This is a genomic window from Streptomyces sp. NPDC007088 (assembly GCF_042869355.1).
Classification (GTDB): domain Bacteria; phylum Actinomycetota; class Actinomycetes; order Streptomycetales; family Streptomycetaceae; genus Streptomyces.
In genome coordinates, this window is record NZ_JBIAFO010000002.1 from 57,353 (window position 1) to 169,618 (window position 112,266).

Consider the following 112,266-nt stretch of genomic DNA (forward strand, 5'->3'; position numbering starts at 1 on the left):
CGGGGTTCGCCGGGGTTGCCCGTTGCCTCTTCGGTGCCGTGACCGAAGTCGATCGTGATCGGGGCAAGGTGATCGAGAATGACAGCGGATGAAGGCGGTGGAGGCCGACGGTGAGCTGGCCGGTCGTTCCCGGGCTGGCGGCCTCCGGATGCTGAACTCCGCCAGGGACGCCGACCCGCCGGGCCCGCCCCGCCCGCGTCGCCCCAGCCCGGTGGGGCCGCCTCCGTCACCTGCCCGGCGTGGTGGAGCGGGCGCGACGGTTCCCCGGTCGCGGCTACTTCCTCTCCGCCGGGCTGTACGGCCGCCACGCCCCTCCCGTCTCGTCGGGGCCCCAGTACTCGGCGTACGTCTTGTTCGCGACCAGGCCGGACAGGCGGAACACGGGGGGTACGGAGTCCGGGTCGTTCACCTTCAGGGAGCGTTTGACGCCCTTGCTGTCGATGTAGTCCACCCTCAGGTAGTACTCGACGTACTCCTTGCCCCGCAGTCTCGACTCCACGGCCATGACGAAGCCGTCGCCGGCCTTGAGGGTCTGCGACTTCCGGGAGAAGTAGGGCTTTCCGTGCTGGGTGAACTTGGGATACCGGTTGTCCAGGGCGAGTTCGGCCTGGACGGTGTCCGATTCCAGCCCTCCCAGCGGCTCGATCAGCGTGGTGTCGAACGCCCCGGTGCGCCGTGTGACCACAGGGACGACGTCCACCACTCTGAGGGGCTCCGAGGACGCGTTGGTGACCGTCAGCTTGTAGGCGGTCCTGCCGACGGAGACCGCGCCGATCCGGCGGAGCAGACGCTTCCAGGACTCCGGAGTCCTCTCGCCCGTGAGGAGCGCCCTGTCCTCGGAGCCGGTGACCTTCCGGTCCGCGACCAGGAACGAGCCGCCCTCCTCCGGTACGACCGCCACCTTGAGGGGGGTTGACGTTCTCGCGGCAGCCGGGGCCGAGGCGGCCGGCTTGTCGTCGCCGGACAGGGCGTCGGTGACGAATCCCTGGAGCGAGGACCCCAGGCCGGTGATGAGACTGACGACGACGGCGGACAGGCCGGTGACGACAGCGGCCACCAGCGCCGTACGGGCCGTGGTTCCGGCGGACTCGGGTGCCGTTCCGGTGCGGCGCCGTTCGGACACGCGCCGAAGGTGTTCACGCTGACCGGTCCGTCGCGCCATGCCGCCGCCCCCGTATCCCTGTCCCGCCTGCCGCCGGGGCGGGCCGGAAGCCGGTCCGTCGACCCCCGCTCCGCTCGTGCCCGTACCGGGCGGTCGTGAGCGGCCCCTGCGGCGAAAGTGCTTGATCCTAGAACGGGAGGGGTGCGGCAGGCCAGCGGATTGCCCGACTGTGGGGGTGGGGTGACAAGTCGTCAAGAGTTCGCGGAGGGGGCCGCTCACGCCGCTCACGCCGCTCCCGGCGGCTAGGAGGTGCGCGCCGGCCGAGGCGAGGGACTTCACGAGGGCGGAGTTCGTCGCGCGGGTGTCCGGCGGGTATCCCGAACTGAGGCCGCGCGCCGTGGACTTCGGCCGCCGACGCCGGACGTCGTCCAGGCGGGGGCCTGACCGTGTCCGGTTCGCACCGTGTCCGGTTCGCACCGTGTCCGGCGGATCGTCTGCCACAAGACGCCGAGCGGTCAGCGGCCGGGCGGCGTCTCGGGGCGCGTGCCGTCCGTCGCGGGTCAGGCGACCCCGTTGGTGCCTGCTGTGTCTGCTGTGCCCGCCGGGCCGCCCGCGTGTGTGGTCATCCGCTGGACGAGCAGGACCAGGGCTTCACGGTCCGAGGCCGGACGCGGGTCCGGGGTGGAGGCCAGGAGCAGGCGGGCGACCTGGGGCAGCATGAACCAGGCGTTGACGAGGGCGATGACGGCGTACATCAGGCGGGCGGGGTCGGTGTCCCGGGTCAGGGCCCCCGCGTCCTGGGCCGCGGCGACCGCTTGGACCTTGTCGGCGTAGTGGGCGGTCCGTTCGGCCTCCCCGGCCAGGGGGCCGTTCGCCTCTCCTGTGCCCTGTCGCAGCCCTTCCCAGGTCAGCAGGCGGGCGAAGCGCGGGTGGGCGCGGTGGTAGTCGTGGACGCGGCCCGCGTAGTCGCCGAGGTCTTCGGCCTGCTCGGCGGAGAGCGGGACGGCCGCGGCGAGACTGGCCAGTTCGGAGGCGAGGACCGCGCCGAAGAGCTGGTCCTTGTTGCCGAAGTACTGGTAGATCCGCTCCTTGTTCACTCCCGCCCGCGTCGCGACGCGGGCGACGCGGGCCCCCTGGGGGCCGTGTTCGGCGAACTCCTCGACGGCGGCGTCGAGGAGGAGCTGCTTGGTGCGTGCGGTGTCCCAGGCCATGGCCCCAGAGTAACCGACTCCAACCGGATGGTTGGACATTCGGGTGCGGCCCTGCCAGACTCCAACCAGTCGGTTGGAGATGCCGGTCTCCGTCGCGCACGAGTACGCCCCGAAAGGACATGCCATGACCACGTCCACCGCCACCATCGCCTCCGCCACGCCTGCCGCGGCAACGGTGGCCGAGGCAGCGCCGCACCCGGTGCCGTCCGTACACCGCCGTGCTCTGCTCACCTGGCTGGCCGTCTATCCCACGATCACCGCCGCCTTCCTGCTCCTGGGCCCGCGCACCGCCCACCTGCCGCTGGCGCTGCGCACCCTGGTCATGACGGCGATCGTCGTCCCGGTCGCCGTCTACGTCCTGGTTCCAGCCCTGCTCAAGGCCGATCGCAAGGTCACCACCGCGCTCGGCGCCGGCCGCGGGAGCGCCACGTGAGCCCGTACCGCCTCGCGAGGGCGGCGCGCGGTGCCCTCAGTGGCCCCGCCCCAGCTGAGGTCCGGGCCGCCGGTGGCCGGCCGGCCCCATGACGCGGACGAACAGGCCCAGCAGCGTCGCGTTCACCAGGGCCGCCGGGACCAGGCCGATCACGAGGGCCCAGCCGGGGAGGCCGGACCAGATCAGCAGCAGGAGGCTGGTCGGCAGGGTGAGGAACATCGGCCAGACCCCGGCGAAGGACGCGTCGGGGTGGTACACGAAGAGGGTGTCCACGCCGAACCACGTCAGGGCCGCCGCGAAGACCAGCAGATAGCCGCGCGAGAACCAGTTGTCGGTGGCCGCTGTCATGATGCGGTGCAGGGGGCGGCGGGTGTTCCCGCTCGTGCTCGTGCTCGTACTCGGCATGATGATGCGGTCTCCTTCGGGAGGCGGGGTCACTTCCCATGCTGCGGCGGCCGGGCGCGCCCCGCATGAGTAGGGACACTCAGCGTTCCGGCCGACGTGCTCACCCCGTCCCTGGGCGGGAGCGCGGGGCCGGACGGGGACGGGGAGAGGGGCGGGTATGGGACGGGCGGAGCGGGAGGCGGTCGCCTCCGGGGCGCGGCTGTACGCGGCGGCCCGCTCGGTGGCCGCCGACCACGAGCGGGCCCTCGGCGCCGTACGGGAGGCGCTGACGCCGATCCTCGACGCCGAGGTGGGGCGCGCTCTCGACGCGATGCCGGTGTCCCGTCTCCAGCAGGTCACCGGGGGCCGGGGGAGGGCCGAACCGCTGGAGCGCGGCGGACTGCGCACCGTACGACAGGTGCTCGACGCCGGGCCGTACCGGCTGCGGCAGATCCCCGGCATCGGCAAGGTGACCGCCGACCAGCTCACGGCGGCGGCCCAGCGGCTCGCCGGGGCGGTACGGGACGGCGTCGCCGTCTTTCTCGACGTCGACCACCCCACCCCGCGCACCACCGCGCTGGTCCGGGCCCTGCACGTCCTGGTGGAGGCCGGGCCGCGGGCGCGGCGGACCGTGCGCACGGCCGAGGGGCTCGTGGCACGGCTGGGGCCGCTGCTGGAGGAGGCGAAACCGGTCTCGGGGCGGCTGCGGCTGCTGCTGGCCGGGGGCGAGCGCCGGGCCAGGGCCCTGGAGGCGGTCGCCGCGATCCGCGCCCTGACCGAGGAGGCGGAACGCTCGAAGACCGCCGCGTCCCTCGCGCAGACCTCGGTGGACCTGCTGCGGGGCCCGGCGCCAGAGCTTGCGGCCTGGGTGGACTTCGGCACGCGCGCCGCCGAGTACTACGCGCTGCTCGCCGAGGTCTCCGACACCGGACCCGAGCCGGTCTCCGCCGAGGGCTTCCTGCCCGAGGACCTGGCCGACCGGGTGCGCCGGCAGCCGCTCGACGACACGCACCGCCGGGTGTCCCTGCGCGGGTACCAGGCGTTCGGGGCCCGCTTCGCGCTCGCGCGGCGCAAGGTGATCCTCGGGGACGAAATGGGACTCGGCAAGACCGTGCAGGCCATCGCCGCGATGGCGCACCTGGCCGCCGAGGGGGAGAAGCACTTCCTGGTGGTCTGCCCGGCGAGCGTCCTGCTGAACTGGATGCGCGAGATCGAGACCCGCGCCACGCTGCCCGGCCGACTGCTGCACGGTCCCGAGCGCCCGGCGGCCTTTTGGGACTGGTGCGAGCGGGGCGGGATCGGGGTCACGACCTTCGAGGCGCTGCGCGGCTTCCCCGAACCCGCCCCGGAATCCTCCTGGGCAAGACCGGCCATGCTGGTCGTGGACGAGGCGCACTTCGTGAAGAACCCGCGCGCCAAACGCTCCCAGGCGGTCCAGCGCTGGTCCGCGCGCTGCGCACGCACCCTGTTCCTGACGGGCACCCCGATGGAGAACCGGGTCGAGGAGTTCCGCAGTCTGGTCCGGATTCTGGAACCGGACCTGGCCGACGGGCTGGCCGAGGGAGACGTACCGCTCGGGTCCGCCCGGTTCCGCGAGAAGGTCGCCCCGGTCTACCTGCGCCGCAACCAGGCGGACGTCCTGACCGAACTGCCCCGCCTCCTGCACACCGACGAGTGGGAACAGCCGAGCCGGGACGACGAGCGGGCGTACCGCGCGGCGGTCGCCACCGGCAACTTCATGGCGATGCGCCGGGCGGCCTACGCGCACCCGGAGGGCTCGGCGAAGCTGGGGCGGCTGGTCGACCTGATCACGGAGGCCGGGGAGAACGGCTTGAAGACCGTCGTGTTCTCCAACTTCCGGGACGTCCTGGAAGCGGTGGGCGCCGCCCTCGGCGCGGCGCCCACCGTCACCGGCCCGGTCCTCGGCCCCCTCGACGGCGACGTACCGCCGCTGAGCCGTCAGCGCGTCGTCGACGAGTTCTCCGCCGTCCCCGGCCCCGCCGTGCTGACGGCCCAGATCCAGACGGCCGGACTCGGCCTCAACATTCAGGCCGCCTCCGTCGTGATCCTGTGCGAGCCGCAGATCAAACCGACCCTCGAACAGCAGGCCGTCGCCCGCGCCCATCGCATGGGGCAGGTCCGTCCGGTCCGCGTCCACCGGCTGCTCACCCCGGGCGGGGTGGACGAGCGGCTCGTACGGATGCTGGAGCGCAAGTCCCGCCAGTTCGACGCGTACGCCCGGCGCAGCGCGCTCGCCGAACAGCACCCGGAGGCCGTCGACGTCTCGGACGCCGAACTGGCCCGCCGGATCGTCGAGGAGGAACAGGAGCGGCTCGGAGTGGCGGGGGACGACGCCGGGACCGGCACGGAGGCGGTGGTGCCGGCGGCGCCGCCGGCCCGAGCGGTGGCGGTCGGCGAACAGCGCGCGCACGACGACGGGCAGGAGGAGCCCGCCGGGTCACGGGACGGGAGCGGGAACAGCTGAAGTACCGCCTCGGGCACCCTCAGCCGTTCCACGGGAGCCGTTCCACGGGGCCGCGACGGGACCACGGACGCACACCCGTGGCGACACCCCTCTCCTCAGCCGGGCCGCTGCCCCCCGCCGGGCAGGGCGGTCCGCACGAAGACGGCCCGCGAGCCACGCACGGGAACTCGTGCCCGCTGATCACGAGGCCGGGGGCCGTACGGCTCGCTGTGGTCGCGTCCCGGCCCGGACAGCACGCCCGGCCGGCCGCCCTCACCGCCCCGCGGGCTGGGCCTGCGACGGCCGGAAGCAGGCGGTGACCTCCTTGCCCCGGGGGCAGGGGTAGGCGGCCCAGGTCTCGGCCAGGGCGTCCACCAGGAACATCCCGCGACCGCCGAGCGCGTCCTCGGACGCCTCCCGGGGCTCGGGCAGCGCGGGGGACTCGTCGTGCACGGTGACGTGCAGACACTCGCTGTCCCAGGTCAGTACGAGCTGCGCGGTGCTGCCGGCGTGCCGGTGCGCGTTGGTGACCAGCTCCGACACGGCCAGCAGGACGGAGTCCGCCGTGTCCGGGTCCGTCCGCGACCAGCCGAGCGTCTCCAGGTGCTCCCTGGTCCAGTCCCGCGCCGCCTTGACACCACTGCTGACCGGCAGGGAGCGCGCCCAGCCCACAGCCTTCAACGACGAGTCGTCCGTCACTGCACTTCTCCCTCGGCCCGCCGACAGGTTCTTTCAGCCCGCGTACCCCGGGACGGCCGGGCCAAGAGGGCGATCACGCGTGCGGACGCCGGCGCGCCCCCGGCCGGGTGGGGCCGGCGCGCGTCCCGGCCGGCGCGTGTCAGACCGACGTCTCCCCGCGGATCAGCTGCCGGTGCAGCTCCTGCATACCCTCCGGAAGGGCGTCGGCCGCGAACCAGCGGGCCTCCAGGATCTCGAAGGGGTCGATCCGCAGCTCCCCGCCCACGTACCGCGCCTCGTACGCGACCTCGACGCGCAGCCGGTACCCGCTCCTGAGGCGTACGAGGCGACCGGGCCGCACGTCGAGCCCGGTCTCCTCCTTCACCTCCCGCACCACGGTGTCGGGGAACTCCTCCCCGGCGACCGCGAAACCGGTCGGCAGCCCCCACGGCCGCTCGGGGGACCACAAACGGTGCTTGAGGAGCAGCACCTGGCCCGCGTCGTTCCGCACGACCCCGGTGACGCCCACGGTGAACTTGGCGTGCGCCAGCCACAGCAGCCGCCACTGGAAGGGCCCCCGCAGGAGCCGCCAGATCCGGGCCACGAGCCGGAATCGCTTCACGAACTGCCTCTCGGAAGGAGCGAGGAAAAGGAAAGGGCGGAGGAGGGGAAGGTACGGCGGAGGCCGGGGGCGGCGCGCCGGATCGGAGCAGGCGGCTTGGCGCCGGTGACGAGGGTGCGGAGGGCTGCGCGGGCGCCGGTGAGGTGGTGGTCCTCGTGGCCGCCGACCGCGACGCGGGCACGGCCCCTGTCGTCGCTGCCGAGGCGGAGGCGGTCGTCGCCCTCGCCGCGGAACGGGGTTTGCGCAGAGATGCCGGACACGGTTCTCCTCACAGGTGTCGTGCGATCGAGTGAAGCAGGTTTCCGGAGCGAGTCTTGCCCAGGAACCGCTCACCCCTCCACGCCGGATGAGCCCGGTACGTGACGAGCCGCTGGTCGGCGCGGACGAACTCCCCGCCGTGGGCGGTGTCCAACTCGGGCGCGCCGGAGGGAACTACGCCTTCAGCTCGTCCCGGCCGCCGTGTGCCCGAGCGCCGGCCCACCGCGTCGGGGCGCGGCAGTGCGACGGGGCAGGCCGGGGCGGCCACTCCGGCCGTGCGGACGGCCACCCCGATCCGGGCGAACGCCGGCGCCCCGGCGCGGTGCGCCACTCGGCGGTGCCTGTGCGGCGGCCCGGCAGCGCTGGGGAGAGGGGGCCCGCCGAGGGCTACCCGGGAGCCCCCCGGCGCTTCCGGGCGTCGCCCGCCGCCGGGGGACCCGCTTCCCGCCCGGTGGTCCCCCACATCAGGGCCGCCCCCACCGCCATCAGTACCGCGCCCGCCGCGAACGGTGCCCGCAGGCCCGCGTGGGCCGCCAGGAGTCCGGCCGCCGCCGTGCCCACCGCGCCCGCCGCGCCCGTCAACGTCGCGTGCGCCACCCCGACCCGGCCCAGCAGCTCCGTCGGCGTACGGGACTGGCGCAGGGTGGCCGCGTGTACGCCCCAGGCGCCGAAGGCCGCGCCGTACACCGTGAGGCAGCCTCCCGCGAGCAGGCCGGAGTGGGCGAGGGCCGCGCCCGCCGCCGCCAGGGCCGTCACACCGGGGCAGGCGCGCACAACGCCGCGGACCGGCAGGCGCGGGGCCACGGCCGCCCCGGTCACGCCGCCCGCCGCGAACGCCGCCACCAGCAGCGCGTAGCCCAGGTCGTCCAGGTGCAGCGTGCGCCGCGCCCACAGCACCAGGACCGCCGCCAGGCCGTCCGTCACCAGGGCGGCCAGCGCCCCGCACGCGCTCAGCCCGCGCAGCAGCCCGTCCTGCCACAACAAGACCGTCCCGGAGAGGAGTTCCGCGCGGAACGGACGTCCGGGGCGGGACGGACGCGATCCGCCGGCCGGTACCGCCGCCGTCCCGCTCCGTCCCGCGCCGCTCAGGAGTACCAGCCCGGACGCCATCGCGAAGGACACCGCGTCCACCGAGACCGGGAGGGCCGTCGCCGCGCCGAACAGCACCGCGCCCAACGGCGGGCCGAGCAGGGTGTCCGTCAGGATGCCGGTGGACTGGAGGCGGGCGTTCGCCGGGGCCAGACGGGCGCGGCCGACAAGGGACGGGATCAGTCCCGACCAGGCCGCGAGGTACAGCGTCTGGCCGCAGCCGAGCAGGAATCCCGTCGTGATCAGTACGGCGACCGTCACCCCGCCCGCCGCGATCCCCGCCGCCAGGGCTCCCACCACCACCGCCCGGACCAGATCCACCGCCCACAGCAGGCGCCGGCGGTCCGCCCGGTCCGCCAGCGCCCCCGCCAATACGCTGAGCAGCCAGGGGAGTTGCTCGGCAAGGGCGACCGCCGCCAACTGCCTCGGGTCGTCCGTCAGGCGTGCGGCCAACAGCGGCAGGGCCACGAAGCGGACGCCGTCGCCGAGGCCCGAGGCCGCCACCGAGGCCCACACCAGGGAGAAGTCCCTGCCCATGCCGGCCGGCGCACGGGACCCGCTCCCGGCCCCGGTCCCGTCGCCCTCGCCCCTGGCGGCCCCCTCCGGAAACATGAACGTGACTCTGGTTCATGTTTTGGGTCCCTGTCAAGGCGCGTTCTCGGAGTCCGCCCCGTGCCCGTACGCCGAGCCCGTATGCCAAGGTGGAACGCATGGTCGCAGCGGGAGACGGTGAGCAGGGTCCGGGGCCGGGGCTGCGTGAGCGTCCCCGGCAGCAGCGCAGTCGCGAGAAGGTCGACCGCGTCCTGCGCGCCACCGCCGAACTCCTCGACGCCCAGCCGTACGAAGAGATCGGGACCAAGGGCATCGCCGAGCGCGCCGGGGTCTCCGTCGGGGTGCTCTACCGGTACTTCCCCGACAAGGACGCCATCGCCGCGACCCTCGTACGCGCCTGGCAGGAGCGGAACGTCGAGGTCGTCGCCCAGATCTGCGCGAGCCCGCCCGGCGGCGGAACGGCGGCGCTCTTCGAGCGGCTCCTCGACGGGTTCGCCCAGCGGTTCCGTACCGAGCCCGGCTACCGGCGGCTGTGGGTGTACGGGCTGCCGCGCCTGCCCGAACTGGCGGGCCTCGGCAGCGCCACCAACGCCCGGGTCTCCGCGCTGATCCACCGTGCCGTGGTCGACGCCTACGGACTCCCCGACACGGACACGACCCGGCGACAGGTCGCCCTCGTCGTGGAGGTCGGCGACTTCCTGCTCGGCCGGGCCTTCTGGGAGAAGCCGGAAGGAGACGCGGTGATGCTGCGGGACGCCGTGGAGCTGATCGACCGGTACCTCGCGCCCCTGACCACCACGGCCCCGGCTCCCTGAACGCCGACGCGCCACCGTGTCCGCCACGCCGTCCCCCCAGGAGGAGCGCCGCATGACCCAGGGCCCCGCACCCGCCGTCCGCTGGACGTACGCCTTCGTCGACTCCCCGCGCGCGCACGAGGAGGCCGCCCGCTCCTTCTGGGCGGCCGTCACCGGTTCCGAACTCTCCGCCGCACGAGGGGAGTCGGGTGAGTTCGTCACCTTCCTGCCGGCCGGCGGCGCCGATCCCGCCGTCAAGCAGCAGTCGGTCGCCGAGGGGCCCGGCGGGGCGCACGTGGACCTGTGCGTCGCCGAGGTCCCCGCCTTCGTACGCCACGCCCAGGAGCAGGGCGCCGCCGTGCTGTCCGAGGAGCCGGGGCTGAGCGTGCTGCGCTCGCCCGCCGGGCTCGGGTTCTGCGTCGTCCCCTGGCGCGGGGAGCGGACCGCGCCGCCCGTCGTGGCGGACGAACGGCTCGATCAGGTGTGTCTGGACGTCGGGCCGGCCGCGTACGAGCGGGAACTCGCCTTCTGGGCCGCCCTCACCGGCTGGCGCCCCGCCCCCACGAGCCAGCCCGAGTTCCAGCGGCTGCGACCGCCGCTCGGGCTGCCCATGCGGTTCCTGGTGCAGCGGCTCGACGAGGAGCGGCCCTCCCGCGCCCACCTCGATCTCGCCGCGCTGGACCCCGAGTCGGCGCGGGCCCGGCACGAGGCGCTCGGGGCGCGGCTCGCGCACCACGGCAAGGAGTGGATCGTCATGCGCGACCCGGCGGGCGGGATCTACTGCCTGACCGACCGGGACCCGCACGACCCGACCGGCGGCGCGGACCGGGCGGGCGGCACCCGCCGCGCCTCAGGCCGCTGATCCGCCCCCGTCCTCGCCCCGCAGGCGCCGGGCCGCCGCCCCCTCGCCCCGTACCCGCACCCGGCCCTCCTTGACGGCCTCGGCGAGGGTCGCCGTGCCCTCGCCGAGGGCGCGGCAGGTGTCCGCGTCCATCACCAGCCGGGCGTCCGGCGCCGTGTCCGCCGCCCCGTCGCCGTACGAGGGGCGGCCGGGCGCCAGGCCCGTACGGATGTGGAACAGGCCCTCGGGGAGTTCGACCTCCACGAGCACCCGGTCCCCGCCGCACGCCGCCCCGAGCGGGCCCAGCAGGGGGATCGCGAACCAGTGCGCGCGCACCGCGTCGGTCGGCCGGCGCTCCGCGAGATCCGGGGCGCCCCACGTCGCGAGCGCCCTCAGTACCGGCAGCAAGCCGGCCCCGCGCTCCGTCAGTTCGTAGACCGAGGCGTTGGCCGGGGCGGGCAGGCGGCGGCGTACGGCCAGACCGTCGCGCTCCATGTCGCGCAGCCGCGTCGCGAGCATGTCGGTGCTCACCCCCGGCAGGTCCGCGAGCAGATCCGTGTACCGGCGCGGCCCGCCCAGCAACTCGCGGACGATCAGCAGGGCCCAGCGGTCGCCCACGGCGTCCAGGGCCCGGGAGGTGGCGCAGTACTGGTCGTAGCTTCGGCGGCGGGGCGGCGTCTGACGTGGCATGTATCGCAGTCTAGACACATGGTTGGACTTTCCAAGCTCTTGCTTGGTAAAACCAAGTCACACAGTTCCCGGGGAGGCACGGCATGGAGTTCCGGCAGTCGAGCAAGCTGAGCGAGGTCTGCTACGAGATCCGGGGCCCGGTGATCGCACACGCCAACGCCCTTGAGGAGGCCGGGCACAGCGTGCTGCGGCTCAACACCGGCAACCCCGCGCTCTTCGGCTTCGAGGCGCCCGAGGAGATCGTCCAGGACATGATCCGGATGCTCCCGCGGGCCCACGGGTACACCGACTCGCGCGGCATCCTCTCCGCCCGCCGCGCCGTCGCCCAGCGCTACGAGGCGCTCGGGGTCGAAGGTGTCGGCGTGGACGACGTCTTCCTGGGCAACGGCGTCTCCGAACTCATCACCATGGCGATGCAGGCGCTGCTGGAGAACGGCGACGAAGTCCTCGTCCCCGCACCCGACTTCCCCCTGTGGACGGCCGTCACCACGCTGTCCGGCGGCAAGGCCGTGCACTACCTGTGCGACGAGGAGTCCGACTGGTACCCGGACCTCGACGACATGGCCGCGAAGATCACCGACCGCACCCGCGCCGTCGTCATCATCAACCCCAACAACCCGACGGGCGCGGTCTACCCGAAGGAGATCGTCGAGGGCATCCTCGATCTCGCCCGCCGCCATCAGCTCATGGTCTTCGCGGACGAGATCTACGACCAGATCCTGTACGACGACGCCGTCCACCACACGGCGGCGGCGCTCGCCCCCGACCTCGTCGTCCTGTCGTTCAGCGGGCTGTCCAAGACGTACCGGGTCGCCGGGTTCCGCTCGGGCTGGCTCGTCGTGAGCGGGCCCAGGCAGCACGCCAAGGACTACCTGGAGGGGCTCACGATGCTCGCCTCCATGCGGCTGTGTGCCAACGCCCCGGCCCAGTACGCGATCCAGGCGGCGCTCGGCGGACGGCAGTCCATCAAGGAGCTGACCGCCCCGGGCGGCCGGCTGCGCGAACAGCGCGACCGGGCCTGGGAGAAGCTCAACGAGATCCCCGGCGTCTCCTGCGTCAAACCCAAGGGGGCGCTCTACGCCTTCCCGCGCATCGACCCTCAGGTGCACCCCCTCGTCGACGACGAACGCTTCGTGCTCGACCTGCTGCTGCGCGAGAAGATCCAGGTCGTCCAGGGCACCGGCTTCAACTGGCCGCGCCCCGACCACTTCCGCATCCTCACCCTGCCGTACGCCGACGACCTGGAGTCCGCGATCGGGCGGATCGGGCGCTTCCTCGCCGGGTACCGGCAGGAGTGAGAACGGGCGTGCCCCCGGGGGCCGTCACCCCGCCGTCCCCGTCTTGAGACCGGCCCCGCACAGCGGCACCACCGTCTCGACGTCCCCGAGCGCCCCCTCGCGCACCGCCGCCCAGCACGCGACCCCCGTCGTCTCGACGTACAAACCCCTTCGGGCCAGGTCGAGTTGGGCGGGGGCGAGGTGCTCCTCGGGGACAGTCAGGAAGGAGCCGCCGCTCGCGCGGACGGCGGCGAGGATCTGCCGGGCGCGCGGCGGCCGGGGGATCGCGATGCCCTCGGCGAGCGTGGGCCCTGCCCCGGTCCCGCCGGGCGGCAGATCCCCGGCGCCCGCCCGCCAGGCGGCGGCCAGCGGGGAGACCGCCCGCGCCTGGACCGCGTGCAGGCGCGGGCGCCGGTCGAGCAGCCCGGCTCCGTACAACTCCTCGATCGCGAGGGCGGCTCCCAGCAGCAGCGTGCCGTTGCCCACCGGCACGACGACCGCCTCCGGCAGCCGGCCGCCGAGGTCCTCCCACAGCTCGTAGACGTAGGTCTTCGTTCCGTGCGTGAAGTACGGGTTGAAGACATGGCTCGCGTAGAAGACCCCCGGCTCGTCCGCCGCCGCGCGGGCCGCGCGGGCCGTCGCCTCCCGGTCGCCCGGTACGAGTTCCAGGCGCGCGCCGTGCGCCGCGATCTGCTCCAGTTTCTTCGGGGACGTCCCCTCGGGCACGTACACCGTGCAGTCCAGGCCCGCCCGCGCGCAGTACGCCGCGAGCGCCGTGCCCGCGTTGCCACTGCTGTCCGCGATCACCCGCTCCGGGCCCAGCCGGCGCGCGAGTTCGGCGAGCAGGACGGCGCCCCGGTCCTTGAAGGACAGCGTCGGCATCAGGAAGTCGAGCTTCGCGAGGACCGGGCCCGCCAGCGTGACCAGAGGGGTCCGGCCCTCGCCCAGCGACACCGAGGGCGCGGACAGCGGCAGGGCCTCGGCGTACCGCCACAGCGAGTTCACCCGGCCGGTCAGCGCGGTGAGCGGCGGGGGCGCGGCCGTGAAGTCCAGGTCGAGCGGGCCCCGGCAGCGCGGACAGCACCACGCGAGCGAATCGGCGCTCACCCGCGTGCCGTCCACCGGGCACACCGAGGACGGCGGCGGGGGCTCGGCGGCGGGCCGGCTCCGTGGCTCTTGAGCGGCCCCCCGGTCAGGGAGGGCGGAGGCGCGTGGCCGCGGGCCGGGCTCACCGGCCGGGGCGTCGATGTCGTCCATGCGAGGAGCGTACGCAGCGGTCCGCGCGGGCCTCGATCACGCAGGGCGGAACTGGACTCCTACCGTCTGTGACACGTGTCCGCCCGCCCATGTTTCCTTGATCGGCGTACAGGGCAGGAAGTGCCTGCACAAAGACGCGTCATCACTTCGAGTGAATCTTTGGCCCTCGCTTGCGGGGAGCAACCGTCGGTTGCCAGGCTGTTGCTGTCTGTCAACCTGATGGGAGTGGCTTGTGACATTCGGTGAGCAGCCGGCGTATCTCCGCGTGGCGGGTGATCTCCGTAAGAAGATCGTCGACGGTTCGCTCCCCCCGCACACCCGCCTCCCCTCACAGGCGCGTATCCGCAGGGAGTACGGCGTGTCGGACACCGTGGCCCTGGAGGCCCGCAAGGTCCTCATGGCCGAGGGGCTGGTCGAGGGGCGTTCCGGTTCGGGGACGTACGTGCGCGAGCGACTCCAGCCGCGGCGCATCGCGCGCTCCGGCTACCGCGTTCCTCCCGGCACCTCCACCCCCTTCCGGCAGGAACAGGCGGAGGAGGGGGCGCGCGGGACCTGGGAGTCCAGCAGCGTGCAGGAGGAGGCGGACGAGGAGACCGCCGCCCGGCTGGGCGTCGAGACGGGTGCCCGCGTCATGTGCACCCGCTACGTCTTCAGGGACGCGGGCCGCCCCATGATGCTCTCGACCTCCTGGGAGCCGCTCGAACTCACCGGCCGTACCCCCGTCATGCTGCCCGAGGAGGGACCGCTCGGCGGTACCGGAGTCGTGGACCGCATGGCCGCGATCGACACCGTCGTGGACAACGTGGTCGAGGAGGTCGGCGCCCGCCCCGGTCTCGCCGAGGAACTGCTCCTGCTCGGCGGGGTGCCCGGACACGTCGTGATCGTCGTGGCCCGCACCTACTACGCCTCGCAGCGCGCCGTGGAGACGGCCGATCTCGTCGTGCCCGCCGACCGCTACCGGCTGACCTACCACCTGCCCGTGAGGTGACGGGGGAGGGGCGGGGAGGCCCTGGGGCGAGGTGACTTCGGGGTCGCGGCCGCCGCGTGAGGGCTCCGGCGGCTTGTGGAAGTCCCCCTCCCACGGCTCCCCGAGGTCCCGAGGTCCTCGTGATGGCACCCTCCGCTCTCCCCGGAGGTTCCCGTAGTTCCCCGGAGGGTGGGGTGTGGGGGGCGTGTTTCCCGGAACGCGCCCCCCACATCCCACCCTTTTTCGCTGTCCGTGATGGCGCGAACCCGTACCCCTTCGTGCTAATTCGTATCCGCTCAGTTAAGGCGGGGGGTAGGGTCGGGCATATGCGAACTGGGGTTTCCTCGGCGGTCGTTGTCACGGTCGGAGGAGAGAGGCGGAGGGGTTCGATGACGGACAGCGGTGCCACGCTTCCCTGGCACCTCATAAGGCGGGACGACGGAAAGGCCGACAGCTACCGGGTCGGTCAGTACGCGACGCGGGCCGAGGCCGAGCGGCGCGCCAGCACGCTCGACAAGGACCGCATCGCCGAGCGCAGACTGTACGCGGTGGAGCACGCCAACAGCGTGCCGGGCGCGGGTTCCTGACGCCGCGCGCCCCGTGCGCCCCTGCCGGGCTCCGGCGCCGGTCCCTCCGGGGCACAGTGCCACCTCCGGCCCCTCGGTCACCACGGCGCCGTCAGCTCTCGGACGCCTCAGCGACCCCCTAAGGGCTGTCCCGTAACCCCTGGCGGGCGCGCGACGGCAGCTGCGGCACCTCGCCGCGCTGCCGAAACGCCCGAATCGCTCCGCGATGAGGGCGCTCCGGCGCCTTGCGACGCACCACATCTGACGCCGCGCGCTGATCCACCAGGGGTTACGGGACAGCCCTTAGGCTCCGTGTCATGACTCAGGAGATCGTGGTGGTCGGGGCCGCCCTGTACGACGGTGGGCGGCTGCTCGCCGCGCGCCGTACCGCCCCGCCGGAGCTGGCCGGGCGCTGGGAGCTGCCCGGCGGCAAGGTCGAACCCGGCGAACTGCCCGAGCAGGCGCTCGTACGGGAACTGCGGGAGGAACTCGGCATCGAGACCGAGGCGCTCGAACCGCTGCCGGGGCGGTGGCCGCTCAAGCCGGGGTACGTGCTCGACGTCTGGGCCGCCCGCCCGCTGCCCGGACAGCCCGCCCCCGAGCCGCTGGAGGACCACGACGAGCTGCGCTGGCTCGCCGCCGGGGAGGTCTGGACCGTGGACTGGCTCGACCAGGACCGCCCCGCCGTCACCGAGGCGGCCCGCCGCCTGCCCGCTCCGGAGGCGCGGGTCCGGACGGGCGAGGAGTGGTCCTTCGAGGGGTGAGTGGGGCGAGTGCGCGGGGTCCCGCGCTTGGTGGGTGGGCGGAGGGTGACGGAGGCTCCCCGGCTCCCGTGTGATCCGCCGGGGCGCCTCGGTCCCGGCGTGCCCCGGGTGCGCTCGGGTGGGGGGAAGGGCCGGGACCGGCGCGCGGAGGCCCCGGGCCCCGGCGCGGACGCACGAGCGTTCCCAGCCTGGACCCGCGCCGCCCCCGCCGCCCTCCGGAAGCCCGCGAACTGCGCCATTCGAGCCATCCGTCCGCCAAGCGGGGGGTAATTCGTCTGAAATGACGGGTATGGGGCTATTGATGGCCCTGAAAGGTTCTCCGCTGAGGGTCTTCTGGGGAAGTGATCGGCTTGATCGACACCGAGGGCGTCTGCGCCGCATGGACCTTTCCGGCTGATCCGGGGGTGGTGAGAGCGGCCCGGGGCGTCGTACGGACCCAGCTCGCCGACTGGGACCTCTCCCCGATGGCCGACGTCACCGTGCTGATCGTCAGCGAACTCGTCACCAACTCCCTGCGTCACGCCCACGGTCCCATCGGGGTCCGGCTCAGCCGACGGAGTACGTGCCTGTTCGTGGAGGTCTCCGACCCGGTCCCCGACGCGCCCCGCGAACGGACGGCCCACCCGGACGACGAGCACGGCCGGGGCATCCGTCTGCTGAGCAGGCAGTCCCGCAGCTGGGGCACCAACGCGGCCCCGGAGGGCCGGGGCAAGACCGTGTGGTGCGAACTGCCCGTCCCGGCCTGAGCGCCGCCGTCTGCCGTCTGCCGTCTGCCGTCTGCCGTCTGCCGTCTGACGTCTGACGTCTGCCCTCTGCCCTCTGCCCTCCGACGTCTGACGTCTGCCGTGTCTGTCGCCGGTCGTGTCTGCGGTCTGCGGTCTGCGGTCTGCGGTCTGCGCCGCCTGCCGTGGCTGCCGTCCCGACCCGTGCCCGCCCGTGCCCGCCCGTGCTCGTCCGGCTGGGGAGGGGCGACGACGGTCCTGCCCGGTGGCCGATGGCCGGCGGCGCGGCGCGGCGCGGCGGGGCTCGTGAGCCGTGCCCGTGCGCGCCGGTGACCGGTGGCGCGGGAGCGGCGTCGGGTGCCGGTGGCGGCGAACCGGTCCGTCTCTCGTGATCCGTGTGCTTCCCGTGCCCCTTGTGCCTCCTCGTGCGCCGTACCGCGCCCCCGCGCGCTCCTCGTGCGTGCCGCGGCCGGTTTCCGCGTCCCGTCCCGCTTCTTGGAGCGGTCGTGACACAGGCCGCGCCGGTGTCCCGCCGGCCTTCGGGTTAGGAGGCGTTGCCGCTGGTTAGAAGACAGGGAGCGTCGATCTCCAGGAGGGATTCCGGGGCGGGCCGGAAACCGTCGAGATCGTGCTGTGATCGTGAACGCCGTTTTGTGCGGGCCCGTGGTGCTGGATACTGCGGGAAGCCGCCGCCGGTACTGGTTCCGGACGCGGCGAGCTGGAGGGGACGGTTCGCGTGAGCGATATACCAGCGAAGGCGACGGCCTCCGGGCGGGCGCCGGGTGACATCGTGTGGCAGAGCAGCCCACCGGGTTCGATCTACGACCACATCAAGGTCGCCTCCTTCTCGATCGGCCCCGACGGGACGGTCGACCAGTGGAGCGAGCGGGCCGCGCGCCTGTTCGGCGTGGACGCGGAGGAGGTCGTGGGCCGCGACCCCGTCGAGGCGTTCGTCCCCCCGGAACTCCGGGTGCGGGGCCACCGGAAGATGGCCGAGATCCTGGACGGCAGGGAGTGGACCGGCGTCGTCCCCTTCCGGATGCGCGCGGACCCCCAGGCCCCCGCCCCCCACGGGCACCGCGCCGACCCGGCCGGCTCCGTCGACGGGCTCGCGGAGATCTACGTCATGCCCACCCGCACGGAGCGTGACGACCCCGCCGCCGTCTGCATCGCCGTGGACGTCCGGGTGCTGCGCCGCATCGAGACCGACCTCGCCGCCTCGCAGGCGATTTTCGGCCAATCTCCCTTCGGTTTCGTGCTCTTCGGAACCGACCTCCGGGTACTGCGCGTGAACGACCGGTTCACCTCCGTGTTCGGCGAGCGGCCCGAGGGGCACCGGGGCCGCACCGCCCGCGACTACCTCTCCGGCGGCGAGGCGGACCGGCTGGAAGCCGCGCTGCGGCACGTCCTGGAACGCGGCGGCGCGCTCAACGATCTGACACTCGCCGGATACGTCCCGGGCGGCGAGGACCGGCGCGACTGGTCGATCGACCTCTACCGCGTGCACAGCGGCTCGGGACGGCCCCTCGGGGTGGCCGCGCTCGCCACCGACGTGACCCGCAGGCAGGCCGCCGCCCGGGAGGCCGCGAGCGCCCGCCGCAACCTGGCCCTGCTCAACGAGGCCGGCTCCCGCATCGGCAACTCCCTCGACCTGGAGACCACCGCGCGCGAGCTGCTCGACGTGGCCGTCCCCGGTTTCTGCGACCTCGCCTCCGTGGACCTCTACCAGGGGCTCCTGACCGGCGACGACCGCGCCCCCGGCCTCACCGACGGCAGCGGCGAACTGCGCCGCGTCGCCTTCGCGAGCGCCGTGTCCGACCTGCTGCCGTTCCTGCGCGACCGCACCGCCCCCGCGGACGAGGACCCGGCCGCCCTTCCCGGGCGCCCGCGCCTCCCCGGGGCCCGTGGCGCGCGGGACGACACCGGGGACGGGAACGCGCCGCACAGCGACGGCGGCGCGAGTGACCGTGCTGGCGTGGGCGGCGGCGACAGTGACATCGGCGGTGACCGCACGGACGGCACCGGTGGCGGTGACCGAACGGACGCGGTCGGCGGCGGTGACCGCCGTGACCGCACGGACGTGACCGGTGGCGGCCCCGGGCCGGGCGGCGGGCGGGAACCGGGCGACGAGCCTCAGCAGGAACCTTCTTCCGCCCCCGGGTCCGCCGCTCCGCACCCCGCGTCCGCCCCCGACGCCCGCAGCGACCAGGAGCGTCTTCAGGACTGGAGCGCGTCCCCGGCGGGACCGTTCACCGTCGGACGGCGTACCGAAGGGGCGCAGCGGCCCGCGGACCCGTACGCCAGGGCCAGGGCCGGGCGGCAGGGGCGTGATCCGCACGAACCCGGCGGGGCCGGACGGCAGGGTTCCGGCCACGGCGGGGCCGCCTCCGTGAGCGTCGGCGCCGTGCACCGCTACCCTCCCGGCTCACCGCGCGCCGAGGTCCTGCGCACGGCCGCGCCCGGACTGCTGCCGGGCAGGGACGGCGACCTCGTCCAGTCCACTCTGGCCGTGCCGATGGTCGCGCACGACAAGGTCGTCGGTCTCGCGCAGTTCGCCCGGACCAAGGGCAGCGAACCCTTCGGCGAACGCGACCGGGCGCTGGCCGTGGAACTGGCCGCGCGCGCCGCCGTGTTCATCGACAACGCGCGCCTGTACCGCCGCGAGCACGAACGCGCCCTCATCCTCCAGCGCAGCCTGCTGCCCCCGGGCGACCCCGAGGCGGCCGGGCTCGACATCGCCTGCCGCTACCTGCCGGGCACCACCGCCACCGAGGTCGGCGGCGACTGGTTCGACGTCATCGAACTGCCCGGCCACCGCACCGCCCTCGTGGTCGGCGACGTCATGGGGCGCGGACTGCGGGCCGCCGTCGCCATGGGTGAACTGCGCACCGCCGTAAGGACCCTGGCCCTGCTCGACCTCGAACCGGCCGACGTCCTCTCGCACCTCGACGAGATCGCGCAGGGGCTCGGCTCCCCGCAGCAGACCACCCGCGCCGCCCTCCAGGACCAGGACACCGACCTCGCCGAGGTCTACCTCGCGACCTGCGTCTACGCCGTCTACGACTCGGTGACCCGGCGCTGCACCTTCGCCAACGCCGGTCATCTGCCGCCGGTCGTCCTGGAGCCCGGCGGCGCCGACCGGCCCGCGCAGCTCCTGGACGTCCCCCCGGGCATGCCGCTCGGCGTCGGCGGGGAGCCCTTCGAGGAGGTCACCGTCGAACTGCCGGAGGGCGCGCTGCTCGCCCTCTACACGGACGGGCTCGTCGAGTCCCGCCACCAGCCGCTCGACGAGGGGCTGGAAGCCTTCCGCAACGCGCTCACCGATCCCGCGCTGCCGCTGGAGGACGCCTGCGACCACGTCCTGACCAGCCTCGACACCCACCACGGGGAGGACGACATCGCCCTCCTCATGGCCCGCGTCAAGGGACTGCCGGCCAACGCGGTCGGCGACTGGTCGCTGCCGAGGGAGCCGCGTTCGGTCGGCCGGGCCCGCGAGTACGCCCGCGCGCAACTCGCCGACTGGGACCTCGAAGCCCTCGCCGACACCACCGAGTTGCTGGTCAGCGAACTGGTGACCAACGCCCTGCGCTACGGGGAGGGCGAGATAAGGCTGCGGCTCCTGCTGGACCGCACCCTGGTGTGCGAGGTGTGGGACGCGGGCCTCGTCCAGCCGCGCAGGCGCCGCGCCCGCGACACCGACGAGGGCGGCAGGGGCCTCCAGCTCGTCGGCCTGCTCTCCGCGTCCTGGGGTTCACGCCGCACCCCGCACGGAAAGACCGTGTGGTTCGAACTCGCCCTGCCCGACGGGGACGAGAAGATCGCCGACCCCACCGAGGCGCTGCTGAGCCTGTTCTGACCCCACGCCGCCCGCCCTCCGGCGAGCGGTGATCCGCCCGGCCGGGCCCGCGCCGCCCGCTGGTCTACTCTGAGCGCCTTGCCGGGGGCGTACGTGCGCCCGGCCACGGCGTGCCCCTCCCGCCGGGCGCGGGGACAGGGGCGAGGGGGCGCGGAATGGGCCTGGGGACAGCACCACCACAGGGCGGCCGGGAGGACGAGGAGGACCCGGCGAGCGGGGAAGGCCGTGGCGACGGGCGCCGCGACGACCGGTTCCCGCGCCGGTGGCGCCACCGGCGGCTGCGCACCGCCAGGTGGATCGCGCTCGGCCTCGCCGCCCTCCTCCTCGTACCGGTTCTGAGCGCCGCCGTCTACCTGCGCTTCTCCTTCGCGGGTGACCCCGGCGAGTACACCCGCACCCGGGGCCGCGACGCGATCTGGATCGGGCACGCGTGGGTGGACGGCCGCAAGACCGACGCCGACCTGGACGCCTTCGCGGCACAGATCGAGGACACCGGCCTGCGCGACGTGTACGTGCACACCGGGCCTCTCGAACACGACGGGACGCTCCCGGCCTCGCTGTACCCGAAGGCCGGGTGGCTCGTCGCGGGGATGCGTGAACGGCTGCCCCGCGTACGGGTGCAGGCGTGGCTCGGCGACGTCCTCGCCACCGAGACGCCCGAGGGCATGCGGCTGTCCGAGGCGTCCACCCGTACGGCCTTCCTGGCGAGCGCCCGCCAGGTCCTCGACGCGGGCTTCGGCGGCCTCCACTACGACCTCGAACCCCTGCACTCCGGGGACGAGGACTATCTCGCACTGCTCGACGGCCTCAGGGCACTCACCGCCGAGCGGCACGTACCGCTGTCGGTCGCCGCGCACCAGATCGACCCGCTGCCCGCGCTGCACTCCGTGATGGGCGCGGTCAGCGGCCACCCCAAGTACTGGACGCAGGAGTTCTTCGGCCAGGTAGCCCGGCGCGTCGACCAGATCGCCGTCATGTCGTACGACACGGCGATGCCGCTGGAGAGCCTGTACGGCGGATACGTCGCCGAACAGACCGAACTCGCCCTCGAAGCGACCCCGCCCGGCACGGACCTGCTGATGGGCCTGCCGTTCTACCACGAGGACAAGTGGGGGCACCGGGAGGCCGCCGAGACGGCGCGGGCCGCGGTGCGCGGCGCCCGGCTCGGCCTCGGCAGGACCGACCGCGACCGCCGGCACTTCGGTCTCGCGCTCTACGTGGACTTCGCCGCCGAGCCGGGGGACTGGCGCGCCTACCGCGAGGGCTGGGGCGGTGGGGCCCGAGCCTCCGGGCCCGCGGCGCGGGGGAGCGGGAGCGGGAGCGGGCCGAAGTGGCCCGCTCCCGCCGGCCCTTGACGCGTCAGCCCTGGGGCGCCTCGCCCAGCGTCAGGTAGAGGCGGTTCCCTCGCGGCCGGAAGCCGAGCCGTTCGTACACCCGCCGGGAGCCGTCACCGGAGTACTCCAGCCACACCGATTCCGCTCCCCGCCCGAACACGGTCCGGGTGAGGGCGGCGGTCACGGCCGAGGCGATTCCCCGGCCCCGGAAGCCGGGACGCGTGCCCACGCCCCACAGTTCGCAGGTGCCGACGGCGGGCGCCGACACCCCGGCGCCTCCGGCGACCCCGCCGTCCGGGGCGCGTACGAAGCGCACGGCCCCGCCCTCCTCCTCGGTGCGGCGCAGCCGGGCCGCGCCCTCGGCCGAGGCGGGGAAGACGTTCCCGAAGGCGGCGCAGAGGGCGGCGTCGATCGCCACGAACTCCGCGTCAGTGCGGGGGACTTCCACCACCGGACCGGCCTGGTTCGAAGAGGCGGTCAGGGTCCCGGGCGTGCACACGAGATAGACGTGTTCCTCCTCGGTCGTGAACCCCGCCGCACGCAGGGCGGGTTCGGCGGCGGGCGCGGTGCCGGGCGCGAATTCGAGCCGGGGCAGCAGTCCGCGCTCGCGGAAGGCGGCGATCAGAGCGGCCACGTCGGCCGGGCCGGGCCGGGAACCGGGCAGCACGGTCGCGTAGTTGACGGCGGGGCTGGTGGTGGCCGGGTCGAACCCGGCGACGAAACCACCCGTCTCGACGGTCACCGGGCGGCGACGGAGATGGGCTACGGCATAGTTCTGGACGGAGATGTCCACGGTGAAGACCTCACGGTGCTGCGGAAGGTGGCGGGCGCGCCGCGCGGGCGCGCCGGGAGGGTCCGGCCGCCGTCCGGGAGGGACGGGCCGGCCGTCGCCGGGAAACGGGCACACCGCTTCCGGGCCGCATGGGGCCGCCGTGAGGAAGGCACAACCGGGACGACGACTGCCGTACGGGCAGAGGTCGTTCAGTGCCGACGGCGGCCGCTGGAGGACGCCGGGTTCATGGGCTTCATTCCCTGAGAGTGAGGAGGTCTCCCGGACGGGGCGGATGCGTCCCCCGGTGACACGACACCGGGGACCCTGCCCGAGGCCGGTACTTTCGCACAGCGCCGACAGCCGCGCAAGCGCCCAGGAGCGGCCGGTGCCGGGCCGCTCCGCCTCGCCGCCCCGCCCGGACCACTTCGCCCGGTCGCCTCACCCGGACCACCTTGCCTAAGACCACCGTGTCCCATGTGGTGAGTCGCGCGAGTCGTTTGCGGCAGCGGAGCGCGGCGGCGAGTCCGAGGAAGGCCAGGTAGTTGCGGGCTGGCGTCCGAGCGGTGGTGGAGTCCGCGGTAGCCGGTGAGCCAGGACACGGTCCGCGAAGGCGACACTTCTCGAGGGACTGAGTCCGCGTACTCAGGCGGAGCCCGAGACCGCGATCAGAGACTGTTCCCATGACACCCATCCGCGTCGGGACCGGCGCTTTCAGGCACGTCAGCCGGGCTCTCGCTGCCGGCGCCTGCGCCACTCTGACCCTTGTCGGCTGCGGGACCGATCAGCCCGGTGGCGGTCGCGCACAGGGGGGGGCACCTCCGTGGTGGCAGCCCCGTCATCGTCCGAGCAGGCCGCTTTCTCGCCCGTTCCCGTGCCGGGGGTGGACCGTCAGGCGCGTCCTCGAATGAACGTTCCCGGGGGCTTCTCCGTCGAATAGGTCGGACAGGAGGAAGGGGTGCGGATGCTCGGACGACAGCGCGGCGCACGAGCGGATGGGCGGACGGCGACGGCTGCGCAACAGGCGGACGCCGGCCTCATCCGTGCCGTGCTGGCGCTGGGCGGGGTGCCGTGGGAGGAGATCGACGACGGGGTGCAGCAGGTCAGGCTGAAGCTACTGGAATCGGGAGGCAGAACGGCCACTGGGACGATCCGGTCCCTGGAGGCGTGGGTGTCGGTGGTGGCGTCGCGGGTGGCGGTCGACTGGCACCGGGCGCGGTCCAAGGACACGGGACTGACGGCGAAACTGACCCAGCGCTGGACCGAGCGCTCTTCGCCCGGGTCGGAGGACGAGCGGGTGCTCGCGATCACCGTCACCCAGGGACTCGACGAACTGCCCCCAGCTCAGCGGCAGCTGCTCACCTTGCGCTACTACGCCGACCTGACCGTCCAGGACATCGCCGCAGAACTCGGCGTGCCGGAGGGAACCGTCAAGAGCCGTCTCCACACAGCCGTCGCCGCGCTCGAGGAGCGGCTGCGCGCACGAGAGGTGATCTGAGTGAACCCGTCCAAGGACTCCCGCGACGAGCGGCTGCGCACAGCGTTCGCACTGATCGGGAGTGAGGCCGCCCGGCCCGACCCACCCTCCGCGGCGGCCGCCGGTCCGGATCCGAAAGTGCTCCGTCTGCGACGCCGGGCGCGCCTCGGAGCCGGTGCTCTGATGGCCGTGGCGGCCCTGGTCATCGGTGTGCTGACGCTTGGCCCGAACCCCGAGGGCGGTCCGGAGGGCAGCGGGTCGGCCAACTCCGCTGACCTGAAAGGGCCGTCGACGGAGGAGTGGATCGCCTGCACAGAGTTGATCGCCGTGGGAGACGTCGAGGCTGTCCGTCCGGGGTCCGCAAAGGGACGGCTCGCCGTCGATTTCACCGTGCAGGAGTGGATCAAACCCGCGACGGGCAAGAAGCGCATCGAACTCGACGCCGTCGACCCGCGCATCGACGGCGCGCAGGATCCGTGGAGGGCCGGGCAGCACCTCCTCATCATGGTGCCCCGGAGGACCGACCTCGCCGTCGAGACCTTCGAGAACCGACGCCTGAAGTACTTCCGGCCGCTGATCGCCGAGGCGCTCGAAGGGGCCAAGAGCGCTTCCTGCCCCCCGGGCTGGTGGGCCCCGCAGTCAGGGGGGCGGTGAGGCGCCCCAATCGGAGTGGGTGACGTACGCGGACCACGTCGTGGCGGTCACCCCCGTGTCCGAGCGGGAGATCGCCCCCATCGCGTCGGAGATCGAACGAGGTGAGGGCCTGATCCAGCGGGAGGTGACGCTCAAGGTCACCGGCGTGCTGTGGTCCCGCCCCGGCAGCACGGCGCCCAAGAGCTTCCCGTGGGTCGCCTCCGGCTGGCAGTTCACCGACGGCAGCACCGCGGACAGGACGGAGACGGCCGCGAGGGAGGACTCCCGCATCGAGTCGGGCCACACGTACTAGGGTCTGTTGCGACAGCGCCGGTCAAAGCCACTCGTTGATGGCTGCGAGCAGCACCGTCGCCTCGTAACCTACGCCCAACGTGTCGTACCGCGTGGCCATCGAGCGGTGCCGTGGCAGCCGGTTGATCCACACTCCACCGCGTGACGCCCCTTGGACGTCGTTTCAGTTGGCGATTATGCGGTAGGTGGCGTCTGCACCGCCGCCAAAGCGCAGGCCGGAACTCTTCCTGGCTCTCACGGCGATCGCGACCAGCCTCATCCGCAACCTGCGAGCCAGGACATGGTGCGTTCGACGACCCGGTGGTGACGATCGCCAGCCCCGCGCCGGCCGCAGCCCTGCGGTCGTGAGCCGGAGCGCGGAAGGTGTCACCGGCGGAGCCCGTTGAGCTGGCGGGTGAAGCTGGACGAGGCAGCCTGGTCGTCGCCCACGAGCATTCGGCTTGTCACCCGTACTCGTTCGGCAGCCCTTCTGTCACGGAGAGGAGATGGTCGTCGCCCAACCGGTGGCGGCCACTACCTTCCGTGCGATGTCGACGATGAGCCGCCCGTCCGTCGCCACCCGCACGGTGTCTTCAGGGGCCCGCTGATCCAGGAGCCGTGCCTTGCGGACACTTCCCTCCAGCTCCTGTTCCAGCTCTGAGCCGCGTTCCCGACCCACCAGCCGCTCGCGGGCAGTGGCGTCCGAGGCGGTGAGCAGGACTCGTGTGATCCGTACTCCACCCCCCATGGCACGTTCGAACATGCCCGCCGCCTCCGGCAGCACGCTCAAGGTGTTCGTGTAGACGAGACGCCGGTATCCACGCTGGGTGAAGTTCGCCCACACGGCCGTCAGATTGCTCTCGGTGAGCTCCGCGCGGTGCGGGTCTCCCTCTGGTGCGGGATGCGCCTGCCCCATGAAGTCACCGTCGATGATCGCGTGAGCGACGGCCACGGAGCGCAGCAGCGCCGAGACCTCCCACCCCACCGTTGTTTTGCCGACACCGGCGCGTCCTCCGATAAGCAGTGCTTCCGCGTGGTCCACGCGGGCAGCCTGCCAGCGGGCGACCATCTCAGGCGACGCAATATCGGGCCGGGGGTGACAACAAGCCTGCCTATGTGAAGGCTCGTCGTGCTCAGGCCAACGAGTGATCAAGCCAAAGGAAGCGACGCCTTAATCACCTCGACAAGACGGGCCGGGGCGCGCAGAGTGGCGCCTCATGACCGACACCGGGACAGACCTCCCCACCCAGCCCGCCGCCCGCCCCCGTACCGACCTGCCGCCGAGCTGGAGCGAACGCGACTCGCTCGCCACCTTCCTGGACTACGTCCGCGACACCGCCCGCGCGAAGTGCGCCGGGGTGTCCGCCGAGGACGCCCGCGCCGCGCCCCTGCCCGGTTCGCCGCTCATGACGATGTGCGGACTGATCAGCCACCTCTACTGGGTCGAGTACTCCTGGTTCGAGGTCGTGTTCCTCGGCAAGGAGGACGAGGGACCGTGGACCGACGAGGACCCCGACCGCGAGATGCGGATCGCCCTGGACGTCCCGCTCGCCGACCTGCTGCGCCAGTACGAGGAGCAGAGCGCGCGCCACCGGGAGTTCGTGGCCGCCCGGGACCTCGACGAGAAGGCCGTGCGGCCGGTGCGCGACGGACAGCACGTGACGCTGCGGTGGATCGTCCTGCACCTCATCGAGGAGACGGCGAGGCACAACGGCCACCTCGACCTGCTGCGGGAGACGGTGGACGGAGTCACCGGAACCTGACGCGCGGTCGCCCCCGTGAGCCGGAGGGGAGACGGGAGACCACAGGGGGAGGCGCGCCGTTCGCCGGCTCCGTCACCCGGTCGACCGGGCAGACCCGCGGACCCGGCATATCGGGACGTACGACACCGTGTTGACCGTCTGCCTTGGGCGGGCGGCCGGCAACGCCCCGGTGACGCAGGGGAGTCGGGCGGACGCCGCTCGCGACCGGGAGCACAGGCCCCACCGGTCACCTCCAGAACATCTCCACACTGGTCAGCGCTGTTACGTGGCTGCGACAGACCCGGCTTGACAGTGGTTCTCGTCACGCAAGTAGGTTCGGTGTAAACCTAGTTTCCGTTACGTACCGGCGTTTCCCGCCGGAAGGAGGGACGCCTATGGGTGCCCATGCCCGCCCCCACCGGATCCACCGCGCAGGAGTCCGTTTCGCCACCGTCGCCCTGGTCGGGGCCGCGCTGCCGTTCAGCGCCGTCGGGCTCGCGGAGGCGGCCACCCCGGGGGCCTCCACCCCGGGGGCCTCCACCTCCGCCGACGACAACGGCGGACCGGACGCCCGCACCACCGCGCCCGCCGCCCCGGCCCAGGGCGCGTCGCAGCAGGCCCAGGACCCGAAGGACCAGGCCGCGCCGCAGATCAACGCCGACCACGCCTTCCTGCTGGACGCCCGCGACGGCAGTCAGGAGCGCGACCTGTGGGGCGGGGCCAAGGCCGACGAGAGCGTGCCGATGGCCAGCACCACCAAGATCATGACGGCCATGGTGGTGCTCAACCACCCGGAGTGGCTGGACCGGTCGATCACGGTGAAGCAGGAGTACCGGGACTACGTGCAGAAGGAGGGCGCCAGCACCGCCGACCTCCAGACCGGCGACACGCTGACCGCCAGGCAACTGCTGCACGCCATGCTGCTCCCCTCCGGCGCGGACGCCGCGATGGCCCTGGCCGACAGCTTCGGCTCCGGGGACACCCTGGACGCGCGGATCGCCGACTTCATCGGCCAGATGAACGCCCAGGCGCAGCAACTCAACCTGAAGGGAACGCACTTCGACTCCTTCGACGGCATCTCGAAGGGCGACAACCGCAGCACCGCCCGCGATCTGGCCAAGCTCGGCCAGCGCGCGATGCTGAAGCCGGTGTTCGCCGACGTCGTGAAGGACACGCAGTACAAGGCCGAGGCCCCGGCGGCCAACGGCCGCACCCGGTACTACACCTGGACCAACACCAACGAGCTGCTGGGCAGCTACGACGGCGCCCTGGGTATCAAGACCGGCAGCGGCCCGGAGGACGGGTACTGCGTCGTCTTCGCCGCGAAGCGGGACAACCGCACCCTGGTGGGCGCGATCCTCGGGGACGACACGGGCCGCTTCGACGACGCCACCAAGATGCTGGACTGGGGCTTCGCCCACTGAGACGCCCACCGACGCGCCCCGGCACCGGGCGGCCCTCGCGCCGACCGGCCGCCCCGGCACCCTGAGCGCACTCGCGAACCGCACGAAGGGCCCCGGCCCCCGACCCCCGCCACGTCCTCACCCCACAGGGACGAGCGGGGGTCTTCGCTTGCCCGCTCGCCGGCCTGTTCGCCGGTCCGCCGGCCGCTTCCGAGGGGCGGGCCCGACCCTCCGTCCTCCGCCCGTCACCCACGGCGAGTTTGCAAGGCAACCTGTCGACCCGTACCGTCAGATACATGCCCGATACATCCGATGCCCCCGTCGGGGCCGCCTCCACGGCCGGTGCCACGGCCGGTGCCACGGTCTCCGAGAAGGAGCTGGCCGCCGAGCTGACGGCCGTCGTGGGGCGTCTGATGCGGCGCCTGCGCACCTCCTCGTCCGGCCTGCTGCTGAGCCCCACGCAGCGCTCCGCCCTGTCCCGCCTGGACCGGAGCGGCCCCATGACCACCGCCGCCCTGGCCCGTGCCGAGTACGTACGACCCCAGTCCATGCGCGGGACCGTCGGGTACCTGGAGGAACAGGGGCTCGTCGGGCGGGCGCCCGATCCCGGTGACGGCAGGCAGCTCGTCGTCTCCGTGACGGCGCGGGGCCGCGCCGTGCTCGCCGAGGTGCGCGCCTCCAAGCGCAGCTGGCTCACCCAGGCGCTCACCGACCACCTCACGGAGGCCGAACAGCGCACCCTCGCCGAGTCCGTCGCCCTCATGGAGCGGCTGGTGGAGGAGAGTTGAGCCGCCGCGAGAGCGGGAACGCCGGGGGCGCCGGTAATGCCGGGGGCGCCAGCGGCACCCGCCAGGAGGAGGACATACCCGTCCCGGACGCGCGGGCCGGCGCCTCGGCCGCCCGGACCTCGGCCCCGGGCGGCCCCGGACCGGCCGGGTTCGGCGCCCGGCTGACCACCCCGCTGCTGCTCGGCTCGTTGCTCAACCCCCTCAACACCACGATGATCTCCACCGCCCTGGTGGCGATCGGACGCGACTTCGGGATCGGCGCGGCCGACACGGCCTGGCTCATCTCCGTGCTCTACCTCGCGAGCGCCGTGGGACAGCCCGTGCTCGGCAAGCTCGCCGACGTGATCGGCCCGCGCCGGGTCTTCCTCGCCGGGCTGCTGGTGGTCCTCGCCTCCGGCCTCGTCGGCACCCTCGCCCCGGACTTCGGCTGGCTCGTCGTGTCCCGGCTGCTGCTCGGCATCGGTACGTCGGCGGCCTACCCCGCCGCCATGTCCGTCCTGCGCGACGAGTCCCGCCGGCTCGGGCGCCCCACCCCCCGTACCGTCCTCGCGCGGCTCTCCTTCGCCGGGATCGGCTCGACGGCGGTGGGGCCCACCCTCGGCGGGGTCCTGGTCGGGGCCTTCGGCTGGCGGGCGATCTTCGCCGTCAACATCCCGATGGCCCTGCTCGCCCTCGCCTTCGCGCTCGTCTGGATTCCCGCCGACCCGCCGCGTGCCGCCGGTGCGGCCGGAGCGCCCCCGAAGCTCGCGATCGACCCGCTCGGCATCGGGCTGTTCGCGACCGCCCTCACCTTCCTGTGCTTCTTCCTCCTCGACCTCTCCGACCCGGTGTGGTGGCTGCTCGCCCCGTTCGCGGCGGCCACCGCGGCCCTCGTGACCTGGCAACTGCGCACCCCCGCCCCCTTCATCGACCTGCGGATGATCGCCCGTAACGGCCCGCTCGCCCGCACCTACCTGCGGCACGGGCTGAGCTACCTCCAGATCTACTGCGTGATGTACGGCTACACCCAGTGGCTGGAGGAGGCGCGCGGTTTCTCCTCGGGGGCCACCGGGCTGGTCATGCTGCCGATGTCGCTGTCGGCGCTGGTCTGCTCACTGGCCGGGGCCCGCACCCGCGGCATCCGCGCCCCGCTCCTGGCCGGCGCGGTGCTGCTCACGGCGGGCGCGGGCGTGCTCGCGCTCGTCTCGGGGGACACCCCGCTCGCCGTCCTCCTGCTCGTCGGCGCCTGCTTCGGCATCCCGCAGGGCTTCATCGGCACGAGCAACCAGGCCGCCGTCCAGCAGCACGCCCCCGCCGAGTCGATCGGCTCGGCGGCGGGGCTCCAGCGGACCGCGCAGTACATCGGCGCGATCACCGCCTCCAGCCTCATCGCCCTCGCCTACGGGCGGCAGGCCGACGACTCCGGTATGCATCTCATGGCCGGGGTGTCCGTCGTACTCGGCGCCGGCCTCCTCGTCCTCACCCTGACCGACCGGGCCCTGCGCGCCCGCGCCTGAGCCCGGCCCCCTGTCCACCCACCGTTCCGTCCCATTCCCCGAACGAATCCGCAAGGGAGCACCACCACCATGACCGCCACCACCCTCGACCCGCGTACCGCGCTGATCGTCGTCGACCTCCAGAAGGGCATCGTCGGGCTGCCGACCGCGCACCCGGCCGCCGGGATCGTCGAGCGCTCGGCGAAGCTCGCCTCGGCCTTCCGCGCCAAGGGGCTGCCCGTCGTCCTCGTCAACGTCACGGGCGGCGCCCCCGGCCGCACCGAGGGCCAGGGCGGCGGCCAGCAGCCGCCCGCCGACTGGGCCGACCTCGTCCCCGAACTCGGGGCGCGGGACGAGGACATCCGCGTCACCAAGAACACCTGGGGCGCCTTCTACGGCACCGACCTCGACTCCCAGCTGCGCCGCCGCGGCATCACCCAGGTCGTGCTCACCGGCATCGCCACCAGCATCGGCGTCGAGTCCACCGCCCGCTTCGCCCAGGAGTACGGCTACAACGTGACCGTCGTGACCGACGCGGTGACCGACATGAGCGCCGAGTCCCACGCCAACAGCGTCGAGCGCGTCTTCCCGAGGCTCGGCGAGACCGGCACGACCGAGGAGGTCCTCAAGCTCCTCGGCTGAGCGCACCCGTCCGTACCGGCGCCCCGTGCCCCTCCCCCTCGGAGGGGCACGGGGCGCCGGCGCGTCCCGGTCCCGGGCCGCGTACCGCCCCGGCCCCCCATCCGCCGCGACATCTGCCTCCATACAGGTGATCCCACCGGCGAAAGGCACGGAACAGGCAATACATGTGATCAGCCAGTAATCGGACAGGCGGCAAGCCCGGAGGTACCAGGACAATGAAGTGCAGCGGCCCCCGACTCCGCTCCGTCGCGTTCCTCGCGACCGGCGTACTCGTCCTGCCGGGACTCGCCGCGTGCGGCGGCGACTCCGACCGGGCGGCCCCCGCCGCGCCGGGCCCCGGGCCCGACATCCGCCCGGCCGCCCGCGATCAGGTCCGTGAGGGCTCCACGCTGCGCTGGGCGGTCGACTCCGTACCCGCGACCCTCAACACCTTCCAGGCCGACGCGGACGCCACCTCCTCGCGCGTGGCCTCCGCCGTCCTGCCGTCGATGTTCACCCTCGACCGGCAGGGCCGCCCCGTACGCTCCGCCGACTTCCTGGACTCCGCCGAGGTCGTCCGCACCGAACCCCGGCAGGTCGTCGAGTACCACCTCAGCGCGAAGGCCACCTGGAACAACGGCCGCGAGATCGGCGCCCCCGACTTCGTCGCCCAGTGGCAGGCCCTGCGCGGGAAGAGCAGCGCGTACTGGACCGCGCGGAACGCCGGCTACGAACGCATCGAGAAGATCGAGCGCGGCAGGAACGACCTCACCGTCCTGGTGACCTTCGCCAAGCCCTACGCCGACTGGCGCGCGCTCTTCTCCCCGCTCTACCCGCGCGAGGTCATGGGCTCCCCGGACACCTTCAACGACGGCGCCCGCAACAAGCTCGCCGTCTCCGCCGGGCCCTTCCAGGTCGCCGGGGTCGACCGGGACGAGGGCGAGGTCACGCTCACCCGCAACCCGCGCTGGTGGGGGGCCAGGGCCAAGCTCGACAAGGTCGAACTGCTCCGGGTCCGCCCGGCCGACCGCACCGAGGCCCTGCTCTCGGGCACCGTCGACCTCGCCGAGATCCAGCCCGAGGACGCCCGCCGCGTCGCCCTGGCCGCGCGCGACCGCGGCGGCAGCGGGCCCCTCGCCCACGGACCCGGCGCGGGCCGGACCCCCGCCGAGGCCCTGCGCTCCTGGGCCGTCGCACACGGCTCGGGGGCGAAGGCCGCCGAGGCCGAGCAGAGGAACCGGGCCGCCCTCGACAAGGCCCGCGCGCGGTACGCCGCCGAGCAGAAGTCGCTGGGCAAGTACCGGCTCCGCAAGACCCTGCAACCGGCCTACACCCAGCTCGCCCTCAACGGGGAGAGCGGCCCCCTCGCCGACGAACGGGTCCGCCGCGCCGTCGCCCGCGCCATCGACCGGCAGTCGCTCGCCGACTTCGTCCTCAAGCCGCTCGGCCTGCCCGCCAGGACCGTCGGCAGCCACCTCGCGCTCGCCGGACAGCAGGGCTACCAGGACAACAGCGGCGCCCTCGGCGACCAGGACACCGTCGAGGCGCAGGCCCTGCTCGCCGACGCCGGCTGGACCAGGCCGGAGGGCGGCCGGCACGCGGCCGGCGGCACGGCGGGCGGCGCCGAGGCCACCGGCAGCCCGGAGCCCAGCGGCAGCCCCTCCGCCTCCGGCACCCCCGAGACGGGCGCGAGCGCCACGGGCGACGACGGCTCGGAGGACGACGGCAAGCCCGGCCGCGAGGCCCCGGCCAGGAAGGCCGAGGCGGAGAAGCAGGCCGAGAAGAAGACGGAGCGCAAGGGCGCCGAGAAGGCGGGCGGCGCGGCGCACGAGAAGGTCGCCTCGGCCCTCGGCGAGGGCACCGGCCTCAACAAGGCCGCCGGGGCCGCGGGCGCCTACGCGCCCAAGGGCACCCCCGCCCCCCAGGCACCCCCGGCCGGCGCCCAGCGCGCCCCCGGCCTGCTGGACAAGGACGGCAAGCAGCTCACCCTCCGCTTCGTCCTGCCCACCGGCGCCGGGACCGAGACGCTGCGCTCGGTGGGGGAGAAGATCGCCGGGATGCTGGAGAAGATCGGCATCCGCACCGACATCTCCCGGGTCCCCGAGGCCGGGTTCTTCAAGGACCACGTCGCCTCCGGCGAGTACGACATGGCCCTCTACTCCTGGCCCGGCACCGCCTTCCCCGCGACCGACGCCCGGCCCGTCTACGGCAAACCGGTCCCCGCGGCGGACGGCTCCCTCAACGTCGACCAGAACTACACGCGGGTCGGCACCGACCGCATCGACCAGCTCCTCGACCAGGCGGCCGGCACCCTGGACGAGAAGGAGGCGCACGCCCTCATGCGCAAGGCCGACGCCCGGATCTGGGCCGCGGCCGGCTCCGTCCCCCTCTACCAGCGCCCCGAGCTGGTCGCCGCCCGCCCCGACGTGGTCAACGCCGGCGCCTTCGGCTTCACGACACCCGTCTGGCAGGACCTCGGCTTCAGCGCGCGGAAGTCCCCGGCCGGCGGCGCCCCCGCCGCCCCGTCCGGCGCGCCCACCCCGGCGGGCGGGCCCGGGAAGAGCACCACCGAGCCGGGCGGGAACCCTGGGAAACAGGACAAGACGGACGAGAGCGCGCGCCGCGAGGACAGGGCCACCACCAAGAACACCGCGGGGCCCGGTGACGCGGAGGACACCGAGACGTACGAGCACCTGAGCCAGTACGACGAGTCCGAGCGCTACGACGCCGACAAGGACTACGAGAACCCCTGAGGCACCCGGCCCGGACGCCGCCCGCACGCCGCCGACCGGCCCGAACCCGGTGGCGTCCGGGCCGCCCGGCCCCTTGACGGCGCCCGCGCCCAGCACCACGGCGCGGGCGCCGTACCATGGGGTAAGGCCGTGGCATGTTCCGCCCGGCAGGGCGCGCGTACCGGACCGGACGCGCAGCCATCCACGAATCCGGGAGAAGCGCCGCAAGTGCCCACGCGCCACGACATCCGTAACGTAGCCATCGTCGCCCACGTCGACCACGGCAAGACGACCCTCGTCGACGCCATGCTCAAGCAGGCCGGCTCCTTCGCCGCGCACGCGGCGGAGAGCCTCGACGAACGCATGATGGACTCGAACGACCTGGAGCGTGAGAAGGGCATCACGATCCTGGCCAAGAACACGGCCGTCAAGTACCACCCGAAGGATGGCGGAGACGTCATCACCATCAACATCATCGACACCCCCGGCCACGCCGACTTCGGTGGTGAGGTCGAGCGCGGCCTGTCGATGGTGGACGCGGTGGTCCTGCTGGTCGACGCCTCCGAGGGCCCGCTGCCCCAGACCCGTTTCGTCCTGCGCAAGGCGCTCGACGCGCGGCTGCCGGTGATCCTCTGCATCAACAAGACGGACCGCCCCGACTCGCGGATCTCCGAGGTCATCGACGAGACCTACGACCTCTTCCTCGACCTCGACGCCGACGAGGACCAGATCGAGTTCCCCATCGTCTACGCCTGCGCGCGCGACGGGGTCGCCTCGCTCACCAAGCCGGAGGACGGCACCGTCCCCGCCGACAGCGACAGCCTGGAGCCGTTCTTCACGACGCTCCTGGAGACCGTCCCCGCCCCCGAGTACGACGAGGCGGCGCCGCTCCAGGCCCACGTCACCAACCTGGACGCCGACAACTTCCTCGGCCGTATCGCGCTGTGCCGCGTCGAGCAGGGCGAGCTGCGCAAGGGCCAGACCGTCACGTGGATCAAGCGTGACGGCACGATGTCCAACGTGCGCATCACCGAGCTGCTCATGACCGAGGCGCTCACCCGCAAGCCCGCGGACAAGGCCGGCCCCGGCGACATCTGCGCCATCGCGGGCATCCCCGACATCATGATCGGCGAGACCCTGGCCGACCCCGAGAACCCGGTCGCGCTGCCGCTCATCACGGTCGACGAGCCGGCCATCTCGATGACCATCGGCACCAACACCTCGCCGCTGGTCGGCAAGGGCGGCCGCGGCCACAAGGTCACCGCCCGCCAGGTCAAGGACCGCCTCGACCGCGAGCTGATCGGTAACGTCTCGCTGCGCGTCCTGGACACCGAGCGCCCCGACGCCTGGGAGGTGCAGGGCCGCGGTGAGCTGGCGCTCGCCATCCTCGTCGAGCAGATGCGCCGCGAGGGCTTCGAGCTGACCGTCGGCAAGCCCGAGGTCGTCACCAAGCAGATCGACGGCAAGACCCACGAGCCGATCGAGCGCATGACGATCGACTCCCCCGAGGAGCACCTCGGCGCGATCACCCAGCTCATGGCGACCCGCAAGGGCCGTATGGAGACCATGACGAACCACGGCTCCGGCTGGGTCCGCATGGAGTGGATCGTGCCCTCGCGCGGACTCATCGGCTTCCGCACCGAGTTCCTCACCCAGACCCGCGGCACCGGCATCGCGCACTCCCTCTTCGAGGGCCACGAGCCGTGGTTCGGCGAGCTGCGCACCCGCCACAACGGCTCGCTGGTCGCGGACCGTTCGGGCGTCGTCACCCCCTTCGCGATGGTCAACCTCCAGGAGCGCGGGGTCATCTTCACCGAGCCCGGCACCGAGGTGTACGAGGGCATGATCGTCGGCGAGAACTCGCGCGCCGACGACATGGACGTGAACATCACCAAGGAGAAGAAGCTCACCAACATGCGTGCCGCTTCCGCCGACACCACCGAGAACGTGGTGCCCGCGCGCAAGCTCTCCCTGGAGCAGTCCCTGGAGTTCTGCCGCGACGACGAGTGCGTCGAGGTCACCCCGGAGACGGTCCGCATCCGCAAGGTCGTCCTCGACCAGAAGCTCCGCGGCCGCGCCGCCTCGCGCGCCAAGCACGGCTGATCCGGGGCGCCTTCGGGCCACGGCAGAAGGGCCGGTTCCACGCCATCGGGCGCGGAACCGGCCCTTCTGCCATGCCCGTGTCCGGCCGGTTGCTCAAATTCTCCTCAGGTAAGCGTTGTCTCCCCAGGCGCGTTTGGTTCACTGCTCGGTGTTCGCGCACATCACACGAACGGGGACGCGCCGTCATGCACAGGGCATCGGCGCCGAATCAAGGGGGAAACGCGTATGTCCGGAAGAATGGTGGCGGGTACGGCGGTGGCGGGACTCATCGGTTCGCTCCTGGTGCTCGCGCCCGCCGCGGGTACCGCCTCGGCTGCTCCCGCGATCTGCGACCGGGGTACGACCAGCGTCAAGTGGGTGCAGACGAGCCACAGCCGCGTTCTGACCCACAAGGTGAAGGGCTACGAGAAGGGCTACTCGGGCGGCAAGCGCACGATCAGCAAGACGCTCGCCCACGACAAGACGCTGTCCTCGGACCGCACCATCACGAGCGGGGTCAACGCGGGCTTCTCGGTGGCCAAGGTGCTGGCCAGCCTCGACGCGCATGTCGAGGGCACCTACACGCGTTCCAAGGGGAAGACGACCAGTAAGAGCGTCACGGTCACCGACGAACTGACGAAGAAGGGCCGTTACTTCTTCTATCTGGGCCGGCTCAAGGCGTCCGGCTACTGGCAGGGCTACAAGTGCGACGGCGGCACGAAGTGGCTGTCGGTCGCGCACGGCACCGCCAAGTCCTTCGGCGCATCCGTGGACGGCGCCGTGCGCTGCGGAGAGAAGGTCAGCGGCAAGAGCATCGGCGCCCTGGTGCAGAAGAAGTACTGCTGACCCGAGCCGCCGTCGCGGCAGTGGGACATGCCGCTTCCGGCCGGGGCACCGGCCGGAAGCGGCATGTCCCGTTCAGCGGACCGGCCTTGCGCGACGAACCTGACGAGGAGTCGAACGAGGCCGGTCCTCACCTTGGCGCACGGCGACCCGTTCGCTACGCTTCCGCGCAATCCGGTCGACGCGCGTCGACCCTTGCCGGAACCGGCCGGAGCCAGGGCTGGATCCGGGCTCGGCGCGCGTCATTGCGGCAAGTCGCGCTCACGCAACCCGTTTTTCCCTCCGGGGCATCCGTATAGCGGAACGACATGACCGATAGATGTGTAACGAGTCCGTTTCGGGACCATCTATCTGGCATCCTTTTGTCCGGATTTTGGAACAAGTTTAAGACCGGCGTGACCGAACCGAGATCAAAAGGGTGTGGTGGCCCCTCATCGCATGCCTAATAGTTGGCGCGTAGAGCTCGGGTCAATGGGTCACGCGCTGGGGGAAGCGCCGACTCACGAGCACACTGGGGTACTTCGAAGCTTCGCCGTCAGGGGTGTCGGCGACGTGACTCGTACCCCCTCTTGTAGTGAACAAGTGGACTCATGAGGAGGAAACCCATGCGTGGTGCCAGAAGCGCCAAGTGGGTCGCGGGCGCAATCGTGGTGGCTCTCGCGGCGACCGCCTGCGGTGGCGACGGCGACGGCGACAGCGGGGACAAGAAGGACAAGAAGGCGGCGGCCCCTCAGGTCGTGATGGAGCTGGGCGAGCCGCAGAACGGGCTCATACCCTCCAACACCTACGAGTCCGAGGGCAGTGAGGTCATGAACGCCCTGTTCACCGGCCTCGTGCGCTACGACGAGAAGAACCAGACACAGCTGGACATGGCCGAGTCGATCGAGACGACGGACAACAAGGTCTGGACGATCAAGATCAAGCCGGGCTACACCTTCCACAACGGCGAGAAGGTCACCGCCGAGTCCTACGTCAACGCCTGGAACTACGGCGCCAACCAGGACAACACCCAGGAGACCAACCCGCTGTACGCCAAGATCAGCGGCTACGCGGACCTCAACCCGGGTGAGAAGAAGAAGCCGGCGACCGACAAGCTCAAGGGGCTCCAGGTCGTTGACGAGTCCACGTTCAAGGTGACGCTCGACGCCCCCTTCAGCGCCTTCAAGACGCTCCTCGGCTTCAACGCCTTCTACGCCCTGCCCAAGGTGTTCTTCGACGACCCGAAGGCTTTCGAGACCGCGCCGGTCGGCAACGGCCCCTTCAAGATGTCCGGCAAGTTCGAGCACAACGTCCAGATCAAGACGGTCAAGTACGCCAAGCACCCCGACGCGGGCAAGATCAAGGTCGGTGGGGTCACCTTCAAGATCTACACCGACCAGGAGACCGCCTACCGCGACCTCCAGGGCGGCACCGTCGACATCATGGACACCCTCCCGGTCTCCGCCCTCGGCACCGCCAAGAGGGAGCTGGGCGACCGGTACATCACCGGCGTGGACTCCGCCGTGGCCTACATCGGTTTCGACAACTCGACGCTCAAGGCCACCGACGCGGACACGCGCAAGGCGATCTCCATGGCCATCGACCGGAAGTCCATCACCGAGAAGGTCTTCCTCGGCGCGACCACCCCGGCCGACGACTTCATCAACCCGCTGGTCCCCGGCAACCGCAAGGGCGCCTGCACGGCGTGCGCCTACGACCCGGCCGAGGCGAAGAAGCTGTACGACAGCGCCAAGGGCCTGCCGGGCGACACGCTCAACCTCGCCTACAACGCGGACGGCGACCACAAGACGTGGATCGAGGCGGTGGCCAACCAGCTGGAGGAGAACCTCGACATCAAGGTCACCGTCCAGCCCAAGGAGCAGTTCGCCACCATCCTCGACGAACTGGGCGACAAGAAGTACAAGGGCGCCTTCCGCCTCGGCTGGTCGATGGACTACCCCTCCGCCGAGAACTACCTGCGCCCGATCTTCTCCGAGGAAGCCATCGAGAACGGCTCCAACTACTCGGGCTACGTCAACAAGGACGTCGAGAAGTACCTGGACCAGGCCGACCAGGCGCCCTCCGCCGAGGAGGCGCTGAGCCTCTACCAGAAGGCCGACGACGTCATCCTCAGCGAGATGCCGTACCTGCCGATCTACTTCTACGCGCGCAACGCCGGGCTGAGCAAGGACATCAAGAGCGCCACCATCGACTCGATGGCCCAGGTCGACTGGACGTCCGTCACGCCTTCCTGACGCTTTCCCGTCAAGGCGTGCGACCGGTGTGGGGGTGACCGCAGGCTCTGCCTCCGGCGCCCCCGCGCCGCGTGGCCGCCGCGCCCCCCAGTACCGGCCCCGGGGTCCACCGCCCCCGCCCCGGGGCCGGAATCCGTGACTCTGGAGACCTCATGGGTCGTTTTCTCGTACGGCGGCTGCTGCAGGCGATCCCTGTACTGCTCGGCGCCACCTTCCTCATCTTCTGCCTGGTCTTCGCCCTTCCCGGCGACCCCATCCAGATGCTCGCCGGCGACAAGCGCGCCGACCCCAACATCTCCGCGCTCCTGCGCGAGCAGTACCACCTCAACCAGCCCCTCTACCAGCAGTACCTGCACTACATGGGCGGGCTGCTGACCGGCGACTTCGGCGAGACCTACACGGGCCGGTCGGTCGCCGACATCATGGGCGAGCGCTTCCCGGTGACCCTGCGCCTGAGCCTCATCGCCTTCGCGATCGAAGCGGTCGTCGGCGTCCTGGCCGGCGCCGCCTCCGCGCTCGGCCGGGGAAAGTTCCTCGACAACATCGTGCTCATCAGCACCCTCGTGCTGGTCTCGGTGCCGGTATTCGTGCTCGGCTCGATCCTCCAGCTCGTCCTCGGCGTCAAATGGGGTGTACTGCCCATCAGTTACGACGAGGAGAAGCCGCTCAGCCTCCTGCTGCCGGGCATCGTGCTCGCCGCGGCCTCCATGGCCTACGTCACCCGGCTCACCCGGACCAGTCTCATGGAGACGCTGCGCGCCGACTACGTGCGCACCGCCACCGCCAAGGGGCTGCGCCGCGGCAGAGTCATCGGCCGGCACGCCATGCGCAACGCGCTCATCCCGATCGTCACCTTCCTCGGGGCCGACCTCGGAACCCTCATGGGGGGCGCCATCATCACCGAGCGGTTGTTCAACATTCCCGGTGTCGGGGGCCAGTTGGCCCAGTCGGTGTACCTGCGCGAACAGCCCGTCGTGGTCGGCATCGTGACCTGCCTGATCCTCGTCTACATCGCCGCCAACCTCATCGTCGACCTGCTGTACGCCGTGCTGGACCCGAGGATTCGCTATGCCTGACATCACCACCGACAAGGTGCCCGCACCGGCCGCGATACCGCCCAGCCCCTCGCCCGGGGACAAGGGGGAACCGAAGCCGGAACGCGTCGCGAGCATGTGGTCCGACGCCCGGCACGACCTGATCCGCAACCCGATCTTCGTGATCTCGGCGTTTCTGATCCTCTTCCTGCTCGTGATGGCGGCCTTCCCCGGCCTGTTCGTGGACCGCAGCCCCTTCGAGAAGGGCTTCTGCCAGCTCGCCGACTCCGCCGAGAAGCCGAGCGGGGCGCACTGGTTCGGTTTCGACACCCTCGGCTGCGACATCTACACCCGTACCGTCTACGGCACCCGCAACTCGGTCATCGTCGGCGTCGTCACCAGCGTGCTCACCACCCTGGCCGGCGGGCTGCTCGGCATGGTCGCGGGGCTGCGCGGCGGCTGGCTGGACGCGGTGCTCTCGCGCGTCACCGAGATCTTCTTCGCGCTGCCGCTCATGCTCGGCGGTCTGCTCGTCGCCTCGATCTTCCAGGCCGGGAACGTCTGGACGGTCGCCCTGATCCTCGCCGCCCTCGGCTGGCCGCAGGTCTTCCGCATCATGCGCGGAACGGTCCTCGCCAACAAGCACAACGACTACGTCATGGCCGCCCGCGCCCTCGGCGCGGGCACGTGGCGGATCGCCACGCGGCACGTCCTGCCCAACGCGGTCGCCCCGGTCATCGTCATCACGACCATCAACCTCGGCGTCTACATCACGGCCGAGGCGGCGCTCTCGTACCTCGGCATCGGGGTGCAGTCGCCGAACATCTCCTGGGGACTCATGATCAGCGACGCCCAGCAGCGGTTCCTGAGCTCCCCGCACATGGTGCTGTTCCCCTCGCTCTTCCTGAGCGTCACGGTGCTCGCCTTCATCATGCTCGGCGACGCGGTGCGCGACGCCCTCGACCCCAAACTGCGCTAGAGGAGGGCGTACGACATGGTCACCACCAAGAAGGCCACAGCCCTGCCGCAGCCGCGCCAGGACGCCGACCACACCGGACCGCTGCTCGAAGTCCGCGACCTCCACGTCGAGTTCCACACCAGGGACGGCATCGCGAAGGCCGTCAACGGGGTCAACTACTCGGTCTCGGCCGGGGAGACGCTCGCCGTGCTCGGCGAGTCCGGCTCGGGCAAGTCCGTGACCGCCCAGGCCGTCATGGGCATCCTCGACATGCCGCCCGGCCGGATACCCAGGGGCGAGATCCTCTTCCGCGGCCAGGACATGCTCACCATGTCCGCCGAGCAACGCCGGAGGATACGTGGCCAGAAGATCGCCATGATCTTCCAGGACGCGCTGTCCTCCCTCAACCCGGTGCTCAGCGTCGGCTGGCAGCTCGGCGAGATGTACCGCGTCCACCGGGGCACGTCCCGCAAGGACGCCAAGGCCAAGGCCGTCGAACTGATGGAACGGGTCAACATCCCGGCCGCCGCCTCCCGGGTCGGGGACTACCCGCACCAGTTCTCCGGCGGGATGCGCCAGCGCATCATGATCGCCATGGCGCTCGCCCTGGAACCCGACCTGATCATCGCGGACGAGCCCACCACCGCGCTCGACGTGACCGTGCAGGCCCAGGTCATGGATCTGCTCGCGGAACTCCAGCGCGAGTACCACATGGGGCTCATCCTCATCACGCACGACCTCGGGGTGGTCGCCGACGTCGCCGACAAGATCGCCGTCATGTACGCGGGGCGGATCGTGGAGACCGCCCCCGTGCACGAGCTGTACAAGCGCCCCGCGCACCCGTACACCCGGGGGCTGCTCGACTCGATCCCGCGGCTCGACCAGAAGGGCCAGGAGCTCTACGCGATCAAGGGCCTGCCGCCCAACCTGACCCGCATCCCACCGGGTTGCGCCTTCAACCCGCGCTGCCCCAAGGCGCAGGACATCTGCCGCACCGAGGTCCCCCCGCTGCACCCCGTCACCGAACGGGACGGCACCGAGCTGCCGGGCCGCGGCAGCGCCTGCCACTTCTGGAAGGAGACGATCCATGGCTGACCTCGGCAAGGGCGCGGAGCCGCAGGACACCACGCCGAACGTCACCGAGGTGGAGACGGTCGGGGCGGTCACCGAGGAGGAGGCGGTCGCGGCCGTCGAGGCGCCCGTCGACCGGGGCGAGCCGATCCTCCAGGTACGCGATCTCGTCAAGCACTTCCCGCTGACCCAGGGCATCCTCTTCAAACGGCAGGTCGGCGCGGTCAAGGCCGTGGACGGCGTCTCCTTCGACCTCCACCAGGGCGAGACCCTCGGCATCGTCGGCGAGTCCGGCTGCGGGAAGTCGACCGTCGCCAAACTTCTGATGACCCTGGAGCAGGCCACCGCCGGTGAGGTCTTCTTCAAGGGCCAGGACATCACCAAGCTCTCCGGCCGGGCGCTCAAGGCGGTGCGCCGCAACATCCAGATGGTGTTCCAGGACCCGTACACCTCGCTCAACCCGCGTATGACGGTCGGCGACATCATCGGGGAGCCCTACGAGATCCACCCCGAGGTGGCGCCGAAGGGCTCGCGCCGCAAGCGGGTGCAGGAGCTGCTGGACGTCGTCGGGCTCAACCCCGAGTACATCAACCGCTACCCGCACCAGTTCTCCGGCGGCCAGCGCCAGCGCATCGGCATCGCCCGCGGACTCGCGCTCAACCCCGAGGTCATCATCTGCGACGAGCCGGTCTCGGCGCTCGACGTGTCGGTGCAGGCCCAGGTCATCAACCTGATGGAGAGGCTCCAGGACGAGTTCGACCTCTCCTACGTCTTCATCGCGCACGACCTCTCCATCGTCCGGCACATCTCCGACCGGGTCGGCGTCATGTACCTGGGGCGGATGGCCGAGATCGGCAGTGACGAGCAGATCTACGAGCACCCCACCCACCCGTACACGCAGGCGCTGCTGTCCGCCGTACCGGTGCCGGACCCGGAGGCGCGCGAGAGCCGCGAACGCATCCTGCTCTCCGGGGACGTGCCCTCCCCGGCCAACCCGCCCTCCGGCTGCCGCTTCCGCACCCGCTGCTGGAAGGCCGAGGACAAGTGCGCGACCGAGACACCGCTCCTGGCCGTCCCGGCCCGCTTCGCGGGGGCCGACACCCCCGCCGCCCACGAATCGGCCTGCCACTTCGCGGAGGAGAAGGACGTGGTGGGGGCGGTCTGACCCCGCCTCCGTCGGCACGACGCGGCGCCCGCCACCGGACACGGTGGCGGGCGCCCCGTTCTTCCGCCTCCGCCCACCACCTCCCCGGCCCGCCACGGGTGGGCCGCGGCCGTGGCCCGTACGGGACGAGCGGCCGCCGTACCTCACAAACTCGTGGGTCGGCAGGAGGGGTGGGCCAGACGCGCGAAGGCCCGCCCCCCGCTCACGCGGGCGACGGGCCTTCGCATCCCCGGAGGGAGCCGTGCACATCGAACTCGGGTCAATGGGCCAACATGTCCGGCTCCGACGGCGGCCGGATCTCAGGGGGTGTACCCGTACCGCCGGGGGGCTGGTGACCGGCACCCCGTGAGGTGCCGGAAGGGGGAGGGATCAGGCGGTCAGCGACTTCTTGAGGTCGGTGACCTGCGACTCCTCCGGGTAGTGGCAGGCCGTGAGGTGTCCCTCGCGGCTGCCGGAGATCTGGACGAGCGGCGGGGTGTCCGTCGCGCACTTCTCCGTCGCCTTCCAGCAGCGCGTACGGAAACGGCAGCCGGAGGGCGGGTTCACCGGAGACGGTACATCGCCCTGGAGGCGGATGCGCTCCCGCGCCGGCTGGTCGTCCGCGGTCGCCTCGGGCACGGCCGACAGCAGCGCCTTGGTGTAGGGGTGGCGCGGGTTGCCGTACAGGTCCTCGCGGTCGGCGATCTCCACGATGCGGCCCAGGTACATGACCGCGACGCGCTGCGAGAAGTGCCGCACGATCGCGAGGTCGTGCGCGATGAACAGGAACGCGATGTTCATCTCGCGCTGCAGCTCCTGGAGCAGGTTCACGACCTGCGCCTGGATGGACACGTCGAGAGCGGAGACCGGCTCGTCCGCGACGATGAGCTTCGGGTTCAGGGCGAGGGCGCGAGCCACGCCGATGCGCTGGCGCTGACCGCCGGAGAACTCGTGCGGGAAGCGGTTGAAGTGCTCGGGGTTGAGACCGACGATCTCCAGCAGCTCGCGCACCCGCTTCTCGCGTCCGCCCGCCGGGTTGATGTCGTTGACCTCCATCGGACCCGTGATGATCTTGCCGACCGTCTGCCGCGGGTTCAGCGAGGCGTACGGGTCCTGGAAGATCATCTGGATCTCGGAGCGCACCGGAGCCAGTTCCTTGCGCCCGGAGTGCGTGATGTCCTGACCCCGGTAGCTGATCTTTCCGCCGGTGGGCTCCAGGAGACGGGTCACGAGCCGGCCCGTGGTGGACTTTCCGCAGCCCGACTCACCGACCATGCCCAGGCTTTCGCCGGCGCCCACGGTGAAGTCGAGTCCGTCGACCGCCTGGACCGCGCCCACCTGCCGCTTGAACGGGAAGCCCGCCATGATCGGGAAGTGCTTGGTGAGCCCGGAGACTTCGAGAAGGGGGGAGGTACTGCTCATGGTGTGTGTCCTGGTCTCTTCGGTCAGGCGGTTCGGGCCGCGGTGAATTCGGTGAAGAACTCCCGCCGCTGCTCCGGGGTCAGATGACAGGCAGCCCCCCGCCCGTCGACCAGCCTCAGTTCCGGCGTCTCGTCCACGCAGCGGTTACCGCTCACCTGCTCGGTGAACGTGCAGCGCGGGTGGAAACGGCAGCCCGTGGGCGGGTTCAGCAGGCTCGGCGGCGTGCCCGGGATCGGTGTCAGCGGAACGTCCACCGGGCCGTCCAGCGTCGGCATGGAACCGAGCAGGCCCCAGGTGTAGGGGTGCTGGGGATCGGCCAGCACCTCCTTCTTGGTGCCGCGCTCCACGCACCGCCCGCCGTACATCACGAGCACCTCGTCGGCGATGTCGGCGATCACCCCGAGGTCGTGGGTGATGAAGATGATCGAGGTGCCGGTCTGCTGCTGGAGGTCCTTGAGCAGGTCCATGATCTGGGCCTGCACCGTCACATCCAGCGCGGTGGTCGGCTCGTCCGCGATCAGCAGCTTCGGGTCGCAGACCAGCGCCATGGCGATCATCGCGCGCTGACGCATACCGCCCGAGAACTGGTGCGGGTAGTCGTCGACCCGGATGTCGGGCTGCGGAATGCCGACCCGGGTCAGCATCTCGACCGCGCGGGCCCGCGCCTCCTTCTTGGAGGCGCCGGTGTGCTTGCGGTAGGTCTCACCGATCTGCTGGCCGATGGTGTGGTACGGCGACAGCGAGGCGAGCGCGTCCTGGAAGATCATCGACATGGTGTTGCCGCGCAGCGTCTCCAGGCGCTTCTCCTTCACGCCCAGCAGGTCCTCGCCGTCCAGCAGGACCTCACCGGTGATCTCGGTGTTGGCCGGATCGTGCAGGCCAAGGATCGCCAGGTTGGTGACGGACTTGCCGGAACCCGACTCGCCCACGATGCCGAGCGTCTTGCCGGCCTCGATGTCGAAGGAGAGGCCGTCGACGGCCTTGACGATGCCGTCCTCGGTCGAGAAGTGCACGTGCAGGTCGCGCACGGAGAGGAAGGGGGTGCTCATGATGCGCTCTCCTAGGCGAGGCGGACGCGCGGGTCGATGAGGGCGTACACCGCGTCGATGATGATGTTGAAGACCACGATCGCCCCGGCCGCCGTCAGGGTCACCCCGAGCAGCATCGGGAGGTCGGACTCGTTGACCGACTTCACCGCGAGGGCTCCGATGCCCTGGAGGCTGAAGGTCTGTTCGGTGATGATCGCGCCACCGAACAGGAGGGCGACGTCGAGACCGAAGATCGTCACGATCGGCCCCATCGCGCCGCGCCAGGCGAAGCGGAAGAACACCGACCTGCGCGAGAGGCCCTTGGCCCGCGCCGTACGGACGTAGTCCTCGCTCAGTTGCTCGACGAGCTGGGAGCGGGTCATACGCGTGTAGTTCGCGGTGAAGATGATCGCGAGGACCAGCCAGGGCAGCAGCAGTCCGGAGGCCCACTTCGCCGGGTTGTCCGAGAAGGACACGTACTCGGGGCGCTTGAGGACGTGCCACTGGTCGGCGAGGAAGTACATCGCGATGATGCCGACGAAGTAGACCTGCATCGCGGAGCCGAGCAGCGAGGCGGAGCTGGCGATCTTGTCGACGGCCTTGCCCTGCTTCACGGCGGCGATCATGCCGGCGCCCACACCGAAGAGCACGAAGAAGAAGGCCGCGCCGAGCGAGAGCGAGAAGGTCAGCGGCATGCGGTCGACGATCGTGTTGAAGACCGGCTCGTGGTTGGCGAACGAGTAACCCAGGCACGGGAAGTCGCAGTGCCCGTAGTTGCCGTAGTCACGACCGGCGAACAGGCCGACCAGCCAGTGCCAGTACTGGACCGGTACCGGGTCGGCGATGCCCAGGTTGTGCCGCACGGTTTCGAGCGTCTCGGGGGTGCAGACCTTTCCGCACGCCAGCCGGGCAGGGTCACGCGGGACCGCATAGAACAGGAAGAACGTGACGGCGCTGATGATCAACAGGATCACGAGGGCGCCGAGTATTCGGCGGATGAGGAAACGGGTCATGGGGGCGTGACTTTCCTGGCGGGCGCCTGCGAAAGGGCCTGGCGGGGGAGGTTGGCGTCCGGGGGCGCCGAGGGTGACCACACGGCAGCGGGGTGGCGGGCACAGGACCCGCCACCCCCGTTGTCAGAGATCACATGGCGTACATCTTGTGCAGGGCGGGGCAGTCGTAGGCACCGTCGTAGGTGTGGTTGCCGACCTTGGAACCGTGCATGTAGTTACGCAGCGGGTAGTAGTCGGGGACCACGACCGCCTGCTCCATGATCTTGCGGTCCACGGCGGCCCACGCCTTGCCGGCGGCCTTCGGGTCGGTCTCGGCGGTCGCGGCGGCGATCGCCTTGTCCACCGAGGCGTCCTTGAGCTGCGGCCAGTTGTTACCCATGTTGCGCACCTCCTTGCTGTCGAAGCAAGGCTGGAGGGCGGTGTAACCGGTCGGCCAGTCGGCGACCCAGCCGCCCGACATGACGTCGAACTTGTTGTCCAGCTGGCCGATCTCGTCGTAGTACGAGGTCGAGTCGATGGCCTTGGCGACCGGGTCGAAGCCGGCCTTCTTCAGGGCGTTGACGATCGCGACCGAGACCTTCATCTGGACGTCGCTGCGCGGGAAGGCGAAGACGATCTTCTGGCCGAGCTTTCCGGCCTTCTTCAGGGTCTCCTTGGCCTTCTCCGGGTCACCGGCGGGCTTCTTGAGCTTGCCGTAGAGGTCGAAGTCCTCGCGGCCGGCGATGAGCGGGCTCAGCACGGTCGAGGCGATCTCCGAGGTGGCCGGGCCACCGCGCAGCTGGCGGATCTGCTGGTTGGGCCACGCGTAGTTGAGGGCCTTGCGGACCTCAAGGTCGGTGATCCGGGTCATGTTGATGGCCCAGTAGTACGTGCCCGCGCCGATGTGGCTGGTGACGCGCTTCTTGAGGTTCGGGTCCGTCATGACCTTCTGGATGCGCTCGGGCGCGACCTCGTTGAGCAGCGTGACCGCGTACTGGTCCTTGCCCGAGTCGGCTATGAAGCGGTCCGTGGTGGTCAGGGCCTGGAAGCCGAAGGTGAAGTCGTACCGGTCCGGGTAGTTGTTGCGGATCGGGTCGAGCTTCGCGTCCCAGTGCGGGTTGCGGACCATCACCAGGGACTTGTCCGTGGTGTGCGACTTGATCATGTACGGGCCGCAGGAGAACGGCAGCTTGTCGTACTTCTCCTGGGTGTCGTGCTTCTTCGGGACGATGCAGTAGCCCATCATCGCCAGCGCGAAGTTGAAGTCGGCGTGCGCTTCCTGGAGCGTGAAAGTGATGTCCTGGCCGTCGACCTCGACCGAGGCGATGCGCTTGCCCTTCTCCGGGCCCTTGTACTTGGCGCCACCCTCAAGCCAGGTCTCGACGTAGGTCGGGCCCTCGGTCGTGAAGTCGGCGAAGCCGCGCTCGAACGACCACTTGACGTCCTCCGTGGTGACGGGCTTGCCGTCCTGCCACTTCAGGCCGTCCTTCAGCGTGAACTTCCAGGTCTTGCCGCCGTCGGTGACCGTGCCGGCGTCGGTCGCGAGGTCGCCGACCAGGATCGAGACGCCCTTGGTGTCGGTCTTGTAACCGGTCAGTCCGCGGTGCAGCGGGATCATCGCGGCCTGGGTGTACGCGTAGTAGATGCGCTGCGGGTCCAGGTGCGGGAAGTCGTCACGGTCGGTGATGTAGATCGTGCCGCCCTTCTTGGCGCCCGCGATCTCCGGAGCCGGACCGGTCGAGTCGGCCTTCGTGCCGACCGCCACGGTGCTGGCCTTCGAGCCGGACACGGAGGGGCCCTTGGACTTGGAGCCGCCGCCACCGGAACCCGAGTCGTCACTGCCACAGGCGGACAGCACCATGGCGCCACCCGCGGCGACACCGGTGGAGATCAGAAAGTTTCTACGCGAAAAGGACATGACGATCCTGTCTTGAAGGGGTAAGGCAGAACGGACTACGCAGGTGAACCGCTTCGTCAGCGCTTCGACTTGGGGTCGAGAGCGTCGCGTACCGAGTCACCGAGGAGGTTGAAGGCCAGCACGAAGATCACCATGGTCAGGCCCGGTACGAGCATGTAGGAGATGTCGTTCTGGTACACCGCGGCCCCTCGCTGGAGCATGACGCCCCAGTCAGGCGTGGGGTCCTGGATGCCGACACCCAGGAACGCGAGGCCGGCCTCGGCGGTCACGAAGGCCGGAAGGCCCAGAGTCGCCTGGATCAGGATCGGCGTCCACAGGTTCGGTAGCAGCTCCTTGAAGATGATCCGGCGCGAGGACATCCCGGTGACCCGGGCGGCCTCCACGAACTCCCGCTCCCGCATCGCGACCACCTGACCGCGCAGCAGTCGCGCGATGGTGGCCCAGCCGAAGGCCGTCAGTACGGCGATCAGGCAGATCGTGATCAGCCAGGTCGGCGTCTTGTCGTCGGGGGCGACGAACAGGCTCAGCAGGACCGGGGTGAAGGCGATGAAGAAGAGAGTCGACGGGAAGGCCAGCAGGATGTCGATGATCCGGCCGACCAAGTAGTCCGTCTTACCGCCGAGGTATCCGGCGGTGATGCCGACGGCGACACCGATCAGGGTCGTCAGCAGCGTCGCTGCCGCCGCGATCAGTAGGGAAGTGCGCATGCCGTAGATGAGGAAGGTGAAGACATCCCGGCCGAGACCCGGTTCGATGCCGAGCCAGAAGTCCCCGTTCGCCCCGCCGAACGCACCGATGGGGTTGCTGAACTCGTTCAGCAGGGTCGGGTCGTCCTGCCCGTACGTCGTGTACGGGTTCTTGCCGGAGAGCTTGGCGAACAGCGGTGCGGCGAGCGCGACGACGAAGAAGAGGACGACGACGACCCCGGACACGATGCCGGTGCGGTCGCGCTTGAAACGGCGCCACGCGAGTCGCCCCGGAGAACGGCTCTCACCCCCGGTCTTGGGGGGCGTGGAAGGAGACGGAGCGCTGAGCTCCGTCTCTATGGCCGCCTCGTCTATTGCTGCTGAGGCGGCAGGCGTTGGGGTGGTCATGGTGCTCCTGGCCCGGAGGGTCGAAAACTCCGCAGGACACGCCCACGGGCTAGCCGGACTTTTTCAATGCAAATGGAGCAAGGTCAATAAAATTCGTTCAGGCTTGGTGAGCTGTTTACCTTCTTGGCCAACCCTTTGCCTAAGGTGTTGGTTGGCTTTGGTTTGTCGTTATCGCACCGTTTTGACATTTGGTGCACGAGGCACTGAACGGTGCAAGCTGTTCGATATCCGGACGTACGGGGGTGTGCGGCGGTCCGGGGAGGGGCCGCCGGGTGCGAGCCGGGGCTGGAGCGACTCGACGGAGGGGCGTCCGCCCGCGCGGCCGGCCTGATGCGCGGGTGCGCGGGTGCGCGCAAGCGGAGGCGCTGGCCAGGGCCGTGTTCCCGACCCTTTCGCAGACATGCCGCCGTGTCCACGGGTTTGTCCGCGCCACGAGAGGTTTCCTCCGGCGGTGACGGGGCCGGACGACGAGGTGCGCGGTGCCCCCGGTCGGGGGGAGCCGTGTGCGGCCGTCCCCGTCCGGGCCCCGGGCGGATGAAGGGCGCGGTTCCGGTGGTGGTCGGCGGCGCGCCGGTCGCGGCGGATCTCGCGGCCGACGGTGGAGGGCTCCGTCCGGCGCCCGGTCGCGTGGGCGGTCGCCCTCCGCCGACGGGGGAGGTGCCGGCCGCGTTGTGCCCTGCCTTCCCGCGCGGAGCCCGCCTTCCCGCGCGGAGCCCGCCTTCCCGCGCGGAGCCCGCCGCCGATGATCCTCGCCGCGTCCGCGTACCTCACGCCACACCGCGCGAGGGGAAGTCCTCCTCCCGCTCACGCGTCAGCTTCCTGTGGCCCGGCCCACCGACCGGGAACGAGAAGGGCACATTGCCGAACCGGGGCGTCGCGGCAATAGTCAGGAATCACACCGGGGCGCCGGGCGTGGTTCCGCGCTCGCGTTCGGCAAGGGCCCGGCTCAGATCAGCTTCCACTGGTCGCGATCGCCGTTGACCCGCTTGCCCGCGATGACCTTGTTCTTGGTGGTGACCTTCAGGTAACCGCTCACGCTGTTGGCGAGGACCGTCTTCTTCCCGCCAATGCCCTGGGAGTGCACCCAATTCGTGGTACGTCCGAAACAGCCGCCGCCCTTGACGCTCTTTTCGTACTTCGTCGAGCCGACGATGCAGTCCTGCCCCGGCAGCGGCACGGCCAGCGTGGCCAGGTGGTCACCCGACCAGCCCCACAGCTGCTTCCTCGTCTTGGTGCTGCACTTGACGGCGGTGGCGGCCTTTCCCACGCCGTTCCACTGCAGGCACTTCCCGGTGGTTACGTTCTTGAGGCGAAAATTCATGCTTCCCGCCTGGGCCGGCGCCGCTGTGGCGAGTGCCGTCACGGCAAGGCTCGCGGCGAGCGGGAAAGAGAGGTAAAGGCTCCTGCGCACGGGTGTACTCCTTCGGCTGTCCTTTTCTGTCCTGCCTCAGGATTCAGTCGGGACGAGAGGAGTACCACGTATTTGAGTGACATCTGAGGTTTTCTCATTCGGCGCCGGAACCCGGATGGTCGTTCTCGCGGTGCGAGCCGTGTCCGGATGAGGTGCTATGAGGCCCTAAGTGCGACATACCGCTCACGAGGAGGCACCCCATGCGAGGAGCCACGCACGCCAAATGGGCCGCCTGCGCGGTCGCCGTCGCCCTGGCCGCGACGGGCTGCGGCGGTGGGGACGACAGTGGCGGCGGTGGTGGCGGGGGCGACGGCTCCGGAGTGGTGAGTTCCTCGTGGGGGGACCCGCAGAACCCCCTGGAGCCCTCCAACACCAACGAGGTGCAGGGCGGCAAGGTCCTCGACATGGTCTTCCGCGGGCTCAAGCGGTACAACCCGAAGACCGGCAAGGCCGAGGACATGCTCGCCGAGAAGATCGAGACGAAGGACTCGCAGAACTTCGACGTCACCGTCAAGAGCGGCTGGACCTTCTCCAACGGCGAGAAGGTCACCGCGAAGTCCTTCGTGGACGCCTGGAACTACGGGGCGAACCTGAAGAACAACCAGAAGAACGCGTACTTCTTCGGGTACATCGACGGCTACGATCAGGTCCACCCGGCCTCCGGCACCCCCAAGGCGCAGACGCTGTCCGGGCTCAAGGTCACCGGCGCGCGCACCTTCAGCGTCAAGCTCAGCCAGAAGTTCTCCACCTGGCCCGAGACGCTCGGCTACGCCGCCTTCGCGCCGCTGCCCGAGTCCTTCTTCAAGAACCACGACCAGTGGCTCTCCAAGCCCGTCGGGAACGGCCCCTACACCATCCAGTCCTACGCCAAGGGCTCGCAGATGAAGCTGCGGAAGTGGGACGGCTACCCGGGGCCGGACAAGGCGCGCAACGGTGGGATCGACCTCAAGGTCTACACGGACAACAACACCGCCTACACGGACCTGACCGCGGGCAACCTCGACGTCGTCGACGACATCCCGGCCTCGCAGCTCAAGAACGTCAAGAGCGACCTCGGCGACCGGTACCTGAACACGCCCGCCGGGATCATCCAGACCCTCGCCTTCCCCTTCTACGACAAGGGGTGGAGCGGGCCGAAGAGCGCGCAGCTGCGCAAGGGCCTGTCGATGGCGATCAACCGCAAGCAGATCACCGAGACGATCTTCCAGAAGACCCGCACCCCGGCGACCGACTGGACCTCCCCGGTGCTCGGCGAGGACGGCGGCTACAAGCCCGGACTGTGCGGGGAGGCGTGCGAGTACAAGCCGGCCGAGGCGCGCAGGCTCGTCCAGGAGGCCGGCGGCATCCCCGGCGGGCAGGTCAAGCTCGGCTACAACGCCGACACCGGCAGCCACCGCGAGTGGATCGACGCGGTCTGCAACAGCATCAACAACGCCCTCAAGAACGACAAGGCGTGCGTGGGCAACCCCACCGGGACCTTCGCGGACTTCCGCAACAAGATCGGCCAGCACAAGATGCCCGGCCCCTTCCGGGCCGGCTGGCAGATGGACTACCCGCTGATCCAGAACTTCCTGGAGCCGCTGTACTTCACCAACGCCTCCTCGAACGACGGCCTGTACTCCAGCAAGAAGTTCGACAAGCTCGTCAACCAGGCCAACGGCGAGACCGACACCGCGAAGGCCGTCAAGACCTTCCAGGACGCCGAGGGCGTGCTCCGCGACGACATGGGCGCGATCCCGCTCTGGTACCAGAACGGCAGCGCCGGCTACTCGGACCGGGTCTCCAACGTGGCACTGAACCCGTTCAGCGTCCCGGTCTACAACGAGATCAAGGTCAACTGACCGGCCGGCGAAACCCACCGGCCCCGGCCCCGCACCCGGCCCGGCGGCCGCGCGCCCGGCCCCACCGCCCCCGCGCACCCGCCGGGCCCCCGGCCCCGCGCACCCCCCGGTGCGCCGGGCCGGGGCCCGGAACCGGCACCGCCCGCCGGGCCACGCACCCAACCCCGGAGCTGTCCATGGGACGTTATGTGATCCGGCGTCTGCTGCAGATGATCCCGGTGTTCATCGGCGCCACGCTGCTCATCTTCCTGATGGTGAACGTGATGGGCGACCCCGTCGCGGGACTGTGCGGGGACCGCCAGTGCGACCCCTCGACCGCCGCCCAGCTGCGCCGGGACCTCGGCCTCGACAAGCCCGTGTGGCAGCAGTACCTGACCTACATGGGCAACGTCTTCACCGGCGACTTCGGCACCGCCTTCAACGGGCAGAAGGTCACCGAGCTGATCGGCACCGCCTTCCCCGTCACCATCCGGCTCACGATCATCGCGATCGTCTTCGAGATCGTCATCGGGGTGACGCTCGGCGTCCTCACCGGACTGCGCCGGGGCCGGCCCGTGGACACCGGCATCCTCCTGCTGACCCTCGTGGTCATCTCCGTGCCCACCTTCGTCACCGGCCTGCTGCTCCAGCTGCTGCTCGGCGTGAAATGGGGCTGGATCAAACCCGCCGTGTCCTCCGAGGCCCCCTTCGACGAACTGATCCTGCCCGGCCTCGTGCTCGCCTCGGTCTCCCTCGCCTACGTCACCCGGCTGACCAGGACCTCCATCGCGGAGAACCGCCGCGCCGACTACGTACGCACCGCCACCGCCAAGGGACTGCCCCGCCACCGGGTGATCATCCGCCACCTGCTGCGCAACTCGCTGATCCCCGTGGTGACCTTCATCGGCACCGACATCGGCGCCCTCATGGGCGGGGCGATCGTCACCGAGCGCATCTTCAACATCCACGGCGTCGGTTTCCAGCTCTACCAGGGCATTCTGCGGCAGAACACGCAGACGGTCGTCGGTTTCGTGACGATCCTCGTCCTGGTCTTCCTGGTGGCGAACCTCGTCGTCGACCTCCTGTACGCCGTTCTCGACCCGAGGATCCGGTATGCCTGAGCCACAAGACAACGTCCCCAGCGGGCGCGACGCCATCAGCGGGGCGGGCCTCGGCGGGGCGGCGGACCTCGCGGGCAGCGAGGCGACCAGCCTGGAGACGGTCGCCGAGGGCGGCCCCGAGGGGCGCGGGCCCGCCGCCAAGCCCCGCAGCCTGTGGTCCGACGCCTGGCGCGACCTGCGGCGCAACCCGGTCTTCATCATCTCGGGCCTCGTCATCCTCTTCCTGGTCTTCATCGCGATCTGGCCCTCCTCGATCGCGCCGGGCAACCCGCTCTCCTGCGACCTGTCCAACGCGCAGAAGGGCTCCACCCCCGGGCACCCCTTCGGCTTCGACAACCAGGGCTGCGACGTCTACACCCGCACCGTGCACGGGGCCCGCGCCTCGGTCGAGGTCGGCGTGTGCGCGACGATCGGGGTCGCCCTGCTCGGCTCGGTGCTCGGCGGTCTGGCCGGCTTCTTCGGCGGGTTCTGGGACGCGATCCTCTCCCGGATCACCGACATCTTCTTCGCGATCCCCGTGGTCCTCGGCGGGCTCGTCCTGCTGTCCGTCGTGACCTCCGCGACGGTGTGGCCGGTGATCGGCTTCATCGTGCTGCTCGGCTGGCCCCAGGTCTCCCGTATCGCCCGCGGCTCGGTCATCACCGCGAAGCAGAACGACTACGTCCAGGCCGCGCGCGCCCTCGGCTCCTCCAACTCCCGGATGCTGCTGCGGCACATCGCGCCCAACGCCGTCTCCCCGGTCATCGTCGTCTCGACCATCGCGCTGGGCACCTACATCGCGCTGGAGGCCACGCTCTCGTTCCTCGGCGTCGGCCTCAAACCGCCCACCGTCTCCTGGGGAATCATGATCTCCGAGGCCTCCGCCAACGTGCGCAACGCCCCGCACATGCTGCTGTGGCCCGCCGGAGCCCTGGCCATCACGGTGCTCGCCTTCATCATGCTCGGCGACGCGGTGCGCGACGCCCTCGACCCCAAGCTGCGCTGAGGAGCCCGCCCATGCTGCTGGAAGTACGTGACCTGCACGTCGAGTTCCACACCAGGGACGGCGTCGCCAAGGCCGTCAACGGGGTCAGCTACGCCGTCGACGCGGGGGAGACCCTGGCCGTGCTCGGCGAGTCCGGCTCGGGCAAGTCCGTGACCGCCCAGGCCGTCATGGGCATCCTCGACGTGCCCCCCGGGAAGATCACCGGCGGCGAGATCCTGTTCGAGGGCCGCGACCTGCTGAAACTCAAGGAGGACCAGCGGCGCAAGGTCCGCGGCGCCCAGATGGCCATGATCTTCCAGGACGCCCTGTCCTCCCTCAACCCGGTCCTCACCGTCGGCCAGCAGCTCGGCGAGATGTTCACCGTGCACCGCGGCATGTCCCGCAAGGACGCGCGCGCCAAGGCCGTCGAACTCATGGACCGGGTACGCATCCCGGCCGCCAAGGAACGCGTACGCCAGTACCCGCACCAGTTCTCCGGCGGGATGCGCCAGCGCATCATGATCGCCATGGCGCTCGCCCTGGAGCCCAAGCTGATCATCGCGGACGAGCCCACCACCGCCCTCGACGTGACCGTGCAGGCCCAGGTCATGGACCTGCTCGCGGAACTCCAGCGCGAACTGCACATGGGGCTCATCCTCATCACCCACGACCTCGGGGTGGTCGCCGACGTCGCCGACAAGATCGCCGTCATGTACGCCGGCCGGATCGTCGAGCACGCCCCCGTCCACGAGATCTACAAGGCGCCCGCCCACCCCTACACCGAGGGCCTGCTCAAGTCGATCCCGCGGCTCGACCAGAAGGGCCAGGACCTCTACGCGATCCAGGGGCTGCCGCCCAACCTCATGCACATCCCGCCCGGCTGCGCCTTCCACCCGCGCTGCCCGCGCGCCCGCGAGGTGTGCCGCCACGACGACCCGCCGCTCTACGAGGTGTCCCCGACCCGCCGCAGCGCGTGCCACTTCTGGGAGGAGACCCTCGATGCGTCGCGATGAGCACGGTTCACGCAAGGAGGCCCGCCGTGAGGGCCGCGAGGCGGCCCGGCTGATGGCCAGGGCCCAGGCCGAGAACTCCTTCGCCGCCGGGGCGCCCGTCCTGGAGGTACGGGGTCTGGCCAAGCACTACCCGCTGACCCGGGGCATCGTCTTCAAGAAGCAGGTCGGCGCGGTCAAGGCCGTGGACGGCGTCGACTTCGACCTCGGCCAGGGCGAGACCCTCGGCGTGGTCGGTGAGTCCGGCTGCGGGAAGTCCACCGTCGCCAAGATGCTCGTCCACCTGGAGGAGCCCACCGCCGGGGCCATCCGCTACAAGGGCGAGGACATCAGCCGGCTCTCCGGCCGGGCGCTCAAGGCGGTGCGCCGCAACATCCAGATGGTGTTCCAGGACCCGTACACCTCGCTCAACCCGCGTATGACGGTGGGCGACATCATCGGGGAGCCCTACGAGATCCACCCCGAGGTGGCGCCGAAGGGCTCGCGCCGCAAGCGGGTGCAGGAGCTGCTGGACGTCGTCGGGCTCAACCCCGAGTACATCAACCGCTACCCGCACCAGTTCTCCGGCGGCCAGCGCCAGCGCATCGGCATCGCCCGCGGACTCGCGCTGCGCCCCGAGATCATCGTCGCCGACGAACCCGTCTCGGCGCTCGACGTGTCCGTGCAGGCCCAGGTCATCAACCTGATGGAGAAGCTCCAGAGCGAGTTCGACCTCTCCTACGTCTTCATCGCGCACGACCTGTCCATCGTCCGGCACATCTCCACCCGGGTCGCCGTCATGTACCTCGGCCGCATCGTGGAGACCGGGACCGAGGAAGAGATCTACGAGCACCCCACCCACCCGTACACGCAGGCGCTGCTGTCCGCCGTACCGGTCCCCGACCCGGAGGCCCGGGAGAGCCGCGAACGCATCATCCTCACCGGGGACGTGCCCTCCCCGGCCAACCCGCCCTCCGGCTGCCACTTCCGCACGCGCTGCTTCAAGGCCCAGGACAAATGCGCCGTCGAGGACCCCCTGCTCGCGGTCCCGCCGTGGTTCCAGGGCCGGCAGATCCCCGCCGCACACCCCTCGGCCTGCCACTTCGCCGAGGAGAAGCAGATCGTCCCGAGCGACTGAACCCCGGCCGCCAGCCCTCCCGGACGCGGGGCGCGGCCCGCCGGGAACGCGCGTCCCCCGTCTGCCGGAGCGGCTTAACACGCAGGCAACTCCGGCGACGCCACACCGATATACGGACGCGACAAGGTGTTCCACGTACGGCCGTGCGGGTGCCGTAGACCGGCCGGAGCGCGCCATGTCGCTCCGGCCGGTCGCCGTGTCCGGGGTCCGCCGAGGTCGGCCCGCCCGGCCCGCCCGCCCCACCCGTCCGCGCTCGCCGCCACCGCGAGACCACCCCGCCCTTGTCGGCTCCGGGGCCCCGGGGGAGTATCCGGACTCATGGGACAGCCACAGACGCTCGGCCGCGGCGCACGCCTCTTCGGCACCTGCGGGTGCGCGCTGCTCGCCCTGCTGTCCCTCGCCTGGATCGTGCGCGACGCGGTCCTCGCCCCCGGCGCGGGCCAGGTGTGGTGGCGCTGGGCGGGCAGTCCGGCCGCCTCCTCCGGCGGCGCCGTCCAGGTCACCTCACTGACCGACGGGGTGCTGTGCGTCGTGTGCGCGCTCGCCGCGTCCCGCGTCCCGCGCTCCGCCTCGGCGGCCGCCGCGCTCGCCGCCGCCGGCACCGCCGCCCTCGTCCTGCGGCTGCCCTCCCTGTGGCTGCTCGGCCAGGGCTGGACCGGGGTGTGGGCCGGAAGCGCCCTGCACGCCCGCGCCTACGCCACGACCGTCGCGAGCCTGCTGCTGGGCGCCGCCCTCCTGCTGACCGCCGCCCTCGGCCGCCGCGCGCCCCGGGCCCGCGCCGAGATCCCCGACCGCCCCGCCCCCGCCGCCGCGCGCACCGCCGGAGCGCTCCTGATCGCGTGCGCCGCGCTGTTCGCCGCCTGGGAGGCCGACCGGGCCGGGGACTACGGCTGGATCGCGTACCGCTCGATGCTGCTCGGCAGCCGCAACACGACGCTCTCCCTGCTCAGCACCCCGCGCGGCTGGTGGATGGCGGTCCTCGTCTTCCTCGCGCTCCTCGCGGGCCTCGCCGCGCTGGCCCGCGCCACCTTCAGCCGCGCGCTCGGCACCGTGGCCGCCGCGATGGTCCTCGCCTGGGGACTGGTCCGGCTGTCCGTCGCCGTCCGCTTCCAGCAGTTCGACGGCACCCTCGACGCCTCCCCGCGCGTGCAGCTCTCGCTGGCCAGCACGCTGTTCCACGTCCTCGCCGGCCTCGTCGTCCTCGCGCTGCTGCTGCCGGGCGCCCGCCCGGCCCGGCCCCCGGCCGAGCCGGTGCCCGCCCCACCGGGCGCCTGAGCGCCCGGTGGGGGCAAGACCCTCAGTCCAGGCCCAGGGACCGCTTCAGGAAGGCGACCTGGAACAGCAGCAGGTTCTCCGCGACCTGCTCCTGCGGGGTCATGTGCGTGACCCCCGACAGCGGGAGCACCTCGTGCGGACGGCCCGCCGCGAGCAGCGCCGAGGACAGCCGCAGACTGTGCGCGACCACGACGTTGTCGTCGGCGAGACCATGGATCACCATGAGCGGCCGGTGCCGGTCCGCGGCCTGCGACAGACCCTCGTCGGTGATCAGCGAGTTCGCCGCGTACACCTCCGGCTGTGTGTTCGGATCGCCGAGGTAGCGCTCCTGGTAGTGCGTGTCGTACAGCCGCAGGTCCGAGACCGGGGCGCCCGCCACGCCCGCGTGGAACACGTCGGGGCGGCGCAGCACCGCCATCGCCGCGAGGTAGCCGCCGAAGGACCAGCCCCGGATCGCGACCCGCCCGAGATCCAGCGGGAACCGCTCCGCGAGCGCGTGCAACGCGTCCACCTGATCCTCCAGGCTCAGCGTCAGCGCGTTCCTGACCGACTTCTCCCAGGCCGGCGAGTGCCCCGGGGTGCCCCGGCCGTCCGCGACGACCACCGCGAAACCCTGGTCGGCGAACCACTGCGAGGTCAGGTGCGGGTTGTGCGCGGCCAGTACGCGCTGCCCGTGCGGACCGCCGTACGGGTCCATCAGCACCGGGAGCGGACCCTCGCCCTCCCGGTACGAGCGCGGCAGCAGCACCGCCGCCGGGACACGCCGCTCACCCGCCACCGTCAGCGTCACGCGCGGCGCCAGCACCGGCGTGTCCGCGTAACAGCCGAGCCGGGCCACCTCCACGCCGTCCCGCAGCACCGTGTGCTGCGCGCCCGGACGGTCGGGACGCGCGGAACTCAGGACCGTCACCCCGCCCGAGCGCACCGCCGTGTGCACCCCCGGGCCCTGCGAAAGGCGGCGCGTCCCCAGCTCGTTGACCTGATAGACGTGGATCTCCCCGGTCTCCGGCTCCTGGGCCGCCACGCCGGCCGAGGCCGAGATCAGCAGGTCCCGCTCACCGGCGTCCAGGACCGCGCGCACATGCAGCTTCGGCCCGGTCAGCAGCCGGTCGCCGACCGCGAGGACCCGCGCCCCGCCCTCGTCCGCGATCCGCACGAGCTGCCCTCGCGGGCTCCAGACCGGCACCCCCGGATGCAGCTCGACCCAGTCCGGGTCCCCGTCGGCGTGCACCATGCGGGTCGTCCCGGTGTCCGGGTCCACCGCCAGGTACAGGGCCTCGCGCTGGTTCCTGGACTGCACGAGCAGCAGCGGGGAACCCGCCGGGGACCAGTGCACGCGCGCCAGGTACGGATAGCGGGCCCGGTCCCACAGCACCTCGGTCCGCTCGCCCCGCAGGTCCAGGACGAACAGCCGGACCTCGGCGTTCGCGGTGCCGGCCGCCGGGTACGCGACCTGGGCCGGCTCCCGGTCCGGGTGCGCGGGATCGGCGATCCACCAGCGCGCGACCGGGGCGTCGTCCACCCGCGCCACCAGCAGCCGGTCGGAGTCCGGGGACCACCAGTGGCCGCGGGTGCGGGACATCTCCTCCGCCGCGACGAACTCCGCGAGCCCGTACGTCACGGTCTGCGACTCCGGCTCGGCGAGCGCCCCGTCCCGCCCGCCGTCGGTGCCGGCCACCCGCAGGGCGCCCCCGGAGACGTACGAGACGTGCCGGCCGTCGGGCGACAGACGCGGGTCGATCACCGGGCCGGGCACGGAGAGCGCACGGCTCGTGCCCGCGCGCAGATCGGTCGTGAACAGCCGTCCGGACAGGGCGAAGACGGCGTGCTCGACGGCCGCGTCCGTCGCGTACCCCACGATTCCCGCGCCGCCCTCGCGCGAGCGCTCGCGCCGCGCCCGCTCGCGCGCCGAGAGCCGCTCCGCGCCCCCGCCCAGCAGCGCGGCGGGATCGGCGACGGCCCGCTCCCCGCCCTTCGCGCCGCCGACGAGGTCGCGTACCCACAGCACATGTGAGCGATCGGTCCCCGAACGGGAGCGCAGGAACACGACCCGTTCCCCGTCCGGGGAGACGGTCACCGTCCGGGGAGCGCCGAGCGTGAATCTCAGCGTGCGGGCGAACTGGCGGGGGAAACTCACGGGCTCGGTCGTCATTCGGCAGAGAATAGGCCGTCCCGCGCGCTCCCCGACGGGCCGAGGGCCCCTCAGTTGGCCCATGCCGGAGGTCCATGCGCCCCTCATGCTCCGATGCGACGAGTCATGCGGCGCCACTCATAGTTATGATCCGTAGCGCATGGTGGGTATGAACCCGCCGACGTCGGGCCGGGGCGTGGCGGGGCCGGCTGTGTCCTGCGTGTCTTCGCGAGCATGGGAGGTGAGCCGCCGTGGCGCTCTCGATTTCGGCGGTCGTGCTGCTGCTGATCATCGTCATCCTGCTCGTCAGGAAGTCGGGCCTGAAAGGTGGGCACGCGGTGGTCTGCGTCCTGCTGGGCTTCTTCCTGGCCGGCTCCTCGATCGCCCCCACCATCAGGGACCTCACGAACAACGTCGCCGGGATGCTCGGCGACATCAAGTTCTGACCCGGAGTGCGGCTACCCGTGCCGGGCGCCCGTGATCAGCGGCGCGCGGCACGGGAGGGCGGCGCGGCGACGGGGGCGTCGGGCCCGGGACGGCCCGGCCTCGTAGGCTTGCCCCATGACGGAACCGCCCCGCCGCCTCCTGCTCGTCCACGCGCACCCGGACGACGAGTCGATCAACAACGGCGCCACGATGGCCGCGTACGCCGCGGCCGGAGTCCAGGTCACGCTCGTGACCTGCACCCTCGGTGAGGAGGGCGAGGTCATCCCGCCCTCGCTCGGGGCGCTCGCCGCGGACCGCGAGGACCGGCTCGGCACCTACCGGACCGGTGAACTCGCCGCCGCCATGCGCGAACTCGGCGTCGCCGACCACCGCTTCCTCGGCGGTCCGGGCCGTTACCGCGACTCGGGGATGATGGGCACCCCGCAGAACGACCGGCCCGGCTCCTTCTGGTCCACCCCGGTCGACGAGGCCGCCGGACTGCTCGTGGACATCATCCGCGAGGTCCGTCCGCAGGTCCTGATCACCTACGACCCGCACGGGGGCTACGGCCACCCCGACCACATCCAGGCCCACCGGGTCGCGATGCGGGCCGCCGAACTCGCCGCCGGGCCCGATCCGCGTCCCGGCGGCCACCCGCCGCACCGGATCGCCAAGATCTACTGGAACCGGATGCCCCGGCCCGTCGTGGAGGCGGCCTTCGCGCGGGCCGGACAGGCGCTCGCGGACAGCCCCTTCGAGACCTTCGCCGCCGTGGACGACCTGCCGGGCGTCGTGCCCGAGTCCTCCGTCACCACGGAGATCGACGGCCGGGCCCACCTGGCCGCGAAGATCGCCGCGATGCGCGCCCACGCCACCCAGATCAGCGTCGCCGAACCCCTGTTCGCCCTGTCCAACAACCAGGCCCAGCCCCTGTTCGGCGTCGAGTACTACGAGGTCGTGCGCGGCACCCCCGGCGCGGCGCCCGGCGTCCGCGAGAGCGACCTGTTCGCCGGGCTGCCCCAGGCCGGGGCGGACCTGTCCGCGGCGCCCGGACCGGGCACCGGACCGGGCCACACCGGCCCGGCGGACGCAGAGGAGACCCCCCGATGACCCCGCCGACGCCCCCGCCGGCTCCCCGGCCCAAGGTGCCCGCCCAGCGCACCGCCCCCGCCGGTGGTTTCCTCGCCCAGCCGCCCCGGCCCGCGCGGATCGCCGGCTACGTCCTGCTGCTCGTGCTCGGCGCGCTCGTCGGGATCGCGGGCGCCCTCGTCCAGGCGGCCTGGCCGCCCGGCGGCCTCGTCCTCGCCCTCGCCGGCCTGGCCGGGGTCGGCCGCGCCGGATCGCTCGCCCTCGACAACCGGGCGGGCGGACTCGTCCCCGGGGCCGGCTGGCTGATCGTCGTCATCCTGCTGACGACGACCCGTCCGGAGGGCGACTACGCGTTCGGCGCGGGCCTCGGCTCGTACGTGTTCCTGCTCGGCGGGATGGTGGTCGCTGTGATGTGTGCCACCCTGGGAAGATCGTCCTCTCCAGGTGGGCCCGCCGCCCGACTTGGCAAATGACGTACCACTTGAGCGCACCGGCTGTCCCCGCTTCACCGGCAGTGCCGGTCGGAAAGGCCCGTACGGCCAGTATGGTGGTGCGCGCCGCCGGGCCACCCCCACCTTGAGCCGGGGACCCCTCGCGAGGGGCGCGCGGGCGGTGGAGCCAACCAGGGAGAACCTGCCTTGAGTCGTGAAACTGAGAGTTCGTCCTCCGGCCCCCAGGGACGTGGCGCGGCCGCGTACCCCTCGGGGACACCCCCGTACGGTTCCCCGGCCCAGGGCGAACAGGACGAGCGGGAGACGTCCGGGGCACCGGACGCGAGCCGCTCGCGTGCGGACGGTCCCGACGGCGCTCAGCAGCCGGAGGAGCGCAGGACCGAGACGACGATGACGACCCGGATCAGGATCAACATCCCCGGGTCCCGTCCGATCCCGCCCGTCGTGCTGCGCACGCCCATGGTGGAACAGCAGAAGAAGAAGGAGGAGGGCAGCCGGCCGCCCGCGGCCGAGCCCCCCGCCGAGCGCACCGAGCCGCGGCCCGCCGCGCCCGACCCGGGCCCGGCCCCCGCTCCCCCCGAGGAGAAGCCGCCCCCGAGCGACTGGTTCGCTCCCCGCAAGGGCGGTACCCGGGGCGGCAACACGCCGAGCCCGGCCGCTCCCGCGGCCGGCAACGGCCCGGCGCCGCAAGGCGGTTCCGCCACTCCCGCCGGGGGCACCCCCGTGCCGGGCGGCGGCGCGCAGGGCGGCTCCGGCTCCTTCGACGTGTCGCGGGCGCTCGCGGAGGGCCCGCTCGGCGCCACCGGCACCCCCGGGTCCGGCGGCGCGCGCGGACAGGGCCCCGTACCCGGCGGCGGGAACGCCCCCGGCGACGCGGGCGGTCCACGCCCCGGCGGCCCCCAGGCGGGCCGCGCGCCCGGCCACGGCCCGGTCGCCCCCTCCCCGGAGACCACCGCGCAGAACCCGCTGCCGAGCCGTCCGCGCAACGGAGGCGCGCCCCACGAGGGCGCGGGCGCCCCGCGCCGGCCCGGACAGCAGGGCCAGCCCGGCCAGCCCGGTCAGCGTGGCCCGCAGCAGCCCGGACCCCGCGCCCCGGGGCAGCCCGGCGGCGCGCAGACGCCGCCCACCGCCCCCTGGATGGGCGACGACACGGCGGTCCTGACCCCGCAGAACCCCGACACGCCGCCCGGCCCCCGGAGCGGCCGGCCCGGCGGCCCGATCGGGCACCCGGACGGACAGGTGTCCGGGGACACCCTCACGAGCGGTATCCCCGTCGTCCCCCCGGGGCCCGTGAACCGGGGCCCGGCCGACCGGGTGACGATGCGCCAGGACCCGGTCGTGCCCGGCCCGCAGGCGCCCGCCGGTTTCGACGGCCCCGGCGGGGCGGCCCGCTTCCCGGAGCCGCTCGCCGAGCCCGTCGCCCCGGTCCCCGCGCCCGCCCCGGCGCCCAAGGCCAAGAAGAAGGGCCGCAGCAAGCTCGGCCTGCTCGTCGGCCTCGTGGTCGTCGTGGCCGCGGGTGGTTACGGCGCGGGCCTGCTGATGAACCGTTCCGACGTGCCCAAGGGCACCACCGTGCTCGGTGTGGACATCGGCGGCGGCACCCGGGACGAGGCGGTCAACAAGCTGGAGTCGACGCTCGGCAAGCGCACCCTCGCGCCCGTCACCCTCGACGTGGACGGCAAGGAGGCGAGCCTCAAGCCCGACAAGTCCGGGCTGACACTCGACAGCCAGGCCACCGTCCGCTCCGCCGCGACCAGCGACTACAACCCGGTGTCGGTGTTCGGTTCGCTCATCGGCCGAGAGCGCGTCGTACAGCCGGTCATGCCGGTCGACGAGGAGAAGCTCGCGGACTCCCTGACCCGGGTCGCGGGCACCTCGGGCACCTCGCGCGAGGGCACGATCACCTTCTCCCCCGGCAAGGCCACCCCGGTCTACGGCCGGGCCGGCCGGACCCTCGACGTCGACAAGTCGATGGACGTGCTGTCCACGGCGTACCGGGATCAGGTGCAGACGGGCAAACCGGCCACGGTGCGGCTGCCGCTGACCGAGCACCAGCCGCAGGTGTCCAGGTCCGAGGTGGACCGCATGATGAAGGACTTCGCCGAGCCGGCGATGTCCGGGCTGGTCACGGTCCGCGCGGGCGGCGTCTCGATCCAGTTCGGCCCGGACCGCTCGCTGCCGAAGATCCTCGGCGTCAAGGCGGTCGGCGGCAAGCTCGTGGACACCTACGACACGAAGGCGCTCAAGGAGCTGTACGGGACGACCTTCGACGGCGTCCTCGTCACACGCGGCACCGGGCAGAAGACGCCGGTCACCCCGCAGGACGTGGCGGGCGCGCTGCGCAAGGCGCTGCTCGGCAAGACCCCGGCCCAGCGCGTCGGCGTCATCGACACGAACGCCGACTAGCCACAGCCCGCGCGTCTGTGCCCAGGGCCCCGGCGACCGCCGGGGCCCTCGCCCGTACTGTCCACCCCCCCTCACCCATGACATCTGTCATCGCGGTTCCACGACGTGCGGCACTGCCCGGCCGGCCCCGGCGGCAGGCACTCTCGTGGACATGAAGGAAACGACCGCTACGACCGCCGGAGCGCGGCAGCCCGACCCCGTCGTGCGTTTCGATCAGGTGACCAAGAGCTACGGCGAGGTCCGGGCCGTGTCCGGGCTCAGCCTCGACCTGTACCCGGGCCAGACCGTGGCCCTGCTCGGGCCGAACGGCGCCGGCAAGTCCTCGACCCTCGACCTGCTGCTGGGCCTGCGCCGCCCGGACGGCGGCACCGTCCGGGTGCTGGGCACCGACCCCGCTTCGGCCGTCGCGCGGGGCGGGGTCGGCGCGATGCTGCAGAGCGGCGGGCTGATGGACGAGGTGACGGTGCGCGAACTCGTGAGACTCGCCGTCGACCTGCACCCGCGTCCGTACCCCGTCGCCGACGTCATGGCCGCCGCCGGGATCACCCGCATCGCCGGCCAGAAGGTCAACAAGCTCTCCGGCGGCCAGGAGCAGCGCGTGCGGTTCGCGCTCGCCACGGCGGGGGCCTGCGACCTCCTCGTACTCGACGAGCCGACGACCGGCATGGACGTGAGCGCCCGGCAGGCGTTCTGGGCGACGATGCGGCAGCAGGCCGACGAGGGCCGCACCGTGCTGTTCGCCACGCACTACCTGGAGGAGGCCGACGCGATCGCCGACCGGGTCCTCGTCCTGCACCGGGGCCGGCTGATCGCCGACGGCACCGCCGCCGAGATCAAGGCCAGGGCCGGGGCCCGCCGGATCGGCTTCGACCTCGCGGAACCCGCGAACGAGGAGACCGTGGCCGGCCTGCGCGGCCTGCCGGAACTCGTGTCCCTCGACGTCTCCGGCCGCTCGGTGCGCATCCAGTCGCGGGACGCCGACGCGACCGTCCACGCGCTGTACGCCCTCGGGACGGTCTACCCGCGCAACCTCGAAGTGGCCGGGCTCGGACTGGAGCAGGCCTTCGTCGCGATCACCTCGGCCGAGGAGGCCACGACCGTATGAGCACCGACGAACTCGGCACGGAGCACCCCGGCACGGAGGCGGTCACCGCCGGTGGCGAGGCCGGGCGCCCGGAAAGCGGCGCCGCCCCGCGCCCGCGCGCCACCGGGGCCCTCTCCCGGACCACCGCCCTCGTGCGCCTGGAGGTCACCCGCGCCCTGCGCAACAAGAAGTTCCTGTTCTTCTCGCTCGTCTACCCGGCCGGGCTGTTCCTGGTGATCACCGCCGGACAGGGTGAGGACGTCACGGTGGGGGACTCGGGGCTCGGGCTGCCCGCCTACTTCATGGTGTCCATGGCCTCCTTCGGGGCGCTCACCGCCGTACTGGTCGGCAACAGCGAACAGATCGCCAAGGAGCGCGAGAAGGGCTGGGTGCGGCAGTTGCGGCTCACCGCGCTGCCCGGACACGGCTACGTCCTCGGCAAGATGGCCTCGGCCGCCGTCGTGAGCCTGCCCTCGATCCTCGTGGTCCTCGTCGTCGGCGCGACCGTCAAGGGCGTACGTCTCGACGCCTGGCAGTGGCTCGCGCTGCTCGGGCTGATCTGGGCCGGCAGCCTCGTGTTCGCCGCGCTCGGCGTCGCCGTCGGCTACCTCGCCACCGGGGACGCGGTGCGCCCGCTCACCATGCTGATCTACTTCGGGCTGTCGATGCTGGGCGGTCTGTGGCTGCCGAGCACCAACTTCCCGCACTGGCTCCAGGACATCGCGGACTGGATGCCGACCCGGGCGTACGCGGCGCTGGGACAGGCCGTGGAGGCGGGCGGCGCCCCGCATCTGAGGGACGTCCTGGTCCTCCTCGCCTACCTGCTGGTCTTCGTCGCGGGCGCCGCCCGCCTCTACCGGAAGGACACCCTGAAGGCGTGAACGCCTCCAGCTCCCCGGCGCCCGGGGCGGGCCCCTCCGGGCCGTCCCGCCCCGGGCGCCGGCTCGCGGCCCGCGCCGGCGCCGCGCTGCGCCGGCCGGCGGCCCTGCTCCCGACGGCCGGCCCCTCGGCGCTGCTGGGCCGCCTGCCGCGCGACCGGAGCGAAGTCCCCGGCCGGTGGCTGTGGGTCGTCATCTGGCTGGTCTTCCTCGCCGACCCGTTCTCCGACCTGCTCACCGGGGACCACACCGGCTGGGCGCTGCTCGGCGGCTGGGCCGGACTGCTCGCGTTCGTCGGCCTCTACCTCGCTCTCGTCGCCCGCAACACGACGAAGCCCCCGGCCACGGGCCGCACCTTGTTTCTGCTCGCGGGCGTGTGCGTCCTCGCGGTGCTGCTCCCGCTGACGCTCGGCGAGTCCTGGCTCGTGCTGCTCGTGTACCTCGCGGTGTCCTGCGGCGCGGCGCTGCCGCTGGGCCAGGCGCGGGTCGCGGTGCTCGTGACGGCCGCGCTCGGCGTCGTCCTGCCGACGGCGACCGGCGCCCGCCCCGACGCCGGGCTGGTCGTCCCGACCCTGCTGGGCGGCTTCGCGATGACCGGGGTACGCGTCCTCGTGCGGACGACGGTGGAGTTGCGGCGGGCGCGGGCGACCGTCGCCCAGCTCGCCGCCAACGAGGAACGGCTGCGGCTCGCCCGCGACCTGCACGACCTGCTCGGCCACTCCCTGTCCCTCATCACCCTCAAGAGCGAACTCGCCGGCCGCATGATCGACGTCCGCCCGGAGGCCGCGGCCCAGCAGATCCGCGAGATCGAGCAGGTCAGCCGGCAGTCCCTCGCGGACGTCCGGGAGGCGGTGAGCGGATACCGCAGACCCACCCTGCGCGACGAACTCGCCGGGGCCGCCGTCGCGCTGCGCGCCGCCGGGATCACCCCGGAGGTCCCGCTCGACGTGCCGCTGCCGGACGGCGACGGGCGGCTCGACGGGGAGCGGGAGGCGGCCCTCGCGTGGGTGCTGCGCGAGGCGGTCACCAACGTCGTACGGCACAGCGGTGCCGGCCGCTGCCTCGTGACCCTCGCCGCGCGGCACAGCCTGGACGGGCCGTACCTGGAACTGCGCGTCGAGGACGACGGCCGGGGGCCGGGGACCGCGCCCCACGGCAACGGACTGACCGGCCTGGCCGAACGCCTCGACCAGACCGGCGGCACCCTCGAATCGGGCCCGGCCCGCCCCGCCGGGCCCCGCCTCGGCGCCCGCTCGGCGCAGGGGTTCCTGCTGACGGCCCGGGTACCTCTAGGCTCGACGCCATGACGGCCGCATCCGCTGAGCCCCCGATCCGCCTGCTGCTCGCCGAGGACCAGGCGATGGTGCGCGAGGCGCTGGCCGCGCTGCTCGGCCTCGAACCGGACATGGAGGTCGTCGCGCAGGCCGCGCGCGGCGACGAGGTGCTGGCCGCCGCGCGGGAGCACGCCGTGGACGTCGCCCTGCTCGACATCGAGATGCCCGGCATGACCGGCATCGAGGCGGCCGGCCAACTGCGTGGCGCGCTGCCCGGCGTGCGCGTCCTCGTCCTCACCACCTTCGGCCGGCCCGGCTACCTGCGCCGCGCCATGGAGGCCGGCGCGGACGCCTTCCTGGTCAAGGACGCGCCCGCCGCCCAGCTCGCGAAGGCCGTACGCAAGGTGCTCGCGGGGGAGCGGGTCATCGACCCCGCCCTGGCCGCCGCCGCCCTCGCCGAGGGCGCGAACCCGCTGACCCCGCGCGAGGCCGAGGTGCTGCGCGCGGCGGCCGACGGAGCGGGCAACGCGGAACTCGCCGCACTCCTGCACCTGTCCCACGGCACCGTCCGCAACTACCTCTCCACCGCGATCCAGAAGCTCGCCGCCCGCAACCGCGCGGAGGCGGTACGGATCGCGCGCGAGAAGGGGTGGTTGTGACCCCGGCGAGACCGGGCCGACCCGGGAGCGGGGGCCGCGCCGGTGCGGCCGGACCTCAGCCGAACACAGGGAACCGGTCGGCGTCGGCGCCGAGCAGTTCGCGTTCCTCGGGGCTGAGCGACAGCCGGCCGGTCGCGGCGCGCGCGTAGTGCTCGTCGCTCCACGGCAGGGGCACAGGATGGCCCAGCAGCCCGTCCAGCACGGTCCGGACGCGGGCGAGACCCGCGTCCGAGGGGCCGGGCGCGTCCGGCAGAGGGGCCACGAGGTCGAGGTGGTGCACCGTGGCCTCGACGGTGAGGGTCTCCAGCAGGTCACTCGCGCTCAGTACGTGTCCCTGGGTCCCCACGAGGCGGTCCGGCTCGGCCCTTCCCGCGGCGACGACCGTGGCCGCCGCCGTCTCCAGGTACAGCCCCCGCAACTGGTCGAACTCGCGGAACATGCCCGCGCACACCCGCGCGTAGCGGCGCCCGTTCGCCGCTCCGTCCGTGCCGGGCCGCGAGTCAGCCCAGTACGTCACCGCGTCACGGTCCACCGGGCCCCGGGCCGGGGTGTGCAGGGCGACCAGGCCGCGCTGGGCGTCCATCAGGCAGTGGAAGACGAGATCGCGCACCGCCCAGCCGGTGCAGCCGCTCGGCGCCCAGGAGGCGTCCTCGTCGAGCGAGCGCACGACCCGCGCGAACGCCTCGTAGGAGAGCTTCAGTACCTCGGCCGCTTCCCTCGTCCTCATGAGGGGGTGTCTTCCCCGCCTGCCGGGCGGCACTCCCGCCGCCCCGGCGGGGAACGGCGGTGACAGGCCCCCGTACCCGTCACCGCCCCTCCGTGCCGCCCGCTCAGCCGCGCCCCAGCACCACCGGCTTCAGCTCCGGGCCCGCGCCGTCCTCGTACGCGTCCTCGTCGAAGGGGTACAGCGGGCGGACCACGCGGTGGTGGCCCAGGCGCAGGAGGTCCTGGTCGACGCCGCCGGGGGTCAGGGCCAGGAGCCAGTCGGCGGCCATGTCGTACAGCTCGGGTTCCAGGTAGCCGATCTTGACGACGACCAGATCGAAGGTGCGCGGGTCGATGCCCAGGCCCCCCTCGGCCGGGCCCGTGAAGTCGGCCAGGGTGTGGAAGGGGGTGCGGCGCTCGACCAGGATCACCGTGACCCCGCCGCAGCGCACCGCCGCCATGTCGCAGCCCCGCTCGTACGCGCCGCCCGCCGAACCGGCGCGCTTGGCCTCGGCGGTCTGGAGGGCGACGACCGTGCCGGTCAGCTCCAGGGGGCCGCCGTGGTGCGGGTCGACCTTGCCGCCGACGCTCAGGCTCACCTCGGCGCCCACCCCGGCGGCGAAGCACGCGGCGACGGCCACCGGGTCCGTGATGCCGGGGTGCACCGCGGTGACCCGGCCGGAGCGCAGCTCCTCGTTCTCCAGCAGCCGGGCCAGCATGTACGCGAGGTCGCCCGCGCCGCCCGCCGTCGGGTTGTCGCCCGAGTCGCTGATCAGGAAGGGGCGCTTCGTCGAGGCCACCGCCCGCTCCACGCACTCCTCGGCCGTGCCCGTCGGGCCCACGAACACGAAGTCGCGGCGCGCCTCCCAGTAGCGGCGGGCCAGCTTATGAGCCTCTTCGGTGGCCAGCGCGGCGTCCTCGCCGGTCACCACGATGGCCGCCTCGCAGCGCGGTTCGTCGGCCCAGGCGTAGCCGACCCACATCGCCGCGTCCAGGATGCCGGGCAGCTTCTCGATCCCGGCGAGCGAGGCGTACAGGGACTTCGCCGGCTCCAGCCGGGTCGAGGTCTTCTCGCCCGGCAGCAGGACCGGGACCTGCACCCAGGCCCGGTGCGGGCGGCTGCCCTCGCGCAGACAGCGCACGAGGTTGCGGGCGGCGCGCTCCCGGGTCTCCCAGGCGTCCTCGTGCGGGGCGAGGCGGTGCGCGGTCAGCAGGTCGACCGGCTCGGCGAAGCGGCGCGAGACGTTGCCGTGCAGGTCCATCGCCGTCGACATCATCGGGCGCCCGCCCTCCGGCGTCCCCACGAAGTCCAGCGCGGCGCGCACCGACTCGGTCAGGTCGGCCTCCGCGTCGGTCAGGCCCACGACGCTCATCGCGCCGTGGATGTCGTAGACGAGTCCGTCCAGCGGGCCCGCCTCGCGGATGCGGGTGACGAGTTCGTCCTTCAGGACCAGATACGACTCGGCCTCCACCGGTCCGCCCGGCAGCGAGGTCGCGTGCAGCAGCGGCACCCACTCGACCAGACGGGCGAGGTCGGCGTCGGGCCGCGTCCACGTGTAGCGGTCCAGGAGGGCCTGTCCACGCGTCTGGCGGAAGTCCTCGGTCGTGGAGCGGTGCGGGCAGAAGGTCGAGGACTCGATGCCGATGCCGCCGATCCCGATGCGCAGCCTGCGCGTCGTGGGAGCGGGCTCGGTCTTCGTCGTACCGGTCGTGCTGCTGGTCATACGGGGGCGTTCTCCTCTGACGGTTCGGAAGGTGCGGAGGGTGCGGACGGGTGGGGTACCGCCGCCTCGGACGGGCCGGCGGCGGGCGCCGCCGGGGGCGGCAGGTCGCGGCCCAGGACGGTCAGGCCCGCGCCGAGCAGGCCCGCGTCGGCGCCGGTGACCGTCGTGGTGATCTCCAGGTCGGCGGTGGCCAGCGGCAGGCAGCGCTCGTAGAGCACCCCGCGCACCGCCGCGACCAGCGGTTCCGCCGTGGCCATCGCGCCGCCGAGCACCACGGCCTGCGGGTTGAAGAAGTTGACGACGACCGACAGCACCGAGCCGATGTGCCGGCCCGCCGTGCGCACGAGCGTCGTGGCCTGCGGATCGCCGTCCGCGACGCGCCGCAGCAGCTCCGTCGTGGAGCCCACCTCGACGCCCTGCCGGGCCAGTTCGCGCACCAGCGCGGCGCCCGAGGCGACCGTCTCCAGGCAGCCGATGTTCCCGCAGCTGCACGGCCGGTCCTGCGCCGCGTCCACCCGCACATGGCTGATGTCGCCCGCCGAACCCGTCGCCCCGCTGTGCGGGCGGCCCGCCGAGATGACCCCGCAGCCGATACCGCGCCCCGCCTTGACCACCACGAGATGGTCGAGGCCCGGACGGGCCGCCGCGTGCTCCCCGACCGCCATCATCGTGGCGTCGTTGTCGACCGCGACCGGCAGCCCGAGCCGTTCCTCCAGCACCGCGCGCAGCGGGTGGCGGTGCCAGCCCGGCATCCGGGACGGGCTCAGCACGCGGCCCGTGCCGACCTCGACCGGGCCGGGGAAGGCGACCCCCAGCCCCCGCACCGTGCGTCCCCTCGCCCGCTGGCGCGCCGCGAGTCCGGCGACCTGGGCGGCCAGCCACTCGACGGCCGGCTCCGGGCCCGCCGTCAGATCGTGCGGCAGCTCCGTGGCCTCGATCACCCGGCCGTCCAGGCCGACGGCGCCCAGCCGCGCGTGATGGCTCCCGAGGTCCACCGCGAGCGCCACGTCGTCGAGCGCGCGGGCCCGCAGCAGCCGGGGCCGCCGGCCGCCCCGCGAGGCGCCCTCCCCGGACTCGGTGAGCAGCCCCTCCGCCACGAGTTCCTGCACGCGGGCCGAGACCGTGGACGCCGCGAGCCCCAGCTCGCGCACCAGATCGGCGCGGGAGCTGGCCAGGCCCGAGGAGACCAGCCGCAGGATGTGCCGCCGCGACCCCGGTTCCTCCCCGGCCGTGGCCCGCACACCCGCACCACCGGAGGGACCCGCACGGCCCGCCGGTTCCGTACCGCCCGCTGAGGCTGTCATCTACTGTGCTCCGCCCTGATCCCCGGCCCCACGCACTTAGGCCGGTTGCTTCGGTCACTTCCTTCGATTCGCAACGAAGACTAGGGGGTCCCGTCCGAAGTGAACAGGGTCTGGCCGAAGTTCACCCTTGCTCATATCGCGTAAAGCGCCGCAAAACGGTCGCAAACCAGTAAAGGTCACGCCGGTTTTCCTGCTTGTGACGAACGAAGCTATTGACTTGTTTTGAACGGGCGACCTAGCGTTCAAGCGCCGCCCACCCAGCCTTCACCCCGGCTGCACATCCGGGCCGGCACTCACATCCCTGGAGGCCCGCACATGCGCTCTCGGCGCACCCGGCCCGGCAAGCGGCGCCGCGCCCTCATACCCGCGGCGCTCGCGGCGCTGGGCCTGTTGGCCGTCACCGGCTGCACGCAGGACGGCGGGCGGATCGACATGGCCCCGACCGGTGGCACCCCCGTCGAGGGCGGCACCGCGACCATGGCGCTGCCGCCCGCCGCCACTCCGAACTGGATCTTCCCGATCGGCGCGCCCGGCTACGGCGCCTCGTACAACTACGGGATTCAGTCACTGCTGTACATGCCGGTGTACGACGCCGTCCAGGAGAAGGGCGAGCTGACCACGAGCGGGCCCAGCACCCTCGGCCGCGCCCCGCGGTGGAGCGACGGGAACCGGACGGTGACCATCCCGCTGCGCGAGGGCGTCAGCTGGTCCGACGGCAAGCCGGTCACCGCGCGGGACATCGAGTTCTGGTTCCACCTCGTCAAGGCCAACAAGGCCGACTGGGGCAGCTACTCGGTCGGCACCATGCCCGACAACGTCAAGCGCTTCGAGACCGTCGACGAGCACACCGTGCGCCTCCACCTCGACCGCTCCTACAACCCCGACTGGTTCACCGCCAACCAGCTGAGCCTCCTGCGGGCCCTGCCGCAGCACGCCTGGGACGCCCGGAAGGACGGCGGCGAGATCGGGGACTGGGACCGCACCACCGCGGGCGCCAAAGCCGTCTTCGCGCGCCTGACCCAGCACGCCAAGAGCCTGGGACGCTACGGCCGGGACCCGCTGTGGAAGACGGTCAACGGCCCCTGGAAGCTGGCCGGCTGGACCGACGGGGGACAGGTCACCCTCGCCCGCAACGAGAAGTACACCGGGCCCGCCTCCGAACGACCGCACCTCGACAAGGTCGTCTTCAAGCCCTTCACCACCGCCGACTCCGAGTACAACGTGCTGCGTTCCGGCGGCGTCGACTACGGCTACATCCCGCCCTCCGTCATGGCGCAGAAGGAGACCTTCGAGGACCGCGGCTACCGCGTCGACCCGTGGGAGGGCTGGGCGGCCACCTACATCGTCTACAACTTCAACTCGACCGCGGGCGGGCCCTTCATGGACCAGCTCTACGTCCGCCAGGCGATGCAGCACCTCGTCGACCAGAAGGCCATGACCGACGTGGTGTGGCAGGGCTCGGCGACCGAGACGATCGGCCCGGTGCCCGTCACCCCGAAGACCCAGTACCTCTCGCCGCGGATGGCGGAGAACCCGTACCCGTACTCGGTCGGCGCCGCCAGGAAACTGCTCACCGACCACGGCTGGCGCATCCAGGACGGCACCGCGCGCTGCGTGCGGCCGGGGACGGGCGCCGACGAGTGCGGCAAGGACGTCAAGCGGAACAGCCCGCTCAAGCTCACCCTGCTCTCGCAGTCCGGGTCCACCGAGACGACGAACATGATGCAGGAACTCAAGTCCTCGCTCAGCCTCGCCGGGATCGAACTCACCATCCGCCAGCAGCCGCTCAACTCGGTGCTCGGCAACTCCGTCCCCTGTACGCGCAAGGACCCCGGCTGCGACTGGGACATGTCCTTCTTCGGCACCGCCGGAAGCTGGTACTACCCGCTCAACCCCAGCGGCGAGCAACTGTTCTCCACCGGCGCCTCCGCCAACTTCGGCAACTACAGCGACAAGAAGGCCGACCAGCTGATCCGCGCCGTGCAGTACTCACCCGACATGACCGCCGTGCACGCCTACGGCGAGTACCTGCAGAAGCAGCTCCCGGTCATGTGGATGCCCAACCCCGCCTATCAGGTCTCGGTCATCCGCAACGACCTGCGCGGCGTCCAGCAGAACCCGACCGTCACCTTCGCCCCGCAGCACTGGTACTACGTCAAGGACGCCAAGGGCGCGAAGAGCACCCCGGGCGCGCACACCCCGAAGGGAGCCGCGCAGTGACCGGCTTTCTGGTCAAACGCCTCCTCCAGGCGCTCGTCGTCCTGCTGCTCGTCTCCGTGATCGTGTTCGTCCTGCTGCACATGCTCCCCGGCGGACCGGCCCGCGCGATCCTCGGCCCCAAGGGCACCCCGGAGCAGATCCAGCACTTCAACCACCAGCAGGGCTACGACCGTCCGCTCTACGAGCAGTACGGCATGTACCTCAAGCGGCTGGTCACCGGAGACCTCGGCGAGTCCTACAAGCTCAACTCGCCCGTCTTCGACCTGCTCAAGCAGCGGCTGCCCAAGACCCTGCTGCTCACCGTGCTCTCCACCGCGCTCGCCGTGGTCATCGCGGTCCCGCTGGGCCTCGTGCAGGCCGTGCGGCGCGGGAAGGCCAGCGACTACGCCCTCACCGGGCTCGCCTTCCTGCTGTACGCCACGCCGGTGTTCTTCCTCGGCCTCGTCATGATCATCCTGTTCGCGCAGGTGTTCCCGATCCTCCCGGCGGAGGCGCCGCAGGGCGACTCCGTCGCCGACCTGCTCGGCGACGTGGGCGGCCTCGTCCTGCCGGTCGTCACGATGGCCTTCGGCGTCATCGCGATGTTCAGCCGCTACATGCGCTCCGCCGTCCTCGACAACCTCACCGAGGACTACGTCCGCACCGCGATGGCCAAGGGGCAGTCCGGCCGCCGCATCATGGCCCGGCACGTCCTGCGCAACGCGCTGATCCCGCTCGCGACCCTCCTCGGGCTGTACCTGCCGACGCTGTTCAGCGGCGCCCTCGTCGTCGAGTCGATGTTCAACTACCCCGGTATGGGGCTGCTGTTCTGGAACGCGGCGCAGGGCTCCGACTTCCCCGTCCTGCTCGGCGTGACCCTCGTCGTCGGGGTCGCCACCGTCATCGGCTCCCTCGTCACCGACATCCTCTACGCCGTCCTCGACCCCCGGATACGGAGCGTGGCATGAGCACCGCGACCGCCCCCGTCCCCGCTCCCGCCCCCGGGCACGAGGAGGCCGGACAGGCCACGCCCTCGCTGGCCCGCCGCACCCTCAACGTCTTCACCGACAACAAGCTGGCCCTCGCCGGCGTCGTCGTCCTCGTCCTGCTGCTGGCCTTCTGCTACCTCGGCCCGCTGACCCACCCCACCGAGCAGATCCACACCAGCCTCGGCCAGGCCAACCGGGGGCCGGGCGCCGCCCACCTCCTGGGCACCACCGACCTCGGCTACGACATGGTCGGCCGCCTCATGGTCGCCGGCCGCACCTCCCTCGAAGTGGGCCTCGCCGCAGGGCTCCTGGCCACCGTGTTCGGCACGGTGTACGGGGCCGTCGCCGGTTACTTCGGCGGCTGGACCGACGCCGTCATGATGCGGATCACCGACGCCGCCCTCGCGATCCCCGCGATGTTCCTGCTCGTCGTCGTCGCCGCGATCATCACCCCCACCAAGGGCGTACTGATCCTGATCATCGCCGCCGTCGCCTGGCTCTCCCCGGCCCGCCTCGTGCGCGGCGAGGCGCTGAGCCTGCGCAACCGCGAGTACGTCCAGGCCATGCGGATGATGGGCGGCGGCGGGGCGCGCGCCGTGTTCAAGCACATCGTGCCCAACGCGATCGGCACCGTGATCGTCAACAGCACCTTCCAGATCGCCGACGCCATCCTCTACGTCAGCTACCTCGCCTTCCTCGGCCTGAGCATCCCGCCGCCGGCCGCCGACTGGGGCTCGATGCTCTCCGCCGGGCTCACCTACACCCAGAACGGCTACTGGTGGCTGATCTTCCCGCCGGGCATCGCCATCGTCCTGGTCGTCGCCGCCTTCAACTTCATCGGCGACGGACTGCGGGACGCCTTCGAAGTGCGGCTGCGCAAGTGAGCGCGTACGCGCGGGCCCAGGCGACCGCGTCCGCAGGCGCTCAGCAGGCGCTCAACAGGCGTGAGGAAGAGAGAAGAGACCCCGACATGACCGAACCCCTGCTCCGCATCGAGGACCTGCGCGTCGACATCGCCTCGCGCGAGCGCACCGTCCACGCCCTCGACGGCGTCAGCCTCGACCTCGCCGCCGGGGAGGCCCTCGGCATCGTCGGCGAGTCCGGCTGCGGCAAGACCATGACCGCCCTGAGCGTCCTCGGACTGCTCCCGTCCGGCGGCAGCGTGACCGGCGGCCACATCCGCTTCGACGGCACCGACCTCGCCGCCGCCCCCGCCCCCGTCCTGCAGGACGTACGCGGCAACACCATCGGCATGGTCTTCCAGGACCCGCTCACCTCGCTCAACCCGACCATGACGATCGGCGCCCAGGTCGCCGAACCCCTCGTACTGCACCGCGAGGTCACCCGCGCCGAGGCCCGCGCGCGGGCCGAGGAGATGCTGCGCCTGGTCGGCATGCCGCAGCCCGCCGAGCGCATGAAGAACTACCCGCACCAGCTCTCCGGCGGCATGCGCCAGCGCGTCGCCATCGCGATGGCCCTCGTGTGCGAACCCAAGCTCCTGATCGCCGACGAGCCCACCACCGCCCTCGACGTCACCACCCAGCACCAGATCCTCGAACTCGTCGACGACCTGCGCTCCCGGCTCGGCATGGCGATGATCCTGGTCACCCACGACCTCGGTGTCATCGCCGGCCGCGTCGACCGGGTCGCCGTCATGTACGCCGGGAAGGTCGCCGAACAGTCCGGGGTGCGCGACCTGTTCGCCCGCCCCCGCCACCGCTACACCGAGGCGCTGTTCGCCGCCCTGCCCGAACGCGCCACCGACCGCGACAGCGCCCTGCACACCGTCCCCGGACTGCCCCCGGCCCTCACCGTGCGCCCCACCGGCTGCCGCTTCGCCCCGCGCTGCGCCTTCGCGACCGAGGAATGCCGTACGACGGAACCGGAGCTGGAGAACGACGCGCTGCTGGGCGCCGCCCACCGCTTCGCCTGCTTCCACCCCGTCCCCGCCGCACCCGAGGCCGCCGGTCCCGCCGAGGTCGTCGTCCTGCCCCCGGCCCCGCCGCGCCCCGCCCGCTCCACCGAACCGCTCCTCGAACTCGACGACCTGCGCAAGGACTTCCCGCTGGCGGGCGGCCCCTTCAGCCGCCGCAAGGGCACCGTGAGCGCCGTCGGCGGCGTCACCCTCAGCCTGCGCAAGGGCGAGACGTACGGCATGGTCGGCGAGTCCGGCTGCGGGAAGACCACCCTCGGCCGCATCGTCGCCGGACTGGAGGACGCCACCTCAGGCACCGTGCGCTTCGACGGCCGCGACCTCGCCGGACTCGACCGCGCCGGACGCCGCGCCCACCGGCGCCGCGTCCAGCTCATGTTCCAGGACTCCACCGCCGCGATGGACCCCCGCATGCGGGTCGGCGAGATCCTGCGCGAACCCCTCGTCATCCAGCGGGTCGGCGACCGCGCCGCCCAGGAGGAGGCCGTCGCCGGACTCCTCGACGCCGTCGGGCTGCCGCGCGGCGCCGTGCACCGCTACCCGCACGAGTTCTCCGGCGGCCAGCGCCAGCGCCTCGGTCTCGCCCGCGCGCTGACCCTGTCACCCGAACTCGTCGTCGCCGACGAACCGGTCTCCGCGCTCGACGTGTCCGTGCAGGCGCAGATCCTCAACCTCATGCGCGAACTCCAGCGCGAACGGGGCCTCGCCTACCTGTTCATCTCGCACGACCTCGCCGTGGTGCGCCACCTCGCCGACACCGTCGGCGTCATGTACCTCGGCAAGCTCGTCGAGAGCGGCCCCGCCGAACAGGTCTTCGCCGCCCCGCTGCACCCCTACACCCGGGGGCTGCTCGACACCGTCAACGAACCCGACCCCGAGAAGGCCGCGCACCCCGACCGCACCCCCCTCAAGGGCGAGACCCCCTCGGCCGCCGACCCGCCCTCCGGCTGCCGCTTCCGCACCCGCTGCCCGCTCGCCCAGGACGTGTGCGCCCGCGTCGAACCACCCGTCAGCACCCCGAGGGGCTCCGCCCATCAGGTCGCCTGCCACTTCCCGCTGGACGCCGGACGCCCCGAGGAGCCCGCCGCCGCCTGAACACCGCGCCGCGCGAACCGGCTCAGCCGTGCCCCGGCGCGGCCGGGACCTTCAGCCCTGCGCGGGCGGCCGCCAGTCCAGCCCCGCGCGGGCGGCCGTCAGTTCAGCCGGGCGCGGGCGGCGCGGGCCTGGTCCCGCAGCCGCGCGGCGCTGTCCGGGGACAGCGCCTCCACGACCTCGGCGTACGCCTCCAGTTCGGCTGCCCCGGTCAGGAAGTCGCCGCGCCGCACCAGCAGTCGCGCCCGTTCGTACCGCAACTCGGCCGGGTGCGAGGGCAGCAGCAGCGACAACTCCACCGCCCACAGCGCCACCTCGGCGCGCTCCGGGCGGGCCGCCGCCCAGGCCGAGATGTTGTTCAGCACCCGCCGGACGACCTCCAGCGGCTCGGCCGGCCGCAGCCGCTCCGGCTCCAGGGGCCCGCCCGTCGTCCGCTCCACGAGGTCCCCGGCCTCCCGCCCCGACAGCGGGCGCCCGCCGTCGAAGGGGTCCACCAGGACCTGCCCGGCGCCCGGCGTACCGAGCCCCACCACGAAATGGCCGGGCAGCGCCACCCCGTACGCCGGGGCCCCGGCCCGCCGCGCCACCTCGATCCACACCACCGACAGCAGGATCGGCAGCCCCCGGCGCCGGCGCAGCACGACCGGCAGCAGCGAGGAGCCCAGCCGCTCGTAGTCCTTCGGCAGGCCGTGGAAGCCCTCCCGGACCCCCAGCAGCTCGCGCAGCGCCTCCGCCCACTCTTCGGGGCCGCCCGGACGGTACGGCAACTGCCCGGCCAGCCGGTCGAGTTCCATCTCGGCGGCGTCCAGGGCGGCCTCGTCCAGGTCCTCGTCGGCCTCCGCGCCGATCAGCAGGCACAGCCGCGCCAGGTCCGGCCGCCCGGCGCGGGCCTGGGCCGCGAACCGCTCCCGGCGCTCCTCCCGCCTCATCCCGTGGCCCCGTACCGGTAGTGCTGGTAGTGGTGATGCGTCGAGAAGCCCAGCCGCTCGTACAGCGCGAGCGCCCCCGCGTTGTCGCTCTCCACCTGGAGCCAGGCCGCCGAGGCCCCCTCGGCCAGAGCACGCCCGGCGAGCGCCGCCACGACCCGGGTCGCGAGGCCCCGGCGGCGGTGCGCGGGGGAGACCTCCACCGCCGAGAAACCCGCCCAGCGGCCGTCCACGACGCACCGGCCGATCGCGTGCGGCGCGCCGTCCGCCCCTTCGCCCCCCGCCTCGTCGGCCGCCCCGTCCACGGTCGCGAACCACGTCGAGGGGCCGCTCTCCAGCACCGCGACCGCCTCGGGAGCGGGCCGCGCGCCCGAGCGGTTGTAGAGCGAGAGCCACCGCGGGTCCGTCGTGCGGGAAAGCCGCACACCCCCCGCCTCCCGGTCGGCGAGCGGGGCGAGCGCCCCCGTCAGCACCCGCGCCGACACCTCGGGGACCCAGCCCCGGTCGGCGAGCGCGGCGCCCAGCACCTCCTGCGTACCCTCCGCGCCCGTCGCGACCTGCGCGTACGCGGGCAGCCCCCGCTCCCCGTACCAGCGCACGACGTGGCCCAGCGCCGCGTCGAGCGGCAGCCCCGGCTCGCCCAGCGGCAGCAGTGAGTTGGCGCGGCGCGTGAAGCCCCTGCGGCGCCCCCCGGCGTCCGCCTCCCCGGCCGCCGCGCGCAGCGTCCACCCGCCCAGCGTCTCGCTCTCCACCGGCTGCCAGGACCGCGCCCCGGCGCGGGCCAGCTCCTCGAAGGACGCGGCCGGGCCCCGGCGCCGCGCGGGTGCCGCCGGAACCGTCTTCCCGGCGACCAGCGCCTGTGCCGCGATCCGGACGCGCTCCCCCGACCTGCGGGTGATCAGCAGACCTTCCTCGTCCCATGATGTGAGAATGCCCACCGTGTCGGTGAACTTCGCACCCCCGTACGCGGCCTCGGCCAGGCTGCGTACTGAGACGCGTTTGCCCACGTCAGAGGCGTCGATACGGACTTCGAGACGTCCACCTGCGGCGAATTCCACTGCTTCTTCAACCCCTCCTGTTCGGATCCTGACCCCGACCGGAGATACTAGGGGCGGGCATCGACGACGCCGCGCTCCCGCGCGCCAGGCGGCGGGAGCCTGTAGACGGCCCGCCAGCGCCCTATCGAGGAGGAACGACAGCGTGACCTACGTCATCGCGCAGCCTTGTGTCGACGTCAAGGACAAGGCGTGCATCGAGGAGTGTCCGGTCGACTGCATCTACGAGGGAAAGCGTTCCCTCTACATCCACCCGGATGAGTGCGTCGACTGCGGTGCCTGCGAGCCGGTGTGCCCGGTCGAGGCGATCTTCTACGAGGACGACACTCCCGAGGAGTGGAAGGACTACTACAAGGCGAACGTCGAGTTCTTCGACGAGCTGGGCTCGCCCGGCGGTGCCAGCAAACTGGGCCTGATCGAGCGCGACCACCCGTTCGTCGCCGAACTGCCGCCGCAGAACCAGTGACCCACGGCGGCAGGACCTGACCCGCGAAGCCCGCCCGGTCAGGCCCCGGCCGCCCGTCGCCGCACCCGGTCCCGCCCGTGCCCACGCACCGGCGGGACCTGTGCGTCGGGGCCCTCCCCGGCCGGAGCGCCCCGCGCCCTCCCCAGCCCCCGAACCCCGTCCGCAGCGCGTGAAAAGAGCAACCGTGTCTGTCTCCGACCTCCTGCCGGTCTTCCCCTGGGACAAGCTGGAGCCCTACAAGAAGACGGCCGCCGCCCACCCCGGGGGCATCGTCGACCTCTCCGTGGGCACCCCCGTCGACCCGGTGCCCGAGCTGGTCCAGAAGGCCCTGGTGGCCGCCTCCGACTCCCCGGGCTACCCGACCGTGTGGGGCACCCCCGAGCTGCGGGACGCCCTCGTGGGGTGGTGCGAACGGCGCCTGGGCGCGCGCGGGCTGACCCACCGCAACGTGCTGCCCGTGGTCGGCTCCAAGGAGTTCGTCGCCTGGGTGCCCACCCAGCTCGGTCTCGGCCCCGGCGACCGGGTCGCCTACCCGCGCCTGGCCTACCCGACGTACGAGGTGGGCGCACGCCTCGCCCGCGCCGGGTACGAGGTCTACGACGACCCGACCGAGCTGGACCCGGCCGGGCTCCGGCTCCTGTGGCTCAACTCGCCCTCCAACCCGACCGGACAGGTCCTCTCCAAGGAGGAGCTGACCCGCGTCGTGGCCTGGGCCCGCGAGCACGGCGTCCTGGTCCTGAGCGACGAGTGCTACCTCGAACTGGGCTGGGAGGCCGAGCCCGTCTCGGTCCTGCACCCCGACGTGTGCGGCGGCTCCCACGAGGGCCTGGTCGCCGTCCACTCGCTGTCCAAGCGCTCCAACCTGGCCGGCTACCGCTCCGCCTTCGTCGCGGGCGACGCCGGGGTGCTCGGCGAACTCCTCCAGATCCGCAAGCACGGCGGCATGATGATCCCGGCGCCCGTGCAGGCGGCCACCGTCGCCGCCCTGGGCGACGAGACCCACGTCCACGTACAGCGCGAGCGCTACGCGGCCCGCCGCGCCGCCCTGCGCGCGGCCCTGCTCGGCCACGGCTTCCGCATCGAGCACAGCGAGGCCAGCCTCTACCTGTGGGCGAGCCGCGAGGAGTCCTGCTGGGACACCGTCGCCCACCTCGCCGGCCTCGGCGTCCTCGTGGCACCCGGCGACTTCTACGGGGTGGCCGGCGAACGGCACGTACGGATCGGCCTGACCGCGACGGACGAGCGCGTCGAGGCGGCGGTACGCCGGCTCAACGCCTGAGCGGGCTCAACGCCTGAACACCTGGCCTGCCGGACGGCTCGGACGGTCGCACGGCCGGCCGCGGCCGTCGCACAGGCCGAGGGGCCCGGGGAGTTCGTGCTCCCCGGGCCCCTCGGTGCTTGGGTGACCCCGCTGTCCCGGCCACCGGCGCCGGCCGGTCGCCGCATCGGCGCGGAAGGTCAGCCGACCAGCGGCAGGTCGTTGGTCGAGAGGTTGTTGGACAGGCCGTGGGTCAGCCCGCCCTTGCCGCCGGTCACGCCGCCCACCGCGGAACCCGCGGAGCTCGCCAGGTCGCCGGTGGTGTGGCTGGTGGCCGGGGTGGCCGACTTGCCGGCGTGCCCGACCAGCTTCTTGACCTCGGGCGCGGCCTCCTTGACGGTCTTGTTGCCGGTCTTGGCGACGCTCTTCGTGGCGCCGTCCAGCGTCTTGGCGACCGCCTTGCCGTCCAGACCGAGACCGCCCAGGGGCAGATCGGCGGCGCTCGCGGTGCCGGCCGCACCGATCACGGGTGCGGCACCGGCGGCGATCAGCAGGGCGGCACTGGCGATCCGGCGGGTCAGGGGGAGGGACATGATGCTCCTTCGGCGGAAGAACGGTGGGGCGTCGGGGCCGCGGCGGCCCTCGGACGCCCTGACTACCGCTCGAAGCACCCGAAGGTTGCGGTGACGCAAAGTAAAGAATTGGTAATGCGTCGCATTATCGGTCTCGGGGGGAAACGGCCGGAAGGTGGCGCGAGACGCCGCGCGCGCCGCCCGCCGCCGCGGCCCGGAACGCCGCGCCGCCAGGGCTTTCTCCCCTGCCACCGGGCCCCGGCCGCACCCGGCGCACGGCGCCCGGTGCGCCCCTGTGCCACGCCCGCACGCCGCCCCGCACGTCCTTCGTACGTCCTTCGTACGGGTGAGGCGCCGCACTCCTGAGCAGCACGCGCCGCGGGGGGCTCCCGGGGCCGGTGAGGCGCGGACGTCCCCTCACCGTGTGGACGGCGCCACGGATCAGTGCGTCCGGGGGGTGTCCGGGGGTCGGGGCCGGGCGGGTCGCGGGGGCGGGCGCGGTGCGTCGCGGGGCGCCGGAGCGGCGCGGCCGAGGTCTCCCCGCCCGAACGACGTGGAAGAGCCCGGGGAAGGGGGCGCTGCGGCAACGCGGTGTGGGGCCCCGCCCTGAGGGCGCTCCCCGCCGGCCGTCGCGACCCCGGGCAACGCCCCCCTGACACCCTCTCAGGGCGCGGTGACGATGCGGACGTCCGCCGTCTCCCGCGCGGCCTCGCCCGGCGTTCCCCCGGGGTTCTTCGCGTCCCCGGTCGTGTCCCGGCCCGCGCTCGCGCCCCGTGCCCCCCGCGCCGCCCGGTGCCAGTTGTGGCCCGCGTCGCGCGAGGTCCAGGAGCGGCCGGCGTAGGACACCTCGGAGATACGCAGCACCGAGGCGTGCGCCACCGCCCACTGGGCGAGTTCCCAGCCCCGCCGCTCCTCGCCCGCCGCCCGTGCCCCGCGCGGCTCGGCGACCGGCACGCGCACCGTCCCGCGGCCGCTTCCCGGGGCGGACGCCGGGACCGCGCCGGCCGCTGCGGGGCCCACAGCCGCCGGGGCGCCGGCGAGGGCACCGGAGCCGCGCACCGCCGCCCGCCCGGCCCGCGCGGCCTGCGGCGGGGCGAGAGGCGCCGCCACCGCGCTCGCGCCGGAGGCCCGTGCCGGTACGTCCACGACCGCGCCGTGCGGGGAGCCCGGAGGGGTGGGCGCGGGGGACTGCTTCGCGTCCTTCCCCGGGCCGCCCGGCAGCACGGCCCGGCCGAAGGCCCGTGCCAGCGCCGCGCGCACCCGGGCCGGGTCCCCGTGGCCGGGCGGTACCGTGCCCGCGCAGGTCAGCGCGGCGGCGGCCCGGCCGGTGAGCGCGGCCGACAGCAGCGAGGCGTCCGGCTCGTGCTTCGCGTAGGCGTCGGGGAAGGCCGAACGCTGCACGCGCTGCGCCGCCTCGGTCAGCGGCAGACTCGTGTAGCGCGGCACCTTCACGAGCCGCGCGTAGAACTGGTTCGCGGCGTACACCGGGTCCATGACCTGCGTCCGCGTGCCCCAGCCCTGGGAGGGCCGCTGCTGGAACAGGCCCAGCGAATCCCGGTCCCCGTAACCGATGTTGCGCAGCCCCGACTCCTGCAGGGCGGTGGCCAGCGCGATGGTCACCGCCCGCTCGGGCAGCCCCCGCGAGGTGCCCACCGCCGAGATGGTCGCCGCGTTCACCGCCTGGTCCGCGCCGAACTCGTAGGTCTCGCCGTCGCCGTTCGCGGACACCACCCGGCAGCCGTGCGCGGAGTGGTCGCCGGTCGTGTACTGCACGACGGCGTACCCGCCGAGCGCGCACAACACCGCCAGACCGCTTCCGGCACGCAGCAGCCGACGGCGTCCGGGGCGCGGGGCGCGGGACGGGGGAACGGAAGGAGATGCCTCAGCCACGCCCATAAGGTACGCGAGTTCCGGCCGGGTTCCGGGCCTCGTACCGCCCGCGTCGCCGGGCCGTTCCACCCCCTTCGCCGGGCCGTTCCACCGCCTTCGCCGGGGCGCCCCGACCCCGCGCGGGGTACCCGGAAGGGGCCGTGCCCAGGCGTTACGCTCGCTCCATGTCCGACAACCCCACCGGTGACACGCCGGTCAAGAAGCCCGGCACCAAGATCGCCCCGGCCGGCCAGGAACCCCGTCTCGACCTGGGCGCGGACGCCGCCGTACTGACCGCGGCCCTCGTCGACTTCCGCTCCGAGAGCGGGCAGGAGGGGCCGCTCGCCGACGCCGTCGAGGCCGCGCTGCGCGCCCTGCCCCACCTGACGGTCGACCGGTACGGCAACAACGTCGTGGCCCGCACCCACCTCGGCCGCCCCGAACGCGTCGTGCTCGCCGGTCACCTCGACACCGTGCCCATCGCGGACAACGTGCCCTCCCGGCTCGACGAGGACGGCGTGCTGTGGGGCTGCGGCACCAGTGACATGAAGTCCGGCGTCGCCGTGCAGCTGCGCATCGCCGCGACCGTCCCCGCGCCCAACCGCGACCTGACCTTCGTGTTCTACGACAACGAGGAGGTCGCCGCGCACCTCAACGGGCTCGGCCACGTCGCCGAGGCCCATCCGGACTGGCTGGCCGGGGACTTCGCGATCCTGCTCGAGTCCTCCGACGGGGAGATCGAGGGCGGCTGCCAGGGCACGCTGCGGGTCCACCTGCGCACCGCCGGGGAACGCGCGCACTCCGCGCGCTCCTGGATGGGCTCCAACGCCATCCACGCCGCCGCGCCGATCCTGCGGAGGCTCGCCGAGTACCAGCCGCGCCGCCCCGTCATCGACGGACTGGAGTACCACGAGGGCCTCAACGCCGTCGCGATCGAGGGCGGAGTCGCGGGCAACGTCATCCCCGACGCCTGCACCGTCACGGTGAACTTCCGCTACGCGCCCGACCGCACCGACGCCGAGGCCCTCGACCACGTGCGCGAGGTCTTCGCCGGCTGCGGGGTCGCCGAGTTCGAGATCGACGACCACAGCGGGGCCGCGCTGCCCGGACTCTCCCACCCGGCCGCCGCCGCGTTCATGAAGGCCGTCGGCGGCACGCCGCGCCCCAAGTTCGGGTGGACCGACGTGGCCCGCTTCAGCGCCCTGGGCGTACCGGCCGTCAACTACGGCCCCGGCAACCCCCTGCTCGCCCACAAGCGGGACGAACGCGTGGACACCGCCACGATCCTGGCCGTCGAGGAACGCCTGCGGAACTGGCTGACCGCCTGACCGTCATCCGCGCGTGCACCCGGCGTCACGTGCGAAGACCTACCCTGGGCGGACCGAAGCAGAGAGGGGAGCGCTATGGGCAGTCTCGAATCGAGCGGGCCGGTGGAGGAACAGCGGCTCGGACCCGTGGTGCGCAGGCGCGATCAGGTCCAGCCGGGGACGACCGACCAGCGGCTGCTGGACTCGCGCGGTGGCACCGACTGGGTGCACACCGATCCCTGGCGGGTCATGCGGATGCAGTCCGAACTCGTGGACGGATTCGGCGCGCTCGCCGAACTCCCGCCCGCGATCAGCGTGTTCGGCTCGGCCCGGACCAAGCCCGAGGCGCCCGAGTACGCGCTCGGCGTGCGCATCGGCAAGGCGCTCAGCGAGGCCGGTTACGCGGTCATCACCGGGGGCGGTCCCGGCGCGATGGAGGCCGCCAACAAGGGGGCCTGGGAGGCGCAGGGCGTCTCGGTCGGGCTCGGCATCGAGCTGCCCTTCGAACAGGGCCTCAACCCGTACGTCGACATCGCGGTCAACTTCCGCTACTTCTTCGTACGGAAGATCATGTTCGTCAAGTACGCCCGCGGTTTCGTGGTGCTGCCCGGCGGCCTCGGCACCCTCGACGAGCTGTTCGAGGCGCTGACCCTGGTCCAGACGCAGAAGGTCACCCGCTTCCCGATCGTGCTGTTCGGCACGGAGTACTGGGGCGGCCTGGTGCACTGGCTGCGGCAGACGGTCATCGCGCAGGGCAAGGCGTCCGAGAAGGACCTCGACCTCTTCCACCTCACCGACGACGTGGACGAGGCGGTGAAGCTCGTCACCAAGGAGGCCGGCCGCTGAGGGGCCCTCTCTCTCCCGAGCGGGGCGGGGGCGCGGCTCAGGCCAGCCCCCGCCGTGCGACGGCCGGCTCCCGGTGCCCCGCGATCGAGGCGACCATGTCGAGCACCTGGCGGGTCTCGGCGACCTCGTGCACCCGGTACACCCGCGCGCCCAGCCAGGCCGAGACCGCCGTCGTCGCGAGGGTCCCCAGCAGCCGCTCCTTGACCGGCCGGTCCAGGGTCTCCCCGACGAAGTCCTTGTTGGACAGCGACACCAGCACCGGCCAGCCGGTCGCCGCCATCTCCGGCAGCCGCCGCGTCGCCTCCAGCGAGTGGCGCGTGTTCTTCCCGAAGTCGTGTCCCGGGTCGATCAGGACCGACTCCCTCGGCACGCCCAGCGCGACCGCCCGCTCGGCCAGGCCCACGGTCACCCGCAGGATGTCCGCCATCACGTCCTCGTACGCCACCCGGTGCGGACGCGTCCTCGGCTCGGCCCCGCCCGCGTGCGTGCACACCAGGCCCGCCCCGTACCGCGCCGCGACCTCGGCGAGCTTCGGGTCCACCCCGCCCCACGCGTCGTTGAGCAGGTCCGCGCCCGCCTCGCACACCGCCTCGCCGACCTCGTGGCGCCAGGTGTCGACGCTGATCACCACGTCGGGGAAGCGGCGCCTGACCTCGGCGACGAAACCGACGGTGCGCCGCGTCTCCTCCTCGGCCGAGACCTCCTCGCCCGGACCCGCCTTGACCCCGCCGACGTCGATGACGGCGGCGCCCTCCGCGACGGCCCGCTCGACCCGCGCCAGGGCCTGCGCGTCGCCGAAGGTCGCCCCCCGGTCGTAGAAGGAGTCCGGGGTCCGGTTCACGATGGCCATGATCACCGGCTCGTGCGCGGCGAACTCCCGGCGGCCCAGACGCAACATTCCGGCGCACTCCACTTCCGGCCTCCCGGCCCCTGCCCACGGCCCCCAGGCCCGTACCGCCACCCCGGCACTGGCAAGGGGTGACCGCCTGCGACCTTAACCGGCGCCCGCTCATGGCACGATCGTCACCCGGAGGTTTCGGCACCGCCGTACCCCGGAGGAAGACGCAGCGACACACCGACCGTGGGGACCCGGGAAAATGGTCATGTTTTGGTTCTTGGTCATCGCGCTCGTCGTGGTGGTGGCCGCCGTGACGCTCGCGGTACTCGGCCACGGCGAGGGCGCGGTCCTGCCCGAGGCGCCCCCGGAACGGCTCCACGACCCGCTCCCCGCCGACCGGCCCGTGCACCGCGCCGACGTCGAGACCCTGCGCTTCCCGCTCACCCTGCGCGGCTACCGGATGAGCGACGTGGACGACGCGCTCGCCCGCCTCGGCGCCGAACTCGCCGAACGCGAGGCCCGCATCGCCGCGCTGGAGGAGGCGCTCGCCGCCCCCCGCCCCACCGCCCCGGACGGCGCGCACCGCGATCCGCGCGGGGCCGGGGAGGGCGGCGGCAGGTGAACGGCGGAGCGCTCCCGGGCCCCGACGGCCGGCCTCGCTGCCCGTGGGGGCTGTCCACCCCCGACTACCTCGCCTACCACGACGAGGAATGGGGCCGGCCGGTACGCGGGGACGACGCGCTGTTCGAACGCCTCGCGCTGGAGGCGTTCCAGTCCGGGCTGTCCTGGATCACGATCCTGCGCCGCAGGCCCGCCTTCCGCGCGGCCTTCGCCGGCTTCCGCACCGCCGCCGTCGCCGGGTTCACCGCACAGGACCGGGAACGCCTGCTCGCCGACCCCGGCATCATCCGCAACGGCCGCAAGATCGACGCCGTCCTCGCCAACGCCCGGCTGCTGGCCGACTGGCCGGCCGGTGAACTCACGTCCCTCGTGTGGTCCTTCGCCCCCGCCCCGGGCAGCCGCCCGGCGCCCCGCACGACCGCCGACGTCCCCGCCGTCACCGAGGAGTCCACGGCGCTCGCGGGGAGCCTCAAGAAGCGGGGGCTGCGCTTCGTCGGGCCGACCACCGCCTACGCGCTCATGCAGTCCTGCGGACTCGTGGACGACCACCTGACGGCCTGCGTGGCGCGCGGCCTCGGGCGCTGACCGAGCCGCGCGCCCGCGGCTCAGCGGCCCAGGTAGACGGGCTTCTCCTTGGCCAGGAAGGCGCGTACGGCGATCGCGTGGTCCTCGGAGGAGCCCGCGTGCGTCTGGAGCTCGTCCTCCTTCTCCAGCGCCGCGTCGAGGTCGCTGGAGGCGGCGAAGTGCAGCGAGCCCTTGAGCGAGGCGTACGACACGGTGGGGCCGGAGGCGAGGGTGCGGGCCACCTCCAGCGCCGTCGCGGCCAGCTCCCCGGCCGGTACGAGACGGTTGGCGATCCCCAGCTCGTACGCCTCGCGCGCGCTCACGTTCCTCGGGAAGAGCATCAGGTCCGAGGCGCGGCTGTGGCCGATCGCCCGCGGCAGGGTCCAGGAGAGACCCGAGTCCGCGGTCAGCGCGACGCCCGCGAACGAGGTGTTGAAGGCGGCGGTGTCGGCGACCACGCGGTAGTCGGCGGCCAGCGCGAAACCGAAACCGGCCCCGGCCGCGACCCCGTTCACGCCCGCGACGACCGGCTTGGGCATCCCGGTGATCGCCTTGACGATCGGGTTGTAGTGCTCGCGCACCGTGCTCATCGTGCCGCCGTCGCCGCCCTCGCGGTCCGCCATGAGGTTCTGGACGTGTTCCTTGAGGTCCTGGCCCACGCAGAAGGCGCGGCCACTCGCGGTCAGCAGCACCGCCCGCACGTCCCCGTCCACGGCGGCCGACTGGAGCGCGTCCCGCAGGGCGACCTTCGCCTCGGTGTTGAGCGCGTTCATGGCCTCGGGACGGTTGAGCGTGATCGTCGCGAGGCCGTCGGTCACGTCGTAGAGCACGGTGTCGGCCATGAAAGGGGTCCCCTCGGGGTCGGCGTCCCGCCGACCTCTGCGTCGGCCGGGCTGTACCGCCCCATCATCGTCCGCGCCGCGCCCGTACGGCATGACGGAGATCACCTCGCGCCCACCCGGACCGTCCGGTGTGAGCCGCGTCGCAGGGCGAATGTGACCTGCGTCTAAATAAATCCGGGCCCCGGGGCCATGGGAAGCGGGGCAGTATCGCAGCCACATCGCCGAATTGAGTGGTTTTGATCAAGCGCGTTGCGCAAGCGAGGCCGGCCGATGTTGGTCATCGGGGTCAACCATGCGGGATAATGGCCTAGAAGCAATGTGTTCGATGCCGGTGAGGCAGCGCCTGTCATGGGGCCGCCGGCTGCGATGAGCTGGTTTCAGGAAGGGGAACGAGCATGGCGGCCATGAAGCCGCGAACGGGCGACGGCCCGCTCGAGGTGACCAAGGAGGGGCGGGGCATCGTCATGCGCGTTCCGCTCGAAGGCGGCGGTCGACTCGTCGTCGAGCTGACCCCGGACGAGGCGGACGCCCTGGGCGACGCGCTGAAGAAGGTCGTCGGCTGACACCTCCGGCAGGGCCCGGCCACGACACCGTGACCGCCGAGCACGCCACCACCTTGTCACTGCCCCGGTCCGCCCAGCGGACCGGGGCAGCGGCATGTCACGGGACGGCGTGAGGGCCCGCGCCGTCCCGGACGGCGCGGGCCCTCAGATCCCGGAAACGGCTCAGCGCACCACCGCGCACAGCAGGCCGTCGCCCACCGGGAGCAGCGAGGGGATCAGGTCCGGGTGCTCGCGCACGACCCGGGACAGGTCGCGCAGCCGGGTCACCTCCACGGGCTGCGGGCCGGGGCCGAAGGTCCTGCCGTCCGCGAACAGCCCCTCGAAGCAGACCAGACCGCCCGGCCGCAGCAGCCGCAGCGCCTCCCCGAGGCACTCCAGGCACTCCAGCCGGTCCCCGTCGCAGAACACGAGGTCGTAGCCGCCGTCCGCGAGGCGGGGCAGGACGTCGAGCGCCCGGCCGGGGATGAAGCGGGCCCGGTTGCCGGCGAAACCGGCCGCGCGGAACGCCTGCTTGGCGAACTGCTGCCGCTCCGGCTCCGGGTCCACCGTGGTCAGCACCCCGTCGGGCCGCATCCCCCGCAGCAGGTGGATGCCGGAGACCCCGGTGCCGGTGCCGATCTCCGCGACGGCCTTCGCGTCCACCGAGGCGGCGAGCAGGCACAGTGCGGCGCCGGTCCCGGGGGACACCGGGCGCAGCCCTGCCTCGTGGGCCCGGTCCCTGGCCCACAGCAACGCCTCGTCCTCGGCGACAAAGGCGTCGGCCAACGCCCAGCCCGTCTGCCGGTTGCCGGTAATGAGCCTCTCCTTGCCCAGTAGTTGCCTGGCCGTGACTGTATCCGTTGGCCAAGGGAACCCGCAGATGGGACCGGACGTTAAGAGAGCGTGAAGTCAGCCCCCGGACAGGGGCGCGGCGAAGCGGCGAGGTCAGGACCCGGCCGAAGGAGGCTGAGCATGCGGGAAGAAGGCGGTACGGCACTGGCCGCGGTCCCGCGTCCGCGCCGGTCGTACGGGGTGCGGCCACGGGCGCTGACGTGGACCCCGGCCCCGGTGAATCCCGGCAAACTCCCTTATCCGGAGCTAACGGTCCGTATGGCTATGGTGGGTGCTCCACTGGACACCACCACCAGAGCCGACAGGGGAGGTGCGGCCACGACTGGTGACCGCGGAGGAGCGCCCAGGCGCTTCGCCGGGGCGTCGGCCGGGCCGAAATCTGTGACCGACACCGCTGACCGATCCCTTCCGCAGGCCGCCGCGGCCCGCGAGGGTGCTCCCGCCGCTGACTCCGCACGGACCGCGACCTTCGCCGCTGATGCGGAATCGCAGGCGTGGACCCCGCCCACCTGGGAGGAGATCGTCAGCACGCACAGCGCCCGGGTCTACCGGCTCGCCTACCGGCTGACGGGCAACCAGCACGACGCGGAGGACCTCACCCAGGAGGTCTTCGTGCGCGTCTTCCGCTCGCTGTCCACCTACACCCCCGGCACCTTCGAGGGCTGGCTGCACCGCATCACGACCAACCTGTTCCTGGACATGGTCCGCCGCAAGCAGCGCATCCGCTTCGACGCGCTCGGCGACGACGCGGCCGAGCGGCTGCCCAGCCGCGAGCCCTCCCCGCAGCAGGTCTTCCACGACACCCACTTCGACGCGGACGTCCAGCAGGCGCTGGACACCCTCGCCCCGGAGTTCCGCGCCGCCGTCGTGCTGTGCGACATCGAGGGCCTGTCCTACGAGGAGATCGCGGCGACCCTGGACGTGAAGCTCGGCACCGTCCGCAGCCGCATCCACCGGGGCCGTTCGCAGCTGCGCAAGGCCCTCAAGCACCGTTCCCCCGAGGCCCGCGCCGAGCGGCGCGGACTCCTGGTGAGCCCGGTGCCCGCGCTGGGAGGGGGAGGCGCGAGCGCGTGAGTGGATCACGTCCCCACGCCGCCCGGGGCGGCCTGTCCGAGCAGCACCTCGGGGACCGGCTCGCCGCCTTCGTCGACGGCGAGCTGGGCCACGACGCCCGCGAGCGGGTCCTCGCGCACCTCGCGACCTGCCCGCGCTGCAAGGCGGACGCGGACGCCCAGCGCCGCCTCAAGAGCGTGTTCGCGCAGACCGCGCCGCCGCCCCCCTCCCAGAGCTTCCTGGAGCGCCTTCAAGGGCTTCCCGGAGGCCCTGGGTCAGACCCCGCCGGACCCCTCGGCGGCGGACCGGGCTGGACCGGGGACCGGACCGGCGCCCCGGCGGGCCGCCGCCCGGGAACCCCCGGGGCCCTCGTCCCCTCCGCGCCCTTCGGCGGGCTGAGCGGGCCTGTGCACCCGCCGCACCACCCCGGCCGCCTGCCAAGCGGCGCCATGCCCCCGGGCGGGCCGGGCGGCTTCCCGTACGCCCCCGCCCGTCCGTCCTTCGCGCCCGGCCGCTCGCCGCTGGCCCCCGCCCCCGCGCTGGCCGGCGAGGGACGCGGTTTCCGCGTCCACGAACTCGGCCGCCCCGGAGCGGGCGAGCCGGCCCGTCCCGCCTCGCGCGGGCGCCGCTTCGCCTTCGCCGCCGCCGGGGCCGTGTCCCTGGCCGCCCTCGCCCTCGGCGGGGTCTCCTCCGGTGCCCCCACCGACGGCCCGGCCGAGGCCCGGGGCAGCAACGCGACCCCGCAGCGGGCGCAGAGCGTCCTCGGCATGCCCGGCGAGAGCACCCGGCGCCGCACCACGGGCGGCCCAGCCCCGCTCGCCGCGCAGGGCGGCACCCGGGGCGCTCCCATGCGGCCCACGCTGCTCTCGGCGCCGCTGACCCCCGGCGGGGCCACCCCCCAGGTCGCCGCCGCCGTGGTCCGGCCGCCGCTGCTGCCCGGCTCCGCGCCCGTCTACAGCGCCGCCGCCCTACGCACCCCGCCGCACTCCGTCCCGGACACCTTCCTGCGTCCGCCCGCCGAACAGGCGCAGCCGGCCACCGCCGAGGGCCCGCCGGCCCCGGCCGCCCTGCCCCCCGGGCGCTGAGCCCGCGGCCCCCGCGAGCCCGAGCCCGTTCCGGGCCGGGCCCGGAACGCGCCGTCCCGCGCACCTGATTCAATCTCCTGTGACCCGTCCCTGACACACCAGGGGCGGGCGAGGCCAGCGGCGGGAGCGGCGGGAGCACCATGGACAAGGGCGAGAGTCCGGCGCGGCCGGACCTGTGGGCGCGTTACGACCCCTGGGCCGCGCCCGCCCCGCAGGACGCGCCCCCGCCGCCCCCGGACGGCCCCCGGCAGCGCCGCGGGCGCCGCCGCCTCGTCCTCGTCGTCGCCCTCGTCTCCCTCCTGGCGGGGACGGCCGGGGGAGCGACGGGGGCGCGCTACGAACGCGAGGGCGGTTCCGGGACCCTCGTCCTGCCGGAGGCCGCGCCCGCCCCCGGCGACCGGCCGCCGGGCAGCCTCGCCGACCTCGCCGCGCGCACCCTGCCGGGCGTCGTGACTCTGCACGCCGACGGGGACCGCGAGTCCGGCACCGGCACCGGGTTCGTCCTCGACCGCCGGGGCCACATCCTCACCAACAACCACGTCGTGGCCCCCGCGCTGGACGGCGGGGACCTCGCCGTCGTGTTCGGCGGCGGGCAGGGCGTGCGCGCCGAGGTGATCGGCCGGGACGCCGGGTACGACCTCGCGGTGGTCCGGGTGCGCGGGGTGCGGGGGCTCACCGCGCTCCCGCTCGGCGACTCCGACCAAGTCCAGGTCGGTGACCCGGTCGTCGCGGTCGGCTCCCCGTTCGACCTGGCCAACACCGTGACCTCCGGCATCATCAGCGCCAAGGAGCGCCCCGTCACCGCGGGCGGCGAGAGCACGGGCGACGGCGTCGCCTACGTGGACGCCCTCCAGACCGACGCCCCGATCAACCCCGGCAACTCCGGCGGGCCCCTCGTCGACGAGCGGGGCCGGGTCATCGGAATCAACAGCGCCATCCGCTCCGCCGACGGCACGGGGGCGGACGAGAAGCAGCAGGCGGGCAGCGTCGGCCTCGGCTTCGCGATCCCCGTGAACCAGGCCCGACGCGTCGCCGGGGAACTCATCGAGCACGGTCACGCCAGCCATCCCGTGATCGGCGTGAGCCTCGATCCGCGGGCCGACGGAGAGGGCGCCAGGATCGCCGCGGGACAGCGCGCCGTCACCCCGCACGGCCCCGCCGACCGGGCCGGGCTGCGCCCGGGAGACCTCGTCACCCGGGCCGACGGCCGCCCCGTCACCTCGGGCGACGACCTCATCGTGCGTATCCGCGCCCACCGCCCCGGCGACGAACTGCGCCTCACCTACCGCAGGGGCGGCCACGAGCACGTCACCCGCCTCACACTCGGCTCCTCGGAGGACTCCTGAGGTCCGCCCGGGGAGCGGGGAAACCCGAGGTCAAGAGGGGGCAAAGAGACGGGAAACGGTCGGTTCCGAAGCAGGACGATGCGATGTGTGACACAACTTGGCGAGGGCTGGGCGGTACCGGTATGTCGGGGTGGCCGGGTACCGTGTAGCAGGCCCGGACCACGGATGGCCTCTGTGGTACGAGGACATCGCGAGGAGCTATCAGGTGTTCAATGACATTGGTGTGTTCGAGGTACTGACCCTCGTCATCCTCGGCGTCCTCATCTTCGGTCCGGACAAACTGCCCAAGGTGATTCAGGACGGCGCCCGGATCATCCGGAAGATCCGGGAATTCTCCGACAGCGCCAAGCAGGACATCCGGGACGAACTCGGACCCGAATTCAAGGATTTCGAGTTCGAGGACCTGAATCCCAAGAAGTTCGTCCGCAAACAGCTCGCGAACGGCGGCGACGACCTCGGTCTCGCCGAGATCCGCAGCAGCTTCGACCTCCGCAAGGAGATGACCGAGCTGACCGACGCGATGACCGGCCGGGAGACCGAGTCCGAGGACGAACCGGAGATCACCGCCCCTGCCGCCCGGCCCGCGATCGACCTCGGCAAGCAGTCCGTGCCCGGCAGCCGCGCCGACCTGAGCAAGGCCGACCTGGACAAAGCCCCGGCCAAGGCCGACCTGACCAAGCCCGCCGCGCCGGTCCGCCCGCCGTACGACGTCGACGCGACCTGAGCGGTAACGCCCCCGTTTCGCCCCCGTCCGGGCGGCCCGCGCTTTTCACCCGAAGCGCCGTGCCCATTCGTGTTCCGCCCGCGTCGTTCGCACCGCCACGTACCCGGCCCGGCCGGGCGGGTGGCTATCCTGCCTTGCCGGGGCTCTCGCCCCGGGAACAGCAAGGAGGCGGCGGCGCAATGGAGACGACGAGTCGGGTGGACGAACAGCCACCCGCCGCGAACGACGGAAAAGCGCGCCAGCCCGCGGGCCGACGTACGGAAGAGTTCTACCGCCGCGCCGATTTCCCCTGGTACGGGCTGGACGCGGCGTACACCGGGCCCCGCTGGCTGATGCAGGCGGCGGTCGCCGCCGACGGGGCCGTCGAGCACGGCGCGCTCGGCCACGGCGAGGAGCCCTCGGTACGCACCGAGGCGGGCGCGGACAAGGAACGGTTCGTCGCGGTGGTCACCGTCGCCGCGCACCCCGGCCGGCGCACCGCCGACGGCACCGGGGTCCTGGAGGCCACGACGGTCTCCTCCGCCGCCTGGCTCGCGGGCGCCGGACTGCTCACCGTGACCTGGCCCGGACAGATCGACCACACCCTGCGCGACGACTGGCTCGACCAGCAGACCGAGGCCGCCTGGGAACTCGCCGACGACCTGGAGGGGGAGCACTGGTCCACGCTGACCCTCCCGGTGGACGGCGCCCCCACCCCGTTCCACTACCGCGAGTCGGAGTACGGCTGGGTCCTCGCCGGGACCGCCGAGGCCCACGGAGTGCACCTGGGGGCCTACGGACGCGGTATGAGCGCCTACGGTCTCGCCTTCAGCCAGGTCGAGAACCTCGACGACTACTGCTGAGCCCGCGCGGGCACGGGAGAGGGGGCGGGCCCACCGGGCCCGCCCCCTCTCCCGTGGCCGGGGTCAGAACTTGTTGCGCGGGGTGATCCCCAGCGACATGCCGGACAGTCCGCGCGCCCGGCCGCCGAGCTTGCCCGCGATGGTGCGCAGCGCGCTGCCGGCCGCCGACTCGGGGTCGGAGAGCACGACCGGCTCGCCCGAGTCGCCGCCCTCCCGCAGCCGTACGTCGATGGGGATGGAGCCGAGCACCGGCACCTGGGCCCCCGTGGTCCTCGTCAGGCCGTCCGCCACGAGCTGGCCGCCGCCGGTACCGAAGATGTCGACCATCTCGCCGCAGTGCGGGCAGGGCATCCCCGACATGTTCTCGACGACGCCGACGATCTTCTGATGCGTCTGCACCGCGATCGAACCGGCCCGCTCGGCCACCTCGGCCGCCGCCTGCTGCGGGGTCGTCACCACCAGGATCTCGGCGTTCGGCACGAGCTGCGCCACGGAGATCGCGATGTCACCGGTGCCCGGCGGCAGGTCCAGGAGCAGGACGTCCAGGTCCCCCCAGTACACGTCCGCGAGGAACTGCTGGAGCGCGCGGTGCAGCATCGGCCCGCGCCACACGACCGGCGCGTTGCCCGGGGTGAACATCCCGATCGAGATGACCTTCACGCCGTGCGAGGACGGCGGCATGATCATGTTCTCGACCTGGGTGGGACGGCCCTCCGCGCCCAGCATGCGGGGCACGCTGTGACCGTAGATGTCCGCGTCCACGACCCCGACCTTGAGCCCGTCGGCCGCCATCGCCGCCGCGAGGTTCACCGTCACCGAGGACTTGCCGACACCGCCCTTGCCCGAGGCCACCGCGTACACCCGGGTCAGCGAACCGGGCTGGGCGAAGGGCACCTCCCGCTCGGCCTGGCCGCCGCGCAGCGAGGACGCCAGCTCCCGGCGCTGCTCGTCGCTCATGACGTCGAGGGAGACCTCGACCCCGGTGACCCCGGCGACCGCGCCGACCGCCTCCGTGACGTTGCTGGTGATGGTGTCCCGCATCGGGCAGCCCGAGACCGTCAGGTAGACCGTGACCGCGACCGAGCCGGTGTCCGAGACCTCGACCGATTTGACCATCCCCAGTTCGGTGATGGGACGGTGGATCTCGGGGTCGTTCACCGTCGCGAGAGCCGCCTGGATCGCGTCCTCGCTCGGCCGTGTGGGCGTGTCGGTAGCCATACCGTCGATGGTACGGCGCCCCGCGCTACGCCCGGACAGGCCCCGGCGTAGCCTTCGTCACCCCGCGCGGCGGCGCCCCGCCCGCCTACGGGGTGTGGTCCGTCGACTGGTCCGCCTGGCTGTGCTCGCGCGGGCGCTCCTCCTGCTCCCTCAGCTCCCGCACCAGATCCTGGAGTTCGGAACGCAGCCAGTCGCGTGTCGCGACCTCGCCGAGCCCCATCCGCAGGCTCGCCATCTCGCGGCTCAGGTACTCGGTGTCGGCGATCGACCGCTCGTTCTGCGCCCGGTCCTGCTCCAGGTTGACCCGGTCCCGGTCGTCCTGCCTGTTCTGCGCGAGCAGGATCAGCGGGGCCGCGTACGAGGCCTGGAGCGAGAGCATCAGCGTCAGGAAGATGAAGGGGTAGTTGTCGAAGCGCAGGTGTGCGGGCGCCGCGATGTTCCACACCACCCACAGGATGATGATGACCGTCATCCAGACGATGAACCGGCCGGTGCCCAGGAAACGCGCGATGCGCTCCGAGGCCCGCCCGAAGGACTCCGGGTCGTAGTCCGGCAGCAGCCGCCGGCGGCGCACGCGCGGCTGGTCCAGCCGGATGCGCGAGGGCCGCGCGTCCCGCCGCCCCTCCTTGGCCGCCCCCGTGGCGCCGCGCGGGTGCGCCGCCGCACGCGCGTTCGCCGCCTCCGTGTGCCGGCGCCGGGACTGGCCGCGCCGCTCGCGCAGGTCCGTGAGCCGGTCGCGGATCTCCCCGCGCTCCCGTTCCCGTTCCCGTTCAGCCACGGCGCACCACCCCCTGAGCGGAGCCCGCCGCCCCGGTACGCGGCTCGACGTTGACCTCGTCCGACAGCTGGTACTCGGTCTCCCGCCAGTCGTCGGGCAGCATGTGGTCGAGCACGTCGTCCACCGTGACCGCCCCCAGCAGCGAACCCCCGTCGTCCACGACGGGCGCCGCCACCATGTCGTACGCGGCGAAGAAACCGGCGACCTCGGGCAGCCGCGCGTCCGGGGACAGCGGCAGCAGGTCGTCGTCCAGCATCGAGCCGACCAGCGTGTACGGCGGGTCCCGCAGCAGCCGCTGGAAGTGCACCGTGCCCAGGTACTTGCCGGTGGGCGTCTCGTCGGGCGGACGGCACACGTAGACCTGCGCGGCCAGCGCCGGGGACAGGTCCGCGTTACGGACCCGGGCCAGCGCGTCGGCGACCGTCGCGTCGGGCCGCAGCACGATCGGCTCGGTCGTCATGAGACCGCCCGCCGTCCGCTCCTCGTACGCCATCAGCCGCCGCACGTCGGCCGCGTCGGAGGGCCGCATCAGCGTCAGCAGCCGCTCCTTGTCGCTCTCGGGCAGCTCACCCAGCAGGTCCGCCGCGTCGTCCGGGTCCATGGCCTCCAGGACGTCGGCGGCCCGCTCGTCCTGCAGCTCACCGATGATCTCCACCTGATCGTCCTCCGGCAGCTCCTCCAGCACGTCCGCGAGCCGGTCGTCGTCCAGCGCCGTCGCCACCTCCGCGCGCCGCTTGGCGGACAGGTGGTGCAGGACGTTGGCGAGGTCGGCGGGGCGCAACTGCTCGAAGGTCGCGAGCAGGTTCTCCGCGCCCTGGCCGACCTCCTCCAGGGAGAAGCCGGTCAGCGCCGACCACTCGACGGTCAGCGTCTCCCCGGAGCGCCGCCCGCCGCCGCCCTTCCACGGCAGCGAGACCCGGCCCCGCGTGCTCCCCGCGCCCTTGCGGACGAAGACCCGGTCGATCTCCCACTCGCGGCGGGCCGGCAGCTGGGTCACCGACACGTCGAGGACGGTGACCTCCTCGTCGGTGTCCAGGAGCCGCAGCCTGCGGTCCAGCAGCTCGCCGAGGACCAGCCGCTCGGTCGGGCGCTGCTCGAAACGGCGTACGTTGAGCACGCCCGTCGAGATGACCTGGCCCGACTCGATCCCGGTGACCCGGGTCATCGGCAGGAAGATCCGGCGGCGGGTCGGCAGCTCCACGACCAGGCCCAGAACGCGCGGCGGCCGCCGGCCCATCCGCAGCATCGCCACGAGGTCGCGCACCCGGCCCACGAGATCGCCGTTCGGGTCGAACACGGCCATCCCGGCCAGATGCGAGACGAAGATCCGTGGAGCGGCACCCGCCACGTTCGCTCCTCCCATCGCGCGCTCACGCCGCCTGAAGTCCCGCGCGGCCTGTCTGATCCGTCAGTGCTCGCCCCGTTCGGTACCGGTTTACCGGTGAAAGCACCGTTCGCCGGTTGTCCGGCTTTCAGGCTAGCCCGTGCCGGTCTCTCCCGCCGGGGTGGGAGAGCCGGACGGACGGAGCGCTTCCGGTACGCGCGCGCACCGGTACGCTGCCGACTGCCGCCGCACCGCCGGAGCATCCCGCACCACCCGCCCCCCGTCCCCTCACCGAGAGGCGCACCCCTGGTGACCCGCTTCCCTCTGGCCCGTATGCCCAAGATCGCTTGTGTCAGTGCTCTGTGTCTGGGCCTGTTCGCCGGGGCGGCCGGATGCGGCGAGGACCCGGACGCCGGGACCAACGGCGTCGGCAAGCTCCCGGCCGGCCAGATCCACACGAAGGCGCGGTCGGCGGCGGACACCGCGCACACCGTCCGCCTCAAGGGCTCCGTGATCAGCGGCGGGCACACCTACACCCTCGACATGCGGCTGGCCCCCAACGGGGGACTCGGCAAGGTCACCTCGAAGGGCAGCACCTTCGAACTGCTGCGGGTCGAGGACCACCTCTACCTGCGCGCCGGGACCTCCTTCTGGCAGCACCAGTCGCCGGGCGGGACGACGCGGGACGGCAAAGAGGGAGACGCGGGGAAGGGCGCCTCGGGCGGCGACGAGGAGAGCGCCGCCTCCGCCGCGGGCAAGCTCGACGGCAAGTACGTCAAGGTCCCGAAGAAGGACCCCTCGTACGCGATGCTGAGCCTGTTCACCGACAAGAAGGACCTGCTCGACGGGCTCCTCACCCTGCACGGCCGCCTCGTGGCGGGCGACCGGGGCACGAGCGCCGGCGTCAGGACCGTGAAGGTCAGCGGGGACAAGGGGGGCGGCGGCAGCCTCGACGTCTCGCTGGAGGGACAGCCCTACCCGCTGCTGCTGCGCCGCGCGGGCGACGCGGGCACCATCCGGCTCAGCGAGTGGAACAAGGACTTCGCCCTCAAGGAGCCCGGCCTCGACGAGACCGTGGACTACGGGGACCGGCTGCCGACCGCCTGAGAGCCGGGGTGCGAGCGCCGGGGACGCGCGCGCCCGGCGCCCGAGGACTCGGGCGCGCCGCAGCCCGCCGGCCGCTCGGCGCGCCGCACCGCCGGCCGGCGCGCCGTACCTCCACGACCGCTCGGCGCGCCGCAGGCCCCCGCCGCTCACGCGCTCAGCCGCGCGGCTTGCGGTCCTTGCGCCTCAGCAGCAGTTTCGGCAGGCCCTCCGGCGCCGCCTGACGGGTGGTCGCCGCGGTGGGCAGCGGCTCGGCCGCCAGGGAGCCGTCGGGTACGGGCAGCACGGACCCGGCCGGCACCAGCCGCAGCACCCGGCACTCGCGCGCCCAGCGCCGCGGCATCGTCTCGGCGTCCGGGGCGTTGAGCCGCTTGCCCTTCAGCTCCGCGACGGCCGCCTCCCACTCCGGGCTGTCCGGGGCGAGTTCCTCGATGTCCGCCACCCAGCCGACGACCCGCGCGCCCTTGTCCTTTCCGCGCACGGTGACCTCGGCCCGCTCCCCGGCGACCAGACCGGGCAGCGGCTGCTCGCCGGGGCCGTCCCCGACCAGCAGCACGGCGCCCTCGTGCCACACGTGCCACAGGGCCCGCGCCGGACCGGCCCCCCGCACCCACACGAGGCCCGACTTCTTGGTGGCCTCCTCGACGAGGGCCCGCTCCAGCGGCGTAGCAGTCGTAAGTGTCATGACGGCAGCCTATTGACCGCGCCCGGCCGGCTCGCGGCCGCGCCCGTGTCCGGCGCCCTCACAGCCAGCCGTTGCGCTTGAGGGAACGGTGGATCGCGAAGCAGATCACGAGGATCGAGCACAGCACCGCGGGATAGCCGTAGCGCCACCGCAGCTCCGGCATGTGGTCGAAGTTCATGCCGTACACCCCGCAGATCATCGTCGGGACCGCGATGATCGCCGCCCACGAGGTGATCTTGCGCATGTCCTCGTTCTGCGCGACGGTCGCCTGCGCGAGGTTGGCCTGGAGGATCGAGTTGAGCAGTTCGTCGAAGCCCACCACCTGCTCGTGGACCCGCGCCAGGTGGTCGTGGACGTCGCGGAAGTACTTCTGGATGTCCGGGTCGATCAGCCGCATCGGACGCTCGCTCAGCAACTGCGTGGGCCGCAGCAGCGGGGCGACCGCGCGCTTGAACTCCAGGACCTCGCGCTTGAGCTGGTAGATGCGCCCCGCGTCCACACCGCGCGAGGTGCCCTTCCTGCCGGGCGCGGTGAACACCTCGGTCTCCACCTCGTCGATGTCGTCCTGCACCGCGTCCGCGACCGCGATGTAGCCGTCCACGACGTGGTCGGCGATCGAGTGCAGGACGGCGGAGGGGCCGCGCGAGAGCAGCTCCGGGTCGTCCTGGAGACGGTGGCGCAGCCCGCGCAGCGAGCCCTGTCCGCCGTGCCTGACGGTGATGAAGAAGTCCCGGCCGGTGAAGCACATGACCTCACCGGTCTCCACGATCTCGCTGTTCGCGGTGAGTTCGTCGTGCTCGACGTAGTGGATCGTCTTGAAGACGGTGAACAGGGTGTCGTCGTAGCGCTCCAGCTTGGGCCGCTGGTGGGCGTGGACGGCGTCCTCGACGGCGAGCGGGTGCAGGCCGAACTCGGCGGCGATGCCGGAGAACTCCTTCTCGGTCGGCTCGTGCAGACCGATCCACGCGAAGCCGCCGCCCAGCCGGACCAGCCGGACCGCCTCGTGCGGGGACAGCGCACCCGAGGTCTGCACCCGCCGCCCCTCGCGGTACACGGCGCAGTCCACGACCGCCGAGGGCACGCCGGGATCACGGGTCGTCTCGTAGGCGGGGGTGCCCTTGCGGAGGGAGGGGCGGACCGCGGCGCGCAGGTCACGGATCATCGACATGGCTGCTCCTTCGCGCGGGGCCGGGCGCGCCGGGGTGGAACCTCCCGGAATGGGGACGTGCGGCTGGCGTCCGGGCACGTCCGCAAATCGGGGAGCACCGCACCTGCGGTCTCGGCCTTCGCTGCTGACGGGTGCTCTCCGCGGCAGGGCGGAGAACGGATCAGGCGGTGACGAAAGGCTCTTCTGCGGGGCCGTCGTACGTGCCGCCTCCCGCGCTGCGAGCGCGAGGGACCGGAACGCGTTTACCCGGTGGACGGCCGGGTATGTACGGCCTCAGATCCCGGCCGGGCCGACAAGGCGGCCGGCCGGTGGACCTATGGGGCGGAAGAGCGGGTGGTACTGCACGGTCGACTTCGATCCATTTGCAGCCCCACCTCCTCCGGCCGGTCCCCCGTGAGGGACGTTCGCCCCGTATCGCGAGGCGTTCATCGGTCGGGCTGAGAGCGTGCTTCAGCGCGCTGCCCTGACCAGCGGCCAAGCCTAGCAGTCGGTCGCTCTGTCAATCCCCACTTTGCCCGTGCCATACGCGTTGCCTACGCGTGTTTTAGGTACCGGGCCGCTTCGCCCTGCCCGCGCACCGCACGCGGCCGGGGCGCGGTGCCGTCCTATAGTCGCCCTCATGGCAGACGTACTCCCCCTGGTAGAGGCCCGGCTGCGCGGCGCGCTCGGCGAGATCGATGCCCGCGCCGCCGTCACCTTCCTGGGCACCGACCGCATCGAGGTGCTGCGTTTCCCCGGACGGCCCGGGGAGGGGATCGTGCGCTACGCGACGCTCGGGATGTCCGCCACCCCGATGACCGATCCCACCGCGGCGCTCGCCGACCCCGTCAAGGGCCCGCGCGCGGAACTGGTGCTGTCCGTACGGCCGCGGGGTGCCGACACCGACAAGGTCCTGCGCCCGCTCGCGGTGCTCGCCGCTTCCCCGCAGGTGGAGGGTCTGGTCGTGGCGCCGGGGGCCTCCCTGGACCTCGGGGAACCGCTGTGGCCGGGGGCGCCGTTCACCTCCGTCCTGGTCGCCGAGCCCGGCGGACTCGTCGAGGACCTCGTGCTGGACGCGCCGCTCGACCCGGTGTCCTTCCTGCCCCTGCTGCCGATGACCCCGAACGAGGCGGCGTGGAAGAGGGTGCACGGAGCGGCCGCGCTCCAGGAGCGCTGGCTCACGCACGGAACGGACCTGCGCGATCCGGGGCGCGCGTCCGTTCCGCTGGACTGAGGCGGACGGCGGACGGCGGACGGCGGACGGCGGGTGGTGGGTGGCGGACGGCGGGTGGCGGACGGCGGACGGGAGCGGCTGACGGGCCGTCGGCCCGAGCCCTTGAGGCCGTGCGGCCTTCAGGAGACCGGTGTGCCGGGCTCGATCTCGTACGCCTTCGTCACCAGCTCCGGCCTGCGCCCGTCGTTGGTCCGCCGCTCCCACTGGCCGTCCACCTGGGCCCGGGTGTCGGCCTCCATCTCCTCGGGCAGCAGGTTGCGGTAGCGGTCCTCCTCGCCGAGGAGCACGGCGACGGTCCGCTCGAACACCGGCTCCGGGTCGTACTGCTCGTGCGGGAACGCGAGGCGCTCGTAGTCGAAGAGGCGCTGGGCGGGGTCGTCGCGCCAGGACTTCCACGTCTCGAACATCGTGTCGTTGAAGCCGGTGAGGAAGGGCCCCGGGTTGATCGTGGCGACCGTGACGCCGAACTCGGCGAGTTCCTGGTCCAGGGCGTCCGCGAACGCCTCGACCGCGTGTTTGGACCCGGCGTAGGCGCCCGTGAAGGGGTCCACCGTCAGCCCCGCCACGGAGGACATGAACACGATGCGGCCCGAGCGGCGGGCGGCCATCCGGCGGGCGAAGCCCTGCGTGAGCAGCACCGGGCCGAAGACGTTGACCTCGAACTGGCGGCGCAGCCGCTCGGCCGGGATGTCCACCGTGGAGCCGCCCTCGGAGACGCCCGCGTTGTTGAGCAGCACCTCCACGTCCCACTCCCAGGCCGCCTCCCGGTCGCCCTGGTCGGTGACGTCGAGCTTCTCCACCCGCAGCCGCGCGCCGCGCTCCCGCGCCTCGGCGCGTACCGCCGCGACCTGGGCGACGGCCTCCACCCCGGCGATCACCTCGTGCCCGGCCGCCGCCAGGCGCAGCGCGACCTCCTTGCCGAAGCCCGTGCCCGCACCCGTGATGAGGATGGTTCCGGTCATGTCCTGGCCTTCCCGTGTGCTCGGCGCGCCGCCGGTGGTCCCGGCCCGCGTCCACGGGCGCCGTCCAGGCGGACGGGCCCGGCTTTCGACTCTATGAACGACCGGGCCCCGCCGCCTGTCGAGCGGCGGGGCCCGTTGTGCGCGGGCGCGGGGGCGGCCGGCTCAGCCGGCGTCGGCGAACACGGACACGCTGTCCTCGACGGCGTGCTCCTGGGCCTCGGCCTCGGCCTCGTGGGTGAGCGCCCGGCGCCGTACGAGCACGACGAGCGCGCCGGCCACGGCGGTGACGCCCGCGACGACGAACGGGATGTGCACGTCGGTCCAGCCCTCGATCTTCGGGGCGAAGAAGGGGGCCGCGGCCGCCGCGAACCAGCGCACGAAGTTGTAGCCCGCGCTGGCCACCGGGCGCGGGGCGTCCGAGACGCCGAGCGCGAGTTCGGTGTAGACCGTGTTGTTCACGCCGATGAAGGCGCCGGACAGGATCGTGCACACGACGGCCGTCGTGTGGTCCCCGTAGCCGAGCACCACGACATCGGCGGCGAGCAGCACGAGCGAGGCGCCCAGCACCTTGAGCGAGCCGAGGCGCTTCTGCAACCGGGGCGCGACCAGTACCGAGAAGACCGCGAGCAGCAGGCCCCAGGCGAAGAAGACCGCGCCCGACCGGTACGGCGTCATGTTCAGCACGAAGGGCGTGAAGGCCAGCACCGTGAAGAACGTGTAGTTGTAGAAGAACGCCGAGATCGCGGCCGAGGCCAGACCGCCGTGGCCCAGCGCCCTGAGCGGGTCCACGATCGAGGTCTTGCGGGCCGGCCTGGGCTGCGGCTTCAGGAACAGCGAGACGCACAGGAAGCCGATCGCCATGAGCGCGGCCGTGCCGAAGAAGGGGTAGCGCCAGCTCGCGTTCCCGAGCAGGGCGCCGAGCAGCGGGCCGCAGGCCATGCCGAGGCCGAGCGCCGACTCGTACAGCAGGATCGCCGCCGCGCTGCCGCCCGCGGCCGCGCCGACGATCACGGCGAGCGCCGTGGACACGAACAGGGCGTTGCCCAGACCCCAGCCCGCCCGGAAGCCGACCAGCTCGCCGACCGAGCCCGAGGTCCCGGACAGCGCGGCGAAGACGACGACCAGCGCGAGGCCGAGCAGCAGCGTCCTCTTGCCGCCGATCCGGCTGGAGACGAAGCCGGTCAGCAGCATCGCGAAGGCCGTGATCAGGAAGTACGAGGTGAACAGAAGGGAGACCTGGCTCGCGTCGGCGTCCAGTCCCTTCGCGATGGACGGGAGGATCGGGTCCACCAGGCCGATCCCCATGAAGGCGACGACGGAGGCGCCGGCCGTGGCCCAGACCGCCTTCGGCTGCCGCAGCAGGCTGCCCGATCCCGACTCCAGCGGATCGGCCTCCGTGTGCCGCGTGGTCCCGGTACTGCTGTGCATTCCAGCTCCCTCGGTGGGCCGCGGACCCGGCCCTCCCTAGATGGTTGGCGTATACACATAATAAGTTAGCGGGGCTAAATAATGCAAGATGCACCTAACTCTGGGAGGGGCGGTGCCCCCGGGGACCGGCGGCAATGTGCTGATCGTCCTTGACGGAGGCACGTGCGGGGAGGACCGTAAGCCGCATGAGGGGCGAACCCAGTTGCCCGAGGTGCGGTGGCCGGGTGCGTGCGCCCGGCCTGTTCGCCGACCACTGGACCTGCCCGCGCCACGGAGCCGTGCCCCCGCTCCAGCCCGTGCTCCCGCCCGGCGTCGAGGTGCTCTCGGTCGTGGTGAGGCAGGCGGTCGTCCCGGTGTGGATGCTGTGGCCGCTGCCGGTGGGCCGGCTCTACACCGGGGTCGCCGCCGCCGGGGACGACCTCGGCGGCACCCGCGCGGTCGCCCTCGCCTGCTCGGGACCCGCGGCCCAGGGCGGCGCGGAGGAGATCCTGCTGGTCGCCGAGGAGCCCGGGGTCGGCCTCGGCGCCTATTACGCGGGGCTCGAGGGCCCCGGTCCCGGCGCCGAACTCAACCCCGACAAGCCCGCGCAGGCCCAGGTCCTCGCGGCCGGCCGGCCGGTGTCCCTGTGGCGCCTGGACCAGGCGCCCGCCGACCGCGCGGTCTTCGTCGGCGAGGCGCTCGGGGTGCGGCTGTGGATCGTCGTGCGCCCCGAGTCCTCCGGGGTCCTGCTGCACGAGGACCTCGTCCTGACGGACCTGCGGGAGGCGGGCGCCGAAGTGGAACTGCTGCCGTGCGGGGCGCTCTCACCGACCTTGCTGTGAGACCGGCCGGCCGCCTCCCGGACCCGGGGAGCGGCCCGTCCGCCGCGCACGGGGGCGCGGCCCGTCCTCGTCGTGGTGGCCGGACCGGGCGTCCGGGTGTGCGGGGGCCCGTACCCGTACAGGCGTCGGCCGGCCGTCCGTCCCGTCACGGCGCCCGTCCACTCGTACAGGCACCTTCACGTGGGCCTTATCCTGGACGATGTCCTGTTCGCCGAACGCCCTGGAGACCGTGTCGTGCGCGTCGATCTGCACACCCACTCCACGGCCTCCGACGGTACGGACACCCCGGCCGGCCTGATGCGGGCCGCCGTCGAGGCCGGGCTCGACGTCCTCGCGCTCACCGACCACGACACCACGCGCGGGTACGCGGAGGCGATCGGCGCCCTCGACGGGCTCGACCGCCCGCTGACCCTCGTGCCCGGCGCCGAACTCTCCTGCCGGCTCGACGGGACCGGGCTGCACCTGCTCGCCTACCTCTTCGATCCCGAGGAGCCCGAGCTGCTCGCCGCCCGCGAACTCGTGCGCGACGACCGGGTGCCCCGGGCCAAGGCCATGGTCGCCGCCCTGCGCGAGCTGGGCGTACCGGTGACCTGGGAGCAGGTCGAGCGGATCGCCGCCGGTGGCTCGGTGGGCCGCCCGCACGTGGCCAGCGCCCTCGTCGAACTCGGCGTCGTCGGCTCCGTGTCCGAGGCGTTCACCCCGCAGTGGCTCGGGGACGGGGGCCGGGCCTACGCGCCCAAGGCGGAACTCGACCCCTTCGACGCCGTGCGCCTGGTCAAGGCGGCCGGCGGGGTCAGCGTCCTCGCGCACCCGCTGGCCTCCTCGCGCGGCCGCGTCGTCCCCGAGAGCGCGATCGCCGAACTCGCCGCCGCCGGTCTCGACGGCATCGAGGCCGACCACATGGACCACGGCGCGGCGACCCGGCGGCGGCTGCACGCCATGGCCGGGGAACTCGGCCTGCTCGCCACCGGTTCCAGCGACTACCACGGCAGCCGCAAGACCGTGGGGCTCGGCGCCTTCACGACCGATCCCGAGATCTACGGCGAGATCACCCGCCGTGCCACGGGGGCCTTCCCGGTCCCCGGCGCCGGCGGAGCCGCCTGAGCGCCGTACCCCACCCGGCGGATCGCCGGTCACGGCCCGGGTCCCGGGCCGTGACACCCGCCCGTCCTCCCGCCTCCCCGTCCACGGGGCGCCGGGCGGCCGCTCTCGCACCGCCCCCGCCCTCGCGGTCCGGTGCGCGCGGAACCGCCCCGGCCCCTTCCCGGACCACCCCCGGGCCGCGTACCGCATGACGTCCCGTCACGCGCGGCGGACCGGACGAGGCCCCCACGCCCCCGTACGTCTCCTCTCACCGCAAGGCCCACCGTGTTCGACATCGCCGTCTTCGGCTCCCTCTTCCTCACGCTCTTCGTGATCATGGACCCGCCCGGGATCACCCCGATCTTCCTGGCCCTCACCGCGGGCCGGCCCGCCCGGCTCCAGCGCCGGATGGCCTTCCAGGCGGTGTGCGTGGCCTTCGGCGTGATCGTCGTCTTCGGGCTGCTCGGTCAGCAGATCCTCGACTACCTGCACGTCTCGGTGCCCGCGCTGATGATCGCGGGCGGTCTCCTGCTGCTGCTCATCGCGCTGGACCTGCTCACCGGGAAGACCGACGAGCCCAAGCAGACCAAGGACGTCAACGTCGCCCTCGTCCCGCTCGGCATGCCGCTGCTCGCCGGGCCCGGGGCCATCGTCTCGGTGATCCTCGCCGTGCAGCACGCCGACAGTCTCAGCTCGCAGGTCTCCGTATGGGCCGCGATCCTCGCGATGCACGTCGTGCTGTGGCTGACGATGCGCTACTCCCTGCTGATCATCCGCGTCATCAAGGACGGCGGGGTAGTCCTGGTGACCCGGCTCGCCGGGATGATGCTCTCCGCCATCGCCGTGCAGCAGATCATCAACGGCGTCACCCAGGTCGTCCAGAACGCCTGAGCGCCCGCCCGGCCCCGCGCACACGCCGAAGCCCCCCGTACGGAACCCGTACGGGGGGCTTCTTCGATAAACGGCAATCGGTGCGATCAGGAATTACGAGGCCGGGGCCTGGGCCGGCCGGATGTAGAGCCGCTGGCCGAGTTCGGCCGCCTGCTGCACGATCCGGTTGACGGAGGCGGCATCGACGACTGTGCTGTCCACTGCGGAACCATCCACGTCATCAAGGCGCATGATCTCGAAGCGCATGGGCTTCTCCCTTCGTCCGGGTGATCCTCCTGGAGGAGAACTGTGTGTGCGGGAGCCCTGACACGAGTCTGGCCCCCTCGGGCGGACAAACGCGTTGCCCGCCCGTTAAGAGTGGATTGCGGGACAGGGGTGTCCCGCGCTCCGTAGGGAACAACGGGTTGCCCTCAGCAAACATTCCCTTGGCTAAGGAAAACTTTCGCCGGGCTAATTACTCGCGGGTAGCGAGAGCGGTTGTGCTCGCTGCGTGACGACCCGGACAATGAACAGCCTATGAACGAAGAACTCGCGGCCCTCGGCGCCCGCATCGACCGGACCAACGAACTGCTGGAGCGCGTGGCCGGTGAGCTGGCCGCCTCCTCCCACCACGCGGTCTTCGTCGACGCGGGATACCTGTACGCCGCGGCCGGCCGCCTGGCCACCGGCACCGAGGACCGGCGCGCCTTCGAGCTGGACGCCCAGGGGGTGGTCGACGCCCTCATCGAGCGCGCGAGCCGCGTCTTCCCGCACAGCAGGCTGCTGCGCGTCTACTGGTACGACGGGGCCCGGCGCCGTATCCACACCGCCGAGCAGCAGTCCATCGCCGAGCTGCCCGACGTCAAGGTCCGCCTGGGCAACCTCAACGCCAACAACCAGCAGAAGGGCGTGGACTCCCTCATCCGCAGCGACCTGGAGTCCCTGGCCCGCCACCGGGCCCTGAGCGACGCCGTCCTGCTCGGTGGCGACGAGGACCTCGTCCCCGCCGTCGAGGCCGCCCAGGGCTACGGGACCCGCGTGCACCTGTGGGGCATCGAGGCGCCCGAGGGCCTGCGCAACCAGGCCGACCCGCTGCTGTGGGAGGCGGACACGCAGCGCACCCTCTACCTCGACTTCTTCAAGCCGTACGTGGCCCGGCGCACCGTCATGACCTTCGACTCCAACATCGTGCCCCGGCCCACCCGCGAGGACGTCCACTTCGTCGGCAAGCGGATCGCCGCGACCTGGCTCGGCACCCGGGGCCGCGAGGCGCTCGCCGACGTGCTGCCCGGCCCCTACCTGCCGGGCGCCGTCGACCAGGACCTGCTGGTGGAGGCCGAGAGCCTGCTCCAGTACTCCCTGCGCGGCCAGTCCGATCTGCGCAGGGCGCTGCGGGACGGCTTCTGGGAGCACCTGCGCACGCTGTTCCCTATGCCGGACAGCGATCCCAGAAGCTGAGCAGCGCCCGCGCGGTCGGCCGCGGCCGGTCCGTGTTGGGGGAGTGGCCCGCGCCCTCCACCACCGTGCGCCGCGCGCCCAGCCGCAGCGCCATCTCGTCCAGCCACTCCACCGGCCAGGTGTCGTCGGTCTGCCCGGACACGACGTGCAGCGGCAGCCCGGTCGCGGCGAGCGGCGCCACCCGGTCCGGTTCCACCGTCAACTCATGCCCTGTGGTGAGGAGTTGCTGGGTGTTCGTACGCATCCAGCGCTCCCGCAGGTAGTCGTCGACCGGGACGGCGGGCGCGTGCTCCCCGGCCATCTGCTCCGGGGACTCCAGCGCCTGCATCGCCTCCCACACCGCCCCCTTCTCCATGGTGCGCAGCGCCTGCGAGAGGAGGGCGAGCCTGTCCTTCTGCCCGTTCGAGACCGCCGCCGGGCCCGAGGACAGCACGGTGAGCGAACGGAAGGCGGACGGCTCGCGCAGGACGGCCGCGCGCGCGATGTGCCCGCCCAGCGAGTGGCCGAGCAGATGCACCGGCCCCGCGCCGAGCGCCGCGGCCTGCGCGAGCACGTCCTCGGCGAGGGCCTGCTGCGCGTACGCCCCGGGGTCCTCGGGCCCCGGGGTCTCGTACTGCCCCCGGCCGTCCACCGCGAGGACGCGGTAGCCGCCGTCCGCGAGCAGCGGCAGCAGCGGCAGGAAGTCCTCCTTGCTGCCCGTGAACCCGGGCAGCAGCAGCGCCGTCGCCCGCGGCGGGCCCGCCGGGCGGGTTTCCAGCGCGGCGAACTCCCCCCTTCGGGAGTCGAGCCGGAGGGCGACGGTACCGGGCGGCGGGGTGAAGGTCGGCGGCCTGCTCATGTCCCGAGGCTATCCACTGGCCCGCTCGGTGCCGAGCCCCCGGCGCGCGGGCCGGTCCGACGGGACCTTTCCCGGCGGGCGGCCCGCCCGCCCGCCCGCCGCCGTGCCCGGCACGGGCCCCGCGCCCGCCTCCCGCACCAGGAGCGCGCCGCGCACCAGCCGCGATTCCCCGCGGCCGGGAGCCCTCCCGCGCGCCGGGCGCGGCCCGCCCCGCCCCGCCCGGCGGCCGGAACGCGAAGAAGCCGGTCCGGCACCCCCACGGGGGTACCGGACCGGCTTCGTTCTCTTCGCTCGTCCGCGGTCCGTCAGCTCTCGGAGCCGTCGGCCGAGGGGCGCCGCGTACGCGTCCTGCGCCGCGGCTTGCGCGGGGCCTCGGCCACCGGGGAGCCGGCGGTCTCGGCCTCGGGGGCCGTCTTCTGCTCGGGCACCTCGGCGGACCGCGCCGAAGGGGCGGCCGCGCGCGTCCGGCGCCGGCGGGGCGTGCGCGGCGCCTCCTCGGCGGTGGCCTCGCCGCCCGCGGACTCGGCGACCGGCTGGCCCTCGCCCTCCGCGACCGGCTCACCGGAACGGGTACGACGACGGCGGCGCGGGGGCCGCGCACTCGCGGGCCGCTCCTCGGCGGGAGCGGGACCCGAGCGCGCCGGGGCGGCGGCGCCGCCCCGCTTGCGCTTGCCGCCCGTCTCGCCGAGGTCCTCGACCGTCTCCGCGCCCAGGCCCGCGCGGGTGCGCTCGCCACGCGGCAGCACGCCCTTGGTGCCCGCCGGGATGCCCAGCTCCTCGTACAGGTGCGGGGAGGTCGAGTAGGTCTCGGGCGGGTCCGGGTGGCGCAGTTCGAGCGCCTTGTTGATGAGCTGCCAGCGCGGGATGTCGTCCCAGTCCACCAGCGTGATCGCCGTACCCGACTTCCCGGCCCGGCCGGTGCGCCCGATGCGGTGCAGGTAGGTCTTCTCGTCCTCGGGCGTCTGGTAGTTGATGACGTGCGTGACGCCCTCGACGTCGATACCGCGCGCCGCGACGTCCGTGCACACCAGCA

100 protein-coding genes and 1 pseudogene (1 of these 101 running past the window's edge) are annotated in these 112,266 nt (G+C 72.7%); 63 read left to right on the forward strand and 38 right to left on the reverse strand.

Annotation, left to right across the window (positions count from 1 at the left end; all coding sequences use genetic code 11):
* Positions 1 to 274: 274 nt before the first annotated feature.
* Together ACFYMP_RS03375 and ACFYMP_RS03380 are read right to left on the reverse strand one after the other, a co-directional pair.
* On the reverse strand, positions 275 to 1,123 hold the full coding sequence (locus ACFYMP_RS03375; RefSeq protein ID WP_388849759.1) for a hypothetical protein: 849 nt from the start codon (positions 1,121 to 1,123) through the stop codon (positions 275 to 277).
* Between the two features lie 539 nt (positions 1,124 to 1,662).
* Positions 1,663 to 2,313: a TetR family transcriptional regulator gene (locus ACFYMP_RS03380; protein WP_388849762.1), complete on the reverse strand. Its 651-nt coding sequence runs from the start codon at positions 2,311 to 2,313 to the stop codon at positions 1,663 to 1,665.
* A 124-nt stretch (positions 2,314 to 2,437) separates the two neighbouring features.
* Here ACFYMP_RS03380 and ACFYMP_RS03385 point away from each other — a divergent pair, with 124 nt between their 5' ends.
* Complete coding sequence (locus ACFYMP_RS03385; RefSeq protein WP_388849765.1) at positions 2,438 to 2,746, forward strand: hypothetical protein; 309 nt, start codon at positions 2,438 to 2,440, stop codon at positions 2,744 to 2,746.
* A 36-nt stretch (positions 2,747 to 2,782) separates the two neighbouring features.
* On the opposite strand, the gene ACFYMP_RS03390 is transcribed toward ACFYMP_RS03385, so the two are convergent.
* The gene (locus ACFYMP_RS03390; protein WP_388849768.1) at positions 2,783 to 3,151 is read right to left on the reverse strand and encodes an SCO4225 family membrane protein; all 369 of its coding nucleotides are present in this window, start codon (positions 3,149 to 3,151) and stop codon (positions 2,783 to 2,785) included.
* A gap of 157 nt (positions 3,152 to 3,308) precedes the next feature.
* Between ACFYMP_RS03390 and ACFYMP_RS03395 the strand changes: the two genes are divergently transcribed.
* The gene (locus ACFYMP_RS03395) at positions 3,309 to 5,615 is read left to right on the forward strand and encodes a DEAD/DEAH box helicase (protein WP_388849771.1); all 2,307 of its coding nucleotides are present in this window, start codon (positions 3,309 to 3,311) and stop codon (positions 5,613 to 5,615) included.
* Positions 5,616 to 5,867: 252 nt separating this feature from the next.
* Here ACFYMP_RS03395 and ACFYMP_RS03400 read toward each other — a convergent pair whose 3' ends face one another.
* The 3 genes from ACFYMP_RS03400 to ACFYMP_RS03410 form a co-directional block, all read right to left on the reverse strand.
* Positions 5,868 to 6,293, reverse strand: a complete 426-nt coding sequence (locus tag ACFYMP_RS03400; RefSeq protein ID WP_388849773.1) for an ATP-binding protein — start codon at positions 6,291 to 6,293, stop codon at positions 5,868 to 5,870.
* A 139-nt stretch (positions 6,294 to 6,432) separates the two neighbouring features.
* Complete coding sequence (locus tag ACFYMP_RS03405; protein ID WP_388850962.1) at positions 6,433 to 6,828, reverse strand: NUDIX domain-containing protein; 396 nt, start codon at positions 6,826 to 6,828, stop codon at positions 6,433 to 6,435.
* 711 nt (positions 6,829 to 7,539) lie between these two features.
* Positions 7,540 to 8,853, reverse strand: a complete 1,314-nt coding sequence (locus tag ACFYMP_RS03410) for an MFS transporter (protein ID WP_388849776.1) — start codon at positions 8,851 to 8,853, stop codon at positions 7,540 to 7,542.
* Positions 8,854 to 8,951: 98 nt separating this feature from the next.
* Here ACFYMP_RS03410 and ACFYMP_RS03415 point away from each other — a divergent pair, with 98 nt between their 5' ends.
* Both ACFYMP_RS03415 and ACFYMP_RS03420 read left to right on the forward strand, forming a co-directional pair.
* Entirely contained in the window at positions 8,952 to 9,608 is a 657-nt protein-coding gene (locus ACFYMP_RS03415) for a TetR/AcrR family transcriptional regulator (protein WP_388849779.1), read from the forward strand.
* 52 nt (positions 9,609 to 9,660) lie between these two features.
* A complete protein-coding gene (locus ACFYMP_RS03420) occupies positions 9,661 to 10,449 on the forward strand; it encodes a VOC family protein (protein WP_388849782.1) in 789 nt (262 codons plus the stop codon).
* Here ACFYMP_RS03420 and ACFYMP_RS03425 read toward each other — a convergent pair.
* Positions 10,438 to 11,118, reverse strand: coding sequence for a winged helix-turn-helix transcriptional regulator (locus tag ACFYMP_RS03425; RefSeq protein ID WP_388849785.1), 681 nt, complete (start codon positions 11,116 to 11,118; stop codon positions 10,438 to 10,440). The two genes, ACFYMP_RS03420 and ACFYMP_RS03425, sit on opposite strands and share 12 nt — an antisense overlap.
* An 83-nt stretch (positions 11,119 to 11,201) precedes the next feature.
* On the opposite strand from ACFYMP_RS03425, the gene ACFYMP_RS03430 reads away from it, so the two are divergent.
* Positions 11,202 to 12,416 carry a pyridoxal phosphate-dependent aminotransferase gene (locus tag ACFYMP_RS03430; RefSeq protein ID WP_388849787.1) on the forward strand — a complete coding sequence of 405 codons (1,215 nt, stop codon included), beginning with the start codon at positions 11,202 to 11,204 and terminating at the stop codon, positions 12,414 to 12,416.
* Positions 12,417 to 12,440: 24 nt separating this feature from the next.
* Here ACFYMP_RS03430 and ACFYMP_RS03435 read toward each other — a convergent pair whose 3' ends face one another.
* Positions 12,441 to 13,652: a threonine synthase gene (locus tag ACFYMP_RS03435; protein WP_388849790.1), complete on the reverse strand. Its 1,212-nt coding sequence runs from the start codon at positions 13,650 to 13,652 to the stop codon at positions 12,441 to 12,443.
* 232 nt (positions 13,653 to 13,884) lie between these two features.
* On the opposite strand from ACFYMP_RS03435, the gene ACFYMP_RS03440 reads away from it, so the two are divergent.
* The 6 genes from ACFYMP_RS03440 (at position 13,885) to ACFYMP_RS03465 (ending at position 21,882) form a co-directional block, all read left to right on the forward strand.
* Positions 13,885 to 14,640: a GntR family transcriptional regulator gene (locus ACFYMP_RS03440; RefSeq protein WP_388849793.1), complete on the forward strand. Its 756-nt coding sequence runs from the start codon at positions 13,885 to 13,887 to the stop codon at positions 14,638 to 14,640.
* Positions 14,641 to 15,008: 368 nt separating this feature from the next.
* Entirely contained in the window at positions 15,009 to 15,206 is a 198-nt protein-coding gene (locus ACFYMP_RS03445) for an SPOR domain-containing protein (protein WP_388849796.1), read from the forward strand.
* Positions 15,207 to 15,502: 296 nt separating this feature from the next.
* Positions 15,503 to 15,949, forward strand: a complete 447-nt coding sequence (locus ACFYMP_RS03450; RefSeq protein ID WP_388849799.1) for a (deoxy)nucleoside triphosphate pyrophosphohydrolase — start codon at positions 15,503 to 15,505, stop codon at positions 15,947 to 15,949.
* Positions 15,950 to 16,290: 341 nt separating this feature from the next.
* Complete coding sequence (locus ACFYMP_RS03455; protein ID WP_388849802.1) at positions 16,291 to 16,695, forward strand: ATP-binding protein; 405 nt, start codon at positions 16,291 to 16,293, stop codon at positions 16,693 to 16,695.
* Positions 16,696 to 17,407: 712 nt separating this feature from the next.
* On the forward strand, positions 17,408 to 20,527 hold the full coding sequence (locus ACFYMP_RS03460) for a SpoIIE family protein phosphatase (RefSeq protein WP_388849805.1): 3,120 nt from the start codon (positions 17,408 to 17,410) through the stop codon (positions 20,525 to 20,527).
* Between the two features lie 155 nt (positions 20,528 to 20,682).
* A complete protein-coding gene (locus ACFYMP_RS03465; protein WP_388849808.1) occupies positions 20,683 to 21,882 on the forward strand; it encodes a hypothetical protein in 1,200 nt (399 codons plus the stop codon).
* A 4-nt stretch (positions 21,883 to 21,886) separates the two neighbouring features.
* Here the strand turns inward: ACFYMP_RS03465 and ACFYMP_RS03470 are convergent, their stop codons facing one another.
* Positions 21,887 to 22,654: a GNAT family N-acetyltransferase gene (locus ACFYMP_RS03470; RefSeq protein WP_388849811.1), complete on the reverse strand. Its 768-nt coding sequence runs from the start codon at positions 22,652 to 22,654 to the stop codon at positions 21,887 to 21,889.
* Positions 22,655 to 23,108: 454 nt separating this feature from the next.
* Positions 23,109 to 23,238, reverse strand: a pseudogene (locus ACFYMP_RS03475) (IS5/IS1182 family transposase); the annotation flags it as partial.
* A 356-nt stretch (positions 23,239 to 23,594) separates the two neighbouring features.
* Here ACFYMP_RS03475 and ACFYMP_RS03480 point away from each other — a divergent pair.
* The 3 genes from ACFYMP_RS03480 to ACFYMP_RS03490 all read left to right on the forward strand — a co-directional run bounded on the left by ACFYMP_RS03480 (position 23,595) and on the right by ACFYMP_RS03490 (position 25,053).
* On the forward strand, positions 23,595 to 24,128 hold the full coding sequence (locus ACFYMP_RS03480) for an RNA polymerase sigma factor (protein ID WP_388849814.1): 534 nt from the start codon (positions 23,595 to 23,597) through the stop codon (positions 24,126 to 24,128).
* Positions 24,129 to 24,296: 168 nt separating this feature from the next.
* A complete protein-coding gene (locus tag ACFYMP_RS03485; RefSeq protein WP_388849817.1) occupies positions 24,297 to 24,761 on the forward strand; it encodes a hypothetical protein in 465 nt (154 codons plus the stop codon).
* Between the two features lie 19 nt (positions 24,762 to 24,780).
* A complete protein-coding gene (locus tag ACFYMP_RS03490; protein ID WP_388849820.1) occupies positions 24,781 to 25,053 on the forward strand; it encodes a hypothetical protein in 273 nt (90 codons plus the stop codon).
* Between the two features lie 471 nt (positions 25,054 to 25,524).
* Here the strand turns inward: ACFYMP_RS03490 and ACFYMP_RS03495 are convergent, their stop codons facing one another.
* Positions 25,525 to 26,073 (reverse strand): AAA family ATPase, encoded by a 549-nt coding sequence (locus tag ACFYMP_RS03495; RefSeq protein WP_388849823.1) that lies wholly within the window; start codon positions 26,071 to 26,073, stop codon positions 25,525 to 25,527.
* A 175-nt stretch (positions 26,074 to 26,248) separates the two neighbouring features.
* On the opposite strand from ACFYMP_RS03495, the gene ACFYMP_RS03500 reads away from it, so the two are divergent.
* From ACFYMP_RS03500 to ACFYMP_RS03560, 13 genes are all read left to right on the forward strand, one after another.
* Positions 26,249 to 26,794: a DinB family protein gene (locus ACFYMP_RS03500; protein ID WP_388849826.1), complete on the forward strand. Its 546-nt coding sequence runs from the start codon at positions 26,249 to 26,251 to the stop codon at positions 26,792 to 26,794.
* A 374-nt stretch (positions 26,795 to 27,168) separates the two neighbouring features.
* On the forward strand, positions 27,169 to 28,197 hold the full coding sequence (locus tag ACFYMP_RS03505) for a D-alanyl-D-alanine carboxypeptidase family protein (protein ID WP_388849829.1): 1,029 nt from the start codon (positions 27,169 to 27,171) through the stop codon (positions 28,195 to 28,197).
* A gap of 275 nt (positions 28,198 to 28,472) precedes the next feature.
* A complete protein-coding gene (locus ACFYMP_RS03510; RefSeq protein ID WP_388849832.1) occupies positions 28,473 to 28,964 on the forward strand; it encodes a MarR family winged helix-turn-helix transcriptional regulator in 492 nt (163 codons plus the stop codon).
* Between the two features lie 74 nt (positions 28,965 to 29,038).
* The gene (locus ACFYMP_RS03515) at positions 29,039 to 30,460 is read left to right on the forward strand and encodes an MFS transporter (RefSeq protein ID WP_388850965.1); all 1,422 of its coding nucleotides are present in this window, start codon (positions 29,039 to 29,041) and stop codon (positions 30,458 to 30,460) included.
* A 69-nt stretch (positions 30,461 to 30,529) separates the two neighbouring features.
* Entirely contained in the window at positions 30,530 to 31,081 is a 552-nt protein-coding gene (locus tag ACFYMP_RS03520) for an isochorismatase family protein (protein WP_388849835.1), read from the forward strand.
* 215 nt (positions 31,082 to 31,296) lie between these two features.
* Positions 31,297 to 33,813: an ABC transporter family substrate-binding protein gene (locus ACFYMP_RS03525; RefSeq protein WP_388849838.1), complete on the forward strand. Its 2,517-nt coding sequence runs from the start codon at positions 31,297 to 31,299 to the stop codon at positions 33,811 to 33,813.
* A gap of 207 nt (positions 33,814 to 34,020) precedes the next feature.
* Entirely contained in the window at positions 34,021 to 35,895 is a 1,875-nt protein-coding gene (gene typA / locus ACFYMP_RS03530) for a translational GTPase TypA (protein ID WP_388849841.1), read from the forward strand.
* Positions 35,896 to 36,120: 225 nt separating this feature from the next.
* Positions 36,121 to 36,720: a hypothetical protein gene (locus tag ACFYMP_RS03535; RefSeq protein ID WP_388849844.1), complete on the forward strand. Its 600-nt coding sequence runs from the start codon at positions 36,121 to 36,123 to the stop codon at positions 36,718 to 36,720.
* A 602-nt stretch (positions 36,721 to 37,322) separates the two neighbouring features.
* The gene (locus tag ACFYMP_RS03540; protein ID WP_388849847.1) at positions 37,323 to 38,951 is read left to right on the forward strand and encodes an ABC transporter substrate-binding protein; all 1,629 of its coding nucleotides are present in this window, start codon (positions 37,323 to 37,325) and stop codon (positions 38,949 to 38,951) included.
* Between the two features lie 152 nt (positions 38,952 to 39,103).
* A complete protein-coding gene (locus ACFYMP_RS03545; RefSeq protein ID WP_388849850.1) occupies positions 39,104 to 40,027 on the forward strand; it encodes an ABC transporter permease in 924 nt (307 codons plus the stop codon).
* Positions 40,020 to 40,964 (forward strand): ABC transporter permease, encoded by a 945-nt coding sequence (locus ACFYMP_RS03550; protein ID WP_388849853.1) that lies wholly within the window; start codon positions 40,020 to 40,022, stop codon positions 40,962 to 40,964. The genes ACFYMP_RS03545 and ACFYMP_RS03550 overlap by 8 nt, the downstream gene beginning before the upstream one ends.
* A gap of 15 nt (positions 40,965 to 40,979) precedes the next feature.
* Positions 40,980 to 42,038 carry an ABC transporter ATP-binding protein gene (locus ACFYMP_RS03555; protein ID WP_388849856.1) on the forward strand — a complete coding sequence of 353 codons (1,059 nt, stop codon included), beginning with the start codon at positions 40,980 to 40,982 and terminating at the stop codon, positions 42,036 to 42,038.
* The gene (locus ACFYMP_RS03560; protein WP_388849859.1) at positions 42,031 to 43,179 is read left to right on the forward strand and encodes an ABC transporter ATP-binding protein; all 1,149 of its coding nucleotides are present in this window, start codon (positions 42,031 to 42,033) and stop codon (positions 43,177 to 43,179) included. The genes ACFYMP_RS03555 and ACFYMP_RS03560 overlap by 8 nt, the downstream gene beginning before the upstream one ends.
* Before the next feature lie 369 nt (positions 43,180 to 43,548).
* Here ACFYMP_RS03560 and ACFYMP_RS03565 read toward each other — a convergent pair whose 3' ends face one another.
* From ACFYMP_RS03565 to ACFYMP_RS03590, 6 genes are all read right to left on the reverse strand, one after another.
* Positions 43,549 to 44,580: an ABC transporter ATP-binding protein gene (locus ACFYMP_RS03565; RefSeq protein WP_388849863.1), complete on the reverse strand. Its 1,032-nt coding sequence runs from the start codon at positions 44,578 to 44,580 to the stop codon at positions 43,549 to 43,551.
* Between the two features lie 23 nt (positions 44,581 to 44,603).
* A complete protein-coding gene (locus ACFYMP_RS03570; RefSeq protein WP_388849866.1) occupies positions 44,604 to 45,629 on the reverse strand; it encodes an ABC transporter ATP-binding protein in 1,026 nt (341 codons plus the stop codon).
* 11 nt (positions 45,630 to 45,640) lie between these two features.
* Positions 45,641 to 46,621, reverse strand: a complete 981-nt coding sequence (locus ACFYMP_RS03575; protein WP_388849869.1) for an ABC transporter permease — start codon at positions 46,619 to 46,621, stop codon at positions 45,641 to 45,643.
* Positions 46,622 to 46,751: 130 nt separating this feature from the next.
* Complete coding sequence (locus tag ACFYMP_RS03580) at positions 46,752 to 48,518, reverse strand: ABC transporter substrate-binding protein (protein ID WP_388849872.1); 1,767 nt, start codon at positions 48,516 to 48,518, stop codon at positions 46,752 to 46,754.
* Between the two features lie 56 nt (positions 48,519 to 48,574).
* Positions 48,575 to 49,612, reverse strand: coding sequence for an ABC transporter permease (locus ACFYMP_RS03585; RefSeq protein ID WP_388849875.1), 1,038 nt, complete (start codon positions 49,610 to 49,612; stop codon positions 48,575 to 48,577).
* 946 nt (positions 49,613 to 50,558) lie between these two features.
* Positions 50,559 to 50,933 (reverse strand): hypothetical protein, encoded by a 375-nt coding sequence (locus tag ACFYMP_RS03590; protein WP_388849878.1) that lies wholly within the window; start codon positions 50,931 to 50,933, stop codon positions 50,559 to 50,561.
* Positions 50,934 to 51,223: 290 nt separating this feature from the next.
* Here ACFYMP_RS03590 and ACFYMP_RS03595 point away from each other — a divergent pair, with 290 nt between their 5' ends.
* The 6 genes from ACFYMP_RS03595 to ACFYMP_RS03620 all read left to right on the forward strand — a co-directional run bounded on the left by ACFYMP_RS03595 (position 51,224) and on the right by ACFYMP_RS03620 (position 58,330).
* Positions 51,224 to 52,864 (forward strand): ABC transporter substrate-binding protein, encoded by a 1,641-nt coding sequence (locus tag ACFYMP_RS03595; protein ID WP_388849881.1) that lies wholly within the window; start codon positions 51,224 to 51,226, stop codon positions 52,862 to 52,864.
* Positions 52,865 to 53,040: 176 nt separating this feature from the next.
* The gene (locus ACFYMP_RS03600; RefSeq protein ID WP_388849883.1) at positions 53,041 to 53,964 is read left to right on the forward strand and encodes an ABC transporter permease; all 924 of its coding nucleotides are present in this window, start codon (positions 53,041 to 53,043) and stop codon (positions 53,962 to 53,964) included.
* Complete coding sequence (locus tag ACFYMP_RS03605; RefSeq protein ID WP_388849886.1) at positions 53,957 to 54,949, forward strand: ABC transporter permease; 993 nt, start codon at positions 53,957 to 53,959, stop codon at positions 54,947 to 54,949. Before ACFYMP_RS03600 ends, ACFYMP_RS03605 begins: the two co-directional genes overlap by 8 nt.
* Positions 54,950 to 54,960: 11 nt before the next feature.
* Positions 54,961 to 55,941 (forward strand): ABC transporter ATP-binding protein, encoded by a 981-nt coding sequence (locus ACFYMP_RS03610; protein ID WP_388849889.1) that lies wholly within the window; start codon positions 54,961 to 54,963, stop codon positions 55,939 to 55,941.
* Entirely contained in the window at positions 55,928 to 57,055 is a 1,128-nt protein-coding gene (locus tag ACFYMP_RS03615; RefSeq protein ID WP_388849892.1) for an ABC transporter ATP-binding protein, read from the forward strand. Before ACFYMP_RS03610 ends, ACFYMP_RS03615 begins: the two co-directional genes overlap by 14 nt.
* Before the next feature lie 318 nt (positions 57,056 to 57,373).
* Positions 57,374 to 58,330 (forward strand): hypothetical protein, encoded by a 957-nt coding sequence (locus ACFYMP_RS03620; protein WP_388849895.1) that lies wholly within the window; start codon positions 57,374 to 57,376, stop codon positions 58,328 to 58,330.
* A 22-nt stretch (positions 58,331 to 58,352) separates the two neighbouring features.
* On the opposite strand, the gene ACFYMP_RS03625 is transcribed toward ACFYMP_RS03620, so the two are convergent.
* Positions 58,353 to 60,482, reverse strand: a complete 2,130-nt coding sequence (locus ACFYMP_RS03625) for a prolyl oligopeptidase family serine peptidase (protein ID WP_388849898.1) — start codon at positions 60,480 to 60,482, stop codon at positions 58,353 to 58,355.
* A gap of 230 nt (positions 60,483 to 60,712) precedes the next feature.
* Here ACFYMP_RS03625 and ACFYMP_RS03630 point away from each other — a divergent pair, with 230 nt between their 5' ends.
* From ACFYMP_RS03630 to ACFYMP_RS03665, 8 genes are all read left to right on the forward strand, one after another.
* The gene (locus ACFYMP_RS03630; protein WP_388849901.1) at positions 60,713 to 60,907 is read left to right on the forward strand and encodes a hypothetical protein; all 195 of its coding nucleotides are present in this window, start codon (positions 60,713 to 60,715) and stop codon (positions 60,905 to 60,907) included.
* A 115-nt stretch (positions 60,908 to 61,022) separates the two neighbouring features.
* Positions 61,023 to 61,997, forward strand: coding sequence for an N-acetyl-1-D-myo-inositol-2-amino-2-deoxy-alpha-D-glucopyranoside deacetylase (mshB, locus tag ACFYMP_RS03635; RefSeq protein WP_388849904.1), 975 nt, complete (start codon positions 61,023 to 61,025; stop codon positions 61,995 to 61,997).
* On the forward strand, positions 61,994 to 62,449 hold the full coding sequence (locus tag ACFYMP_RS03640; protein ID WP_388849907.1) for a DUF6113 family protein: 456 nt from the start codon (positions 61,994 to 61,996) through the stop codon (positions 62,447 to 62,449). Before mshB ends, ACFYMP_RS03640 begins: the two co-directional genes overlap by 4 nt.
* A 165-nt stretch (positions 62,450 to 62,614) precedes the next feature.
* Entirely contained in the window at positions 62,615 to 64,834 is a 2,220-nt protein-coding gene (locus ACFYMP_RS03645) for a hypothetical protein (RefSeq protein WP_388849910.1), read from the forward strand.
* A gap of 151 nt (positions 64,835 to 64,985) precedes the next feature.
* A complete protein-coding gene (locus ACFYMP_RS03650) occupies positions 64,986 to 65,939 on the forward strand; it encodes an ABC transporter ATP-binding protein (RefSeq protein ID WP_388849913.1) in 954 nt (317 codons plus the stop codon).
* Complete coding sequence (locus ACFYMP_RS03655; RefSeq protein WP_388849916.1) at positions 65,936 to 66,799, forward strand: ABC transporter permease; 864 nt, start codon at positions 65,936 to 65,938, stop codon at positions 66,797 to 66,799. Before ACFYMP_RS03650 ends, ACFYMP_RS03655 begins: the two co-directional genes overlap by 4 nt.
* Positions 66,800 to 66,885: 86 nt before the next feature.
* Entirely contained in the window at positions 66,886 to 68,103 is a 1,218-nt protein-coding gene (locus ACFYMP_RS03660) for a histidine kinase (RefSeq protein WP_388850968.1), read from the forward strand.
* Positions 68,100 to 68,729 (forward strand): response regulator transcription factor, encoded by a 630-nt coding sequence (locus tag ACFYMP_RS03665; RefSeq protein WP_388849919.1) that lies wholly within the window; start codon positions 68,100 to 68,102, stop codon positions 68,727 to 68,729. The genes ACFYMP_RS03660 and ACFYMP_RS03665 overlap by 4 nt, the downstream gene beginning before the upstream one ends.
* A 55-nt stretch (positions 68,730 to 68,784) precedes the next feature.
* Here the strand turns inward: ACFYMP_RS03665 and ACFYMP_RS03670 are convergent, their stop codons facing one another.
* The 3 genes from ACFYMP_RS03670 to ACFYMP_RS03680 form a co-directional block, all read right to left on the reverse strand.
* Positions 68,785 to 69,456 (reverse strand): maleylpyruvate isomerase N-terminal domain-containing protein, encoded by a 672-nt coding sequence (locus ACFYMP_RS03670; RefSeq protein WP_388849922.1) that lies wholly within the window; start codon positions 69,454 to 69,456, stop codon positions 68,785 to 68,787.
* Between the two features lie 103 nt (positions 69,457 to 69,559).
* A complete protein-coding gene (locus ACFYMP_RS03675) occupies positions 69,560 to 71,158 on the reverse strand; it encodes a M81 family metallopeptidase (RefSeq protein ID WP_388849925.1) in 1,599 nt (532 codons plus the stop codon).
* Positions 71,155 to 72,462 (reverse strand): ROK family protein, encoded by a 1,308-nt coding sequence (locus tag ACFYMP_RS03680; RefSeq protein ID WP_388849928.1) that lies wholly within the window; start codon positions 72,460 to 72,462, stop codon positions 71,155 to 71,157. The genes ACFYMP_RS03675 and ACFYMP_RS03680 overlap by 4 nt, the downstream gene beginning before the upstream one ends.
* 315 nt (positions 72,463 to 72,777) lie before the next feature.
* On the opposite strand from ACFYMP_RS03680, the gene ACFYMP_RS03685 reads away from it, so the two are divergent.
* The 4 genes from ACFYMP_RS03685 to ACFYMP_RS03700 all read left to right on the forward strand — a co-directional run bounded on the left by ACFYMP_RS03685 (position 72,778) and on the right by ACFYMP_RS03700 (position 78,678).
* The gene (locus tag ACFYMP_RS03685; protein WP_388849932.1) at positions 72,778 to 74,682 is read left to right on the forward strand and encodes a peptide ABC transporter substrate-binding protein; all 1,905 of its coding nucleotides are present in this window, start codon (positions 72,778 to 72,780) and stop codon (positions 74,680 to 74,682) included.
* The gene (locus ACFYMP_RS03690) at positions 74,679 to 75,629 is read left to right on the forward strand and encodes an ABC transporter permease (RefSeq protein WP_388849935.1); all 951 of its coding nucleotides are present in this window, start codon (positions 74,679 to 74,681) and stop codon (positions 75,627 to 75,629) included. Before ACFYMP_RS03685 ends, ACFYMP_RS03690 begins: the two co-directional genes overlap by 4 nt.
* A complete protein-coding gene (locus ACFYMP_RS03695) occupies positions 75,626 to 76,534 on the forward strand; it encodes an ABC transporter permease (RefSeq protein WP_388849938.1) in 909 nt (302 codons plus the stop codon). Before ACFYMP_RS03690 ends, ACFYMP_RS03695 begins: the two co-directional genes overlap by 4 nt.
* An 86-nt stretch (positions 76,535 to 76,620) precedes the next feature.
* On the forward strand, positions 76,621 to 78,678 hold the full coding sequence (locus ACFYMP_RS03700; protein ID WP_388849941.1) for a dipeptide ABC transporter ATP-binding protein: 2,058 nt from the start codon (positions 76,621 to 76,623) through the stop codon (positions 78,676 to 78,678).
* A 98-nt stretch (positions 78,679 to 78,776) separates the two neighbouring features.
* On the opposite strand, the gene ACFYMP_RS03705 is transcribed toward ACFYMP_RS03700, so the two are convergent.
* Complete coding sequence (locus tag ACFYMP_RS03705) at positions 78,777 to 79,604, reverse strand: SirB1 family protein (protein ID WP_388849944.1); 828 nt, start codon at positions 79,602 to 79,604, stop codon at positions 78,777 to 78,779.
* Positions 79,601 to 80,659, reverse strand: a complete 1,059-nt coding sequence (locus ACFYMP_RS03710) for a GNAT family N-acetyltransferase (RefSeq protein ID WP_388849947.1) — start codon at positions 80,657 to 80,659, stop codon at positions 79,601 to 79,603. The genes ACFYMP_RS03705 and ACFYMP_RS03710 overlap by 4 nt, the downstream gene beginning before the upstream one ends.
* A 142-nt stretch (positions 80,660 to 80,801) precedes the next feature.
* On the opposite strand from ACFYMP_RS03710, the gene fdxA reads away from it, so the two are divergent.
* On the forward strand, positions 80,802 to 81,122 hold the full coding sequence (gene fdxA / locus ACFYMP_RS03715) for a ferredoxin (protein ID WP_363148595.1): 321 nt from the start codon (positions 80,802 to 80,804) through the stop codon (positions 81,120 to 81,122).
* Between the two features lie 184 nt (positions 81,123 to 81,306).
* Positions 81,307 to 82,401 (forward strand): succinyldiaminopimelate transaminase, encoded by a 1,095-nt coding sequence (gene dapC / locus ACFYMP_RS03720; RefSeq protein WP_388849952.1) that lies wholly within the window; start codon positions 81,307 to 81,309, stop codon positions 82,399 to 82,401.
* A gap of 179 nt (positions 82,402 to 82,580) precedes the next feature.
* Here the strand turns inward: dapC and ACFYMP_RS03725 are convergent, their stop codons facing one another.
* On the reverse strand, positions 82,581 to 82,973 hold the full coding sequence (locus ACFYMP_RS03725; RefSeq protein ID WP_388849955.1) for a hypothetical protein: 393 nt from the start codon (positions 82,971 to 82,973) through the stop codon (positions 82,581 to 82,583).
* Positions 82,974 to 83,615: 642 nt separating this feature from the next.
* Positions 83,616 to 84,848 (reverse strand): hypothetical protein, encoded by a 1,233-nt coding sequence (locus tag ACFYMP_RS03730; protein WP_388849959.1) that lies wholly within the window; start codon positions 84,846 to 84,848, stop codon positions 83,616 to 83,618.
* A 158-nt stretch (positions 84,849 to 85,006) separates the two neighbouring features.
* Between ACFYMP_RS03730 and dapE the strand changes: the two genes are divergently transcribed.
* A complete protein-coding gene (dapE, locus tag ACFYMP_RS03735; protein ID WP_388849963.1) occupies positions 85,007 to 86,149 on the forward strand; it encodes a succinyl-diaminopimelate desuccinylase in 1,143 nt (380 codons plus the stop codon).
* A 75-nt stretch (positions 86,150 to 86,224) separates the two neighbouring features.
* Positions 86,225 to 86,974: a TIGR00730 family Rossman fold protein gene (locus tag ACFYMP_RS03740; protein ID WP_388849966.1), complete on the forward strand. Its 750-nt coding sequence runs from the start codon at positions 86,225 to 86,227 to the stop codon at positions 86,972 to 86,974.
* A gap of 37 nt (positions 86,975 to 87,011) precedes the next feature.
* On the opposite strand, the gene folP is transcribed toward ACFYMP_RS03740, so the two are convergent.
* Positions 87,012 to 87,872, reverse strand: a complete 861-nt coding sequence (gene folP, locus ACFYMP_RS03745; protein WP_388849969.1) for a dihydropteroate synthase — start codon at positions 87,870 to 87,872, stop codon at positions 87,012 to 87,014.
* A 199-nt stretch (positions 87,873 to 88,071) separates the two neighbouring features.
* On the opposite strand from folP, the gene ACFYMP_RS03750 reads away from it, so the two are divergent.
* Together ACFYMP_RS03750 and ACFYMP_RS03755 are read left to right on the forward strand one after the other, a co-directional pair.
* On the forward strand, positions 88,072 to 88,434 hold the full coding sequence (locus ACFYMP_RS03750; protein WP_388849972.1) for a DivIVA domain-containing protein: 363 nt from the start codon (positions 88,072 to 88,074) through the stop codon (positions 88,432 to 88,434).
* Positions 88,431 to 89,018 (forward strand): DNA-3-methyladenine glycosylase I, encoded by a 588-nt coding sequence (locus ACFYMP_RS03755; RefSeq protein WP_388849975.1) that lies wholly within the window; start codon positions 88,431 to 88,433, stop codon positions 89,016 to 89,018. The genes ACFYMP_RS03750 and ACFYMP_RS03755 overlap by 4 nt, the downstream gene beginning before the upstream one ends.
* Before the next feature lie 20 nt (positions 89,019 to 89,038).
* Here ACFYMP_RS03755 and ACFYMP_RS03760 read toward each other — a convergent pair whose 3' ends face one another.
* A complete protein-coding gene (locus ACFYMP_RS03760) occupies positions 89,039 to 89,839 on the reverse strand; it encodes an enoyl-CoA hydratase/isomerase family protein (protein WP_388849978.1) in 801 nt (266 codons plus the stop codon).
* A gap of 395 nt (positions 89,840 to 90,234) precedes the next feature.
* Here ACFYMP_RS03760 and ACFYMP_RS03765 point away from each other — a divergent pair, with 395 nt between their 5' ends.
* Positions 90,235 to 90,402 (forward strand): DUF3117 domain-containing protein, encoded by a 168-nt coding sequence (locus tag ACFYMP_RS03765; RefSeq protein WP_003966491.1) that lies wholly within the window; start codon positions 90,235 to 90,237, stop codon positions 90,400 to 90,402.
* Between the two features lie 162 nt (positions 90,403 to 90,564).
* On the opposite strand, the gene ACFYMP_RS03770 is transcribed toward ACFYMP_RS03765, so the two are convergent.
* Entirely contained in the window at positions 90,565 to 91,167 is a 603-nt protein-coding gene (locus ACFYMP_RS03770) for an O-methyltransferase (protein WP_388849981.1), read from the reverse strand.
* A gap of 330 nt (positions 91,168 to 91,497) precedes the next feature.
* Here ACFYMP_RS03770 and sigE point away from each other — a divergent pair, with 330 nt between their 5' ends.
* The 5 genes from sigE (at position 91,498) to ACFYMP_RS03795 (ending at position 96,283) form a co-directional block, all read left to right on the forward strand.
* The gene (gene sigE, locus ACFYMP_RS03775; RefSeq protein WP_388850971.1) at positions 91,498 to 92,307 is read left to right on the forward strand and encodes an RNA polymerase sigma factor SigE; all 810 of its coding nucleotides are present in this window, start codon (positions 91,498 to 91,500) and stop codon (positions 92,305 to 92,307) included.
* A complete protein-coding gene (locus ACFYMP_RS03780; RefSeq protein ID WP_388849984.1) occupies positions 92,304 to 93,371 on the forward strand; it encodes an anti-sigma factor family protein in 1,068 nt (355 codons plus the stop codon). Before sigE ends, ACFYMP_RS03780 begins: the two co-directional genes overlap by 4 nt.
* A gap of 140 nt (positions 93,372 to 93,511) precedes the next feature.
* On the forward strand, positions 93,512 to 94,717 hold the full coding sequence (locus ACFYMP_RS03785) for a S1C family serine protease (RefSeq protein ID WP_388849987.1): 1,206 nt from the start codon (positions 93,512 to 93,514) through the stop codon (positions 94,715 to 94,717).
* Between the two features lie 205 nt (positions 94,718 to 94,922).
* Positions 94,923 to 95,441: a sec-independent translocase gene (locus ACFYMP_RS03790; protein WP_388849990.1), complete on the forward strand. Its 519-nt coding sequence runs from the start codon at positions 94,923 to 94,925 to the stop codon at positions 95,439 to 95,441.
* Between the two features lie 179 nt (positions 95,442 to 95,620).
* Positions 95,621 to 96,283: a hypothetical protein gene (locus ACFYMP_RS03795; RefSeq protein ID WP_388849993.1), complete on the forward strand. Its 663-nt coding sequence runs from the start codon at positions 95,621 to 95,623 to the stop codon at positions 96,281 to 96,283.
* A gap of 63 nt (positions 96,284 to 96,346) precedes the next feature.
* Here ACFYMP_RS03795 and ACFYMP_RS03800 read toward each other — a convergent pair whose 3' ends face one another.
* The 3 genes from ACFYMP_RS03800 to ACFYMP_RS03810 all read right to left on the reverse strand — a co-directional run bounded on the left by ACFYMP_RS03800 (position 96,347) and on the right by ACFYMP_RS03810 (position 99,627).
* A complete protein-coding gene (locus ACFYMP_RS03800; protein ID WP_388849996.1) occupies positions 96,347 to 97,501 on the reverse strand; it encodes an Mrp/NBP35 family ATP-binding protein in 1,155 nt (384 codons plus the stop codon).
* 85 nt (positions 97,502 to 97,586) lie between these two features.
* Positions 97,587 to 98,222 carry a DUF1003 domain-containing protein gene (locus ACFYMP_RS03805; protein ID WP_388850974.1) on the reverse strand — a complete coding sequence of 212 codons (636 nt, stop codon included), beginning with the start codon at positions 98,220 to 98,222 and terminating at the stop codon, positions 97,587 to 97,589.
* Between the two features lie 49 nt (positions 98,223 to 98,271).
* Positions 98,272 to 99,627: a magnesium transporter MgtE N-terminal domain-containing protein gene (locus ACFYMP_RS03810; protein ID WP_388849999.1), complete on the reverse strand. Its 1,356-nt coding sequence runs from the start codon at positions 99,625 to 99,627 to the stop codon at positions 98,272 to 98,274.
* A 285-nt stretch (positions 99,628 to 99,912) separates the two neighbouring features.
* On the opposite strand from ACFYMP_RS03810, the gene ACFYMP_RS03815 reads away from it, so the two are divergent.
* Positions 99,913 to 100,710 (forward strand): hypothetical protein, encoded by a 798-nt coding sequence (locus tag ACFYMP_RS03815; RefSeq protein WP_388850002.1) that lies wholly within the window; start codon positions 99,913 to 99,915, stop codon positions 100,708 to 100,710.
* Positions 100,711 to 100,864: 154 nt separating this feature from the next.
* Here the strand turns inward: ACFYMP_RS03815 and ACFYMP_RS03820 are convergent, their stop codons facing one another.
* Both ACFYMP_RS03820 and ACFYMP_RS03825 read right to left on the reverse strand, forming a co-directional pair.
* Positions 100,865 to 101,392, reverse strand: a complete 528-nt coding sequence (locus ACFYMP_RS03820) for a hypothetical protein (RefSeq protein ID WP_388850005.1) — start codon at positions 101,390 to 101,392, stop codon at positions 100,865 to 100,867.
* 58 nt (positions 101,393 to 101,450) lie between these two features.
* Positions 101,451 to 102,560: a magnesium and cobalt transport protein CorA gene (locus ACFYMP_RS03825; protein ID WP_388850008.1), complete on the reverse strand. Its 1,110-nt coding sequence runs from the start codon at positions 102,558 to 102,560 to the stop codon at positions 101,451 to 101,453.
* 619 nt (positions 102,561 to 103,179) lie between these two features.
* Between ACFYMP_RS03825 and ACFYMP_RS03830 the strand changes: the two genes are divergently transcribed.
* A complete protein-coding gene (locus ACFYMP_RS03830; RefSeq protein WP_388850011.1) occupies positions 103,180 to 103,773 on the forward strand; it encodes a suppressor of fused domain protein in 594 nt (197 codons plus the stop codon).
* Between the two features lie 119 nt (positions 103,774 to 103,892).
* On the opposite strand, the gene ACFYMP_RS03835 is transcribed toward ACFYMP_RS03830, so the two are convergent.
* Together ACFYMP_RS03835 and ACFYMP_RS03840 are read right to left on the reverse strand one after the other, a co-directional pair.
* On the reverse strand, positions 103,893 to 104,735 hold the full coding sequence (locus ACFYMP_RS03835) for an SDR family oxidoreductase (RefSeq protein WP_388850014.1): 843 nt from the start codon (positions 104,733 to 104,735) through the stop codon (positions 103,893 to 103,895).
* 162 nt (positions 104,736 to 104,897) lie between these two features.
* Positions 104,898 to 106,163 (reverse strand): MFS transporter, encoded by a 1,266-nt coding sequence (locus ACFYMP_RS03840; protein WP_388850017.1) that lies wholly within the window; start codon positions 106,161 to 106,163, stop codon positions 104,898 to 104,900.
* 185 nt (positions 106,164 to 106,348) lie between these two features.
* Between ACFYMP_RS03840 and ACFYMP_RS03845 the strand changes: the two genes are divergently transcribed.
* The 3 genes from ACFYMP_RS03845 to ACFYMP_RS03855 all read left to right on the forward strand — a co-directional run bounded on the left by ACFYMP_RS03845 (position 106,349) and on the right by ACFYMP_RS03855 (position 108,958).
* Entirely contained in the window at positions 106,349 to 106,984 is a 636-nt protein-coding gene (locus tag ACFYMP_RS03845) for a DUF6758 family protein (RefSeq protein ID WP_388850020.1), read from the forward strand.
* A gap of 234 nt (positions 106,985 to 107,218) precedes the next feature.
* Positions 107,219 to 108,088, forward strand: a complete 870-nt coding sequence (locus ACFYMP_RS03850) for a PHP domain-containing protein (protein ID WP_388850977.1) — start codon at positions 107,219 to 107,221, stop codon at positions 108,086 to 108,088.
* 264 nt (positions 108,089 to 108,352) lie between these two features.
* Positions 108,353 to 108,958: a MarC family protein gene (locus ACFYMP_RS03855; protein ID WP_388850023.1), complete on the forward strand. Its 606-nt coding sequence runs from the start codon at positions 108,353 to 108,355 to the stop codon at positions 108,956 to 108,958.
* 93 nt (positions 108,959 to 109,051) lie between these two features.
* Here ACFYMP_RS03855 and ACFYMP_RS03860 read toward each other — a convergent pair whose 3' ends face one another.
* Positions 109,052 to 109,204 carry a hypothetical protein gene (locus ACFYMP_RS03860; protein ID WP_363148623.1) on the reverse strand — a complete coding sequence of 51 codons (153 nt, stop codon included), beginning with the start codon at positions 109,202 to 109,204 and terminating at the stop codon, positions 109,052 to 109,054.
* Between the two features lie 270 nt (positions 109,205 to 109,474).
* On the opposite strand from ACFYMP_RS03860, the gene ACFYMP_RS03865 reads away from it, so the two are divergent.
* Positions 109,475 to 110,395, forward strand: coding sequence for an NYN domain-containing protein (locus ACFYMP_RS03865; protein ID WP_388850026.1), 921 nt, complete (start codon positions 109,475 to 109,477; stop codon positions 110,393 to 110,395).
* On the opposite strand, the gene ACFYMP_RS03870 is transcribed toward ACFYMP_RS03865, so the two are convergent.
* Both ACFYMP_RS03870 and ACFYMP_RS03875 read right to left on the reverse strand, forming a co-directional pair.
* Positions 110,367 to 111,233 carry an alpha/beta fold hydrolase gene (locus ACFYMP_RS03870; RefSeq protein ID WP_388850029.1) on the reverse strand — a complete coding sequence of 289 codons (867 nt, stop codon included), beginning with the start codon at positions 111,231 to 111,233 and terminating at the stop codon, positions 110,367 to 110,369. The genes ACFYMP_RS03865 and ACFYMP_RS03870 overlap by 29 nt on opposite strands.
* Before the next feature lie 305 nt (positions 111,234 to 111,538).
* Positions 111,539 to 112,266, reverse strand: the 3' end of a protein-coding gene (locus tag ACFYMP_RS03875; RefSeq protein ID WP_388850980.1) for a DEAD/DEAH box helicase. 931 nt of this gene lie beyond the right edge of the window; 728 of the gene's 1,659 nt are visible here — the last part of the coding sequence; its start codon lies off the right edge, out of view; the stop codon is at positions 111,539 to 111,541.

Excerpts from the sequence above, each read along its gene's own strand:
- ACFYMP_RS03380 (WP_388849762.1), bottom strand. The coding sequence starts at position 2,313 with ATGGCCTGGGACACCGCACGCACCAAGCAGCTCCTCCTCGACGCCGCC.
- ACFYMP_RS03385 (WP_388849765.1), top strand. The coding sequence starts at position 2,438 with ATGACCACGTCCACCGCCACCATCGCCTCCGCCACGCCTGCCGCGGCA.
- ACFYMP_RS03390 (WP_388849768.1), bottom strand. The coding sequence starts at position 3,151 with ATGCCGAGTACGAGCACGAGCACGAGCGGGAACACCCGCCGCCCCCTG.
- ACFYMP_RS03395 (WP_388849771.1), top strand. The coding sequence starts at position 3,309 with ATGGGACGGGCGGAGCGGGAGGCGGTCGCCTCCGGGGCGCGGCTGTAC.
- ACFYMP_RS03410 (WP_388849776.1), bottom strand. The coding sequence starts at position 8,853 with ATGTTTCCGGAGGGGGCCGCCAGGGGCGAGGGCGACGGGACCGGGGCC.
- ACFYMP_RS03415 (WP_388849779.1), top strand. The coding sequence starts at position 8,952 with ATGGTCGCAGCGGGAGACGGTGAGCAGGGTCCGGGGCCGGGGCTGCGT.
- ACFYMP_RS03420 (WP_388849782.1), top strand. The coding sequence starts at position 9,661 with ATGACCCAGGGCCCCGCACCCGCCGTCCGCTGGACGTACGCCTTCGTC.
- ACFYMP_RS03425 (WP_388849785.1), bottom strand. The coding sequence starts at position 11,118 with ATGCCACGTCAGACGCCGCCCCGCCGCCGAAGCTACGACCAGTACTGC.
- ACFYMP_RS03430 (WP_388849787.1), top strand. The coding sequence starts at position 11,202 with ATGGAGTTCCGGCAGTCGAGCAAGCTGAGCGAGGTCTGCTACGAGATC.
- ACFYMP_RS03435 (WP_388849790.1), bottom strand. The coding sequence starts at position 13,652 with ATGGACGACATCGACGCCCCGGCCGGTGAGCCCGGCCCGCGGCCACGC.
- ACFYMP_RS03445 (WP_388849796.1), top strand. The coding sequence starts at position 15,009 with ATGACGGACAGCGGTGCCACGCTTCCCTGGCACCTCATAAGGCGGGAC.
- ACFYMP_RS03450 (WP_388849799.1), top strand. The coding sequence starts at position 15,503 with ATGACTCAGGAGATCGTGGTGGTCGGGGCCGCCCTGTACGACGGTGGG.
- ACFYMP_RS03465 (WP_388849808.1), top strand. The coding sequence starts at position 20,683 with ATGGGCCTGGGGACAGCACCACCACAGGGCGGCCGGGAGGACGAGGAG.
- ACFYMP_RS03480 (WP_388849814.1), top strand. The coding sequence starts at position 23,595 with ATGCTCGGACGACAGCGCGGCGCACGAGCGGATGGGCGGACGGCGACG.
- ACFYMP_RS03500 (WP_388849826.1), top strand. The coding sequence starts at position 26,249 with ATGACCGACACCGGGACAGACCTCCCCACCCAGCCCGCCGCCCGCCCC.
- ACFYMP_RS03505 (WP_388849829.1), top strand. The coding sequence starts at position 27,169 with ATGGGTGCCCATGCCCGCCCCCACCGGATCCACCGCGCAGGAGTCCGT.
- ACFYMP_RS03510 (WP_388849832.1), top strand. The coding sequence starts at position 28,473 with ATGCCCGATACATCCGATGCCCCCGTCGGGGCCGCCTCCACGGCCGGT.
- ACFYMP_RS03520 (WP_388849835.1), top strand. The coding sequence starts at position 30,530 with ATGACCGCCACCACCCTCGACCCGCGTACCGCGCTGATCGTCGTCGAC.
- ACFYMP_RS03525 (WP_388849838.1), top strand. The coding sequence starts at position 31,297 with ATGAAGTGCAGCGGCCCCCGACTCCGCTCCGTCGCGTTCCTCGCGACC.
- ACFYMP_RS03535 (WP_388849844.1), top strand. The coding sequence starts at position 36,121 with ATGTCCGGAAGAATGGTGGCGGGTACGGCGGTGGCGGGACTCATCGGT.
- ACFYMP_RS03540 (WP_388849847.1), top strand. The coding sequence starts at position 37,323 with ATGCGTGGTGCCAGAAGCGCCAAGTGGGTCGCGGGCGCAATCGTGGTG.
- ACFYMP_RS03545 (WP_388849850.1), top strand. The coding sequence starts at position 39,104 with ATGGGTCGTTTTCTCGTACGGCGGCTGCTGCAGGCGATCCCTGTACTG.
- ACFYMP_RS03550 (WP_388849853.1), top strand. The coding sequence starts at position 40,020 with ATGCCTGACATCACCACCGACAAGGTGCCCGCACCGGCCGCGATACCG.
- ACFYMP_RS03555 (WP_388849856.1), top strand. The coding sequence starts at position 40,980 with ATGGTCACCACCAAGAAGGCCACAGCCCTGCCGCAGCCGCGCCAGGAC.
- ACFYMP_RS03560 (WP_388849859.1), top strand. The coding sequence starts at position 42,031 with ATGGCTGACCTCGGCAAGGGCGCGGAGCCGCAGGACACCACGCCGAAC.
- ACFYMP_RS03565 (WP_388849863.1), bottom strand. The coding sequence starts at position 44,580 with ATGAGCAGTACCTCCCCCCTTCTCGAAGTCTCCGGGCTCACCAAGCAC.
- ACFYMP_RS03570 (WP_388849866.1), bottom strand. The coding sequence starts at position 45,629 with ATGAGCACCCCCTTCCTCTCCGTGCGCGACCTGCACGTGCACTTCTCG.
- ACFYMP_RS03575 (WP_388849869.1), bottom strand. The coding sequence starts at position 46,621 with ATGACCCGTTTCCTCATCCGCCGAATACTCGGCGCCCTCGTGATCCTG.
- ACFYMP_RS03580 (WP_388849872.1), bottom strand. The coding sequence starts at position 48,518 with ATGTCCTTTTCGCGTAGAAACTTTCTGATCTCCACCGGTGTCGCCGCG.
- ACFYMP_RS03585 (WP_388849875.1), bottom strand. The coding sequence starts at position 49,612 with ATGACCACCCCAACGCCTGCCGCCTCAGCAGCAATAGACGAGGCGGCC.
- ACFYMP_RS03590 (WP_388849878.1), bottom strand. The coding sequence starts at position 50,933 with ATGAATTTTCGCCTCAAGAACGTAACCACCGGGAAGTGCCTGCAGTGG.
- ACFYMP_RS03595 (WP_388849881.1), top strand. The coding sequence starts at position 51,224 with ATGCGAGGAGCCACGCACGCCAAATGGGCCGCCTGCGCGGTCGCCGTC.
- ACFYMP_RS03600 (WP_388849883.1), top strand. The coding sequence starts at position 53,041 with ATGGGACGTTATGTGATCCGGCGTCTGCTGCAGATGATCCCGGTGTTC.
- ACFYMP_RS03605 (WP_388849886.1), top strand. The coding sequence starts at position 53,957 with ATGCCTGAGCCACAAGACAACGTCCCCAGCGGGCGCGACGCCATCAGC.
- ACFYMP_RS03610 (WP_388849889.1), top strand. The coding sequence starts at position 54,961 with ATGCTGCTGGAAGTACGTGACCTGCACGTCGAGTTCCACACCAGGGAC.
- ACFYMP_RS03615 (WP_388849892.1), top strand. The coding sequence starts at position 55,928 with ATGCGTCGCGATGAGCACGGTTCACGCAAGGAGGCCCGCCGTGAGGGC.
- ACFYMP_RS03620 (WP_388849895.1), top strand. The coding sequence starts at position 57,374 with ATGGGACAGCCACAGACGCTCGGCCGCGGCGCACGCCTCTTCGGCACC.
- ACFYMP_RS03625 (WP_388849898.1), bottom strand. The coding sequence starts at position 60,482 with ATGACGACCGAGCCCGTGAGTTTCCCCCGCCAGTTCGCCCGCACGCTG.
- mshB (WP_388849904.1), top strand. The coding sequence starts at position 61,023 with ATGACGGAACCGCCCCGCCGCCTCCTGCTCGTCCACGCGCACCCGGAC.
- ACFYMP_RS03640 (WP_388849907.1), top strand. The coding sequence starts at position 61,994 with ATGACCCCGCCGACGCCCCCGCCGGCTCCCCGGCCCAAGGTGCCCGCC.
- ACFYMP_RS03650 (WP_388849913.1), top strand. The coding sequence starts at position 64,986 with ATGAAGGAAACGACCGCTACGACCGCCGGAGCGCGGCAGCCCGACCCC.
- ACFYMP_RS03655 (WP_388849916.1), top strand. The coding sequence starts at position 65,936 with ATGAGCACCGACGAACTCGGCACGGAGCACCCCGGCACGGAGGCGGTC.
- ACFYMP_RS03665 (WP_388849919.1), top strand. The coding sequence starts at position 68,100 with ATGACGGCCGCATCCGCTGAGCCCCCGATCCGCCTGCTGCTCGCCGAG.
- ACFYMP_RS03670 (WP_388849922.1), bottom strand. The coding sequence starts at position 69,456 with ATGAGGACGAGGGAAGCGGCCGAGGTACTGAAGCTCTCCTACGAGGCG.
- ACFYMP_RS03675 (WP_388849925.1), bottom strand. The coding sequence starts at position 71,158 with ATGACCAGCAGCACGACCGGTACGACGAAGACCGAGCCCGCTCCCACG.
- ACFYMP_RS03680 (WP_388849928.1), bottom strand. The coding sequence starts at position 72,462 with ATGACAGCCTCAGCGGGCGGTACGGAACCGGCGGGCCGTGCGGGTCCC.
- ACFYMP_RS03685 (WP_388849932.1), top strand. The coding sequence starts at position 72,778 with ATGCGCTCTCGGCGCACCCGGCCCGGCAAGCGGCGCCGCGCCCTCATA.
- ACFYMP_RS03695 (WP_388849938.1), top strand. The coding sequence starts at position 75,626 with ATGAGCACCGCGACCGCCCCCGTCCCCGCTCCCGCCCCCGGGCACGAG.
- ACFYMP_RS03700 (WP_388849941.1), top strand. The coding sequence starts at position 76,621 with ATGACCGAACCCCTGCTCCGCATCGAGGACCTGCGCGTCGACATCGCC.
- ACFYMP_RS03705 (WP_388849944.1), bottom strand. The coding sequence starts at position 79,604 with ATGAGGCGGGAGGAGCGCCGGGAGCGGTTCGCGGCCCAGGCCCGCGCC.
- ACFYMP_RS03725 (WP_388849955.1), bottom strand. The coding sequence starts at position 82,973 with ATGTCCCTCCCCCTGACCCGCCGGATCGCCAGTGCCGCCCTGCTGATC.
- ACFYMP_RS03730 (WP_388849959.1), bottom strand. The coding sequence starts at position 84,848 with ATGGGCGTGGCTGAGGCATCTCCTTCCGTTCCCCCGTCCCGCGCCCCG.
- dapE (WP_388849963.1), top strand. The coding sequence starts at position 85,007 with ATGTCCGACAACCCCACCGGTGACACGCCGGTCAAGAAGCCCGGCACC.
- ACFYMP_RS03740 (WP_388849966.1), top strand. The coding sequence starts at position 86,225 with ATGGGCAGTCTCGAATCGAGCGGGCCGGTGGAGGAACAGCGGCTCGGA.
- folP (WP_388849969.1), bottom strand. The coding sequence starts at position 87,872 with ATGTTGCGTCTGGGCCGCCGGGAGTTCGCCGCGCACGAGCCGGTGATC.
- ACFYMP_RS03750 (WP_388849972.1), top strand. The coding sequence starts at position 88,072 with ATGGTCATGTTTTGGTTCTTGGTCATCGCGCTCGTCGTGGTGGTGGCC.
- ACFYMP_RS03760 (WP_388849978.1), bottom strand. The coding sequence starts at position 89,839 with ATGGCCGACACCGTGCTCTACGACGTGACCGACGGCCTCGCGACGATC.
- ACFYMP_RS03765 (WP_003966491.1), top strand. The coding sequence starts at position 90,235 with ATGGCGGCCATGAAGCCGCGAACGGGCGACGGCCCGCTCGAGGTGACC.
- sigE (WP_388850971.1), top strand. The coding sequence starts at position 91,498 with ATGGTGGGTGCTCCACTGGACACCACCACCAGAGCCGACAGGGGAGGT.
- ACFYMP_RS03785 (WP_388849987.1), top strand. The coding sequence starts at position 93,512 with ATGGACAAGGGCGAGAGTCCGGCGCGGCCGGACCTGTGGGCGCGTTAC.
- ACFYMP_RS03795 (WP_388849993.1), top strand. The coding sequence starts at position 95,621 with ATGGAGACGACGAGTCGGGTGGACGAACAGCCACCCGCCGCGAACGAC.
- ACFYMP_RS03800 (WP_388849996.1), bottom strand. The coding sequence starts at position 97,501 with ATGGCTACCGACACGCCCACACGGCCGAGCGAGGACGCGATCCAGGCG.
- ACFYMP_RS03820 (WP_388850005.1), bottom strand. The coding sequence starts at position 101,392 with ATGACACTTACGACTGCTACGCCGCTGGAGCGGGCCCTCGTCGAGGAG.
- ACFYMP_RS03825 (WP_388850008.1), bottom strand. The coding sequence starts at position 102,560 with ATGTCGATGATCCGTGACCTGCGCGCCGCGGTCCGCCCCTCCCTCCGC.
- ACFYMP_RS03830 (WP_388850011.1), top strand. The coding sequence starts at position 103,180 with ATGGCAGACGTACTCCCCCTGGTAGAGGCCCGGCTGCGCGGCGCGCTC.
- ACFYMP_RS03835 (WP_388850014.1), bottom strand. The coding sequence starts at position 104,735 with ATGACCGGAACCATCCTCATCACGGGTGCGGGCACGGGCTTCGGCAAG.
- ACFYMP_RS03840 (WP_388850017.1), bottom strand. The coding sequence starts at position 106,163 with ATGCACAGCAGTACCGGGACCACGCGGCACACGGAGGCCGATCCGCTG.
- ACFYMP_RS03845 (WP_388850020.1), top strand. The coding sequence starts at position 106,349 with ATGAGGGGCGAACCCAGTTGCCCGAGGTGCGGTGGCCGGGTGCGTGCG.
- ACFYMP_RS03860 (WP_363148623.1), bottom strand. The coding sequence starts at position 109,204 with ATGCGCTTCGAGATCATGCGCCTTGATGACGTGGATGGTTCCGCAGTG.
- ACFYMP_RS03865 (WP_388850026.1), top strand. The coding sequence starts at position 109,475 with ATGAACGAAGAACTCGCGGCCCTCGGCGCCCGCATCGACCGGACCAAC.
- ACFYMP_RS03870 (WP_388850029.1), bottom strand. The coding sequence starts at position 111,233 with ATGAGCAGGCCGCCGACCTTCACCCCGCCGCCCGGTACCGTCGCCCTC.